Source organism: Jatrophihabitans sp. sgz311053 (assembly GCF_056135305.1).
Genome location: NZ_JBWAXP010000003.1, coordinates 56,996 through 168,912, shown reverse-complemented (window position 1 = coordinate 168,912; position 111,917 = coordinate 56,996). Strand labels below are relative to the sequence as shown.

The following is a 111,917-nucleotide window of genomic DNA, read 5'->3' as shown; positions in this document are numbered from 1 at the left end:
GGGTGGTCTCTCCTGTCGGTCGGGTTTCCCGAGCTTATCGTTAACGACAATCATTGTCATTAACGAGAGGTGGCGAGGTACGCTGGCCAGCACCGCGACTCAGGCGGTGACGGGCCGGGCGGTGCGGCGCGACCAGCCGCGCCGGCGCCGGACGGCGCCGATCCCCCGGCACACCAGGTAGATCGCGAACGAGACCGTGGTGATGTACGGGCTGATCGGCACGCTGGAACCGTTGGCGAGCAGGATGCCGCCCACCAGGGCGACCTCGGCGAAGAGCACGCTCAACAGCACCGCGACCAGCGGCGAGGCCGTGACGCGGACGGCCGCGGCGCCCGGCGTGACCAGGATCGAGAGCACCAGCAGCGCCCCGACGATCTGGATCGACATGGCCACCGTCAGCCCGAGCAGCAGCATGAAGACGACCGAGAGGGTGCCGACCCGGACGCCCCGCGCCACGGCGAGGTCAGGGTCGGAGCTGGCGAAGGTGAGCGGACGCCAGACGATCAGCAGGCCGCCGACCACGATGACCGAGACCACCACGAGGGTGTTGAGCTGCGAGAAGTCGATCGAGACGATCTGCCCGGTCAGCAGGCCGAACTTGTTGGCCGCGCGCCCCTGGTACAGCGACAGGAAGAGCACGCCGAGTCCGAGCCCGAAGGGCATGAGCACGCCGATGACCGAGTTCCGGTCGCGCGAGCGGCTGCCCATGGCTCCGATGATCAACGCGGCGAGGAGCGAGCCGGTGATGGCGCCGACCGACACGCTCACGCCGAAGAGCAGGGCCCCGGAGGCCCCGGCGAAGGAGAGCTCGCTGATGCCGTGCACCGCGAAGGGCAGGTCGCGCATGATGACGAAGACGCTGACCAGGCCGCCGACGAGACCGAGCACGGCGCCGGCGATGAGGGTGTTCTGGATGAGCGCCAGCAGCTGACCGTAGTCGCTGTAGTCGAAGACGCTGCCCCAGTCGATGCCGGTGGCCAACTGGCTCACGCCGCCCCCGCCTCGTGCAGGTGGCGGGGCGTCTCGGGGAGCCCCGCGACGAAGATCTGCCCGCCGGCACGGACCACCTCGACGGACGTGCCGTAGAGCTCGCTCAGCGTCGCCGAGGTGAGCACCTCGTCCACCGTCCCGACGCGGAAGGACCCGCCGGCGAGGTAGAGGACGCGATCCACGTACGGCAGGACCGGGTTGATCTCGTGCGTGACGAAGACGACGGAGGTCCCGTGCGAGCGCCGACGCCGATCGACCAGGGCGGTGATGGCCCGCTGACTGGCGGGATCCAGCGACAGCAGCGGCTCGTCGCAGAGCAGCAGTGCGGGATCGGCGACGAGCGCCTGCGCCATCCGCAGCCGCTGCTGCTCGCCGCCGGAGAGCACTCCGACCGGCATCTCCGCGTAGGCCTCGGCGCCGACGGCGGCGAGCGCGGCGGCGATCCTGTCCCGACCCGCACCGGGTCGGCCGATGCCCCACCGGTGACCGTCGAGGCCCTGGCGGACGACATCGCGACCACGCAGCGGCAGCAGCGGGTCGATACGACGCTGCTGCTGGACGTAGCCGATCGTGCCGCTGCCCCGCCGGGCCGGCGCACCGGCGATCTCGAGGCGTCCGGCCGTCAGCGGCTGCAGGCCGAGCATGGCGCGCAGCAGGCTCGTCTTGCCCGACCCGTTGGCGCCGAGCACGGCGACGAACTCACCCGATGCGATGTCCAGATCCAGCCCCGACCAGAGCGTCCGGCTGCCGAAGCCGAGGCCGGCCCCGCGCAGCCGTAGCGTCGGCGGCTGCGGCGAGGAGGACGGCGGGGTCGGCGGCGGCACCGCCTCGGGCGGGTTGTCAGGCAAGAGCGGCCTTCACCGCGGCAACGTTACTGCGCATCCAGCTGAGGTAGGTCTTGCCCTCGGGGAGCGTCTCGGTGACGGGGACGACGGCGATGCCGTTGCTCTTCGCGGCGGCCAGCACCCGCTCGGTCTCGGTGCCGGTGGTCTGCTCGTTGTAGGCCAACAGCTTGACGGCCTTGTCCTTGAAGAGCTGGAGAGTCTGGTTCAGCACGCTCACCGAGACGTCATTGCCCTCCTCGATGGCCTCGCTGAAGGCCGGCGGCGTCTTGTTGACCAGGCCGGAGGCCTGCAGCAGGTAGAGCGGCACCGGCTCGGTGATGGCCACCCCCTCGCCCTTGTGGGCCGCGGCGATCTGCTTCTCCTGCGCCTGCAGCCCGCTCAGGGCCTTGTCGAAGGCGGCGAGGTTCGTCGAGAACGTGGCCTTGTCCTTCGGTTCGGCCTTGCCGAAGGTCGTCGCCAGATCCGCCGCGAGCCTGCGCATCCCGGCGAAGTCGTACCAGACGTGCTCGTTCAGCTCGCCGCCCGCGGGCGCCTTGTCACCGGAGATGGTGACGGCGTCGAGCACCGTGGCCTTGGTGCCCTTCGCCATCGTGGTCACGAAGTCGTCGTAACCGCCGCCGTTCTTGATGACGACGTCGGCCTTGGAGATGGCGAGCTTGGTCCGGGTGTCGGCCTCGAAGGAGTGCGGGTCCTGGTTGGGGTCCTTGATGATCGAGGTGACCTCGACGTCCTTGCCGCCGATCGCCGTGGCGATCGAGCCGTAGACGTTGGTCGAGGCCACCACCCGCAGGCCGTCCCCCTGAGACTTCTCGGCGCCGCCGGAGGACGAGCACCCCGCCAGCGCGATCGCCGCCGCCACAGACGTCGCGGCGATCAGCCGCACACCACCCCGTACCACGTGCCACTCCTCATAATGAGAACGATGTTCATTACGAGAATCGACACTAGCACGGGGTGGCGCGGTCGGTGCGCCGGTTCTCAGACGTGGGTGAAGGAGCCGTAGGTCGCGTTGGGATCCCAGATGCGCTGGTAGTCCACACCCTGGTCGGTGTCGATCGCCGCGACGCTGAGGCCGGGCTTGAGGTAGATGCCGACGTGGTACACGTCGCCGACGCTGTCGTGATAGAAGACCAGGTCACCCGGCAGCGCCCGCGAGGCGGGGATGAGCCGGGCTGCTTTGATCTGGTCCTGCGACACCCGCGGCGTGCGGTAGCCGTACTTGCCGTAGGCCCACATGACCAGGCCCGAGCAGTCGAAGGAGCGGGGCCCGGTGGCGCCCCAGACGTAGGGCTTGCCGATCTGCTTCTTCGCCAGCGCCAGGGCCTGCTTATTCAGCGCCGGCGTCGCCGGCAACGTGGCACTCGTGGCCGCGTTCGCGGCGCGAGTGTCCAGCGCCTGGCAACCCAGGAACGAGTTGCTGCCGAAGCCGACGTTGACGACCCAGATGCAGGCGATCTGCGTCGCTCGCGTGGCCGGTACCGAGATGTCGAAGCGCGAGGACCCACCGGATCCCGCCGGCCGGGTCCCGAGGTACTTCGTCGTCAGCCGCGTGGCCACCGACGAGCCGTTCAGGTACAGGACGACGGTGGAGCGACGCGCGACGAAGTCGGGGTCGCTGGCCCAACCCACGAGACGGACGGACGACCTCGTGGTGGTGGCGCTCTGGATCGCACCCACGGGCGAGCGCCTGGCCTGCTGCGTGGCGGTGAGGGTGCGCCCGAGCGGCGTGGTCACGCACTTCTTCACCAGCCGCGGACCGCCGCCGATGTTGCCGAAGACGACACAGACGATGTGGTTCCCGGTCGGGACGGCGACGGTGAGCGCGTAGCCCGGCGTGGCACCGGTGCGGTACTTCTTCACTGCGGCGGCGTTGGGCAGCGACGTCGTGGTGGTGCCGATGGTCTTCTTGCCGTCGAGGACGACGGCGACGCCGAGGTTCTGGCTGAAGTCGTTGGCGTCTGCCGCCCAGCCGGTCACGCTCAGACCGGCGGCGACGGCGCGGATCTTCGGCGTCGAACCGATCGGGTCGACGGGCGTCTTCACCTTCGGCGCGACGGTGACGGTGCCACCGTTCGCGGGGGCTGCGACAGCGGGCGAGGCAGTGGCGACCGCGGCCCCGACGACGACGGTCGCGCAGAGCGAGGCCGTCATCACGGCACCGAGGCGACGCCGGCGCGGCCGGGCAGCAGTGAGATCGACGGGGGGCGTGGGACTCATGTGATTCGCTTTCGCCTGGACCTGCGCCGGCGCTGCCGCGCGCGCAGGATGACGGAATGACGGTGACGCACCGGACCCCACCCGATCCCCCGGCACGAGCCTAATTGGCCGTGAAGACCTCGTAAAGAATTACAGGCCAGTAGTTCCCGTCGTGTCGTCTGCGGCGCTTCCTAGGATCGAGGTATGAGGCCACGCGCAGGCATCGTCGTCACCGGAACCGAAGTCCTCACCGGACGGGTCACCGACCGCAACGGTCCGTGGCTCGCCGAGGAGCTGCGGCGAGCAGGCGTCGACGTGGCCGAGGTCGTGGTGGTCGGGGATCGGCCCGAGGATCTGCGAGCCTGCCTGACCTTCCTGGCCGGCTCCGGTGTCGACCTCATCGTCACCTCCGGCGGGCTGGGGCCGACGGCCGACGACCTCACCGCCCGCCTCGTCGGCGACTTCCAGGGACGTCCCGGTCGGGTGGACCCCGATCTCGAGCGTCGTATCGCCGCCGTCATCGCCCGTCTCGCCGCCGCGCGCGGCTGGCAGCTGGACCCGACGGCGACGGCGGCTGCGGTCGCCAAGCAGGCCACGGTGCCCGACGGCGCGGGTGTCCTCGAACCCGTCGGCACCGCACCGGGGTTGGTCGTGCCCGTCGCCGACGGCCGCACCGGGCCCCCGGTGGTCGTGCTGCCCGGGCCACCGCGGGAGCTGCAGCCGATGTGGCCGGCCGCCTTCGCCCACCCCGCCGTCCGCGCGGCCGTCGGCGAGCCCGAGGAGCTGCGACAGCGGACGATGCGGCTCTGGGGGACGCCGGAGTCCGAGCTCACCGCCGTGCTCGACCGGCACGAGGCCGAGCTCGCCGACCTCGAGATCACGACGTGCCTGCGCGACGGCGAGCTGGAGATCGTCACCCGCTACGCGCCCGCCGCGCAGCCGGCCTACGACAGGCTCCGCGCCCTCGTCGAGGGGGCCTTCGCAGCGACCCTCTACTCCCCCGACGGCGAGACCATCGACGAGATCGTGGCCGCGAGACTCCGCGAGGCCGGGCTCACCGTCGCCACCGCCGAGTCCTGCACCGCCGGCCTGCTCGCCGGACGGCTCACCGACCTCGCCGGCTCCTCGGACTATGTCGCCGGCGGCCTGGTCGTCTACTCCAATGCCGCGAAGCACGAGCTCGCCGGGGTACCGGTCGAGCTCATCGACCGCGTCGGGGCGGTGAGCGCCGAGGTGGCCGAGGCGCTCGCCCGCGGCGCCCGACAGCGCCTGGGAGCGGCGATCGGCGTCGGCATCACCGGAGTCGCGGGCCCCGGCGGCGGCACACCGGACAAGCCCGTGGGGCTCGTCCACCTCTGCGTGGCCGGGCCGGGCGACTCGCTCGCGCCGCGACGGGTCACCCTGCCCGGCGACCGGCAGGACGTCCGGCACCGCACCGTCATCGTGGCGCTGCACATGCTCCGGGAGGCGCTGGGAGGCTGATCTCCGGCTCGCCTCATCTTGCCGTTCCCGCAAGATCAGTTGCCGATCAGGCGAGGACGTTCCAGGGTGGCGACATGATCACCGATCCCGCACCGTTCGATGTCCTCGTCGTGGGCGGCGGAGCCGCCGGCCTCGCCGGGGCACTCAGCCTGGGCCGCTCCCGTCGGCGGGTTCTCCTCGTCGACGCCGGCCGGCAGCGCAACCTGCCCGCCGACGGCATCCACGCCTTCCTCACGCGCGACGGCATTAGCCCGGCCGACTTCCTCGCCGCCGGCCGAGCGGAGATCGAGCGCTACGGCGTCGTCGTCCGTGACGGCGAGGTCATCTCGGTGGCACGCAGCGGCGATGTCTTCCGCGCCGTCCTGGGCGACGGGACGGCGGTGACGTCCCGTCGTCTGCTCGTCACGACCGGCCTGGTCGACGAGCTCCCCGACGTGCCGGATCTCGCCTCGCGTTGGGGCCGCGACGTGATCCACTGCCCCTACTGTCATGGCTACGAGGTGCGCGACCGCGCCATCGGTGTGCTCTCCACCGGTCCACTGACGGCACATCAAGCACTGCTGTTTCGTCAGCTGAGCGACGATGTCGTGGTCTTCGGGCACACCGGCCCCGCCCTCGATCCGATCGACGCAGCGCGGCTCGCGGCGCGCGGCATCCGGGTGATCCCCGGTCAGGTCACCGGACTCGACATCGTCGAGGACCGGATACGCGGCATCGTGGTGGACGACGGCGCCACCCGGACCTTCGTCGCGCGCGACGTCCTCGTCGTCGCCGCCCGCGCCGTCGCCCGCTCCGACCTGCTCCGCGACCTCGGCCCGGGTCCGGTGCCGCACCCGATGTCGCCGACAGCCGGCGAGTACCTGCCCACGGTGGACGCCACCGGCCGGACGTCGATTCCCGGCATCTGGCTCGCCGGCAACGTCGGCGACCTCTCCGCGCAGGTGATCTCGGCAGCGGCGCAGGGCAATCTCGCCGGCGCCGCCATCAACGCCGATCTGGTGATGGCCGAGGCGGATGCCGCCGTCACCTCGACGGGACGCTCGCCGGCATGAGCCGCGGCGCCGCCGGCGGGGTGCTCCGCGCCGGCGACGCCGTCGTTCTCGGCAGGCTGTGGACGGGGACTTCGACGCCCCCCGGCACGGAGTCCCTCCGTCACAGACACGACCCGCGACGTGTCACGGATGCGCGGCCGGCCGTCTCACACCCCCGTCCGAGACGCCGAACTGCCTGGAAGAAGGATGCACCAAACACCGACTTCACGCGATGGTCACACGCAGGACACGTGGCGGCGCGGCGAGAAAACTACGGATCTGGTGGCTGAACCGGCTCTGGAGTGACGTAGACCGCTGCATCCTGCGCACGCGGCAACGAATGCAGCGCCAGTCAGGCCTGCGGCGTCCCCGGCCCGTACTGCCCGGCACGCAGGTCGTCGTCCTGCGCGAGCGTCTCGGCAGGTTTGGGCTGCCGCTCGTCGGGCTCCGGATCGTCGTCCAGCGCCGGCAGGACGGTGTCGTGGTCGGGCCGGACCGGCTGCTCGTCGTCGGGCTGCGGCGCGTCGGGGTGAGTCACGCTCGGTACCTACCCGGCAGGCGGCGAGCTCTGTCCTCGCGCCCCGGGGCGGCCACCGCACCGTCAGCTCGACTCAGCGGCGGGCGCCGGCCCGACCGCGTCCGACGACGTACGCCGCCACCAGGAAGACGACGGTGAGGATGAAGAGCCAGAAGGCGCCCTTGATGAGCGCCCCAAGCAGGCCGGTGGCGATGGCGAGGACGATGAGCAGGATCAGTAGCAGCATGATCAGCTCTTACCCGGTGCCAGCAACCCCGGAAACGACAGCACCCCCCGGCGAACCGGGGGGTGCTGGCTGATACTGACTGATGTAGCCCCGACCGGATTCGAACCGGCGCTACCGCCTTGAGAGGGCGGCGTCCTAGGCCACTAGACGACGGGGCCCTAGCACTTTCCTTGTACTGCGCTGGGGTACCAGGACTCGAACCTAGACTAGCTGAACCAGAATCAGCCGGGCTGCCAATTACCCCATACCCCAAGGGTGTCGGCCCGCCGAACTGTCCGGCGAGCCGTCGTCAGACTCTACCGGACGCCTGCGAGCCGCTCCACCACCACCCCCTCAGAGGAAGCGGCTGATGATCTCCTTCATGATCTCGTTGGTGCCGCCGTAGATCTTCTGGATCCGCGAGTCGGTGTACATCCGCGAGATCGGGTACTCCTCCATGTAGCCGTAGCCGCCGAAGAGCTGCAGGCACTCGTCGGCCACGTCGCACTGCATCTGCGTGGTCCACCACTTGGCCATCGACGCGGTGGGGATGTCGAGCTCGCCGGCGATGTGCTTGGCGATGCAGTCGTCAACGAAGACGCGCGCCACCTTGGCCGTGGTGGCCATCTCGGCGAGCTTGAACTTGGAGTTCTGGAAGTTGAAGACGGGCTTGCCGAAGGCGTGCCGGTCCTTGGTGTAGGCGATGGTGTGTTCGAGGGCCACCTCGATGGCCGCCACCGCGGCGACGGCGATGGCCAGTCGCTCCTGCGGCAACTGCTGCATGAGCTGGATGAACCCCTGCCCCTCCTCGGTGCCGAGCAGGTTGGCGGCCGGCACCCGCACGCCGTCGAAGAAGAGCTCCGAGGTGTCCTGGCCGTGCATGCCGATCTTCTTCAGGACGCGGCCGCGGCTGAAGCCCTCGACCAGCCCGCCGTCGGGCGTGTCGGTCTCGAGGACGATGAGCGAGATGCCCTTGGCTTTGTCCTCGGGGTCGGTCTTGGCCACGACGACGATGAAGTTGGCGAGGAAGCCGTTGGTGATGAAGGTCTTGGAGCCGTCGAGGACGTAGACGGCGTCCTCGCCCTCGCCGGTCTTGATCGCCTTGGTCTTGACACTCTGCAGGTCCGAGCCGGTGCCGGGCTCGGTCATGGCCACGGCGCCGACGAGCTCGCCGGTGGCGAGCTTCGGCAGCCACTTCTGCTTCTGGTCGTCGGTGCCGTACTGCCAGATGTAGTGCGCCACGATCGTGCTGTGCACGGAGGTGCCGAGGCTCGGCGAGAGAGTACGGGCCTGCTCCTCCATCATCACGGCCTCGTGCGCGAAACTGCCGCCGCCACCGCCGTACTCCTCGGGAATGGACGGGCAGAGCAGGCCCAGCGAGCCGGCCTTGTTCCACACCTCGCGGTCGATGTGCTGCTGCTCGCCCCAGCGGGGCTCGTTCGGAGCGCACTCCTTGGCCATGAAGTTGTGGGCGAGCTCGCGGAACGCCTCGATGTCGTCGTCACTCCACGCGGGCACGGCAGGCTTCGTCATGACCGTGACAGTAATACCGTCACAGTTCTACGTCGAGAGGATCGCGGGAGATTCGCGCGGCGTTCGCCGCTCGCTCACGCTGCCCGCGGCCGGCTGCCCACCGGCTCGGCCCGCAGGAACGGCCGGACGTGTTCCAGCAGCAGACCCGGCTGGTCCACCTGGGGACAGTGACCGCAGCCGGGGATGACCACGGCGCCGCCGTCGCGTCCGACGCGCCGCAACACTCTCGCGGGGGTGAGGATGTCGCGCGAGCCGAAGACCAGCAGCACCGGCGCCTCCAACCGGCCGACCAGCTCGGCGAGACCGGCGACGGCGAGGTCGGCAAGCAGCGCCCGACCGATCGGGAGCAGGTCAGGGACCGCGCCACGACGGGAGTAGGGGCCGCTGAAATCGGCTCGGGCGAGAGCGTCGATGCGGCGCGGATCGGCGGCGGCCACGCAGCGGTAGAACATGCCGAGGCCGCGGGCCGCGGAGCGGTGTCCGACGGCACCGAGGGTGGCGCGCAGCCCGAACTCCACCGGCCGCGACAGCGCCATCCGCCACAGCCGCGGGACGCCGCGCAGACCGGGCATGTCGATGAGGACGACCCGGTCGGTGCGCTCCGGGTGCGTCGCGGCGAAGAGCGTCGCCACCGCACCGCCCATCGAGTTGCCGACGAGGGCGACCGGCGTGTCGATGCCCTCGGCCTCCAGGACCTCGCGGATCACCTCCACGTAGCCGGCGAGCAGTGGCGTCGGGAAGCGGCGCCGACTTCGTCCGAAGCCGGGGAGGTCGATGGCGATGACGCGGGCGTCGACCGCGAGCGGTCCGATCAGGCGCGTCCACGTGGTGAGGTTGTCGGCAAAACCGTGCAGCAGCACGACGGTGCGCTCCCCGTCCCCGGTAGCCACGTAGTGCACGCCCGGCACGAGGTCGGCATGGGTCTGGCCGGGTTCGGGAACCGACGCGAGCGAATTCACGGCGATGGTGTTACCCACGCCACACGGATCCCTCACGTCCGGGTCGCAACCTCAGGCGGTGGCGACCGCCCGGATCCGGCCCAGCGACCGCTCGCGGCCGAGGATCTCCAGGGACTCGAAGAGCGGCGGCGACACCTGGCTGCCGGTGACCGCGACCCGCACCGGACCGAAGGCGTTGCGGGGTTTGAGACCCAGCTCGTCGACCAGGGCGGTGCGCAGCGCCTGCTCGATGGCAGCCGTTGTCCACTCCGACAACGCCTCGAGCGCGGGCAGTGCCGCCGCCAGGACGGGGGCGCCCTTCTCGCCGAGCTGCTTGGCTGCCGCGGCCTCGTCGACGACGAAGTCGGCCTCGGTGACGAGCAGGAAGCGCAGCATGTCGCGGGCCTGCAGCAGCGTGCCCGTCCGCTCCTGGACGAGCGGCGCGGCCGCGGTGACCAGCGCAGTCGCCTCCGGTCCCAGCTCGTCGTCCGTCGAGGCAAAGGCGACCAGGCGTCGGGCGAAGTCCTCGGCCGGCAGCGCGCGGATGTAGTGCCCGTTGAGCCAGTCCAGCTTGTCGAGGTCGAAGACGGGGCCGACGGTGTTGACCCGGCTCCAGTCGAAGTTCGCGCTGAACTGCTCGAAGGTGAAGATCTCCGAGTCGTCCGGCTGGCCGTACCCGAGCAGCGCCAGGAAGTTCAGCAGCGCCTCGGGCAGGTAGCCCTGCTCGAGGAACCAGGTGAGCCGGGCGGCGGGGTTCTTCCGCTTGCTGATCTTGGACTTGTCGGTGTTGCGCAGCAGCGGCATGTGCGCGAACGCCGGTTCGGCGAAGCCGAGCCAGCGGTAGAGCAGCAGGTGCTTCGGGGTGGAGGAGATCCACTCCTCACCGCGCACGACGTGGGTGATGCCCATGAGGTGGTCGTCCACCACGACGGCGAGGTGGTACGTCGGGAAGCCGTCGGCCTTGAGGATCACCTGGTCGTCCGGACGGGGCGCCGAGACCTCGCCGCGGATGACATCGGTGAAGGTGAGCGGTGCGTCGTCCGGCACGAGCATGCGCACGACCGGGGTGTCGGTGGCCCCGCCCAGGGCGGCCCGCTCCTCGGCCGTCTTGCCGAGGCAGAGCCGGTCGTAACCGGTGGGCAGCTTCTTGGCGCGCTGCCTGTCCCGCATCTCGGCGAGGCGTTCCGAGCTGCACCAGCAGTAATAGGCGTGCCCGGACTCGAGCAGCTGCTCGACGAAGGGCTGGTAGGTGTCCAGGCGCTCGGACTGCCGGTACGGCGCGAACGGACCGCCGATGTCGGGTCCCTCGTCCCAGGTCAGTCCCAGCCAGTGCAGCGTGTCGAAGACCTGCTGCTCGCTGTCGGCGCGGAAGCGGGCGCGGTCGGTGTCCTCGATCCGGAGCACGAACTGGCCGCCCTGCTGCCGCGCGAAGGCCAGGTTGAACAGCGACATGTAGGCAGTGCCGACGTGCGGGTCGCCGGTGGGCGACGGCGCCACCCGGAGGCGGGGGGCGCTCATGCCGTCCGCACCGGGTTGGTGAGCGTCCCGATGCCCTCGATCTCGACCGAGACGACGTCGCCGGCAACGATCGGGCCGACACCGGCGGGCGTGCCGGTGAGGATCACGTCGCCGGGAAGCAGCGTCATCACCCCGGAGATGAAGGCGATCTGGGTGGCGAGGTCGTGGATCATCTGGCTGGTCCGGCCGTCCTGCTTGACCTCGCCGTTGACGCGGGTGACCAGGCGCAGGTCGCTGGGGTCCAGCACGGTCTCGACCCAGGGGCCGAGCGGGCAGAACGAGTCGTGACCCTTACCGCGGGTGAACTGCCCGTCGCTGCGCTGCTGGTCGCGGGCGGTGACATCGTTGGCGCAGGCGTACCCGAAGACGTGGCCGAGGGCGGCCTCACGGGTGACGTTGCGCGCCGGCGTGCCGATGACGGCGGCGAGCTCACCTTCGAAGTGGACCTCCTCCGACGAGGCGGGGAGGCGGACGGCGTCCCCCTCGCCGATCACCGATGTCGACGGCTTGAGGAAGATCAGCGGCGTCGTCGGCGCCTCGCCACCCATCTCCTTGGCGTGGTCGGCGTAGTTCTTGCCCAACCCGACCACCTTGCTCGGGAGGAAGGGCGAGAGCAGCCGGACGTCGGTGAAGGCCCAGCGGTCGCCGGTGAAGGTCAGCGGCCCGAAGGGATGCCCCTCGATGGCAGCCACGGTGAGTTCGCCGGGACCGGCGCCGGGCGCCCCCTCGACGGTTCCCCAGGCGACACCGGACGGCGCTGTGGCCGAACCGGGATGGACGAAGCGGGCGATGCGCACGGTGTCTCAGGTTAGTCGGCGTCGGCGACCGGCTCCCCGTCGGTCGAGACCACGGCCGCCATCGGCCATACTTGGACGCTGTGAGCACTCCCCTGTCCCACGTGCCGGCCCGCAAGCGCCGGCAGGCGGCAGCGACCCTCGCGCTCTTCGCCACCCTCTTCATCGCCATCGCCGCGGTCGGCGCGACCGGCGCGACGACCCCGGTCATCAAGGTCTTCGTCGGCATCGCGATCGTGGTGGCGGTCGTCCTCGCGCTGCTGGCCTGGGGCGTGACCAACTCGATCCGGGCCGACGAGCGCAGTCGCGCGGCCCGGGCGGTCGACGCCTCCCTCGACGCCGCCATCGAGCAGGCCGTCGCGGCTCACGGCCAGAGCATGTGCGGCTGCGGGCACGACCACGACCCGACCGAATTGCACGTCCCGGACGACCCGTGCGCGCGCGACGGTCACGGCGACGGCTGCACGCACTCCTGCGAGACCTGCGTGCTCGCCACCCTCAAGCGGACCTCCGAGCGATCGGCCGCCGCGCGGCCCTCGCCGGCGCCACGTCGCCCCTCCCCCGTCAGGCGCTGAGCATCCGCTCCATGCAGACCGACGACGCGCTGTCGACGTAGGGGCCGAAGCGGTCGATCTCGGCGAAGCCGTGGCGCCGGTAGAAGCGGATCGCCGCGACCTGGCGGTTGCCCGTCTCCAATCGGACCCTCGTCACGCCGCCGGCTCGAGCCAGGGTCAGCAGCTCGGCCATGATCTCGTCGGCCAACCCCGTGCCGCGATGTCCGGGCGCGACGAAGAAGCGCTTCAGCTCGGCCGTCGAGTCGGAGTCGTCGACCTCGATCCCGCCGATGCCGACGAGCTCGTCGTCGCGGTAGGCCCCGACGAGCACGACCCCGCCGGCGTCCAGCTGCTCCAGCGAGTAGCCGAACATCTCCTCGTCGGGGTATCCGCTATCGGCGAGCTCGTCGGTGAGCTGGGCGATCAGACGCGCCACGCCGGGCGTCCGCGTGGTGACACGCGCGACGGTCACGCTCGTCCGGCCAGCAACCCGTACCGGACGGCGTCGTGCAGCGCCAGCCACGACGCCTCGATGACATTGCCGTGGACCCCGACGGTGGTCCACTCGCGCTCCCCGTCGGTGGTGTCGATGAGGACGCGGGTGACGGCGTCGGTGCCGTGCTTGCCGGGCATGATCCGCACCTTGTAGTCGACCAGCCGCAGCCCGGCCAGTTGCGGGTGTGCCTTGCGCAGGGCACGGCGCAGCGAGCGGTCCAGGGCGTTGACGGGACCGTTGCCCTCGCGGATCGCGATGACCTGCTTGCCGTCGACGGTGAGCTTGATGCGGGCCTCGGCGAGCACTTCGTGGTCCGAGCTGTCCTCGCTGATCACGCGGTAGGACTCCACCACGAACGGCGGCGGCGCCTGGGGGTCGAGCAGGTCACGCACCAGCAGCTCGAAGGAGGCATCGGCCGCCTCGTAGGACCAGCCCTGCGCCTCACGCTGCTTGATCTGCTCGACGACCGCCGAGACGACGTCCGGACGGTCGGAGAGATCCAGACCGAGTTCCTTGGCCTTCAGCTCGACCGACGCCCGGCCGGCCATCTCGGTGACGAGGATGCGCTGCGTGTTGCCGACCGTCGCGGGATCGAGGTGGTTGTAGAGCAGCGGGTCGACCTTGATCGCCGAGGCGTGCAGCCCCGCCTTGTGGGCGAAGGCGGCGGCGCCGACATAGGGGGCGTGGGTGTCCGGGGCGAGATTGGCGATCTCGGCGATGGCGTGCGAGACCCGCTGCAGCTCGCCGAGGCAGCCCTCGGGCAGCACGTCGCGCCCCATCTTGGTGACCAGCCCGCCGATGACGCTGAAGAGATTGGCGTTGCCGGCTCGTTCGCCGTAGCCGTTGGCGGTGCCTTGTACGTGCGTCGCGCCGGCCTCCACGGCGGCCAGGGTGTTGGCCACTGCGCAACCCGTGTCGTCCTGGGTGTGGATACCGAGCCGGATGCCGGCGCGACGCCGTACGTCTGAGACGACCTCGAAGACGCCGCGCTCACCCATGGGGAGCATGCCGCCGTTCGTGTCGCAGAGGACCCCGACATCCGCACCGGCTTCGGCCGCGGCGTCGAGGACCCGGACCCCGTAGTCGGGGTCGTGGTGGTAACCGTCGAAGAAGTGTTCGCAGTCGACGAAGACCCGGCGTCCCTCGGCCCGCAGGAAGGCCACGGTGTCACGCACCATCGCCAGGTTCTCGTCCAGGGTCGTGCGCAGCGCCCGCTCGACGTGCCGGACGTCGGACTTGGCCACGAGCGTGACGACCGGTGCTCGCGAGTCGAGCAGGGCCTGCACCTGCGGGTCGTCCTGCACCCGTACGCCGGCTTTGCGGGTGGCGCCGAAGGCGACCAGGACGGCGTGCCGCAGCTCGAGCTCGCCGTCGGCGGCACGGGCGAAGAACTCGGTGTCCTTCGGCAGCGCGCCGGGCCAGCCGCCCTCGATGAAGCCGACGCCGACCTGGTCGAGCAGCCGCGCCACGGCGAGCTTGTCGGCCACCGAGTACGTGATGCCCTCGCGCTGGGCACCGTCGCGCAGCGTGGTGTCGAAGACGTGGAACTCGTCGGTCTGCATGGGGTCCGTCCCGGGTTTGGCAAACAAAAAACCCCCTGCCGGTGGCAGAGGGTCAGGCGCGTCGGTGGTGGAGCTACCGGCGCGCCGTTTCAATGAGGAGCGAGAAACGCACGGGCCGAGTGTGCCACACCCGGGCCGCGCGCGGGAACCCGCGGGTCAGAGCTGCTTCTGCGCGACCGCCCGGTGCTCGGCGAGTACTTCCGGGGTGCGGCCGTGCTGGGTGGTCGCGTAGTAGATGCCGCCGATCACGACGATGATCGCGATGAAGACGAAGGCCCCGTACTGGAAGTACCAGTGCTCGTTGCCGTACACGTCCGGGCGCGGCCAGGCGAGGTTGATCGTGACGCCGGTCTGGAAGATCACCGCGATGATGTTGAGCGGCAGCCCGAAACGTCCCATCGAAAAGAACGGGCCGTGACCGGGCCGCGGCCAGTCGCCCCGTAGCCGACGCAGCAGCATCGGCACGGTGACGCACATGTAAGCGATGTAGAACAGGATGATCGCGATCGAGGTCAGCACCAGGAACACCGACTGGTTGCTGATGTTGATCAGCAGCAGGATCACCGTGAGCACGCCGATGACGAGCGCCGGGACGATAGGCGTGCGGCTCTTACCCGACACGCGCGCCACCGCCGAGCCGAAGGGCAGCCGCCCGTCGCGGGCCATGGTGAACATGATGCGGATGCCGGCGGTGTGGACTGCGAGCGCGCAGACGGTGATCGCAATGGCCGAGCAGGCGAGGAAGAGGTCGCCGAGACTCTCGCCCAGGGCGTACTTGACGATGACCGGCAGGCCACCGTTGCCCTGGGTGAGGTCCTTCTGCGCCATGATGGCGAAGAGGATGAGCAGGCCGCCCAGCACGAAGGCGGCGAACATCGCGCGGATGATCGCGCCGGGCGCGTGCTTGCGCGGGTTGTTCGTCTCCTCGGCCAGCGAACCAGCGGTGTCGAACCCGTAGAAGATGTAGGCGCTCGCGATTCCGGCGAGCAGAAAGGCGCCGGTGTAGCCCCACGTGCGCCCGTCGCCCGTGCCGTTCGTCTGCATGATCACGCCGGGACCGCGCTTGGCGTGGAAGGCCAACAGCACGACGAGGATGGCAGCGCCGACGAGTTCGACGGTGACGCCGATGTTGTTGATGATCGCCATGACCTTGACGCCGATCATGTTGATCACGGTCGTGAACACCACGAGGAGCAGGGCCAGGACGACGGCATTCTTCGCCCCGCCCGGCGTGCTGTAGCTGCCGATGTCGGCCTTGCTGCCGACGATCTGGAACGAGTCGGAGATCTTCGGCAGCACGACCTGGTACGCCACCGCGACGGCGGCGACGGTGACGATCGCGCCGATGAGGATGATCCAGCCGGCGAACCAGGACGTCAGCGGGCGCGCGAGCTGTTTGGACCACTGGTAGACGCTGCCGGCGAGCGGGAACTGGCCGGCCATCTCGGCGAAGCAGAGCGCGACGAGCAGTTGCCCGCCGAAGACGATGAGCCACGTCCACCAGTAGGCGGGACCGCCGAAGCCGTAGCCGAAGCCGAAGAGCTGGAACACCCCGGTGAGGATGGAGATGTAGCTGAAGCCCGCGGCGAAGGACGAGAACTTGCCCAGCGAGCGGTCCAGCTCCTGCTTGTAGCCGAAGCCGGCGAGCTCATCGTGGTCGGAGTTGTGGACGGTGCTCACTGCTACCTCCCGGGGCGGGGGAACCAGTACTGGGGCTGGGGATCGATGTTGTGCCAAATGTGCTTGGTCTCGCGGTACTCCGCCAGGCCCGAAGGGCCCAACTCGCGGCCGATGCCGGAGCGGCCGTAGCCGCCCCACTCGGCCTGCGGGACGTAGGGATGGAAGTCGTTGATCCACACCGTGCCGTGGCGCAGCCGGGCGGCCACGCGTTGCGCCTTGCCGGCGTCGCGCGTGAAGACGCCGCCCGCGAGGCCGTAATCGGTGTCGTTGCCGATGCGGATGGCATCGTCCTCGTCGGTGAAGGTCTCGACGGTGAGGACGGGACCGAAAGACTCGTCGTGGACGCACGCCATCTGCTGGGTGCAGCCGTCCAGGATGGTGGGCTCGAAGTAGAAGCCGTCGCTGAGGTTGTCACCCTCGGGTGCGCGGCCACCGCAGCGCAGGACGGCGCCCTCCGCGACGGCGGCCGCGACGTAGTTCTCGACCTTCGCCCGGTGCGCGGCCGAGATGAGCGGCCCGGTCTGGGCGTGCTCGTCGAAGGGGCCGCCGAGGACGATGTCGCCGGCCCGGCGCACCAGCTCGTCGACGAACTCGTCGTGGATCGACTCCTCGACGATGAGGCGCGCGCCGGCCGAGCAGACCTGGCCCGAGTGCAGGAAGACCGCGGTGAGGGCGTAGTCCAGGGCGAGCTCGCGGTCGGCATCGGCGAAGACCACGTTGGGGTTCTTGCCGCCGAGCTCGAGTGCCACCTTCTTCACCGTGGCGGCCGCCGCCGCAGCGATCGCCCGCCCGGTGGCGAGGCCGCCGGTGAAGGAGACGAGATCGACGCGGGGGTCGGCCGCCAGCGGCGCGCCGACCACGGGACCGGCGCCGAGGACGAGGTTCGCGACACCGTCGGGCAGTCCCGCCTCCACCAGCGCGCGCATCAGCAGGATCGCCGTCGACGGCGTCAGCTCGCTGGGTTTGAGCACGAAGGTGTTGCCGGCGACGAGCGCGGGAGCGACCTTCCATGCCGTCTGCAGCAGCGGGTAGTTCCACGGCGTGACCAGGCCGCAGACCCCGACCGGCTCGTGGACGATGCGGCTCACCGCCGCCGGGTTGCCGGTGTCGACGACGCGGCCGGCGTCGGTGCCCGCGATGCCGCCGAAGTAGCGGAAGCAGGCCGCGATGTCGGCCATGTCGTACTGGCTCTCGACGAAGCGCTTGCCGGTGTCGAGGGACTCGGCGCGGGCGAAGGCATCGGCGTCACGCTCGATGATGTCCGCGACGCGGGTGACGAGGGCACCGCGTTCGCGCTCGGGGGTGCTCGGCCAGGTGCCGTCGTCGAAAGCCGCGCGGGCGGCGGCGATCGCGTCCCGTGCGTCGTCCGCCGTCCCCTCGGCGACCGTCGCGACGAGCGACCCGTCGGCCGGGCACTGGACTTCCCGCGTCCCAGCGTCGCTCGCGTCGCGCCACCGGCCGTCGATGAACAGTGTCACGCGGGTTGCCCCGGCGTCGCGCGGTAGAAGTCCATCTGTTGCGGCGGCAATGGCGTGTTGCCGAGGATGAGGTCCGCGGCCCGCTCGGCCGCCATCATCACCGGCGCGTAGATGTTGCCGTTGGGGATGTAGGGGAAGATCGAGGCGTCCACGACTGCGAGGTTCTCGACGCCGTGGACCCGCATCGTCAGCGGGTCGACGACGGCGAGGTCGTCGGTGCCCATCTTGGCGGTGCAGGACGGGTGCAGCGCCGTCTCGCCGTCCTTGCGGACCCAGTCCAGGATCTCCTCGTCGGTCGAGACCGAAGGGCCGGGCGAGATCTCGCCGCCGTTGTAGGGCGCCATCGCCGGCTGGTTGAGGATGTCGCGCGCGACGTGGATGGCCTCGATCCACTCGCGGCGGTCCTGGTCGGTGGACAGGTAGTTGAAGCGCAGCGCCGGCTTGGCCTTCGGATCGGTGGAGGTGATCTTGACCGAGCCGCGACTGTCGCTGAACATCGGGCCGATGTGGACCTGATAGCCGTCCCCGCCGGCCGGTTGCGAGCCGTCGTAGCGGACGGCCACGGGCAGGAAGTGGAACATCAAGTTCGGGTAGCGCTCGTCGACGTTGCTCCGGGCGAAGCCGCCGCCTTCGAAGTGGTTCGTGGCGCCGGGTCCCGAGCGCAGGAAGAGCCACTGGGCGCCCACCGGCAGCTTGTAGCGGTGCTTCATGTACTTCTGCATCGACACCGGCTGGGTGCAGGCGTACTGGATGTAGACCTCGAGGTGGTCCTGCATGTTCTCGCCGACGCCGGGGAGGTCGGCCACCGCAGTGATGCCCAGGCGAGCGAGTTCGGCGGCGTTGCCGATGCCCGACAGCTGCAGCAACTGCGGCGTGTTTATCGCACCTCCGCTCAAAACGACGGTGCCCGCGTCGACGGTGATTGTCCTGCGGCGCCGCAGGTACTCGACGCCGGTGGCGCGCGTGCCGTCCATCCTGACCTTCGTCACGTGCGCACCGGTGACGAGGTCGAGATTGGGGCGGTCCAGGACGGGGTGCAGGTAGGCCCGTGCCGCGGACCAGCGCCGTCCGTTCTTCACGTTGCGGTCGAAGGCGTGGAAGCCCTCCTGGCGCTCGCCGTTGACGTCCGTGGTGCGCGGATAGCCCGCCTGGACGGTCGCCTCGAAGAACGCCTCGAAGAGCGGGTTGGTGGCCGGGCCCCGTTCCAGGGTGAGCGGACCACCGTGGCCCCGATACGGGTCGTTCGGCGCCGCGGCGAGGCAGTCCTCCATCCGCTTGAAGTACGGCAGGCAGTGCGCGTAGTCCCAGGTCTCCATACCGGGGTCGGCGCCCCAGCGCTCGTAGTCCATCGGGTTGCCGCGCTGGAAGATCATCCCGTTGATGCTGGACGAGCCACCCAGCACCTTGCCGCGGGCGTGGTAGACCCGGCGGCCATTCATGTGCGGCTCCGGCTCGGACTCGTACTTCCAGTCGTAGAAGCGGTTGCCGATCGGATAGGTCAGCGCCGCGGGCATGTGGACGAAGACGTCCCACTTGTAGTCGCGGCGGCCGGCCTCGAGCACCAGCACCCGCGTGGCCGGGTCGGCGGAGAGACGGTTGGCCAGCGCGCAGCCGGCCGACCCTCCCCCGACGATGACGAAGTCGTAGCGACCGGAGGACATCGCCCGAACCTAGACCTTCATCGGCGCTGTCGACCAGGGTCGAGCCACGCCCACTTTATCGTTTTCTCGATGTTTTGATATATTGGTTCGCGTGAGCAGGGAACCGACGAACGCGCGGCTCGCGGCACTGGAGCAGCGCGTGGCACAGCTGGAACGCCGGGCGCATTCGTCGTCGGCCCCCGTCACCGCGACGCCGGCCGACGACGCGGAGCTGTTCCTCCTGCAGCCGCTGGAGCAACACATCCCGGACTCCGTCGCCATCGCCGGCTCCATACCGGTGCCCGGCGCAGGTCGGGCGCGCTGGCAGCAGAGCCGCCATCTCAGTGGAATCGAGGGTCTCGACTGGGGTGAACGGGCCGCTGAGTTAGCCGCCCTCGGACATCCGGTGCGGCTCCGGTTGCTGCAGCTGGTCGCCGGTGGCGAGCACAGCACCGGCGCGCTGGCCGAGAGCGACGGAGTCGGCAGCGTCGGCCAGGTGCAGCACCACCTGCGCACGCTGCTCGCGGCGGGCTGGCTCGAGTCGTCCGGCCGTGGCCAGGTCGCCGTCCCGACGAGCCGCCTCGTCCAGCTCATGGCCATCGTCCTGGCCACCGTTCACTGATCCGATCGACTCGGGAGGTTCTCGTGCGGTACCACATCGAGCTCGCCAAGGGCATCTGCTTCGCCCTGCTCACCCTCGCGACCAGCATCCTGCTCGCCGTGGTCCACGACAGCGGCAAGATCTACATACCGGTCCTCTTCGCCGCGATGGCACTGTGGTGCTGGTACAAGGCCGACCGGCTCGCCCGCGATCGATGAGGCCGCCGGAGGCGCGGCGGGTCGTCCTCCGGCTCGTGGCGGCGTCGCTGGTGCTCGCCGGGGTGCAGCTCGCCCTCAGCCTGCTGCTCGCACCGCAGTACGCGCAGTGGTTCCGGCGACGACATCCGGGCACGCCCGATGTCGCGATCTATGTCGCGCTCGGGCTGCGGGCAGTGGTGTCGCTCGCGTGGGTGTCGGGCTACCGACGTTTCGCCGAGCTGGTGTCGGTGCGAACGCGTGGCGCCGTCGCGCTCCTGGCCGCCTATGCGGTCGTCACGGTCGTGGGCTACGCCTGGCTCGTCGCCGAGGGCGGTCCGTGGTGGCTGACGGGCATCCGGACTCTGCAACTCGGCGTGGCAACAGTCGTGCTCGTCCTCGTCGCGAGCCCGTCGGTACGCGCCGGCTTCGGCCCGCGGCGTTCCTGCCGACCGTCGCCGGGCAGATGAGGGTCAGCCGGCCGCGGCGGCGGCGAGCCGCTCGCCGACCTCGCCGGTCGAGCCCGGGTTCTCGGGATCCCGGGAGGCGAGGTCCGCAGCCACCGCTGCCTCGACCTTCGCGGCCTTCTCCGTCTCGCCGAGATGCGCCAGCAGCATCGACACGCTCAGGACGGCTGCGGTCGGGTCGGCCTTGCCCTGCCCGGCGATGTCGGGTGCCGAGCCGTGGACCGGCTCGAACATCGACGGGTTGGTGCGGCTGACGTCCAGGTTGCCGCTGGCGGCCAGGCCGATGCCGCCGGCGATGGCGGCCGCGAGGTCGGTGATGATGTCGCCGAAGAGGTTGTCGGTGACGATCACGTCGTAGCGGCCGGGGTCGGTGACGAGGTAGATCGTCGCGGCGTCGACGTGGTTGTAGGCGACCGTGATCTCGGGAAACTCCTCGCTTACGCGCTGCACGGTGCGGAACCAGAGGTCGCCGGCGTTGGTGAGGACGTTGTTCTTGTGCACCAACGTCAGATGCTTGCGCGGCCGTGCCTGAGCACGGGCGAAGGCGTCGCGGACGACCCGCTCGACGCCGTAGGCGGTGTTGACGCTCACCTCGGTCGCGATCTCCTGCGGGGTGCCCTTGCGCAGCACGCCGCCGTTGCCTGCGTACGGACCCTCGGTGCCTTCCCGGATCACGGTGAAGTCGATCGCCGGCTCGCCGGCCAGCGGGGTCGCGACGCCGGGGTAGAGCTTGGCCGGGCGCAGGTTGACGTGGTGGTCGAGCTCGAAGCGGAGCTTGAGCAGCAGCCCGCGTTCGAGCACACCGGACGGCACGCTCGGGTCCCCCACCGCGCCGAGCAGGATCGCATCGTGGCCTCGGATCTCCTCGAGCACCGAGTCGGGCAGGACCTCACCGGTGTTGTGCCAGCGCGCCGCGCCGAGGTCGTACTGCGTCCGCTCGACACCGGGCAGCACGGCGTCCAGGACGCGCAGCGCCTGCTCCGTGACCTCGATGCCGATGCCGTCGCCGGGAATCACCGCAAGCTTCATGCCCGGAAGCCTAGACGGTCGTCCCGCTCACTGGACTCTCGGTCCCGACTGGTGGGACATAACTGGGCAGCTCGCGCATCGTCCGCAGCGGCGAGAGGTACACCGGCAGGAACGACAGCGTGAGACCGACGGCGACGAGCAGAAGCGTTTCGCGCACGCCCAGCCACGACCCGAGCAGACCACCGACAAGACCGCCGAGCGGCATCGTCCCCCAGACGAAGAAGCGCATCGTGGCGTTCATCCGGCCGAGCAGGTGTGGCGGGCAGAGCGCCTGCCGAAAGCTCACCTGGGTGATGTTGTAGACGACGACCATCGCCCAGCCGACGACCTGCACCGCCGCGTAGAGCACCAGCGTCCAGTTGCGCTCGACGAAGGGCAGGACCAGCGAAGGCGGCCCCATCGCCAGGGCCGACAGCCAGATCGCCGGACCCTGCCCGACGCGACGGGCGAAGCCCGAGGCCACCAGGGATCCGAGCAGACCACCGACCGCGGCCGTGGAGGTGAGCACGCCGATGAGACCGGGCGAGAGGTGCAGGTCGCGGGCGAGCAGGACGAGGGTGAGGCCGGCCGCCATGGAACTGAAGAGATTCGAGATCCCGGTGCACGCCCCGATGGCGCGCAGCAGTCGGTTGCTCAGCACGAAGCTGAGCCCCTCCCTGATCTCCCGTCCGAGGTGGCGGTCGGGTCGGCGCGCGGGCTTCGGCGGACGGGCCTTGATCGCGGTCAGCCACGACGCCGACCAGAGAAAGCTCGCGGCGGTGAGGAGCACGGCGTAGGGGGCGGTGACAGCTTGGATGAGCAGGCCACCGGCGCTCGGCGCCGCCACCTGGCTCACCGACTGGCTCGCCTGCAGTTTGGCGTTGCCCTCCACGAGATCGTCGCGCTCGACGAGCTCCGGCAGGAACGACTGGTAGGTGACATCGAAGAAGACCGTGCTGGCGCCCACGATCAGCGCGACGGCGTAGAGCTGTTCGATGCTCAGCACGCCGGCGAGCTGTGCGAGCGGGATCGTCGCCAGCGTCAGCGCCCGGATGATGTCGTTGACGATCAGCACGCGGCGGTGACGCATGCGGTCCACCCAGGCTCCGGCAGGGAGCCCGATGAGCAGGAAGGCCAGCGTCTCGAAGGTCGTCAGCAGGCCGACCTCGAAGGTGGTGGCGTCGGTGGCGAGGATGGCGACCAGCGGCAGCGCGAGCTGGCTGATCATCACGCCGAACTGGCTCACGGTGTCGCCGATCCAGAGCCGACGGAAGTCGGCGTGATGCCACAGTCCGCCCCCGCGTCGCACCGTCATGCCAGCAGCGTGCGCGAGTGATTGGGAAATGTCAATCACAGCTATGGTGCGTTATGCCGCATGCCCACCGGGACGCCACCGAGGCCGAGGCGAAGGCGCTGGCCTCGCCGCTGCGACTGCGGATCCTGCGCATCTGTCTCGGCGAGGCCCGTACCAACCGGGAGATCGCCGACGTCCTGGCGCGGGACCCCGCCTCGGTCCTGCATCACGTCCGCACGCTCGTCGACACGGGCTTCCTGCGAGCCCTGCCGGCCCGGCGCGGCACCCGCGGCGCGCGTGAGATCCCGTACGAGGCGACGGGCAAGTCCTGGACGGTCTCGACCCCCGCCGGGTCCAACCATCTGCTCGACACCTTCGTCGAGGAGGTCGCCCTCGTCCCCGCCGAGAGCGTCGAGATGGTGCGCATGGGGTTGCGCCTCGACGCCCCTGCCCGAGCCGAGTTCGACGACCGCCTGCGGGCGCTGGTCGAGGAGTTCATGACCCGGACCGAGGGCGACGCCTACTCGGTCTTCGTCGCCCTCCACCCGGACCCCAACCGCCCCTGACCCGCCCCTCCCCTCCCTCCCCCTCACGGTTTTGGCGGCCTGACTTGGTATCCCAAGTCAGGCCGCCAAAACCGTGAGGAGTGTCGCCACGACGCGCTTCGGGTGGTCGGTGATGTCCACCCAGGTGAAGCGCAGCACCCGCCAGCCCGCCGCGATCAGCGCGTTCTGCTTGGTGCGATCCCGCTGGAAGCGATCGTCGGACGAGTGGTACGCGTAGCCGTCCACTTCGACCGCCAGCCGCTGCGCCGGGAAGGCGATGTCGATGGCGAATCGCCCCGAGGCAGTCACGAACGGGAACTGCGCGACCCAATTGGCGATCCCGGCCCGCCGGAGCAAGGAGTGCAACCGGCGCTCGGATTCCGCGTCAGCGCCGCGACTGACCTGCCCACCAATACGCCGCACCTGTTTGTTGCCCCAGCGCTGCCGCTCGAGACGTCGTTCGAAGTCGCCCGGCAACACCCACCCCTGTTGGACGGCACGGTCGGCCAGGACGAGAGCCCGTCCCGGCGAGAGCCAGCCGATGCAGTCGAGCACGGTCTCTGCGCGACTCGTCACCCAGAGCCCGCGGTGCCGGACGATCTCGCCGCGATCGAGGCCGACCCTGTGAACTCTGATTCCGGGCGGCCAATCGAGCCGTCGGCGATCGAGGCGCGTCACGTGCACCAGTCGGTCGTCCGCGACGGGCATGTCACCCCACCACTGCGCGGCCGTGGTGTAGCTGACCACGGAACGGGTCGCGAGAGCCGCGAACCACGCGCTCGCCTGTGGCGTGTCCGGTGTGCCCGCGACTCGATAGATCCCCTGCGTCGGCGTTGTCTGCAGTCGGCCGGCCGCGACCCAGAGATCGACGGTGCCCGGCGGCACCTCGGCAGCAACGAGCTGGGACCGCGCGATCAGGCCCGCCTGTCTCGCTGCGATGCGTGTCCACATGGCATCGAGAGTGGGGCACGGCGGGGTCCGACACGGGGTTGTCCACAGCCCCGAGACGCTTTTGGCGGCCTGACTTGGTATCCCAAGTTAGGCCGCCAAAAGCGGGAGAGGGGCGTCAGCCCCGGGCGGCGGTGCCCTCGACGTAGTCGTCGGCGTCCGAGTTCACCCAGGACATCAGGCCACGCAGCTTCTTGCCGACGGACTCGATGGGGTGGGTCTCGCCCTTCTCGCGCAGGGCCTTGAACTCCGGGGCGCCAGCGTCCTGGTCGGCGATGAAGCGCTCGGCGAAGGTGCCGTCCTGGATGTCGGAGAGCACCGCCTGCATGTTCTCCTTCACCCGCGGGTCGATGACGCGGGGACCGGAGACGTAGTCGCCGTACTCCGCGGTGTCCGAGATGGACCAGCGCTGCTTGGCGATGCCGCCCTCGTACATCAGGTCGACGATGAGCTTGAGCTCGTGCAGGCACTCGAAGTAGGCGACCTCGGGGGCGTAACCGGCCTCGGTGAGAACCTCGAAGCCGTACTGCACCAGCTGCGACGTGCCACCGCAGAGGACGGCCTGCTCGCCGAAGAGGTCGGTCTCCGTCTCCTCGGTGAAGGTGGTCTTGATCGCGCCGGCACGGGTGCCACCGATGGCCTTGGCGTACGAGAGCGCCAGCGCGAGGGCGTTGCCCGAGGCGTCCTGCTCGACGGCGACGAGGACCGGAACGCCCTTGCCGTCGACGTACTGCCGACGGACGAGGTGGCCCGGCCCCTTGGGGGCGACCATGGCGACGTCGATGTTGGCCGGGGGCTTGATGTAGCCGTAGCGGATGTTGAAGCCGTGGCTGAAGAACAGCGCGTCGCCGTCCTTGAGGCTCGGCTCGATCGACTCGGTGTAGAGCTTGCGCTGCGCCGGGTCCGGCGCGAGGACCATGATCAGATCCGCCTCGGCCGCCGCCTCGGCCGGGGTGAGGACGCGCAGGCCCTCGTCCTCGGCCTTGGCCCGGCTCTTCGAGCCCTCGAGCAGCCCGATGCGGACGTCGACGCCCGAGTCGCGCAGGGACAGCGCGTGCGCGTGACCCTGCGAGCCGAAGCCCAGGACGGCGACCTTGCGCCCCTGGATCAGCGACAGGTCGGCGTCGTCGTCGTAGAACATCTCCACTGCCATGGGGTGACTGCCTTCTTCCTCGTGTGATGTGTGGTCAGGCGCTGCGCTCGACTGAGCGCAGCGCCGCCTGGGTCATGGAACGGTGGCCGCGGCCCAGCGCGACCGTGCCGGACTGCACCATCTCGCGGATGCCGTGCGGCTCCAGCATGCCGAGCATCGCGTTCAGCTTGTCAGGCCTTCCGGTGAGCTCGACGGTGAGTGCCTCGGGGCCGACGTCGGCGACCTTGGCCTTGAACAACTCGACGACCTGCAGGACGTCCCGACGGTTGGTGTCGTCGGCACGCACCTTGACCAGCAGCAGTTCCCGCTGCACGGCCTGCTTCTCCTCGAGTTCGACGATCTTGATGACGTTGATCAGCTTGTTGAGCTGCTTGGTCACCTGTTCCAGCACCGCGCCCTCGACGCTCACGACGATGGTGATGCGCGAGATCTCGGCGTGCTCGGTGGGTCCGACCGCGAGGGACTCGATGTTGAAGCCACGGCGGGCGAAGAGACCGGCGACGCGGGTGAGCACGCCGGGCTTGTTCTCGACCAGCACGGACAGCGTATGGGTGCTCACGACGGTTCTCCCAGCATGAAGTCGATCAGGGCGCGGCAGTGGATCTCGGTGGTGTCGAGCAGGGGGACGGCGGCGTCGCCGTCGCGCAGCAGCAGTCCCTGCTCGGTGCAGGCCAGCACGACGGCCTCGGCGCCGGCGTCGACGAGCCGGTCGATGACGTCGAGGTAGCTCTTGCGGGCGGTGTCGCTGACGATGTCGCGGGCCAGCTCGTCATAGATGACGTCGTGGACGACGCGGCGGTCGGCCTCGTCCGGGACGAGAGTGCGGGTCCCGGACGCCGCGAAGGCAGAAGGGAACATCTCGCTGCCCATGGTGAAGGCGGTGCCGAGCAGCCCGACGGCACCGTAGGGCGCGACGGCGTCAGCGGTGTGGGCGACGAGGTCGACGAACGGTACGTCCCCGATCGCCTCACGGACCCGGTCGGCGACCAGGTGTGTGGTGTTGGCGCCGAGGGCGATGCCCTCGCAGCCTGCGTCCATCAGCCGCCGTGCCGCGTCGGCGAGCACCCGCCCCACGCCGTCCCAGTCACCGTCGTGCTGCAGTCGCGCCATCTCACCGAACTCGACCGACCACAGCGTCACCGGCGCGCTGTGCACGCCACCGAGCGCCGCCGCCACGCCGGCATTAAGCGCCCGGTAGTAGTGCGTGCTCGACACCCAGCTGGTGCCACCGACCAGACCCAGCCGCCGCAGCGCCGGCGTCCCGGCGGTCACTCGTCGCCCTCGAAGGTCGGACGGAGGTCGCGGGCGGCCTGGATCTCGTCGTTGCTGGCCCCGGCGGCGACCATCGGCCACACCATGGCGTCCTTGCCGACGGTGAAATCGATGACGACGGGACGGTCGTTGATCTCCATTGCCTGCTCGATCGTCGCGTCGACGTCGGCCTTGGTCTCGCAGCGCAGGCCGGCGCAGCCATAGGCGTCGGCGAGCTTGACGAAGTCGGGGATGCGGTGCTTGTGGGTGCCGAGCTCGGTCTGGCTGTACCGCTCGTCGTAGAAGAGCGTCTGCCACTGCCGGACCATGCCGAGGTTGCCGTTGTTGATCACGGCGACCTTGATGGGGATGTCCTCGATGGCGCAGGTGGCGAGCTCCTGGTTGGTCATCTGGAAGCAGCCGTCGCCGTCGATGGCCCAGACCAGCTTCTCCGGGCAGGCGACCTTGGCGCCCATCGCGGCCGGGACCGAGTAGCCCATCGTGCCGGCGCCGCCGGAGTTGAGCCAGGTGTAGGGGTTCTCGTAACCGATGAACTGCGCGGCCCACATCTGGTGCTGCCCCACGCCGGCGGCGTAGATGGCCTCGGGACCGGCGATGGCGCCGAGCCGCTCGATCACGTACTGCGGCGCGAGCGTGCCGTCGACCGGCTCCTCGTAGCCCAGCGGATAGGTCTCCAGCCACTGGTCGATCTGGCGCCACCAACCGGTGAGGTCGGCCCGGTGGCCCGCGTCGAACTCGGCCTTGAGGGTCGGCAGCAGATCCGCGAGCACCTCGCGGACGTCGCCCACGATCGGGACGTCCGCGACCCGGTTCTTGCCGATCTCGGCCGGGTCGATGTCGGCGTGGATCACCGCGGCGTGCGGCGCGAAGGTCTCGAGCTTGCCGGTGACGCGGTCGTCGAAGCGGGTGCCGAGGGCGATGAGCAGATCGGCCTTCTGCAGCGCGGTGACGGCCGAGACCGTGCCGTGCATGCCGGGCATGCCCAGGTGCTGGCGGTGGCTGTCGGGGAAGGCGCCGCGCGCCATCAGGGTGGTGACGACCGGGATGCCGGTGAGCTCGGCCAGCGCGGCCAGCTCGGCGGTGGCACGGCCCTTGAGCACGCCGCCACCGACGTAGAGCACCGGACGCCGGGCCGCGGCGATGAGCTTGGCCGCCTCCCGGATCTGCTTGCCGTGCGGACGGGTGACCGGGCGGTAACCGGGCAGGTCCAGCTTCGGCGGCCAGGAGAAGGTCGTGGTGGCCTGCAGGACGTCCTTGGGCAGGTCGACGAGCACCGGGCCGGGGCGTCCGGTCGAGGCGAGGTGGAAGGCCTCGGCGATGGCGCGCGGGATGTCGGCAGGCTCGGTGACGAGGAAGTTGTGCTTCGTGATCGGCAGCGTGATGCCGCTGATGTCGGCTTCCTGGAAGGCGTCGGTGCCGATCATGGAGCGCCCCACCTGGCCGGTGATCGCCACCATCGGCACGGAGTCCATGTAGGCGTCGGCGATCGGCGTCACCAGGTTGGTCGCGCCGGGGCCGGAGGTCGCCATGCAGACGCCGACCTTGCCGGAGGCCTGGGCGTAGCCGGTCGCCGCGTGGCCGCCGCCCTGCTCGTGACGCACCAGGATGTGGCGCACCTTCGTGGAGTCGTAGAGCGGGTCGTAGGCCGGCAGGATCGCACCGCCGGGGATGCCGAAGACGACATCCGCGCCGACGTGCTCGAGGGACCGGACGAGGGACTGCGCGCCGGTGAGGGTCGTCGCGCCGGGGGTCCCGGTCGTTGTCTGCTCGGGTGTCGGTGCCATGCCGCGTGCCTTTCAGCGAGGTCCTGCAGTGGGTGTGTCAGCCGGTCGTGGGCGGGTCGGAGCAACAAAAAACCCCTCGTGCCGGAGCACGAAGGGTCAGCGCGTCGTCGAGCGGAGGGTTCAGACCCGAGCGACGCGCTCGGTAACAAGTACGAGGAGGTCGATGTGACGCACGGGCGTGACAGTACACCACTCACTACACGACTCCTCGCGCCGGCTCGACCGGCCCCGGGTTGTCTCGGGCGTCCACCACGACGCCGCACCGACGGCGGCGACCAGCCGGCGGCCCGCTGCAGCAGATCACGCAGCGTGAGGGACTTAGGTCCCGTCCCGTCGGGACCGGCCGTCAGGCAGGATCACGTGGTCCCCCCGACGCACGACCGCTCACCCCCGCTCATCCCTCCCCCGAGGCTCGACATCGCCCGTCATCACGGCGAAACGCGCCCGTAACCCGCTCGGCCGCTCGCTGCCGCCCCGAACCGTCCCGCGCCGCACCAGGGCCGATGGTCCCGCGTGTTCGGTGCTTTCGTCGTCCGATATCTTGTGAAGAGTCAGTGAGCCATGTTTACTGACACGAGTGGTTCCGTCCGCGGAACCGGCCGCTCCAGGGGTGGGTGCGGCCAGCATCACCGGCAGTACCGCACGTCCTCGGGGGAACAGTCCGACATCGTCCATTTCCCCGCCGATGGAGCCCGCCGATGCCCCGCAGCGCCGCACTCGCCACTGCTCGTCTCCCCCGACGCCTCCCCCGCCTCCGCCTGCTCGTCCTGACCCTGCTGGTCGGCCTGGTCGCCCCGCTGCTCGTGGTGGCGTCCCCGGCCGACGCCGCGGTCCGAGCGCGGACCACCACCGAGCGCTCCTACGCGAACTCGGTGCTCACGCTGCTGAACAAGCAGCGCAAGGCGCACCACCTGCCGGCGCTGCGCCCCAACACCCGCCTCGTGGCCTCCGCGCACAAGCACAACGCGGCCATGGCCAAGGCCAACACCATGGCGCACCAGGTCCGCGGCGAGGCCTCGCTGGGCCGTCGGGTGGACAAGGCCGGCTACCGCTGGGGCAGCGTCGCCGAGAACATCGCCTGGAACTCCGACATCAGCCGCAGCGGTGTGCTGCTGCTGCAGAAGCTGATGTACAACGAGCGGGCGCCCTACGACGGCCACCGCCGCAACATCCTCAGCCGCTCCTACCGCGAGGTCGGCGTGGCGGTCTTCATCGATCGCAAGCACCGCAAGATCTGGCTCACCACCGACTTCGGCCGCAAGATGTAGCTCGGCGGCCGTACCCGACTACCCGGATCCGTGGCTCGCCCACGGCCTGGTGGGGGGAGACGGGGCCGTCGCTGTTCGCAGCGGCGGCCCCGTTTTCGTTCCCGGCGTTCTCCCGGTGAGACCCCCGGTGAGACTCAGTCGCAGACGGCCCCGACGGACGCGCTGCCGACGAGCTTGGCGTACTTGCGCAGGACGCCGAAGTCGAACTGCGGCTCCAGCGGCTTCCACTCCGCCCGGCGGCGCTCGAGCTCGGCGTCGTCGACGATCAGATCAAGGGTCCGCGTGGTGAGGTCGAGCCGGATGGTGTCGCCGTCGGCGATGAAGGCAATGGGACCGCCGTGCGCCGCCTCGGGGGCGATGTGGCCGATGCACGGTCCGGTCGTCCCGCCGGAGAAGCGGCCGTCGGTGAGGAGCAGGACGTCCTTGCCGAGCCCGGCACCCTTGATCGCCCCGGTGATCTGCAACATCTCGCGCATGCCGGGACCACCCTTCGGCCCCTCCCAACGGATGACGATGACGTCGCCCTTGGTCAGCGTGCCGGCGGTGAGCGCGTCCATCGCCTGCTGCTCGCGCTCGAAGACGCGGGCGGTGCCCTCGAAGACCTCGTAGTCGAGGCCCGCGCTCTTGACCACGGCGCCGTCGGGGGCAAGCGACCCACGCAGGATGGTCAGCCCGCCGGTGCGGTGGATCGGGTCGCTCATCGCGCGGATGATCTTGCCGTCCGGGTCGGGCGGGGCGATGTCAGCCAGGTTCTCGGCCAGCGTGCGACCGGTGACCGTCAGGCAGTCGCCGTGCAGCAGGCCGGCGTCCAGCAGTGCCTTCATCACGACCGGGACCCCGCCGATCGCGTCGACGTCGGTCATGACGTAGCGACCGAAGGGCTTCACGTCGGCCAGGTGGGGCGTCTTGTCGCCGAGGCGGTTGAAGTCGTCGAGGGTGAGCTCGACCTTGGCCTCGTGCGCGATGGCGAGCAGGTGCAGCACGGCGTTGGTGGAACCGCCGAGGGCCATGACGACGGTGATGGCGTTCTCGAAGGCCTGCTTGGTCAGGATGGTGCGGGTGGTGATCCCGGCGTCGACCAGCGCCACCACCGCCTCGCCGGAGCGGCGCGCGTAGTCGTCGCGGCGACGGTCCGGCGCGGGCGGGGCGGCGCTGCCGGGCAGCGAGAGGCCGAGCGCCTCGGCGGCGGAGGCCATCGTGTTGGCGGTGTACATGCCGCCGCAGGCTCCCTCGCCGGGGCAGATGGCCTTCTCGATCTCGGTGACCTCGTCGCGGGTGATCTTGCCGGCCAGGCAGGCGCCGACGGCCTCGAAGGCGTCGATGATCGTCACGTCGCGGCCGTCGTAGCGACCCGGCAGCGTGGAGCCGGCGTAGAGGAAGGTGGCGGCGACGTCGAGGCGCGCGGCGGCCATGAGCATGCCGGGGATCGACTTGTCGCAGCCGGCGAGCAGGACGCCGCCGTCCAGCTGCTCGGCGCGGAAGACGGTCTCGACCGAGTCGGTGATGACCTCGCGGGAGACCAGCGAGTAGTGCATGCCGCTGTGACCCATGGAGATGCCGTCGGAGACCGAGATGGTGCCGAACTCCAGCGGGTAACCGTCGGCGGCGTGCACGCCCTCCTTGGCCGCCTTGGCCAACCGGGCCAGCGACATGTTGCAGGGGGTGATCTCGTTCCACGACGACGCGACACCGATCTGCGGCTTGCGCCAGTCGTCGTCGCCCATGCCGACGGCGCGGAGCATGCCGCGGGCGGCGGCGCGTTCGAGGCCGTCGGTGACGGTGCTGCTGTGCGGCTTGCGGTGCTGCTTACGTTCCGGCGAATCGCTGCTCACCCCGCAGAGGTTACGGCGTACGGTCCAGGCATGGCTGCTGCCGCCTCCCCCGCCCCCTCCCGCGGTGCCGTCCCCGATCTGCCCTACGTCATCCGGTTGCCGCGCACGGCGTACCTCGCCGTGCTCTTCCTGGCGGTCGGCGCCATCCCCGTGGCCTTCAGCGCCGGGCAGTCGCAGTCGGCCCGCGAGGCGGCCGGCAGCAACGCCGACACCGGCATCGCCCTGGGACCGCAGGTGCTCGTCCTGCTCCTCCCGATCCTCGCGGCCTTCTTCATCGCCCGCACCGCCACCGTGGTCACCGAGCAGGGCCTGCGGGTCCGGGCCGTCTTCGGCTCCAAGCTGCTGCCGTGGGAGACGCTGCGCGGCCTGGAGGTCCGGGACCGGGTCATCTACGCCGTCCAGGACGCCGGCACCACCCGCCTGCCCTGCCTCCGGCTGGCACACCTGGGCCCGCTGTCGCGGATGTCCGGTGGTCACCTGCCCGAGCTGACCGACGCCGTCCCGAAGCCGGCGCCGTCGGGTCGACGCCGCCGCCGGTAGCCGTGCTCGCTCAGTACCCGCTCTCGACCCGGTTCTGCAGCGCCGCGACGCCGCCGTCGCGCAGCCGCTGCACCTGGGCGGCCACCAGCTCGTAGGCGCGGTCGTCCCACCCGGCGGTGCCGCCGCCGACGTGCGGGGTCAGCACCAGGCCGGGGGCGTCCCAGAGCGGATGCTCCTCCGGCAGCGGCTCCGGGTCGGTGACGTCCAGGAAGGCGCGGATGCGGCGCCGCTGCAGCTGGTCGACCAGGGCATCGGTGTCCACGTGCCGGCCCCGGGAGACGTTGACGAGGACGGCACCGTCGGGCAGTGCGTCCAGGAAGGCGGTGTCGACCAGGCGCTCGGTCTCCGGCGTCAGCGGCAGCGCCACCACGACGACGTCGTGCTCCGGCAGCAGCTCGGGGACGTCGGCCATGGCGCGGATCCCGACGCGCTCGGTGCGCGCCACGTAGGTCACCTCGGCGTCCAGCGTGGTGGCCACGTCACCGATGCGGCGGCCGATGTCGCCGGCCCCGAGGACCAAGACCCGGCGGCCGGCGAGCCCGCGGGACTCGAAACGGTCCCATCGGCCCTCGCGCTGCGCGTCCAGGTAGGTCGGCAGGTCGCGCAGCAGCGAGAGCAACCCCGCGACGGCGAGCTCGGCGGTGGAGCTGCCGTGGATGCCGCGGCCGTTGCAGAGCACGACCCCGTCCGGGACGACGGGCAGCCACGGCTCGACACCCGCCGAGAGCAGCTGGATCACCGCGAGCGACGGCAGCGCAGCGAAGACCTCGCGTGGTGGCGGCGGCGCGTTGTAGAGACCGGTGAAGAGCCGGATGCGCTCGGCGCCCTCCGGGGCGGGACCGTGGCCGTCCCAGACCACGATCTCGGCATCCAGCTCGACGCGCCCGAGATGCTCGGCCAGCAGATCCCGGCTCTCGCCGGTCGGGACGCTCACGGTGATCACCCGTTCGACCCTAGCCCGCACCCGGCCGGGGCAGCGGCTGCACAGCTTCGGCAGGCAGACTGGACAGATGCGTCCGCGCCCCCGCAGCGCCGCGACCGTGGCCACCTCGGCCGCGGCGGCCACCGTTCTCGTGCTGGCCGGCTGCACCTCGTCGACCGACTCCGAGCCGCCGGACTACCGCCCGAGCCCGCCGGCGGCGAGCGTCGGCGGTCCCGGCGCGCGCATCTCGCCGATCCTGCCGGTCCCCTCGCTCGCGGGGCCGGGGGGCGGCTCCGGAGGTGGTGGCGGGAGCAGCAACAGCTCGTCGCCGACGAAGGAGGTGGACCCCCTGGTGGTCGCGACCAAGCTGCGCAGCCCGGTCGGCCTGACGCTGCTGCCGGACAACACCGCCCTCGTCGGGGAGCGGACCACCGGCCGGATCGTCCGGGTGCAGCCGGTGGCGGGCAAGCCGGTCCCGACGGTCCGCACCCTGCCCGGCGTGGACGGCTCCGGCGACGGCGGTCTGCTGGACCTGGCGCTCTCACCGACCTACGACGAGGACAGCCTCATCTACGCCTACCTCTCCACCCGGCGCGACAACCGCGTGGTGGCCTTCACTCTCGACGGCCCGGTGACGCCGGTGATCACCGGCATCCCGCACCGCAGCACCGGCAACACCGGCCGGCTCTCCTTCAGCCGGGCCGGCACCCTGGAGGTGGGGACCGGCGACGCCGGACGGCCGTCGCTGTCGGTGAGCCGATCCAGCCTGGCCGGCAAGATCCTGCGGATCACCGACATCGGCAGCCCCGCTGCCGGCAACCCCACCGCGGGCTCGCCCGTCTACGCCTCCGGGCTGCGGAGCACCGCCGGCCTCTGCACCGTGCCGAACACCACGGTGACGCTGCAGGTCGAGGCTGCGCCCGACGGCGGCGGTCCCGGCGAGATCAACCTGATCACCCAGGGCGGGAACTACGCGACCACCGCCCCGATCGCGCGGACCCCCGCCGCCGACGGTGCCCCCGGTGACTGTGCGGTGCTGAACGGGCGTCTCTACGTCACCTCGTTGGACGGCCGGCAGCTGCTCACCGCCCCGCTGACCCGATCCGGCACCACGTCGGTGACAGTGGGGCGATTCACCAGCGCGCTGAAGGACCGCTACGGCCGGTTGAAGACGGTGGTCCCGGCCACCGACGGCGCGCTGTGGCTGACGACCTCCAACCGCGACGGCCGGGGCAAACCCGTCGCCGCCGACGAGCGGGTCATCCGCTACGTCCCCTCCAGCAGCGGCGGCGAGGGCAACAACACCTGAGGCGGGTGGCCTAGGGCGGGTCTGACAATTCCCGCTCGTCGCGAGCGGCGGTCGGGTGCGCGCGATGCAAGGCGGAGGAGGACGGTCGTAACCTGCTACGGCCGACGACGACAACGCCGCAGCGTGCGTGCCCGGGCGTCGCGCAGCAGAGCACGGGATTGTCAGACACGCCCTAGTCTTGGCGCTCCCGCACCGTGGCGCGGATCTGCGCGATGTTGTCGCGCAGGATGTCGGAGAAGAGCTCGTCGGTCCGCGGATCGGCGAGGACCTCCAGGATGACGCGGATCGTGGTCTCGCAGGTCATCTCGATGATCCGGTCGTGGAACGGCAGCAGCCTGATCGACCCCGCCGTCGGATCCTCCTCGATCTTCTCGAGCACCATCGCCTTGATCTCGTCGCGGTTCTCCCGCAGCCCGGAGGCGATGTTGCGGGTGTAGTGACCGGTGCGCAGCACGTCGGCGACCTCGTCCAGGACGGCGATGGTGATGGGGCGCTTGATCACCTCCAGCACGCGTTCGGAGACCCGGTTGATGAAGCGGACGACGAAGGGCTCGCGCAGGCCGCGCCGGATGAGCGCACGGCCGACGAGGGCGGCGATGACGGCCAGCACGATCAGCCCGCCGACGATCCAGAGCGTCAGGGCGGTCGCGGAGAGCCCGGCGTCGGTCACCATGGCCACATCCTGCCTCAGCGGCGGCATCCTGCCTCAGCGGCGGCGGCGGGCCACGACCAGCACGAGCAGCGCCAGGGCGATGACAGCCGCGCCGCCGACGAGGTAGCGGGCCGAGTCCCGACCGCTGCGGTCGCCCTCGTCCGGCTCGTCCGGCGCGGTGGACGACGGTGCGGTGGACGACGGTGCGGCGGCGGAGGTCGCCGGCCGGCCGGGGTAAGCGCTCTCCGGCGGCAGCGACACGGTGTAGACCGGTTGTCGCTCACCCTCCGAGCTGAGCAGCATCCGGCCACCGGCGACGGCGACGCCCTCGCCCTGCGGCTGCGCGGGGAGCGGCAGCCGGGCCGGGCGCTGCCGGAAGGTCTGCGCGAAAGGCCGCCGCACGTGCCAGACGTAGGCGTCGGTGTAGGTGCGGACGACGAAGAACTGACCACCCGGCGAGAAGGCGGCACCGGTGGCGGTGAGCTGTCCCAGCGGGTTCGGCCCGCCGGCGGTGCCGGTGAACTCGAAGCGGATGGCCGCCACCCGGCTCAGCGTCTGCACGCGCCCGGCGTCCGGGCGGGCGGGGAGCCGATAGACAACCGACGCGCCCGTCACCGATTTGGTGACGACGTAGCCGGTGCCGTCCGGCGCGACGGCGAACGACTCGGCGTCCGTGGGACCGGCGGGGTAGCGCAGCCGCCAGACATCCGCCGGTGCCGTCGTCACCCGGCGGTCGTCGGCGTCGGCGCGGAGCCGGGGCTCGGCCACCCGGTAGACCCGGATCTCCCGGCGCTGCGCACCGTTGTCGCCGATGTCGGCCAGCCACACCGACGGGACGCCGGCCACGTCCGGCGCGACGGCGATGTCCTCCCAGTCGACGTTGCTCGCCCCGGCGACGGTGACGGTGGCTGCGGTCCGGCCGGTGCGCGGGTTCACTGCGAAGAACCGGTTGCGGTCGCCACTGTCGTTCTGGAGGTAGACCACCCCCGGCGAACGGAGACCCACCGCGATGCCGCTGGCCTCGGTGAGCCGTGGGTCCTGCACGGTGAAGGCCACCGATCCCGCGGTGAGCGCGACCGCGAGCACCGCTCTCACGGCGGCACCGTCACAGCAGCATCCTCACGGCAGCGCCCTCACGACAGCGCCCGGTAGAACTGACCGTGCGGCCCGGTGGCGGCGACGGGCACACCGTCCCGGGCGAGGACGAAGGAGTGCGCCGGCACCTCGGCCGCCGTCGTCGAGGGCAGCACCCCGCGAGCCTCGTTCGCCAGCCAGACCGTCGGCCGGGCAGCGGCGAGCTCGGTGATCGCGGCGTAGAGGAGCTCCCGTGCCGCCGGCGGCAGGTAGGCCAGCACCGCCGAGTGGAAGACGACGAGGGTGGCGTCGTCCGGTACCTGCGCGGCGAGCGTGGGCAGATCGCGGGTGAGATCGCCCCGGACGAGTCGTGGCGGGTCGGCGCGAGCCACCTCGACGGCAGCACGCAGCGTCGCGAAGCGGGCCGTCTGCTCCGGCCAGATCAGCGCTTCGAGCCAGCGGACGTCCTCGTCGGAGGTGACGTCGAGCGGGTTCAGGTCGAGCCCACCGCGCCAGACCACCTCGGGTAGCCGGGTCGGGGCGGCAATGCCCTGCAACTCGCAGCGCAGCCGAGGTGTCGCCTCGCCGACGAGGACGCCGTCGTAGTCGTAGCCGTACCGGTCGGGATAGAGGCACAGCCCCGCCGAGGCGCCCACCTCGAGCAGGGCCACCGGACCGGCGAGGGTCGCCAGCTGTGGCAGCAGCGTGGCGCACCGCGTCGGCTCGTTGGTCTGGGTGGCGTGCGTGAGCATCACCTCTTCGACCGCCGACCAGTGTTCGAGCAGGAAGGCGCACAAGGCATCCGGGTTGTCGACCGGCCCCTGCAGGTACCGCACCGCGCCGAGCAGCAGGTTCGGCTGCCGCTTCGGCAGGGGCACCCTGTCGATCAGCGCGCAGACCTCCGGCCGGCCGGCAATCGACTCGCAGATCGCGGCATAGCTCGGTGAGACCCCGGCGAGCTGGTCACGTGCCATCCGGCGGTAGGACTCGGAGGTGGTGTGTCCCTCCCCGCCGATCCAGTCCGGCACGCCGCCTACTCCGCGCCGAGCCGCTTCAGCAGGATGTCCTTCACCGCCGCCGCGTCGGCCTGCCCGCGGGTGGCCTTCATGACCGCGCCCACCAGCGCTCCGACCGCGGCGACCTTGCCGTCGCGCACCTTCTGCGCGGCGTCGGGGTTGGCGGCGATCGCCTCGTCGGCGGCCTGCTCCAGCGCTCCGGAGTCCGAGACCACCTTCAGCCCGCGGGCCGCCACGACGACGTCGACGTCCTCGCCGGTCTCGAGCACCCCGTCCACCGCCTGCCGGGCGAGCGCGGTGCTGAGGTCGCCGCCGGCGACGAGCGCGACGACGCGTGCCACCGCGGCCGGGGTGATCGGCAGCGCGTCGAGCTCCTCGCCACGCTCGTTGGCCTTCTGCAGCAGGTAGCCCATCCACCAGTTGCGGGCCTCGGCGACCGGCGCCCCGGCGTCGGCGGTGGCGCCCACCAGATCGACGGCGCCGGCGTTGGTCATCTTGGCCAGGTCGTCGTCCGAGAGCCCCAGCTCGTCACGCAGTCGCGCCCGGCGGGCGGCAGGGAGCTCGGGCAGCTCGGCCTTCAGCCGCTCGACCCACGCCGGGTCCGGCGCCATCGGGACGAGGTCCGGCTCGGGGAAGTACCGGTAGTCGGTCGCCTCCTCCTTGCTGCGGCCGCTGCGGGTGTCGCCGGTGGTCTCCTGGAAGTGCCGCGTCTCCTGCAGGATGCGGCCGCCGGCGTCGAGCACCTCGGCCTGGCGCAGCATCTCCGACCGGACGGCGCGCTCGACGCTGCGCAGCGAGTTGACGTTCTTGGTCTCGGTGCGGGTGCCCCAGGGTTCGCCCGGCTTGTTCAGCGAGGTGTTCACGTCGCAGCGCAGCGAGCCCTGCTCCATGCGGACGTCGCTGACCCCCAGGGAACGCAGGATGTCGCGCAGCGCCGTGACGTAGGCCTTGGCCACCTCGGGTGCGAGGGCACCGGTGCCGGTGACGGGCTTGGTGACGATCTCGACGAGCGGGATGCCGGCGCGGTTGTAGTCGACCAGCGAGTAGTCGGCACCGTGGATGCGGCCCGAGGTCCCGACGTGGGTGTTCTTGCCGGTGTCCTCCTCCAGGTGCACCCGCTCGATGCCGACGCGGTAGGTCCTCCCCTCGACCTCGACGTCCAGGTAGCCCTCGACGCAGAGCGGCTCGTCGTACTGCGAGGTCTGGAAGTTCTTCGGCATGTCCGGGTAGAAGTAGTTCTTCCGCGCGAAGCGACACCACGACGCGATCGAGCAGTTCAGCGCCAGACCGATGCGGATGGTCGACTCGATCGCCTTCTCGTTCGCCACCGGCAGCGCGCCGGGCAGGCCGAGGCAGACCGGGCAGGTCTGCGTGTTCGGCTCGCCGCCGAACTCGGTCGAGCAGCCGCAGAACATCTTCGACGCGGTGCCGAGCTCGACGTGGGTCTCGAGCCCGATGACCGGCTCGTAGGTCTGCAGAAGGGTGTCGTACGCGGTCATGCCAGTGCTCCCGCCGGGAGGGTGAGTCGCTCGGTGGCCGCCTCGAAGGCTGCGGCGACGCGGTAGCAGCGGTCGTCGGCCAGCGCCGGGGCCATGATCTGCAAGCCGACGGGCAGGCCGTCGGACAGCCCGGACGGCACCGAGATCGCCGGCGTCCCGGCCAGCGAGGCCGGCAGCGTGCAGAGGTCGTTCTTGTACATGGTCAGCGGGTCCTGGACCTCGCCGATGCCGAACGCCACGACCGGGGTCGTCGGCGACACCAGCACGTCCGCCCGCTCGAAGGCGGCCGCGAAGTCGCGGGCGATGAGGGTCCGGACCTTCTGCGCCTGGCCGTAGTAGGCGTCGTAGTAACCCGAGCTCAGCGCGTAGGTGCCGATCATGATGCGGCGCTTGACCTCGGGGCCGAAGCCGGCCTCACGGGTGAGGGCCATGACGTCCTCGAGCGAGTGGCTGCCGTCGTCGCCGACCCGCAGGCCGTAGCGGACCGAGTCGAACCGGGCCAGGTTGGACGAGCACTCGCTCGGCGCGATGAGATAGTACGCGGCCAGCGCGTAGTCGAAGTGCGGGCAGCTCACCTCGACGACCTCGGCCCCGAGACCGCGCAGCGTCTCGACCGCGGCCTCGAAGGAGGCGAGGACACCGGCCTGGTAACCGTCACCGGCCAGCTCGCGGACGATGCCGACCCGCAGCCCGTCCAGCCGTCCGGCGGCGCCCTCGCGGGCCGCGGCGACGACATCGGCCGGCGGCGCGGTGATCGAGGTGGAGTCCAGTGGGTCGTGCCCAGCGATGACCTCGTGCAGCAGCGCGGTGTCCAGCACCGTGCGGCCGAAGGGGCCGGCCTGGTCCAGTGAGGAGGAGAAGGCGATGAGCCCGTACCGCGACACCGCACCGTAGGTGGGCTTGTGTCCGACGATGCCGGTGACGGCGGCGGGCTGGCGGATCGACCCGCCGGTGTCGGTGCCGATGGACAGCGGCGCCTGCAGCGCTGCCACCGCGGCGCTCGACCCGCCCGAGGAGCCGCCCGGCGTGCGGGTGAGGTCCCAGGGGTTGCGGGTCGGGCCGTAGGCGGAGTTCTCCGTCGAGCTGCCCATGGCGAACTCGTCCATGTTGGTCTTGCCGAGCATGACGATGCCGGCGTCCTTGATACGCCGGGTGACGGTCGCGTCGTAAGGAGGCCGCCACCCCTCGAGCATCTTCGAGCCCGCCGTGGTGGGCAGGCCGACGGTGACGACGACGTCCTTCATGGCGAGCGGGACCCCGGCCAGCGGGCCGAGCGCCTCACCCGCGGCGCGCCGCTGGTCCACGGCCCGCGCCGCGGCGAGGGCGCCGTCGGCGTCGACGTGCAGGAAGGCATGGACGGCCGGATCGGTCGCGGTGACGTGGTCCAGGTGCGCCTGCGTGATCTCGACGGCGCTGGCCTCGCCACTGGCCACCAGCCCGGCCAGCTCGGCGGCGGTGCGCCCGACGTGGTCGCTCATGTCGCTCATCACGCCTCCTCCCCCAGGATCCGCGGCACGCGGAACTTGTCGTCCTCCACGTCCGGCGCCCCGGCCAGGACATCGGCCCGCGGCAGCGACGGGCGGACCTCGTCGACGCGGTAGACGTTGGTCATCGGCACGGCGTGCGAGGTCGGCGGGATGTCGGCGGCGGCGACCTCGGCGACGCGGGCGACGGAGCCGAGGATGACGTCGAGCTGGGCGGCGAAGACGTCGAGCTCCTCGGCCGTGACGGCCAGGCGGGCGAGGCGAGCGAGGTGGGCGACGTCGTCGCGGCCGATGCCGGCGCCGTCGGTACTGGGTGTCGACACTCCGGGGAGTCTAGTGACCGCCGTTTCGGTGGGGGTCGTAACGGTCGCGTCACAGCCGTGCGGCAGGCTGTGCGGCGTGTCGTTCCTGTTGCGTCTCAAGCTGCCCGACCGCCCCGGCGCGCTCGGCGCCGTCGCGACGGCGCTCGGCACCGTCGGTGCCGACATCCTCTCGGTCGACGTCATCGAGCGCTCCCCCGGCCATGCCACCGACGATTTCGTCGTCGAGCTGCCCCCGGACCGGCTCGCCGACTCCCTGGTGTCCGCGGCCGCCACGGTCGAGGGCGTGCACGTCGAGTCCATCCGCCCCTACGCCGGCCAGCTCGACGCCCACCGCGAGCTCGAGCTCCTCGAATCCCTCGGCCGGCAGAACGCCTCGCTGCCGACGCTGGCCGACGGCGTGGCCCGGGTCTTCCGCGCCGGCTGGACGCTCGTCATCGGCGCGCCGGTCTCGGGTCAGTCGGCGGTGCTGGCCCGTGGCGGCGCCGCCCCCGAGATCGACTCGCTCCCCGTCCCGTGGTGGCCGCCGGTGCCGTCGCGGCCGCTGGAGACCGACGACTGGGCACCGGCCGACTGGGGTCGCCTCGGCACCGAGCTCGCGGTGACGGCCTTCGGCGACGCCGCGCTGCTCGTCGGTCGCACCACGCTGCGCTGGGTGCCCTCGGAGCTGGTGCGACTGCAGTACCTCGCGGCGATCGCGGCGAGCGTCACCCCCGTCTGAGGCCGCCGGCGGCCACCCGCGGCCCGTAAGGTCGGGTCATGGGCACCTGGACCACTGCCGAGATCGCTGACCAGACCGGCCGCACCATCGTCGTGACCGGAGCCAACTCGGGGCTCGGTGAGGCGACGGCACGGGAGCTCGCCGCGCACGGGGCGTCGGTGGTGCTGGCCTGCCGCTCCACGGACAAGGGCGAGGCCGCCGCGGCGCGGATGACCGGCGACGTGACAGTCCGGCAGCTCGACCTGGCCGATCTGGCGTCGGTGCGCCGCTTCGCCGAGCAGACCGAGACGGTGGACGTCCTGATCAACAACGCCGGCATCATGGCGGTGCCGCTGCGCCGCACTGTCGACGGTTTCGAGTCGCAGCTGGGGACGAACTTCCTCGGCCACTTCGCCCTCACCGGGCTGCTGCTGCCCCGGCTCACCGATCGGGTGGTGACGCTCTCCAGCGGGGCCCACCGCATCGGCCGCATCGTGCCGGACGACCTCAACTGGGAACGGCGCCGCTACCGCCGCTGGGCCGCCTACGGGCAGTCCAAGCTCGCCGACCTGATGTTCGCCTACGAGCTGGCCCGCCGGCTGGAGGGCACCGGGTCTGCCGTCCGCTCCCTGGCCGCGCACCCCGGCTACGCGGCCACCGAGCTGCAGTCGCACACCGAGACGTTCCAGGACGCCGCGATGTCAGTGCTGAACAAGGTGGTGGCGCAGAGCGCAGCCGACGGCGCGCTGCCCACGCTCTTCGCGGCGACCTCCCCGGAGGCGCGCAACGGCGAGTTCTACGGTCCGGACGGCCTCGGCGAGGCCCGTGGCAAGCACCCGAAGCGGGTGGGTTCGAGCCGTGCGTCCCGCGATCGCGCGGTCGCGGCGCAGCTATGGCGCCGTGCCACCGAGCTGACGGCGGTCGAGCTGCTCTGACAGCGCCGGGACCACGGGCCGCGGCCCAATGTCCCGCAGCCGCGGGAACCGGTTCTGCAGTCGGACGACCCACGGATCGGTGTGGTGCTTGATCCGGCGGTAGTAGAGCTTGGCGAAGGCACGCTCGGCCGGCGGCACGAACCACGGCAGCGCCAGCAGCACCAGACCGCCGGCCATCCAGCCGCCGACGATGTCGGAGAACCAGTGGGTGTTGACCATGACGGCGCCGACGCCGACCGTGACGGAGACCCAGACCGCGAGCCCGGTGAAGAGCCGGCGGTGCCGCAGCGAGATCCAGGCCATCAGCCCGTAGAGGACGACGGCGTTCGAGACGTGGCCGGAGGGGTAGATGTTGCCGCCCATGAGGACGTCGAAGTAGTGCACCGTCTCGCGCGGGCCGATCCGACCGACGGCGATCTTCACGACGCCGACGCTGAGGTTCAGCAGGATGAGGGCGACGACGAGCATGACCATCGGCCGGGCACTGCGCAGCCGCAGTGCCGTCCAGATGAAGTACGGCAGGAAGACGAAGGTCGCGAAACCGCGCTGGCCCAGGTAGACGTACTTGAGCAGGAAGTCGTACTGGAACGTCGTGAGGATGTCGCGCCGGAAGTGGATGGTGTAGACGTAGCGGTCGAAGAGACCGATCGGCGACCGCTCGACCACGGCCCAGGTGTAGAGGGCGTAGACGACGACCAGCGAGGCGAAGATCGCCACGTGTCGCGGGCCGGTGCGCAGCGATGGTCCGGCGGGGGGTGCCGCCGCAGCGTCGGGCCTCTCACGCAACGTCGTCACGAACCCTTCCTTCCACAGCCGATCGAGAATCGCCTAGGCACGCCCCCCAAAGTCTCAGCTCCGAGTGAGCAGGCTACGGACAGCGAGTCACGGGTTCGTCACGATGCGTCCGTACTCGGACCGTGGGCGAGCAGCTCGCGGAAGCCGTCCTCGTCGAGGATGGTGAGCCCCAACTGCTCGGCTTTCTCGGCCTTGGAGCCGGCGTTGTCGCCCACCACGACGTAGTCGGTCTTCTTCGAGACCGAGCCGGAAGCCTTCCCGCCGTGTGTGACGATCGCCTCCTTCACCTCGTCGCGGGAGAAGCCGCTCAGTGATCCCGTCACCACGACCGTGAGGCCGGCGAGGGTCTTCGGGGTGTCGTCGGCCTCGTCGGCCATCCGGACACCGGCATCTGCCCACTTGCGGACGATCTCCCGGTGCCAGTCGACCTCGAACCACTCGACCACGGCGTCGGCGATGACCTGCCCCACGCCCTCGGCCTCGGCGATCTGCTCCGGCTCGGCCTCGGCGAGCTCGGTGAGGTCGCCGAAGTGCGCGGCGAGCGCCCGGGCGGCGGTGGGCCCGACGTGCCGTATCGACAGCGCCACCAGCACCCGCCACAGCGGCTGCTCCTTGGCCCGGGCGAGGTTGGCGATGAGCTTCTCGCCGTTGGCCGAGAGCACGCGGCCCTCGACGACACGGTCGGGCGGATCGGTCTTCTTCGCCGCCCGGGTGTAGGCGGGGACGTTGGCCAGCAGCTCACGCGCGCGGTGATCGTCGCCGTCGGTATCGGGGGCCAGCGCGAAGAGGTCACCCTCGTCGGCGATCACCTCGGCCTCGAGCAGCGCGGTGGCGCCCTCGTAGCCCAATGCCTCGATGTCCAGCGCGGAGCGGCTGGCCAGGCTGAAGAGCCGCTCCCGCAGCTGCGCCGGACAGTACCGGGTGTTGGGGCAGCGGTAGTCCTTATCGCCCTCGCGCTCGGGGCGCAGCTCGTGGCCGCAGGACGGGCACTGCGTCGGCATCACCCACGGCTGCGCGTCGGCCGGCCGCTTGGCGATCACGGGGGCGACGATCTCGGGGATCACGTCACCGGCCTTGCGCAGCACCACCGTGTCGCCGACGCGGACGTCCTTGCGGGCGACCTCCCACTGGTTGTGCAGGGTGGCGTTCTCGACGGTGGAACCGGCGACCTTCACCGGCTCCATGATCCCGAACGGGGTGGCGCGCCCCGTCCTGCCGATGTTGACCTCGATGCGCAGCAGCGTGGTGGTCACCTCCTCCGGCGGGTACTTGAAGGCGATGGCCCAGCGCGGCGCGCGGCTGGTGCTGCCGAGGCGGCGCTGCAGCGAGATGTCGTCCACCTTGACGACGACGCCGTCGATCTCGTGCTCGGGACCGTTGACGGTGTCGTGACGGTGCGCGCCGGCGAAGTCGATGAAGTCCTGCACCTCCGCCGGCGTCGACACGACCTTCGCGAAGGACGACACCGGCAGCCCCCACTCGCGGAACTGGTCGTACCACTGCGACTGTGCCGTGATCGTCGGTCCGCCGACGATCCTGCCGACGCCGTGCACCACCATGGACAACCGCCGTTGCGCGGTGATCCTCGGGTCCTTCTGCCGCAGCGACCCCGCCGCGGTGTTGCGCGGATTGGCATACGGCGGCTTGCCCGCCTCGACGAGCGCCGCGTTCAGCTCGGTGAAGCGCTCCACCGGGAAGTACACCTCGCCGCGCACCTCCAAGACGTCGGGGACGTCGGCGCCGGTCAGGACGTCCGGGACCACAGGGATGGTGCGGATGTTGCCGGTGACGTCCTCGCCGGTGCGGCCGTCGCCCCGGGTCAGGCCACGGGTGAGCCGGCCCTTCTCGTAGAGCAGGTTCACGGCCAGGCCGTCGACCTTGAGCTCGCAGAGGTAGGCCGGAGTGGCGCCGGTGTCGCGCTCGACGCGCTGCATCCAGGCCTGCAGCTCCTCGGCGGAGAAGGCGTTGTCGAGGCTGAGCATGCGCTCGAGATGGTCGACGGGGGTGAAGAGGGTGGAGAAGGTGCCGCCGACCCGTTGGGTCGGTGACTCGGGCGTCCGCAGGTCGGGGTGCTCGGACTCCAACTCCTGCAGCCGTCGCAGCCAGCCGTCGTACTCGGCGTCGCTGACGGTGGGCTGGTCGAGGACGTAGTAGCGGTAGGCCGCGTCGTCCACCTGCTGCGAGATCCGGGCGTGCTCCTCCCGCGCCTCGTCGGGCGCGGCCGTGATCTCCTCGGTCATGAGGCGAATCTAGCGAGCAGGTCCGACACTCAGCGCGGCGCCGAGTCTGCGCTCCGCATCGCCGCCGCGATCGCGGCCGGGCCTGCTCCCGGCTCATCGTCGAGGCCGGTGACGACGCCGCGACGGTCGGCCGCGGAGCGGTTCTGACTGAGCTTGGCCTTCCCCTCGACGCTCTCGACCCGGACCTCGATGCCGACGATGCCGCGCAGCTGACCCGCGACGTAGGGCTCGGGCGCGTCGCTCACCTGCCACGGCGACACCCGACCGTTCTCGTGGGCACGGGTGAGCTCCGTGACGGCGGCGCGCAGCCAGTCGGCGTCCTCCCGGACGGTGACCCGACCGCGCAGCTGCACCGTGGTGTAGTTCCAGGTCGGCACCACCCGACCGTGCTCGGCCTTGCTCGCGTACCAGGAGGGTGAGACGTAGGCCTGTGGCCCACCGCAGATCAGCAGCGCCGGCGTCCCCGGCGCGATCGAGCGCCAGTGCGGATTGGCCCGGGCCATGTGGGCGATCACCACGTCGTCGCGCCACACCACCGGCAGCAGCGTGGCCCACGGATAGCCGTCGTCCCCGACGGTGACCAGCTCGGCCGAGGCGACGGCGCGCACCAGCTCGCGCAGCTCGTCGGCGGCGACGGCGTTGGCGGGCGGGACGTACACGGGGACCTCCGTCGGATGCGGCCGGCGCGGCCGCTCTCCGTCCACGATCTCACCCGATCGGCCCGCGTCAGTCCTCGGCCAGCGCCCGCCCGGTGTCGCGGGCCACCCGCATCGCCCGGCGGGCCTGCGCGGCAGAGACACCGGCCAGGCCGCAGGCCGTCGTCGGGACCACCGCCCCTGCCAGCTCGGCCGGCGCGAAACCCAGGGACCGCCAGAGCGTCGTGATCTCGTCGCGCACCGCCGCGAAGGTGGTGGCGCCGGAGGCGGGGACGGCGCCGAGCCAGAGCGCGACGCCGGCGTCCACCAGCTCGCCCAGGGCGTCGTACTGCGAGGTCTGCAGCAGCGACGTGTCCAGCGCGACGGCGGCGGCCCCCGCGTCGGCCAGCAGTCGCAGCGGGACGTCCGGCGCGCAGCAGTGCACGACCCCGCAGGACGCCACCGACAGCACGTCGCGCAGCGTCTGCTCGGCCCGCCGCGGGTCGACCGAGCGGACGGTGCCGTACCCCGACGGTGTCGGGATCCGCCCACCGAGCACCGACGGCAGCGAGGGCTCGTCCAGCTGCAGGATCGGCTCGGCGCCCGGCACCCGCCTGGCGATGTCGGCGAGGTGCTGCCGCAGCCCCTCGGCGAGCGATTCGGCGAGGTCGCGCGCCGCCCCGTGATCGGCGACGACCCGGTGACCGGTCGGCAGCTCCAGGTTCGCGGCGAGGGTCCAGGGCCCGGTGGCCTGGACCTTCAGCGGACCGCGGTAGCCCGCCGCCGCCTCTTCCAGCGCGTCGAGGTCACGGGCGAGCAGGTCGCGGGCGCGGCGCAGGTCCTGGCCGGGCCGGCCGGTCAGCCGCCAGCCGGTGGGGACGAGCTCGACGGGCAGCTCGACCAGCAGCGCCGAGCTGCGACCGATCATCGCCGCACCGGGGCCGCGGGCGGGGAGCTCGGCCAGGTGCGGCAGCTGCGGCAGCTCCCCCAGCACCGTGGTCGCGGCCTCGAACGGCACCGTGCCGGGCAGCGAACCGATGCCGGTGGCGGCGCCCGGATCCCAGGGGCGGGGCCTCACGTGAGCGCGGTGACGGCGGCGTCGGCGCGGGTGATGGTGGCCGACCCCAGGACCGCGGCGTCGGGACCGTCGCCGTCGTACATCACCAGAGCCTGACCAGCCGCGACGCCGGTCTGGGACTGGTGCAGCACGGCGACGACCTCGTCCTGCCCGACCGTCACGCTGGCCGCACTGGTCATCCCGTGCGCCCGCAGCTGAACCGTGCAGTCGAAGTCGAGACCCGGCGCCGCGCCCGTCGTCCAGACCGGGCGCTCGGCTATGACCCGAGACACCTCGAGCAGGCGTCGTGGTCCGACCACCACCGTGTTGTCCTTCGGCCGGATGGAGAGGACGTAGCGCGGGTCGCCACCGGCTGCCGGCTGGGCGATCGCCAACCCCCGCCGCTGCCCCACGGTGAAGCCGTGCGAGCCCTGGTGGCGCCCCAGCTCGGCGCCGGTCTCGGCGTCGACGATCGGGCCCTCGGTGGCGCCCAGCCGGCGGGCGAGGAAGCCACGGGTGTCGCCGTCGGCGATGAAGCAGATGTCGTGCGAATCGGGCTTGTCGGCCACTGCCAGTCCCCGTGCCGCCGCCTCGGCCCGGACGCCGTCCTTGGTGGTGTCACCCAGCGGGAAGATCGCGTGGGCGAGCTGCTCCCGGCTGCAGACGGCCAGCACGTAGGACTGGTCCTTGGCCGCGTCCACCGAGCGCCGCAGCCGGCCGTCGGTGAGCCGGGCGTGGTGACCGGTGACGAGCGCGTCGAAGCCGAGCGCCAGCGCCCGGTCGAGCACTGCGGCGAATTTGATCTTCTCGTTGCAGCGCAGGCACGGGTTCGGCGTGCGGCCGGCGGCGTACTCGGCGACGAAGTCGTCCACCACGTCGGCCCGAAAGCGCTCGGCGAGGTCCCAGACGTAGAACGGGATGCCCAGGACGTCGGCGGCGCGACGGGCGTCGTTGGCGTCCTCGACCGTGCAGCAACCCCGCGACCCGTGCCGCAGGGTCGCCGGCGCCGCCGACAGCGCCAGATGCACCCCGGTGACGTCGTGGCCGGCGTCCACGGCGCGGGCGGCGGCGACAGCCGAGTCGACGCCGCCGCTCATCGCGGCGAGAACCCTCATCGTGACCCCACCGAGGTGAGTCCGGCCTTCCGCGCTCGCGCCACGGCCGGGCCGATCGCGGCGACCGCGGCGGCGACGTCCTCGTCGCTGGAGGAGTGCCCGAGCGAGAAGCGCAGCGACGAGCGGGCCTCGCTCGGCGCCACCCCCAGGGCGAGCAGCACGTGGGACGGCTGCGCGACGCCGGCCGAGCAGGCCGAGCCGGTGGAGCACTCGACACCCCGGGCGTCCAGCAGCATCAGCAGCGCGTCGCCCTCGCAGCCGGGGAAGGAGATGTTGGCGGTGCCGGGCAGCCGCTCGGTGGGATGACCGTGGACGATCGCGTCGTCGACGGCGGCCAGCACGCCGGCGACGAGGTCGTCGCGGAGCCGTCCGATCCGTGGCGAGACCACGTCGCGGCGCTGGGCGCAGAGCTCGGCGGCGACCGAGAGCCCGACCGCACCGGGGACGTCGAGGGTCCCGGAGCGGATGTCACGCTCCTGTCCGCCACCGTGCAGCAGCGGCACGCAGGCGACCTCACGACGCAGCACCAGCGCCCCGGCGGCCGGCGGACCACCGAGCTTGTGCCCGGTCATGGTCAGCGCGTCGACACCGGAGGCGGCGAAGTCCACGGCCAGCGACGGCACCGCCTGGACGGCGTCGGTGTGCATCGGGACGCCGTACTCGTGCGCGATCGCGGCCAGCTCGGCGATGGGCTGGACGGTGCCGACCTCGTTGTTGGCCCACATGACCGAGACCAGGGCGGCGGAGTCGGGATCGGCGGCCAGCGCGGCGCGCAGCGCCTCCGGGTGGACCCGGCCCTGCGCATCGACCGGCAGCCAGGTCGCCTGCGCCCCCTCGTGCGCGACCAGCCAGTCGACGGCATCGGTGACGGCGTGATGCTCGATCGCGCTGGCGATGATGCGCGTCCGGCGCGGGTCGGCGTCACGCCGGGCCCAGAAGAGACCCTTGATCGCGAGGTTGTCCGACTCGGTGCCACCGGCGGTGAGGATCACCTCGGACGGCCGGGCGCCGAGCACGGCGGCCAGCCGCTCGCGGGACTCCTCGACGGCACGCCGGGCCGCGCGTCCCGCCCCGTGCAGGGACGAGGGGTTGCCGGTGCGTCCCATCGTCTCGGCGACGGCGGCAACCGCCTCCGCGAGCATGGGAGTGGTCGCGGCGTGATCCAGGTAGGGCATCGGCGTCGAGTCTAGGACGCCAGCGAGACCGGCGGTGGCGCGAGCGGTGCCGCGACCGGCCGCGCCCGGTGCGCGGTGAGGGCGCCGGTGACAGCAACGAGGCCCATTGCCGCGAAGACGATGACGAAGGCCGTGGTCTCGGGCAGCGATCCACGGGTCGCCGCGGCGACCAGCATGCCGCCGACGGCGGTGGTGACGGCGGCGCTGGTGCCGTCGGCCAGCTGCAGGGCCGCCGAGTCGTTGCCGCGAGTCTCGTCGCTGGTGTAGCGCAGCAGCAGCACACCGATCGAGGCCATGGTGAGGCCGGCGCCGAAGCCGCCCAGGCCCCAGAGCGGGTAGGCGAGCCACCCCGGCGTGCCCGGCAGGACGGCGACGGCCATGCCGAGCGCGGAGACGACGACGAGGCCGAAGCCGAGCTGCATCAGCCGGACGCGGCGCGCGGTGCCGTCCTCGGCGACCGCCCGCCCCTGCCACCACGAGCCGAGGAACCAGGTGATGCCGGTGACGGTCAGCGGCAGACCCGCCTCGAACGGCCCGTAACCGTGCTGCACGCTCAGCGCGAGCGGGACCACCGCCTCCATCCCGAAGAAGGCGCCGGCGAAGAGGCCGCGCAGCGCCACCGGGGCCGCGACACCCGGCCGCACCCGGACCGTGCCGGCCGGCAGCAGCCGGCGCAGCCCCCAGACGAAGGCCGCTGCGCCGAGCAGCGCCACCGCCAGATTCGGCCACGACGGGTGCTGCCCGGCCGAGGCGATGGCGGCGACACCGGCGGCGACCGCGAGGGCTCGCAGCAGTCGGGTGCGGTCGGCGGGCGGTGCCGCGACCGGACGGACGGCGCTGCGGGCCACCGGCAGCAGCAGGACCCCGCCGAGGAGCACGAGGGGCGCCAGCCCCAGGAAGACCAACCGCCAGCTCACATGCTCGGCGACGAGCCCCGACAGCGGCGGTCCGATCAGGCCGGGGACGACCCACGCAGAGGAGATACCGGCGAAGAGCTTCGGGCGCAGGTCGTCGCGGTAGGCCTGTCCGATGATGACGTAGATGGCGGTGATGATCAGTCCGGCACCGAGGCCCTGCACCACCCGGCCGGCGACGAGCTGCGACATCGTCGTCGCGGTGCCGCCGACCAGCAGCCCGAGCGTGAAGGCCGCCAGCCCGGCGAGCAGCGGTCGGCCGGCCCCGTGCCGGTCACTGGCCTGGCCGGCGGCCACCATGCCGACGACGTTGGCGACGAGGAAGCCGGTGAAGGCCCAGCCGTAGGCGCCGAGTCCGTCCAGGGCCCGCGCAGCCGTCGGCATGGCGGTGTTGACCGCCATGGCCTCGAAGGCGACCAGCGTGATGACGATGAGGATGCCGACGCTGGTGCCGCGAACCGGGGGGCTGAAGATCGACGTCGGGGATGCCACGTCCCCAGCATGCAACGCCCCCGGCAGTCGACGTCACGGGGGCAGTAACGCAGCCGGGCCGGTCACCCGAAGGTGACCGGCCCGGTGCGAGCGAGCGATGTCAGCTCTTGCGCTTGGTGATCTCGTCGGTCAGCTGCGGCGCCACGGCGAAGAGGTCGCCGACGACGCCGAAGTCGGCGATCTCGAAGATCGGGGCCTCGGGGTCCTTGTTGATGGCCACGATCGTCTTGGACGTCTGCATGCCGGCGCGGTGCTGGATCGCGCCGGAGATGCCGACGGCGACGTACAGCTGCGGCGAGACCGTGACACCGGTCTGACCCACCTGCATGTTGTGGGGCACCCAGCCGGCGTCCACGACGGCGCGCGAGGCACCGACGGCCGCACCGAGCGAGTCGGCGAGCTTCTCCACGATCTCGAAGTTGTCGGCCTTGCCGATGCCCCGACCGCCGGAGACGACGACGGAGGCGTCGGAGAGCTGCGGGCGCGAGCCCTTCTCCTCGACGACGGTGTCGACGATCTTGGCCTTCTTCGCGGTGTCGGAGACCTCGACCGAGACGGCGACCTCCTCGGCCGCACCGGTGCTCGGCTCGGGCGCGAACGAGTTCGGCCGGATCGTGAGGATGGGCGTGCCCTTGCTGACCTTGGCCTTCACCTCGATGGCGGCACCGAAGATCTGCTGCGAGGCAGTGCCGTCGGCCTCGAGGCCGACGGCGTCGTAGAGCAGGCCGGACTCGAGCTTGACGGCCAGCCGCGCCGCGATCTCCTTGTTCTCACCGGTCGAGGAGAGCAGGATCGCCGCGGGCGAGGCCTGCCCGGCCACGGCGGCGAGCGCCTCGGCCTTCGGGGCCACCGAGTAGCCGGCGATGTCGTCGCTCTCGGCGACGTAGACCTTGGCCGCGCCGAACTCGGCGAGCTGGTCCTTCAGGGCACCGGCGGTGCCGGGGGCACCGACGACGACGGCGCTGGGCTCACCGAGCTGGCGCGCGGCGGTGAGCAGTTCGAGCGTGGGCTTCTTGACCTTGCCGTCGAGCGAGTCGACGAGGACGAGTACCTCAGCCATGTTCGTTTCTCCTTCGGTCTCGAGCTCGGTCAGATCAGCTTCTTGCCGGCGAGGAAGTCGGCGATCTTGCTGCCGCCGTCACCCTCGTCCTTGACGGTCTGGCCGGCCTCGCGAGGCGGGGCGTTCTCGAAGGAGACGACCTCCGTCCAGCTGTTGGCCAGGCCGACCGCACCGGCGTCGACGCCGAGGTCACCGAGCGACTTGACCTCGATCGGCTTGCTCTTGGCGGCCATGATGCCCTTGAAGGACGGGTAGCGCGGGTCGTTGATCTTCTCGACCACGCTGACCACGGCCGGGCCCTCACCCTGGACCTTCTCGTACCCGGTGTCGGTGACGCGCTCGATGGTGATCGTCGAGCCGTCGATCTCGACCTTGCGGGCACCCGTGAGCTGCGGCGTGCCGAGCAGCTCGGAGAGGATGGCCGGGACGACCGCGCCACGGGCGTCGGTGGCCTCGGAGCCGGCGATGGCGACGTCGTACTCGAGGGAGCCGAGCGCCGCGGCGATGACCTTGGCGGTCGCCACGGCGTCCGAGCCGTGGATGGCCTCGTCCTGGACGTGGACTGCCTTGTCCGCACCCATCGAGAGCGCCTTGCGGATCGACTCGGTCGCCCGCTCGGGGCCGACGGTGAGGATGGTGACCTCGCCGCCGTGCTTCTCCTTCAGCAGGAGCCCCTCCTCGATGGCGAACTCATCGATGTAGTTGATCACCGGGTCGACCGCGTTGCGGTCGACGGTGTTGTCGGACGAATCGAGCTTGCGGTCGCCTTCGGTGTCGGGCACCTGCTTGACCAGCACCACGATGTTCATGCGCTAGTTGACCTCTTCCGTTCGAGGGTCCCGGCGGCAGCCGCCGCGGGCCGTGTTCGCACCGCCTGCGTTACAGGCCGGAAACGAGATGTTCTCGTAACACTCTGCCCAGGTTACTGACGAGTAGCAATATGACGGTGCTCTCGGACACTGATTCTCACACGGCACCCGGGTGACACCGGACGAAAACGACCGTCCGAGCCCCTTGTCATCTCACAGAACTTTTATGACACTCGCAGGTAACCCGGCTTCCCCCCGCCCCCCAGCCGTCGGAGTTCCCCCGTGCCTGTCACCCCCGTTGCCGTCGCCCCTGCCCTCACCGGGGCGGGGCGCGCCCGCCGCCCGCTGCTGCTCCTGGTCGTGGCCCTGCTGCTGGCCGCCGGCCTCAGTGGGGTCGCCGCGTGGCATGCCCCCCGCGCGGAGGCGCTGGCCCCGGTCTCGAAGTCGCACCCCTACTCCGGCCCCGTCTGGTGGCCGATGCGGGTCTCGGTGAACATGGACTGCTTCCAGCGCAATCCCGGCTGCGCCACCCCGCACAAGTACTGGATGATGGACGTCGTCCCGAACGGTCAGGGTCGCGCCATCTCCCGCGCCGGGGTCTACTCGATGGCCGCCGGCGTCGTTCACATCGGCGACGCCAACGGCGCGCGCTGCGGCACCACCGACTCCTACGGCACCTGGATCTGGATCGACCACGGCGCCGGGGTGCTCTCGCGCTACGGCCACCTGTCCAAGATCACCGTCAAGGCCGGCCAGTACGTCGCGGCCGGCCAGCAGATCGGCGTCGTCGGCACGACCGGCAAGCGCAAGAACTGCCACATCAGCTACGTCAACTTCAGCCTGCAGCGCAACGGGCTCAAGACGTCGCACGGCTACGAGTTCAGGACGCTGCGCGCCTGCTCGGCCACCACCGGCGCGGCCCAGACCTGGCCGACGGCGTTCTCGCGGGCGTCGCGGTGGGAGGACGTGCGGCAGGGCACGGTCATCCCCGCTGCCTCCGACCGCTGCATGCCCCGCACCGCCCCCGCCACCCCCTCGCGGCCGGCGGTGCGCGTGACAGCCGGCTCCGGCAAGCTGCGGGTGAGCTGGACTCGCCCGCCGGCGTCGGCCCACGTCAACGGCATCAAGATCGAGATCCCGGAGTGGCACCCGTCGCGGGGCGGCTACTTCGACCTGCCACGGAACTCGCGGTGGGTCTCGCCCTCGCCGTCGAGCACGACGTCGCTGGTCACCGGCCTCACCAAGAACCGGCTGCACAAGGTCCGGGTCTTCTTCCACAACTCCGAGGGCTGGAGCATCGGGTCGCGGTGGATCTCCATCAAGACCAAGCGCTGAGCCTCGATCGCCGTCTCGATCGCCGTCGCCGTCGCCGTCGTCTCAGTCGCCGTCTCCCGGCGTCATCGGGGGCGCGGTGTGGGTGAGGTCGTGCGCGCGGTCACGCCATAGCGCCCGGTTGCGCCACGCCTCCCCCAGCTCGGTGCGCTGGCCGTCTCCCCAGAGTCGCGGCCAGTCGCGGGCACGGCTGAGGACACCGGCCGCCACCAGCAGCACGGTGCCGACGGAGCGACGACGCAGGTCGGGGCGCACGTAGACCTGGTCGACCTCACCTGAGGTCGGGTACCAGCGCACCGCGCCGAGCTGATCGGCCGACGCGACGTCAGCGGGGACGTCGACCTCGGCGAGCAGTGAGCCGGCGGCGACCGTCCCCGTGGCCGCGAAGGCCACGAGGTTCACCGCCGGCGGCCGCGCGCTGTTCTCGCGGACCTCGGCGAACCACAGCGGCGGCGCCTTCGACGCCAGCGCGGGACGGACCTGGAGCCGCACCACCGTGCCGTCGCGGCTGTCCGCCGAGGCGATGACGCCCTCCAGCCGGTCCGCCTCGGCCGCGCTCAGCGCGACCCGGGCGCCGTCGGGATGACGGGGCGACGCGACGACCAGCACCTGCGTCGCGGCGTCGCACTCGCCATGCTCGCCGTCGCCGCGATCGACGACGGCGAGCCAGAAGGCCGAGGCCATGCCTCAGCGGGCGTGCCGCCCACGACGGCGGCGGGTGCCGAGGGCGACGGCGGCGCCGCCCGCGACGACCAGCCCGAGGCCGTAGGTCAGCAGCTCACCGGAGTCCGTGCCGGTCTGTGCGATGGGGTCGCGGGGGTCCCGGCGGTCCGTGCTCGCGTCGACACTGCGGCTGGCCGACGCCGAGGCCGAGGCCGACGACCCGGACGCCACAGCGCTGACGCGGACGGTCACCTCCGCGGTGGCGGTGCCGTTCTTCGTGGTGATCGTGTAGCTGAAGTGGTCCGTGCCGACGAAGCCGTCGGCCGGCGTGTAGATCGCCTGGTACGAGCCGACACCGGCGAGCGTGCGGGCGCCGGCGAGGTGGCGGGACTGCGCACTGAGCGGCAGCGAGGGCAGGCTCAGCACCGGTGACGGCACGTCGGTGGTGGCTGGCGCGCTGCTCGTCCCACTGCTCGACCCGCTGCTCGACCCGCTGCTCGGCCCGGTGCTCGGCCCGGTGACCGGGTCGTCGTCGGTGATGCCGAGCGCGGCGGTGCCGTGGCCCGGCTCGGTGCTGATCTCGACGCCGGTGATCGGCGCCTTCGAGTCGTCGTTGCCCTGGATGTCGATGGTGACGGCGGTGTCCTGCCGGGTCGTCGCCTGGTCGTCCTTCGCCACCGGGGGGATGCCGGCGTCCTCGAAGACGAGGTCGGTCGAGGTCGCGGTGGTGTCGAAGTCGCCCTCACTCAGCGAGACACCGCACCAGTTGTCGAAGCTGTCCGCGTCCACCTCGCACGGCGGCAGCGTGGCGGTCGAGGAGTCGATGACCAGGCCCTTGCGCACGGTCTGCTGCGTGACGGTGATGGTCGCCCCCGCCGGCGCCACGTAGCTGTTGCTCGCATTGCCGTCGGTGGGCTCGTTCACTGCCTTCAGCTGGCGCCGGGTCTGGCGCACCAGGTCCTCGTTCTCGCCGGGGCAGAAGGTAGCGAGGGTCACCTCCTTCGCGGCGTCACCGGTGTTGGCGACCGAGGAGCAGTCGAAGCTCGTCGGCTGCCCCTCCTGCGGCGTCTCGGTGACGCGGAACGTGGTCCCGGCGGTCGACGTGCCGGGCGGGAAGTAGTCGCCGGCCTTGCCCCGCACCCCCACCCGGTACTTCTGCTTGCCGTAGACCGGGGTGATCGCGGCCTGGCGGCGCGGCGCGGAGCTGCTCTGCTCGCCGTCGGGCGCGGCCGGTCGGTGCGCCGCGGGAGCGGTCGGGACGGCGTGCGCCGGCGTGGCGAGGGCCACGAAGGAGGCGGCGCCGGCGAGGCCGGCGGCAGTGAGGACGGCGCCGCGGGCGGCCCGTCCGGTGGTGGTCTGGTCCGGGCCCTGCTGCGTCACGCGTGTGTTCCTCTGTTCTGCACCCGGGCCGACCCCCGTGACCGGCCCGGGCTCATGCTGTCGGCACAAGGCCGGCCGGACAAGGGACCTTCGCCCCGTCGCGCGGTCAACCGGCCGTTGACACCTCGCCGTCGGTGAGCAGCCGCGACCGGATCAGGAAACGCACGCCCTCGGGCGCCTCGACCGAGAAGCCTGCGCCGCGTCCCGGCACCACGTCGATGGTGAGGTGGGTGTGCTTCCAGTACTCGAACTGGGAGGCCGACATGTACACCGGGACCGCGCGCTCCAGGCCGATCTCCAGGTCGCCCAGGTGGACGTCGCCGTCGCTGAGCAGGAAGTCCCCGTCGGGGAAGCACATCGGCGACGACCCGTCGCAGCAACCGCCGGACTGATGGAACATCAGGTCGCCGTGGCGGGCGGTGAGGCGACGCAGCAGTTCGGCCGCCGGGTCGTTCACGTCCACGTGTCGGGTCATGGTTCTCCTCCCGCCCCGAGCGGTTTTGGCGGTCTGACTTGGGATACCAAGTCAGGCCGCCAAAACCGGAACTTGGAAGAAGCGGTGCCTAGAAGAAGCCGAGGGCGCCCGGCGCGTAGCTGACGAGCAGGTTCTTCGTCTGCTGGTAGTGGTCGAGCATCATCTTGTGGTTCTCGCGGCCGACACCGGACTGCTTGTAACCGCCGAAGGCGGCGTGCGCCGGGTACTGGTGATAGGTGTTCGTCCAGACGCGGCCGGCCTGGATCTCACGGCCGGCCCGGTAGGCGCGGGCGCCGTCGCGGGACCAGACCCCGGCGCCGAGACCGTAGAGGGTGTCGTTGGCGATGGCGAGGGCCTCCTCCTCGTCGGAGAACGTCGTCACCGACAGCACCGGACCGAAGATCTCCTCCTGGAAGATCCGCATCGAGTTGTCGCCCTCGAAGACGGTGGGCTCGACGTAGTAACCGCCGGCGAGATCACCGTCGAGCGTGGTGCGGTGACCGCCGGTGAGGACCTTCGCGCCCTCCTGCCGGCCGATGTCGAGGTAGGAGAGGATCTTCTCGAGCTGGTCGTTCGAGGCCTGCGCGCCGATCATGGTGGCCTCGTCGAGCGGGTTGCCCTGCTTGATCTTCTTCACCCGCGCGATGGCGTCGTGCATGAAGTCGTCGTAGATGGACTCCTGCACCAGCGCGCGCGACGGGCAGGTGCAGACCTCGCCCTGATTGAGCGCGAACATCGCAAAACCTTCCAGGGCCTTGTCGTAGAAGGCGTCCTTCGCGGCGGCGACGTCGGCGAAGAAGACGTTGGGGCTCTTGCCGCCGAGCTCCAACGTGACCGGGATCAGGTTCTGCGAGGCGTACTGCATGATCAGCCGACCGGTCGTGGTCTCGCCGGTGAAGGCGATCTTGGCGATGCGGCTGGACGACGCCAGCGGCTTGCCCGCCTCGACACCGAAGCCGTTGACGACGTTGACCACGCCCGGCGGGAGCAGGTCGGCGATGAGCTCGATCATCTTGAGGATCGACCAGGGCGTCTGCTCGGCGGGCTTGATCACGACGCAGTTGCCGGCGGCCAGCGCGGGCGCGAGCTTCCAGACGCCCATGAGGATCGGGAAGTTCCACGGGATGATCTGCCCGACGACACCGAGCGGCTCGTGCAGGTGATACGCGACGGTGTCGGCGTCGATCTCGCTGATGCCGCCCTCCTGCGCCCGGATCGCGCCGGCGAAGTAGCGGAAGTGGTCCACGGCCAGCGGCAGGTCCGCGGCCAGCGTCTCGCGGATCGGCTTGCCGTTCTCCCACGTCTCGGCCAGCGCCAGCTCCGGCAGGTGCTGCTCGATCCGGTCGGCGATCCTGTTCAGGACGTTGGCCCGCTCGGCCACCGACGTCCGGCCCCAGGCCCGCTTCGCGCCGTGCGCGGCGTCCAGGGCGAGCTCGACGTCCTCGGCCGTGCTGCGCGCGATCTCGGTGAACGCCTGCCCGGTGACGGGGGTGATGTTCTCGAAGTACTCGCCCTTGCTCGGCGCCGTCCACTCGCCACCGATGAAGTTGTCGTAGCGGCTCTGGACCGCGACGGGGCTGTCGGCGCTGCCCGGTGCTGCGTGTACTGCCATGGTCGGCCCTTCCTCACGGAGGTGATGCGCGCCACTGCGGCGTGCGGGGCGACGCTAGGACGTCCGACGCTGCAGCCACGCTGCACGATTCACCGGGCAGCCTCAGCCGAGGCCGAACTCGCGATCCAGGCGGCTGACCTCGCAGCCGGCGATGGTGTGCAGCGGGGAGCCGGCCGGGGCGAGTTCGAGCTGGCGCTGCCAGACGTCCCGGTCGTCAGCACCCCAGCGTGACCGCGTCCAGGTGGCGAGCAGGTCCACCTCGTCGGAGGCGAGGACGGCGGCCCGCAGCCGCCGTTCGAGCTGCCTGCGCCGCTCCACGACACCGGGTGCCTCCGACTGCGGCAGCAGCGGACCGCGGTAGCGGCGCAGCGCCTCGCCCGGCCGGCCCGCCTCCACGGCACGCTCGACGGCGAGCCAGTCACAGTCCAGCTCGCCCACGATCCGGTAGGGCCGGGAGGCGACGAGGTCGTCGCCGAGCAGCGAGCGCAGCCGGGTCAGCTCGGCCCGCATCGTCGAGGCGCTGACGTCCTCGGCGTAGAGCTCGACGGCGAGCTGGTCGCCGCTCATGCCGTCCGGACGGCCGCTGAGGATGACGAGGATCTCGCTGTGCCGCGGGCTGAGGCGGACCGTCCGGCCACCGGTCTCCAGCAGGCAGTCGGGCCGGCCGAGGCCGGCGATGGTGGGACCCGCGCGGGGTGTCCAGAGTCGCGGGGACGACGACTGGACCACCAGCCGGCCGAGCTCGGCCTCGGCCATCCGGGCCGCCGCGCGGACCATGGCGAGGGTCTGCGGCGAGGCGACGTCCTCCCCACCGGTGATGTCGACGATGCCGAGGATCGCCTGGCTGACGGGATCGTGGATGGGCGCCGCGGCGCAGGTCCACGGCTGCACGGGACGGGCGAAGTGCTCGGCGGCGAGGATCTGCACCGGGGCGTCGAGCTCGAGCGCGGTGCCGGGGGCGTTCGTGCCGGCAGTGTTCTCGTCCCAGCGGGAGCCCTCGACGAAGTTGATCTCGCCGGCCCGGTCCAGCAGCTGCGGCCGGCCACAGACCCAGAGCAGCTGGCCGTGGGCGTCGCCGACGGCCATCACGGCGTCGCATTCCTCGGCGGCACGGCCGAGCACGTCGTAGAGCAGCGGGAAGATGCGCGCGAGCGGGTGTGCGTCCCGATAGCTCGCCAGCTCGTCGGCCGCCGCCACCACGGCCGCTCCGGACTCGTCGGCGTCCACCCCGGCGGCCGCGCTGCGTCGCCAGGACTCCGCCACCAGATCCCGGACGCCGGCCGCGGCCCCGGAGTTCAGGAACTGCTCGTGCGCACGCCGCAGCGCGCGGACGGCGTCCGCGTCCCGGGGCGGCGACAGAGTGACGATGGCCACAGGGTAGCCCGGCGACGCTGCAACAACGCTGCAACGTGGCTCCGCCAGCCGCCGGACGGCCACCCGCCACGGAGGCGGGTGGCCGCAGCGCGTCGCGGTCAGAACTCCCGGGCGGCGGGGATGATGCGCTCGGCGTAGACGTCGACGTAGGGGCGCTCGTCCTGCTCCGGCGCGCGGGTGTGGACGTGCTGGATGCCGAGCGCGGCGAGCTCGCGCAGATGCGCGAGCACCTCGTCGGCCTTCTCCCCCTGACGGCCGGGGTCGAGGTTGCTGATGACCGTCTTCTCGATGGCGTCGTAGTCGCGGCCGAGGTCGTCGCAGTGCCGCTTCAGCACGTCCAGCTTGTGGGCGATCTCGGGGCCGTCGAAGAGGTTGCAGGCCTGGGCGTACTGCGCCACCATCCGCAGCGTCTTCTTCTCGCCGCTGCCGCCGATGAGGATGGGCGGGTGCGGCCGGCGGATCGACTGCGGCACGTTCAGCGTCCGCTCCAACGTGTAGTGCGTGCCGCGGTACGGCGCGTCAGAGTCCGACCACATCTGCAAGCAGATCTGCAGCGCCTCCTCGAGCCGCTCGAAGCGCTCCTTGGTGCCGGGAAAGAAGAGGCCGAGGCCGCGGGACTCCTCCTCGTTCCAGGCCGCGCCGATGCCGAGCCAGGCACGTCCGTTCGAGAGCACGTCCAGGGTCGTCACCATCTTGGCGAGCAGGCCCGGAGCGCGGTAGACGACGGCCGTCACCCAGGCGAGCAGGTCGATCTTCTCGGTCTTGGCCGCGAGGAAGCCGAGGGTGGTATACGCCTCGAGCATGTCGTCGTCGACCGGTCCGACCGGACCGATCTGCCAGACGTGGTCCATGACGCTGAGCTTGCTGAATCCGGCGGCCTCGATGGCCTGCGCCATGTCGGCGAGGTCGTCGCGCAGCGCCGCGGGTCCGTTCGGGTAGGTGAGGTTGGCGAGGTGGTATCCGAGCTCCATACCTCGAACGTAGCCCCGGCCGTCAACGTTCGAAGGCCTCGACCAGCACCGTCCCGGCCGGCACCTCGGCCGCGCGCCGCTCGACGTCGGCCAGCGCCGCGGCCGCCCGCGAACAGGGGAAGCCGTAGGAGGCCTGCACCCGGTCGCTGGCCTCGCGCAATGCCCGGCCCATGCGGTCCAGCAGGTCGGCCACGGCGTAGCTCTCCCCCGCCGCGACGTGATCGGTGATGACGAGCGACGGGCTGTACACGCGCTGGACGGCGCCGTCGGGCCAGCGCAGACGGGTCACGATCTCGGGCACCCGGCGAACGCTAGAGCCTCCGTGTTGCGAGCCGATGACAGTGCCCGAGGGTCACGTGCGGCGCCACCGCGCCTCGGCGAAGCCGAAGAGGCCGAAGGCGACGAGCCCCGCCGCGACGCCGACGAGCAGCACCGAGCCGGCGGTCGTCGCCGCGAGCTCGCGCATGGCGCGATCCAGTCCGCCGGTCCGCTCCGGGTCGGCGCGGATCGCGGCCACGACGACGAGGACGCCGGCCAGCGCGATGACGGCGCCGCGGGCGACGGTCCCGACCACGCCCAGGACGTGGACGACCCTGCGTTGTCGCCCGGTCATGGCGCCGGTGGCGAAGTACTTGGCGAAGACCCGGCCCACGCCCTCGCGCACCAACACGAGACCGCAGCCGGCGACGACCACCCCGACCGCGCCGACCAACCACTGCCCGGCCGGATGGCGCAGCAGACCGGCGCTGAGGTCCCGGAACTGCTCCGACTGGCTGCCCCGCGCGCCGAGTGCCACCTGGACCGCGCTGACGCCGAGCGCCGTGTAGATCACCGCCCGCGCCGCGGACTTGAGCCGCGGACCGGCGCCGTCACCGTCGCCGACCACCCCGAAGGCAGCCTCCTTGGCCCGCCACAGCGCGTATCCGAAGAGGCCGAGCGCGACCAGCCAGACCAGGACCTCGCCGCCGGTGTGGCGCGTCAGCTCCTGCATCGCCCCCCGCTGGTCGGCCGAGCCGCTCCGGACGCCGAAGGCCAGGCCGGCGGCGAGCACGCCGACGAGCAGGTACGTCAGTGCCCGGGCGACGAGTCCGGCCCGCGCCAGGCCGTGGACGACATCGCTGTTCGCCGCGTCCTCGATGTCGTCGAGGACATCGCCGTCGCCGTCGCGGTCGATGGCCATCTCAGCCCACCGCGTGGGCGAGTTCGATGGCGCGGCCGAGCGTCTCGAGTTTCGCGGCGGTGGTGTCGCCGGCCGGGTAGAGCCGGACGGTGTCGACACCGGCGTCGCGCCACACCACGAGCCTGTCACGCACCAGCGGCTCGGTGCCGATCAGCGTGGTGGCGAGCACCATCTCATCGGTGTGGACGGCGAAGGCGCCCTCACAACTGTCGAGGTCACCCAAGGCACGACCGGACGACGGAGTCCTCGACGGTCGGCCTGTCGGCGCACCGCACCGCGACGACCTCAGGCCGAGGGGGCGGTGTCGCCGAGCGCGGTCTCGATCGCCGTCGTGACGGTGGGGTCGGTCGGCTCGGTGCGCGGCCGGAAGCGCGCCAGCACCGTCCCGTCGGCGTCCAGCAGGAACTTCTCGAAGTTCCACTGGACGTCGCCCGCCTCGCCCGAACCGTCCGGGGTCTGGGTCAGCGTCGCGTAGAGCGGGTGCCGCTCGTCGCCGTTGACCTCGAGCTTGGCGAACATCGGGAAGGTCACCGAGTAGTTCGTCGAACAGAACTGGGCGATCTCCTCCGACGACCCGGGCTCCTGCCCCATGAACTGGTTGCAGGGGAAGCCGAGCACGGTGAGGCCGCGGGGGCCGTAGCGGTCCTGCAGCTGCTGCAGCCCCTCGTACTGCGGCGTCAGGCCACACTTGGAGGCGACGTTGACGACGAGCATGGGGCCGTCGGCGTAGGCGCCGAGGGTGGTCTCCGCGCCGTCGAGACGCTGGAGCGGGGTGTCGAGGATGCTCACCGCTTCACTCTGGCACGGCGACGGCCCCGGGTCACGGTCCGGGTCGGGGTTCCCGGTGGCGGTCGGGGTTCCCCGCCGGGCCCGACGCAGCCCCCTGCCGTTCACCGGTCACGGCTATCGTCGGCACCATGTCCGATCGTCGCGCGCTGCTGCCCGGCGTCGCCCTGCCGCGCCGCCGGCGTGCTCCGGAGGTCCCTCCCGCGGAGAACGGCGGCATCGACGATGACACGACGCGTCCGCTCTCGGCGCAGGCGGTGGTGGACAGCGCCGTGTATTGCGCGGGATCGCGCGAATGTTCGCCGGCCACGCTGGCCGACACCTACACCGCACTGCGCGAGCACCGCGACGGCATGGCCTGGATCGGCCTTTACCGGCCGGACGTCGAGACGCTGACGTCGCTGGCCGACGAGTTCGACCTGCACCCGCTCTCGGTCGAGGACGCCATCACCGCCCACCAGCGTCCCAAGCTGGAGCGCTACGGCGAGACGCTCTTCGTCGTGCTGCGCGCGGCCCGCTACCTCGACGACCTGGAGGAGGTCGAGTTCGGTGAGCTGCACGTCTTCCTCGGCCGCGACTTCGTCATCACCGTGCGGCATGCCGAATCACCGGACCTCGCCGTGGTCCGCCACCGGCTCGAGGACGACCCCGCCCTGCTCGCCAAGGGCACCGAGGCCGTCCTCTACGCCATCCTCGACGCCGTCGTCGACGGCTACATCCCCGTGGTCAAGGGCATCGAGAACGACGTCGACGAGATCGAGACCCAGGTCTTCGACGGTGACCCGCGGGTGTCACGCCGGATCTACGAACTCTCGCGCGAGGTGGTGGACTTCCAGCGCGCGGCGCACCCGCTGACCGTCATGCTGGAGAACCTGGCGGCCGGCTTCGACAAGTACGGCGTCGACGAGGAGCTGCGGCGCGCGCTGCGCGACGTCGCCGACCACGTCACGCAGGTGACCGAGCGGATCGACTCGCTGCGGGTGCTGCTGCGCGACATCCTGCAGGTCAACTCCATCCTCGTCGCCCAGAAGCAGAACGAGGAGATGACCTCGCTCTCGCGCACCAGCAACGCACAGAACGACGAGGTCAAGAAGATCTCCGCCTGGGCCGCCATCGGTTTCGCCCCGACGACCATCGCCTCCATCTACGGCATGAACTTCAAGCGCATGCCGGAGCTGAACTGGCTGCTGGGCTATCCCTTCGCCATCGGCCTCATGGTGCTGGCGGCGGTGGTGCTCTACATCCTCTTCAAGAAGCGCGGCTGGATCTGATGGACGAGGTCACCATCCGCGAGGGGACGATCCGCCTCGGTCAGTTCCTTAAGCTCGCCGACCTCGTCGAGGCCGGCGGTGACGCCAAGCAGCTCATCGCCGACGGCATGGTCGGGGTGAACGGTGAGGCCGAGACCCGTCGCGGCAGGCAGCTCCGCCGAGGCGACGTCGTCGGCGTCGGCGGTCGGCTCGTCCGCGTGGGCTGACGATCTGCCGTCGCCCGATCAGCCGTCGCCCGATCAGCCGTTGCCCGATCAGCCGTCGCCCGATCAGCCGTTGCCCGATCGGCCGTTGCCGGCCAGTCCGGTGACGGCGTAGCGGCGCTCGATGCTTGCGGTCGCCCGCCCCCACTCACTGCCCGCGACTCGCTGCTGATGGGCGCGAAAGGCCGCCTCGTCGACGAAGACCTCCTCGACGCGCCACGTCGACCGGTCACCCTGGCGGACCACCTCGAAGCGAAGGCAGCCCGGCTCCGCCCTGGTCAGGGCCAGGTGCCGCGGCAGATGGTCCAGCACCGCCGACACCTCGGTCTCGTCACGGCAGACGAGCGTCCCGGACAACCGGACCGCAGCAACACGCCCATCCCGCGGCTCTCCGGGCGGCATCGCACTCACGACCGTGCAGGACGCGCGGCGCCGCGTCGCAGCACCGAGAGCAGCAGCGGCAGTCCGACGACCAGGCAGCCGATGGCGAGCAGCAGGCAAAGGCCGGACCAGTCGGTGCCCGCGTCGTCGGCGTCGTCGACGAAGACCTGCGGCAGTCCCTCGCAGTCCACGGCGACCGAGCCGGTCACCGGCGCGACGAAGGTGGCGATCTGGTGCAGCGCCCGGGTGTCGGCGGCCAGCGGTGAGACCGCCAGCTGCCGTCGGGCCTGACCGGCCGGCGTGAGCGCGCAGGAGAGCGACGAGGTGTCGCCCAGGGCGTGGGCCACCTGCGTGACGCCGCCGGGCAGGTCGAGGCCGTAGGTCCGTCCGGCGGTGACCTCCACCCGTGCCGGTGCCGTGGACCCCGCCGTGTACGAGCGTGCCTCGGTGCTGCCGACCACCTTGAAGGCGACGAACAGCAGCAGGCCCAGCACCACCAGCGCGACCGCGATGCCGGGGCGCCGGTCGGCCCGGAGCGGGCCGCCGCGGCCCGACGGCGCCGATGCGGGCACGGACTCGGGCAGGCTCACACCGCGACCCTAACGAGTCGCCGCGGGCAGGCCCAGGACGGCGGCGAGCTCCTCGGCGCTGCGACAGGTCGCGGCGGGGGCGGCGGACTCCAGCTCGCCGGGTGGTGCGTAGCCCCAGGTGACGGCGGCGGTGGCGATGCCGTGGCCACGCGCGCCGACCACGTCGTGGATGCGGTCGCCCACCATGGTCACGGTGGCCGGATCGGGATGGCCCAGCCGGGTCAGCACCTTCTCGATCACCAGCGCCTTGGTCGGCAGCGAGCCGTCCAGCTCGTCGCCGCCGATGGTCTCGAAGTGATGGTCGATGCCCAGGTGCCGGACGATGGGGATGGCATAGGGCTCGGGCTTGCTCGTCGCGACGGCCAGCCGCATCCCCGCCGCGTGAGCGTCGGCGACGACGCGACCGACGCCGGGGAAGATCCGGGTGTCGTACATCGTGCCCCGCTCCCGGGCCGCGTTCGAGCCGCCGTAGTGCAGCCGGTAGGCGGCCAGCACCGCGGGCAGCCGTTCGGTGCCGCCGATCAGGGGCGGCAGCGACTCGTAGAAGGGCGGGCCCAGCAGTGAACGCTCGGTCTCGGCGTCCAGTGGCGGCACGCCATTCTCGGCGAAGGCCCGGCGCAGCGCGGCGAGGATGCCGGGCGCCGAGTCCGACAGCGTGCCGTCGAGGTCGAAGAGCACGACCTCCGGCGGGTCGGGAAGGGTCACGAGAAGGTGGCCTTACCCGGCCCGTTCTCCAGGAACGAAGTCATGCCGGTCGTCCGGTCCGCGGTGGCGAAGAGGGAGGCGAACAGGTGTGCCTCCAGACGCAGTCCGGAGGCCAGGTCACCGTCGAGACCGCCGTCGATGGCCTGCTTCGCCGCACCCAGGGCCAGCGCCGGTCCCGTCGCGAACTTCGCCGCCATCTTCAGCGCGGTGGCGTACACCTCGGCCTTCGGCACGACCACGTCGACCAGTCCGATCTCCAGCGCCTCGGCGGCGTCGACGAAGCGGCCGGTGTAGATGAGGTCCTTGGCCTTGGCCGGACCGATCAGCCGTGGCAGGCGCTGCGTGCCGCCCGCGCCGGGGATGATGCCGAGCAGGATCTCCGGCTGACCCCACTTCGCGTTGTCGGCGCTGACGCGGAAGTCCGCGGTGAGCGCCAGCTCGCAGCCACCACCGAGCGCGTAACCGGTGACGGCGGCGATGACCGGCTTGGGGATGCGGGCCAGCGCATCCAGCGAGGAGGTCAGCCGGTGGGCGTCACGCATCATGTGGGCGTGGTCCTGGCCGGCGAACTCCTTGACGTCGGCGCCCGCCGCGAAGACCTTCTCCCCGCCGTAGATCACCACGGCCCGGACGTCCGTGTCGTCCGAGACCCGGACCGCCGCCGCCCGCAGCTGCTCCTGCAGCTCGGTGTTCAGAGCGTTCATGGGTGGCCGGGTCAGCCGGATCGTGGCGACCCCCGCCGGGGAGTCCGCCGAGCCGTCCCCGACCTCGACCTGCACCAACGTCTCGCTCATGCTCGTCCTCTCGCTCGGCTGCCGTGGCGAAGCCTACGGCGACGCGGCCGGCGGCCCGACCCGGCATCTGTCGCCGTCGCGCCGTCAGTCCCCGGCACGCACCCGATGCAGCACCGCGCGCCGCAGACTCCCCGCCCGGCGGCGCAGCACGACGTGCGGGGCCGGCGGTGGCACCCGGACCGTGACCGGGATGCGGGCGAGCAGGGCGGTGGCGGCATCGTCGTCGTAGGAGCGCGGTGGCAGGTCCGGTGCGTACCCGGCGAAGAACGCGGCGTTGGCGTCACGGTGGGCAGCGACCAGCTCGGCCCGTTCGGCGGCGGAGAGCAGCCGGTCGTCGGCTCCCGCGGCGAAGGAGGTGACCACGAAGTCGTGCAGCAACGCGAGGTCACTGGCGTCGGTGAGCTCGGCGGCGAGGGCCCGGCCCACGGCGAGCCCGGTGCGCGTCGTCGTGCGGTGGACCCGGAGCGGGTCACCGTGGACCAGCGGCCGCAGGTCGAGGCTGCCGCGCAGTCCGACACCGCCGAGCACGCCGTCGACCCAGGTCGCGATCCCGCTGCCGACCAGCTCGTAGGGGCGCGCGGTCAGCCTGGCCACGCCGGGCAACGCCGTCAGCGCGGCAGCCTCGGCGCCGAGGTCCGGGCCCGGTAACGAAGCCTGCTCCCGCCCGGTCCGGATCGCCTCCAGCAGGTCGTACTCGGCGAGGCGGTCCTGCCGCTCCACGACGAGCCGGAGGTTCACCTCCTCGCCGAGCGCGGCGCGCAACAGCTCCACCGCACCGGCGGCGACATGGGCCACGTCTCGCAGCCCGGGCGTCTCGGCCGTCACCACGACCGACTCGCAGCGGCCCGAGATGGCGCGGACCACGGCGAGCTCGTCGCACAGGGCGGCCGCGACGTCGCCGCCGGAGCGCTCGACCCCGGCCAGGGCGAGGAAGCCGGTCCGATGCCGGCGGAGCTGATCGCGCAGCCGGTCGCCCAGGGCCTCGCCCAGCAACCCCACCGGCCCCGCTCCGGTGCCGAGGACCAGCAGCGCCGTCATGGCGACACCGCGATGGCCGCACGAGCAGAGGTCAGCTCGCGGTACTCCTCGCCGTACCGTTCCCGCAGCATCGTCCGGGTGGTGGCGTCCAACAGCTGCGGACGGGCGCCGTCGGCGTTGCTGAAATGCCGCTGGACGAAGCTGCGCACGGCCGCACGGGACGAGGCGTTCGCGGGTCCGGCGAGCAGCTCGTTGCCGCGCAGCAGCAGCCGCAGGCCCAGCTCGGAGACGCTCGGGTTGTGGCTGCGCTCCCACGTCTCGTCCCGTGGCAGCGCCACGCCGCAGCGCGCCAGCAAGCCACCGACGTAGGCGGCGCCGCCCTCGCGGATGCCGCCGAAGTCGGCGACGACGACCCGCGCGAAGGCGGCGCGCAACGCGTCGACGTAGGGGCGCCAGGACAGCTCGTGCAGGTCTCGCTCGGCGAGCCAGGAGCCGAAGTCAGCAGTGCTGCCGAGATTCACCTGCTGCAGGTAATAGGACTCCAGCAACTCCTCCGGCGGCCTCACCGTCAGCAGGACCGTGGTGTCGAAGGGCGCGAGCAGCCCGCGCAGCACCGCGATCGGTGCTGCGGCGTCGGGGTACAGGCCCGGACGGTCGGCACTGAAAGGCGCACCGCAGATGTTCTCGTGCGACAGCAGCAGCACCCGGTCCCGGCGGCTGCCGGCGAAGCCGTCGAGCACCGCCCGCAGCCCGGCGGGATCGGCCACCAGCCGCTCGCCCCACCCGATCAGCGGGGTCAGCCGGGCGCGGCCGACATAGCGGACCCGGTGCCGGCGCAGGGTCTGCGGATGCGAGGCGAGGTACTGCTGGAAGACCGTCGTCCCGGTCTTGTGCGCACCGACGTGCAGCACGACCCGCTTGCTGCCTCGCCCCATGCGTCCACTTCCCCGGGCGGGCGGTAGCGCAGCACGACGCAGCGGTGCCGTCCCGGCGACGGCCCGGTGAACACTCGGGTGGTCGAGCCTCAGCGAGCGCGTGCGTACCAGCGACCGTCGCGCCGCTCGACGGCCAGCGGCAGGCCGAAGGTCTCCGACAGTGCCTCGGCGGTGAGGACGTCGCGGGCCAGCCCGGCGGCCACCGCCCGTCCCCCGCGCAGCAGCAGCACGTGGGTGATCCCCGGCGGCAGCTCCTCGACGTGGTGGGTCACCAGCACCGTGGCGGGGGCGTCGGGGTCGTCGGCGAGGAAGGTCAACCGGCGCAGCAGGTCCTCGCGACCGCCGAGGTCCATGCCGGCGGCGGGCTCGTCCAGCAGCAGCAGCTCCGGATCGGTCATCATGGCGCGCGCGATCTGCACCCGGGCCTTCTCGCCCTGACTCAGCGTCCCGTAGCGGCGGGTCCCGAACTCGCCCACGCCGAAGCGGCGGAGCAGTCCGTCGGCGCGCGCGACGTCGTGGCCGGAGTACTCCTCGCGCCAGCGTCCGATGACGGAGTAGCCGGCGCTGACCACCACATCCGAGACGAGCTCCCCGCCGGGAATGCGCTCGGCCAGGGCCGCGCTGGCGAACCCGATCCGGGGCCGCAGCTCGAAGACGTCCACCGCGCCGAGTCGCTCGCCGAAGATCCGCGCCTCGCCGGAGGTGGGGTGCATCGCTGCGGCGGCGACCTGCAGCAGGGTCGTCTTGCCGGCACCGTTGGGGCCGAGGACGGCCCAGCGCTCGTCCTCCTCGACGGTCCAGTCCAGGGCGTCGAGCAGGATCTTGCTGCCGCGCCGGATGGTGAGCGCGTCGAACTGCAGGACTGCGTCGGGATTCAGCGCCACGCCACCATCCAAGCGCACGCCCGCCGGCTCAGTCAGCCGGGCCGACTGCGAGCCGGACAGTGGCGCTCTGCGACGTCCCCGAGTCGTCGGTCCAGGTGACGCGGACGCTGTCGCCGGGGCTCTTCTGCGTCAGCAGCTCACGCAGCGTCGTCGGCGACGTCACCGACCTGCCGTCGATGGCGGTGATGATCGAGCCGCTGCTGATGCCGGCCTCCGAGGCCGGTCCGCCGTCGAGCAGGTCGACGACGGAGGCGCCGCGCCCGTTGGCGGGCTGGGTCGTCACGCCGAGGAAGCCGGGGTAGCCGATGTGGATGTCGGCCGTCTCGACCCCGCTCTCGATCCGGGTGACGATGCCGGCCGCGTCCTCAATGGGGATGGCGTAGGCGGTCGGGTCGCTCTGCGGCGAGGCCGAGGCGGCGGTGTTCATGCCGACGATCTCGCCGTCGCTGTCGTAGAGCGGGCCGCCGGAGTCGCCGGAGATGATGCGAGCGTTGACCTCGATGAGACCGGTGAGGCGCTCGGAGTCCTGGCCCTCCTCGTCGGAGGCGGTGATCGACCTGTTCAGCGCGGTGACCGTGCCGCTCGCCGCGGTCAGCGTGCCGGTGCCCCCGGCGTTGCCGACACCGGTGACCCGGTCCCCCACCCGGACATCCGTGGCGTCGGCGGCGAAGTTCGCGCGACGCAGTCCCGAAGCGCCCTGCAGCTTGATCAGCGCGACGTCCGAACCCGGTGCGGTGCCCACCACCGTCGCCTTATAGGTGCGCCCGGTGCTCTCCACGGTGACGGCGATGCTCGTCGCACCGCGGATCACGTGGTTGTTGGTGAGCACCTTGCCGTCGGCGGAGAGGATCATGCCGGTGCCGGCACTCTGCGCGTTCTGGTACTTCAGCGTTGAGACGATCGTGACGATGCCGAGCTGCTGCGTCGCGCTCGCCGTGCCGGTGCGTCCGCTCGGGACCGAACCGCTCCCGCCGGGCTGGCTGCCGCCGCTGCCGGGCTGGTTCGGGAAGGCCGGGGTGAGCGCGGTGCCGCGGCCGTCGACGGTGCGCGAGCTCGTCAACGAGACGCCGCCGAGGATGAGCGCAACCGCCACGAGCGCGACGCCGAACCCGACGAGCAGGCTGCGCCCGGTCCCGGCGTTGCGCTGCGGGGCGACGGGCGTGCCGTACTGCGCGGGGCCGGTTGGCGACACCGGGTACGGCGCCGCCGCGCGCCAGGCGTAGTCCGCGTACTGCTGCTGGTCGTAACGCGAGAACGCCGGCGCGCCGTAGGGCTGCGGGGTGCCTCCGGTCGGCTGCTGCGGGTCGGGCTGCTCGCTCATGGCTACTAGATAACCCTTTCGTCCCGTGGTCTCACTGAGCCGTCACCGTGCAGCGCCTGGGAATCGGCCGGGAGGCCCCCGGGCACCGGCACATCCACTATCGTCGCGCCAATGCGGCCCGAGCAGATGACCGCTGCGCTGGCCGCCCGTCTCGACCGGGCGTGGCCGGGCAGCCCGTTCCCGCTCGGCGCGCACTGGGACGGTGAGGGCACGAACTTCACTCTCTGGTCGACCACCGCGACGGCCGTCTCGGTGTGCCTCTTCAACGGGCCCGACGAGATCCGCATTCCGCTGGACGAGTCGACCTACCACGTCTGGCACGGCTACCTGCCCGGCATCGCACCGGGACAGCGCTACGGCTTCCGGGTGGACGGTCCCTTCGATCCGGCCGAGGGCCTGTTCCACAACCCGCACAAGCTGCTGACCGATCCCTACGCCCGCGCGCTCGAGGGTGACTTCGTCGACGACCCGTCGGTCTACCCGGGCACCGACGCGGACTCGGCAGCCTGCGTGCCGCGCTCGGTCGTCGTCCACGACGCCTTCCCCTGGGGCGACGACAAGCGACCCAAGGTGCCCTGGGACGACACCGTCATCTACGAGCTGCACCTGCGCGGCTTCACTGCGGCGCATCCCGAGGTGCCGACCGAGCTGCGCGGCACGTACGCCGGGCTGGCCCACCCGGCGGTCATCTCGCACCTGCAGTCCCTCGGCGTCACGGCCGTGGAGCTGCTGCCGATCCACCACTTCGTCTCCGAGCCGCACCTGCAGCGCCGCGGCCGGGCGAACTACTGGGGTTACAACACGCTGGGCTTCTTCGCCCCGCACGCCGCCTACGCCTCGCGGGCCGGCGAGCAGGTGCGCGAGTTCAAGGCGATGGTCCGGGCACTGCACGCAGCCGGGATCGAGGTGATCCTGGACGTCGTCTACAACCACACCGCCGAGGGCGGCCCGGACGGCCCGGTGCTGTCGTTCCGCGGCATCGACAACGGGTCGTACTACCGGCTGGCCGACGATCCGGCCCGCTATGTCGACTACACCGGCTGCGGCAACACCTTCGACGCCCGCCGACCCTTCCCGCTGCAGCTGATCACCGACTCACTGCGGTACTGGATCACCGAGATGCACGTGGACGGGTTCCGCTTCGACCTCGCCTCGGCCCTGGCGCGCTCGCTGCACGACGTCGACAAGCTCTCCAGCTTCTTCGACGTCATCCACCAGGACCCGGTGATCTCGCAGGTGAAGCTCATCGCCGAGCCGTGGGACGTCGGCGCCGGCGGCTACCAGGTCGGCGAGTTCCCGCCATTGTGGACGGAGTGGAACGGCATCTACCGCGACACCGTCCGCTCGTTCTGGGCGCACGGCGCGGGCGGCGTCCGCGATCTGGCGTCGCGACTGTCGGGATCGTCGGACCTCTACGGCGACGACGGTCGGCTGCCCATCGCCTCGATCAACTTCGTCACCGCCCACGACGGTTTCACCATGCGTGACCTGGTCTCCTACGAGCGCAAGCACAACGAGGCCAACGGCGAGGGCAACCGCGACGGCACGGACGATAACCGCTCGTACAACGGCGGCGCCGAGGGCGAGCCCGCACCGCCGGACGTCGCCGCGCTGCGGCTGCGGCAGGCGCGCAACCTGCTCTCGACGCTGCTGCTCTCCACCGGCGCGCCCATGCTCGTCGCCGGCGACGAGCTGTGGCGCACGCAGCGCGGCAACAACAACGCCTACTCGGTGGGGGTGCCGCCGACCGCGGCCGACGCGATCCTGGACGTCGACTGGTCGACGAGCCCGGAGGCCGAGGACATGCTGGGCCTGGTGCGACGGCTGCTGCGGCTGCGCCGCGAGCATCCGGTGCTGCGGCAGAGCGCGTTCTTCGAGGGACATCCGGTGCCCGGCGGCGGCGAGTGCAAGGACCTGGCCTGGTTCCACCCCGGTGGCCACGAGCTCGGTGACGGCGACTGGCACGACCCCCGCCTGCGCACGCTCGGGATGTACCTCGACGGCCGCGGCCTGCGGCACCGCGACCGGCGCGGGCAGCGCATCGTCGACGAGTCGTTCCTGTTGCTGCTGCACTCCGGGGACGACGCGATCGACTTTACCCTGCCCGGTCCGCCCTGGGCCGACGGGTACGAGGTGGAGGTCGACACCGGGGCGCTCTCCGGCGAACCGGACGGCGCCGCCTTCGGCCCCGGCGCCGTGCTGACGCTGCCCGGACGTTCGGTGCAGCTGCTGCGCATCGTCCGGGACTGAGGAGCCGGGGCTGCCACACTGGAGGCATGCGCGCCCCCACCGAATGCTGGCTCAGCGACATGGACGGCGTCCTCGTACGCGAGGAGCACGCGATCCCCGGCGCGGTGGAGTTCCTCGCGCGGCTGATCGAGAGGCAGCGACGCTTCCTCGTGCTGACGAACAACTCGATCTTCACGCCGCGGGACCTCTCGGCGCGGTTGGCACGCTCGGGTTTGGAAGTGCCGGAGTCGGCCATCTGGACCTCGGCCCTGGCGACCGCGACCTTCCTGGCCGACCAGCTGCCCGGCGGCTCGGCCTTCGTCATCGGCGAGGCGGGCATGACGACGGCGCTGCACAACGTCGGCTACGTCCTCACCGATCGCGACCCGGACTTCGTCGTGCTGGGCGAGACGCGGACGTACTCCTTCGAGGCCATCACCCGGGCGATCCGGCTCATCGAGGGCGGGGCGCGCTTCATCGCCACCAACCCTGACGTCACCGGCCCGTCGGAGCAGGGGCCGCTGCCGGCCACCGGGTCGGTCGCCGCGATGATCACCAAGGCGACCGGACGCGAACCGTACTTCGTGGGCAAGCCGAACCCGATGATGCTGCGCAGCGCCATGAACCGCATCGAGGCGCACTCGGAGAACACCGTCATGATCGGCGACCGGATGGACACCGACGTCGTCGCGGGTATCGAGGCGGGCCTGGACACCATCCTGGTGCTGTCGGGCTCGACGCGACGGGCCGACGTCGAACGCTTCCCGTGGCGGCCGGGCCGCGTCCTGGACTCGATCGCCGACGCCGTCGAGCTGGTCTGACGGGTCCCCGGTAAACCGCTTGCGGCACCGGGGGGCCATGTCTACGGTGTGAACATCTCGTCGTCCCGGCGAGGACGCCGACGTGTCAGAGGATGTCGCTACCGTGCCGCGCATGACGAATGCAGCAGTCGTCGCCGAGGACCTCACCAAGGTCTTCGGCGGCAAGGTGAAGGCCCTCGACGGGGTGTCGCTGGAGGTCGAGCGCGGCACCGTCCTGGGGCTGCTCGGCCCCAACGGCGCCGGCAAGACCACGACGGTGAACGTGCTCACCACGCTGCTGCGCCCCGACTCCGGCCGCGCCACCGTCATGGGCATCGACGTGGTCGCCGATCCTGCCGCGGTCCGTCGCTCGATCGGCCTGGCCGGTCAGTACGCGGCGGTGGACGAGAACCTCACCGGGGCGGAGAACCTCACCCTCGTCGGGCGCCTCAACCACCTTCCCAAGCCCCGCATCCGGCAGCGGCGCGACGAGCTGCTGGAGCGCTTCGGCCTCACCGACGCGGCGTCCCGGCCGGCCAAGACCTACTCCGGCGGCATGCGACGTCGCCTCGACCTCGCCGCCGCCCTGGTGGCGGCGCCGCCCGTCCTCTTCCTGGACGAGCCCACCACCGGCCTCGATCCGCGCAGCCGCATCGGGCTCTGGGGCGTCATCGAGGACCTCGTCCGCGACGGCGCCACCGTCCTGCTGACGACGCAGTACCTGGAGGAGGCCGACCGCCTGGCCGACCGCATCTCGGTGGTCGACCAGGGCCGGGTCATCGCCGAGGGGACCTCGGAGGAGCTGAAGGCCAAGCTGGGCGGCGCCGTGGTCGAGGTCCGACTCGCGGACGCCGAGCAGGCCGGCGCCGTGGTGGGCCTGCTCGCCGGCGTCGGCGACGGTGAGCCCGGCCTCGAGGGTGACACCATCCGGGTGCCCGCCACCTCCGGCACCACCACGCTCACCGCGGTGGTCCGGGCACTGGACGACCACGGCGTCACCGCGCGCGGGCTGCAGCTGCGCGAGCCCAGCCTCGACGACGTCTTCCTCGCCCTCACCGGCCACGCCGCCGAGGACGCAGCCACCGACGACCCGGAGCACTCCGGCGCCCGCGAGAACCGGAGCTGAACCATGACCACCAGCACCAGCACCAGCACACCGTCCGGAAGCAGCCTGACCTGGGCACTGCGCGACACCCTGGCCATGGGCGGGCGGAACCTGCGCCGGCTGATGCGCCAGCCCGAGCAGGTGATGTTCAACATCGTCTCGCCGATCATGTTCGTGCTGCTCTTCCGCTACGTCTTCGGCGGCGCCATCAACGGCCTCGGTGGGCTGAACTACGTCAATTACCTGATCCCCGGCATCGCCGTGCAGACCGTGCTCTTCAGCGCCGGCGTCACCGGCTTCGCGCTGGCCGACGACATGCAGAAGGGCTTCGTCAACCGGCTCCGCTCGCTGCCGATGGCGCGCAGCGCGGTCTTCGGTGGCCGGGTCGCCTCGGACACCCTGAACAACCTCTTCGGCCTGATCGTGCTCATCGTCACCGGACTCGCGGTGGGCTTCCGGCCCGAGAGCGTCCTCGGCCTGCTGCTCGCCGCCCTGCTGCTGCTGCTCTTCGCGCTGGCGGTGAGCCTGGGCTACGCCCTCATCGGGCTCATGGTCCGCAGCCCGGAGGCGGTGAACGCGGCCACGTTCCCGATCATCTTCCCGCTGACCTTCGCCTCCTCGGCCTTCGTCCCCGTCGAGACGATGCCGAGCTGGCTGCGGGGCTTCGCGACCCACCAGCCGGTGAGCGTGGTGATCAACGCTGCCCGGTCACTGATCCTGGGCGACTCGGCCACGGGTCAGCAGCGCGACCTGCTGCTCGGCGGCAGCAGCACCGGCTCACTGGTGTGGCAGTCGCTGGCCTGGACGCTCGGCATCGGGATCGTCTTCGGCCTGCTCTGCACCCGCAAGTACCGCAACCTGACCCGCTGAGGTCCCGCCGGCCGGCTCCCGAGCGGGCTCAGCGCCAGAGGCTGCGCCTGGGCGGGATCGGCGGGCAGGCCACCCGGACCTCGGCCGGCAGGACGGCGAACTCGACCGGAAGCGTGCCGAGCACCTCCCCGTCGACGGCGACCTGCTGGTCGTCGGCACCGGTGACGGTGAGACTGCGGACGCGCAGCGTGTGCACGCGGTGCACGGGACGGTGCCTGCCCACCAGGGTGTCGGCCACCGCCAGCACCAGCCGCGCGATCGACAGCCGCTCCACGATGATGACGTCGAGCAGCCCGTCGGCGAGGTCGGCACCGGGCACTCGCATCCCCAGCAGGCCGCCGAAGACCGGGGCGTTGCTGACGGAGAGGTGGACGGTGTCGAAGGTGCGCGTCTGCCCGTCGTGCTCCACGGTGCAGCGGAACGGCTCGTAACCGCGGACGGCTCGCGCCGCCGCGATCGGGTAGGTGAGACCGCCGAAGCGGTCTCGCATGGACTTCTCGGTGGCGAGCCTCGCGAAGGCGACGTTGAGGCCGACGGTCACGGCGTTGACGAAGGTGACCGCCCGCCGGTCCCCCAACCCGACCCGACCGGCGTCCATCCGGATGACCCGGTAGCCCGTCAGCCCCCGCGCGGCCTCGAGTGCGTCCGGCGGGATGCCGAGCGAGCGCGCGACGTCGTTGGAGGTCCCCAGCGGCAGCGGGAAGAGCACTGCCGGCGTCCCGGCCACCACGCCCGCGGCGAGGCTGACGGTGCCGTCGCCGCCGGCGGCGATGACCAGCGGCGCGACCTCGCCGGCCCGGTCGACGTAGGCCGAGAGCTCGTCCACCTCGTCGACGCCGTAGCTCCGCACCACCGCGATGCCGGCCCGGTCCAGGGCGGCCCGGGCGAGGTCGAGGTCCTCGGCCGAGCCGGCGCCCGGCGAGACGAGCAGGACGGCGTGCCGCGGGATGTCGATCTGCTCGTCGGGCGCAGACGGGTGGTGGATCGACCGCTCCCGCAGCCGCTTGACGACACGGGCGGCGAAGAGGCCCGAGGCCGCCCCCGCCACCGCGCCGACCGCGACGTCACTGGGGAAGTGCACGCCGGTGTGGACGCGCGAGTAGGCCACCGCGCCGGCCAACGGCAGCACGGCCGGTCCCGCCGGCGGCAGCGCGCTCGTCACCCCGACCGCGAAGGCGAAGGCCGAGGCCGAGTGGCCGGAGGGGAAGGAGAAGGTGCGCGGCAGGGCGAGCAGCGGCGGCGCGGCGATCGACGCCGACGCCGGCCGGTCGCGGCGCCAGGCCAGCTTCAACGGTCCGTTCACCGCCGTCGAGGCGATACCGATGCCGAGCAGCCCGCTCGCCGCGGCGGTCCGGGCCCGCCGCCGGCCGGTCGAGCTCAGCACGGCGGCCACCGCGAGCCAGAGCATCGAGCGGTTGGCAGCGCGGCTGGCGCTGGTCATGACCAGATCCACACCGGGACCACGTCTGGTCGCCGCGGCGGCCAGCAGCTCCCGGTCCCACCGACCGAAGCGCGCCCGCACCGAGTGCCAGTGCCACCAGCGCTGCCAGCGCCGCAGCTGCCGCCGCCGTCGTCGGCGGACGAGCCAGCCGGAGCTCACCGCGCCGCCAGGGCCACGAAGGGCGCCATGGCGGCGGCGTTCTGCAGGGCTCCGGCACTCACCGCTTCGTCCAGCGGGACGCCGGCCAGCACGCGTTTGACGGGGACCTCGCACTTCTTGCCGTTGAGGGTCCGGGGAACCGCGTCGATGGCGATGACGTCGTCCGGGACGTGACGCGGCGACAAGGCGCGACGGATCGTCGTCCGCAGCTCGTCGCGGACCTCGGCCAGCGACGCACCCTCGGCGAGGACGACGAAGAGCAGCAGCTGCCCGCCCCCGGCCTCCCCCGCCCCCGAGGTGTCGATGACGAGCGAGTCGGCGACACCGGGGAGCTCCTCCACCACGCGGTAGAACTCGGCGGTGCCCATCCGCACCCCGCCCCGGTTCAGCGTGGAGTCCGAGCGGCCGTAGATGACACACGTGCCGCGCTCGGTGATCTTGAGCCAGTCGCCGTGTCGCCAGACGCCGGGATAGGTGTCGAAGTAGGCCTCGCGCAGCCGGCTGCCGTCGGTGTCGTTCCAGAACGACACCGGCATCGAAGGCATGGGGGCGGTGAGCACCAGCTCGCCGACCTCGCCGGTGAGCGCCTGCCCGGCGCTGTCGAAGGACGCAACGGCGCAGCCGAGCATCCGCGCGGTCAGCTCACCGGCCCGCACCGGCAGCGTCGGCACGCCACCGACGAAGGCACTGCAGACGTCGGTGCCACCGGAGAGCGAGCTCAGCAGCACGTTGTCGCCGAGCTCCTCGTAGACCCAGCCGAAGCCCTCGGGGGGCAGCGGCGCGCCGGTGGAGCCGACGCACCGGATCAACGAGAGATCATGGTCGCGGGCCGGGTGCAGCTCGGCCTTCATGCAGGCCTGCAGGTACGGCGCCGACACCCCGAAGCAGGTCACGCCGAGGCGAGCGGCGAGGTCCCAGAGCCTGCCGGGGCCGGGATGGGTCGGGCTGCCGTCGAAGAGGACGACGGTGGCGCCGACGGTGAGGCCTGAGACCAGCAGGTTCCACATCATCCAGCCGGTGGTGCTGAACCAGAAGAACCGGTCGCCCGGCGCGAGGTCCAGGTGCAGCGTCAGCTGCTTGGCGTGCTCGACGAGGATGCCGCCCTGGGCATGGACGATCGGTTTGGGCAGACCGGTCGTCCCCGAGGAGTAGAGGATCCACATCGGCGCGTCGAAGGGCATGGGCTCGAAGGCGAGCTCACCGGCCTGCCCCAGCAGCTCGGGCCATCGCCGGGCGTCGGACAGCGTGGCGGCCTCGTCCAGGTAGGGCACCAGGACCGTGGTGCGCACCGTCGGCAGCCGCTCGCGCAGCGCGGCCACGGTCTCACCGATGGTGAATTCCTTGCCGCCGTAGCGGTATCCGTCGACCACCAGCAGCACGACGGGCTCGATCTGGGTGAAGCGGTCGGCGACGGCCTCGGCACCGAAGTCCGGCGAGCAGGACGACCAGATCGCCCCGAGCGAGACGGTGGCGAGCATGGCCACCAGCGCCTCGACGCAGTTGGGCAGCAGCGCCGCGACCCGCTCGCCCCGGCCGACGCCGGCCGCGGCGAGAGCCGCCCGGACCGACCCGACCTGCTCGCGCAGCTCGTCCCACGTCAGGCTCCGCGTGAGACCGTCCTCGCGCTCGAAGATCACCGCGGTGTCATCGGCGTTGACGTCGACCGGCGGGTAGAGCGCGTGCTCGGCGTAGTTCAGCGTGCCGGCCGGGAACCACCGCGCGCCGGGCATCGTGGCGTCGGCGAGGGCGGCGGTGGGCTCCTCGTGCCACCGCACTGGGTACCAGCGGGTAAAGGCCGACCAGAAGGCGTCGAGGTCCGCCACCGACCAGCGCCAGAGCTCGTCGTAGCCGCCGACGGGGATGCCGCCGCGCTCAGCCAGCCAGCGTCCGAACTCCGTGATGCGCGCCGCGGCCACCCGTTCGGCGTCCGGCTGCCACAACAGGTCACCCTCGACGGTCATACCCCGAGAACCTACCGACGGCGACCCGACCCGTCCGGCAGCACGTATTTCCTACCTATACGATAGGCAAAGAGTTCCGACGTCCGACCCGAGGAGAGACATGTCCGCTGAGTGGTCCTTCGAGACCCGCCAGATCCACGCCGGCCAGACGCCGGACGGCGAGCAGCACGCCCGCGCGCTGCCGATCTACCAGACCACCTCGTACACCTTCGACAACACCGAGCACGCCTCGAACCTCTTCGCGCTGAAGGAGTTCGGCAACATCTACACCCGCATCATGAACCCGACGCAGGCCGCGGTGGAGGACCGCATCGCCTCCCTCGAGGGTGGTGTGGGGGCGCTGCTAACCGCCAGCGGTCAGGCGGCCGAAACCCTGGCCCTGCTCAACATCGCCGAGGCCGGCGACCACATCGTCTCCAGCGCGCGGCTCTACGGCGGGACGTACAACCTCTTCCACTACACCTTCCCCAAGATCGGCATCACGGTCAGCTTCGTGGACGACCCCGACGACATCGAGCAGTGGCGCGCCGCCGTCCGGCCGAACACCAAGGCCTTCTTCGCCGAGACGATCAGCAACCCGCAGATCGACATCCTCGACATCGAGGCCGTTGCCGGCGTCGCCCACGAGGTCGGTGTGCCGCTCGTCGTCGACAACACCATCGCCACGCCGTACCTCATCCGCCCCTTCGAGCACGGCGCGGACATCGTGGTCCACTCGGCGACGAAGTACCTCGGCGGGCACGGCACCGCAATCGGTGGCGTCATCGTCGACTCGGGCCGCTTCGACTTTGCGCAGAACCCCGAGAAATTCCCGAACTACAACCAGCCGGACCCGAGCTATCACGGTCTCGTCTACGCCCGGGACCTCGGCGTCGGCTCCCCCCTCGGCGCCAACCTCGCCTTCATCCTCAAGGCGCGGGTGCAGTTGCTGCGCGACATCGGCGCCGCCATCGCGCCGTTCAACGCCTTCCTGCTCTCCCAGGGCATCGAGACGCTGAGCCTGCGCCTGGACCGTCACGTCCAGAACGCCCAGGCCGTCGCCGAGTGGCTCGAGCAGCGCGACGAGGTGCTCTCGGTGAACTACGCCGGGCTGCCGTCCAGCCCGTGGCACGAGCGGGCCGGCAAGTACGCCCCCCGCGGCACCGGCGGTGTGCTCGCCTTCGAGATCGCCGGCGGGGTCGAGGCGGGCAAGACCTTCGTGGAGGCCCTCGAGCTGCACAGCCACGTCGCCAACATCGGCGACGTCCGCAGCCTGGTCATCCACCCGGCCTCGACCACCCATTCGCAGCTCACCGTCGAGGAGCAGGCCGCCACCGGCGTGACGCCGGGGCTCGTCCGGCTCGCCGTCGGGCTGGAGAACATCCAGGACATCCTGGCCGACCTGGACGCCGGCTTCCGGGCGGCGAAGCAGGCGTGACCCTGCGCCACGGCGCCGAGCTCGGGGACCTCGTCCTCGAGCTCGGCGGGCGGCTGCCCGACGTCAGGATCGGGTACGAGACCTACGGGACCCCGCGGCGGGACAACGCCGGCGACATCAGCAACGCCGTCCTCGTCCTGCACGCGCTCACCGGCGACGCGCACGCCCATGGCCCGGCCGGACCCGGCCAGCCCACGCCCGGCTGGTGGGACGGCGTCGTCGGCCCCGGCGCGGCCCTGGACACCGAGAGCTGGTTCGTACTGTCGGCCAACGTCCTCGGCGGCTGCCGCGGGACGACCGGGCCGAGCTCTCCCGCTCCGGACGGCCGGGCCTGGGGCTCGCGCTTCCCCACCGTGACGATCCGCGACCAGGTCGCGGTCGAGGCGCGGCTGGCCGACCACCTCGGCATCAGCCGCTTCGCCGCCGTGCTCGGCGGGTCGATGGGCGGCATGCGCTCGCTGGAGTGGGCGCTCATGTACCCCGACCGTGTCGGTGCCGCCCTCGTCCTCGCCGTGGGCGCCGCCGCGAGCGCCGACCAGCTCGGCACCCAGACCACGCAGCAGGCGGCCATCACCGGCGACCCGGACTGGCAGGGCGGCGACTACCACGGCACGGGCCGCGCCCCGGAACACGGCCTCGGCGTCGCCCGCCGGATCGCACACCTGACCTACCGCAGCGCCGCCGAGCTGGAGCAGCGCTTCGGCCGGTCGGTGCAGCCGGACGGCCGCTACGCCGTCGCCTCCTACCTCGACCATCACGCCGACAAACTGGTCGGTCGCTTCGACGCCGGCAGCTACGTCACGCTGACCGAGGCGATGAACGGCCACGACGTGGGGCGAGGGCGCGGTGGCGTCGCTGCGGCCCTGGCGAGCGTCCGGGTACCGGTCGTGGTCGCCGGCATCGACACCGACCGGCTCTATCCGCTGCAGCAGCAGCGGGAACTCGCCGACGGGATCCCCACCGCCGACGGGCTGCACGTCATCGCCTCCGAGCACGGCCACGACGGCTTCCTCATCGAGGCCGACCGGGTCGGCGAGCTCGTCGTCCGGACCCTGCGCCGGTCACGCCAACTGGTGACCGGCGCCTCCTGAGCCAGCGGCTCGGGGTCAGGCGCTCGCGACGACCCCGAGCTCGGCCGGGGAGGCCAGCAGGTCACTGGCCGGCAGGACCCGGACGGTGTAGCCGTACCCGCCGGTGCGGTCCAGCGGGACCTCGCCCTCGTAGCGGTCGGTGCCGTCGATGCGTTCGACGTGCCGCAGCGGGGCGGTCGTCGTCTGCGAGAGCTCGTCCTCGGCGTCGACCGAGCCGTAGACCGCCTCGACCGTCACATCGCCGACCTCGAGCCCACCGTGTGCCACCTCGGCGCGCAGCGTGAGCGTCTCCCCCAGCTGGGCGTCACCGTCACCGGAGAGCTGCGAGTCCACGTGCAGCACCGCGACGGCCGGCCATGCCGAGGTGACCTTGCCCCGCCACGACGCCAGCTCGCGCGCGGCGGCGTAGCCGTCGGCCTGCATGCGTCGCGAGGAGACGGCGGCGGGCGCGTACAGCCGGCGGACGTATTCGCTGACCATCCGCGAGGCGAGCACCTTGGGGCCCAGGGACTTCAGCGTGTGGCGCACCATCTGCACCCAGCGAGTGGGGACGCCACCGGCGCCAGCACGGTCGTAGAAGCGGGGCGCGACCTGGTTCTGGATGAGGTCGTAGAGCGCATCGGCCTCCAGATCGTCACGACGATCCGGGTCGACGAGTCCGTCGGCGGACGGGATGGCCCAACCGTTCTCACCGTCGAACCACTCGTCCCACCAGCCGTCCATGATCGACAGGTTGAGGGCGCCGTTCAGCGCCGCCTTCATGCCCGACGTGCCGCAGGCCTCCAGCGGGCGCAGCGGGTTGTTCAGCCAGACGTCGACGCCCCAGTAGAGGAACCGCGCCATGCCGATGTCGTAGTCGGGCAGGAAGGTGATGCGGTGCCGGACCGCCGGGTCGTCGGCGAAGCGGACCATCTGCGCGATGAGCTGCTTGCCGCCGTCGTCGGCCGGGTGGGACTTGCCGGCGATGACGATCTGCACCGGCCGCTGCGGGTCCAGCAGCAGCGCGCGCAGCCGCTCCGGGTCGCGCAGCATCAGCGTCAGCCGCTTGTAGGACGGCACCCGACGGGCGAAGCCGATGGTGAGGACGTCCGGGTCGAAGGCGGCGGCGGTCCAGGAAAGCTCGGCCTCGGTGAGCCCCCGCTGGCGGGCCGAGAGCTTCATCCGACGCCGGATCTCGCCGACCAGGCGGGCCCGCAGCGTGTTGCGGACTCCCCAGAGCTCACCGTCGCCGATCTTGTCGACGGCATCCCAGCCGCCGCCCTCGTCCACCGTCTCGAAGCCGACCTCGCGGACGGCGATGTCCATGATGTCGCGCGACATCCAGGTGGGGGCGTGGACGCCGTTGGTGACCGAGGTGATGGGGACGTCCTCGGTGTCGAAGCCCGGCCAGAGGCCGTTGAACATGCCGCGGCTGACCTCACCGTGCAGCAGCGAGACGCCGTTGGCGCGCTGACCCAGCCGCAACCCCATGTGCGCCATGTTGAAGATCGTCGGGTCGTCCTCGGCCCCGAGCTCGAGGATGCGCTCCACGGGCAGCCCCGCGACGCCGCCGACGTGCGCGGCGACGAGGTCACGCGGGAAGCGGTCGATGCCGGCGGGCACCGGCGTGTGCGTGGTGAAGACCGTCCCCGACCGGACCGCCGCCAGCGCCTCGTCGAAGGTGAGGCCCTGCGACTCGACCAGCTCGCGGATGCGCTCGACGCCGAGGAAGCCGGCGTGACCCTCGTTGGTGTGGAAGACCTCGGGCGCGGCCGCACCGGTGGCGGCGCAGTAGGCCCGGATGGCACGGACGCCGCCGACGCCGAGCAGCAGCTCCTGCTCCAGGCGGTGTTCGGCGCCGCCGCCGTAGAGCCGGTCGGTGACCTGGCGCGCGTCGGCGTCGTTGTCCTCGATGTTGGAGTCCAGCAGCAGCAGCGGCACCCGGCCGACCTGCGCCAGCCACACCTGGGCGTGCAGGGTGCGGGAGTTCGGCAGTGCCACCGCGACCTTCACCGGCGCGCCGTCGGCGTCGTGCAGCACGGTGATGGGGAGCCCCTGCGGGTCCAGCGACGGGTACTGCTCGAGCTGCCAGCCGTCGCGCGACAGCGACTGCCGGAAGTAGCCGGCGCCGTAGAGCAGGCCCACCCCGACGATCGGGACGCCGAGGTCACTGGCCGCCTTCAGGTGGTCGCCGGCGAGGATGCCGAGACCGCCGGAGTACTGCGGCAGCACCTCGGTGATGCCGAACTCCGGCGAGAAGTAGGCGATCGACTCGGGCAGGTCGACGCCGGCCCGCCGCTGCTTCTGGTACCAGCGCGGCTGCTCGAGGTAGTCGGTGAGGTCGTCGCCGATGTCCTCCAGCCGCCGCAGGAACTTGCGGTCCCGGGCGAGCTGGGCGAACCGCTCGGCGGTCACCTCACCGAGCATCCGACCCGGGTCGTGCTCGCATGCCTGCCACAGCTCCGGGTCCACCGACTCGAGCAGGTCGAGCGAGTCGGCGTGCCAGGACCAGCGCAGGTTCGCCACGATCTGAGCGAGACCGGCGAGCTCGGGCGGATAGGCGGCGCGGACGGTGAGCCGACGAAGAGCTTTCACGTGCGACGACGCTAGCAGCACCGGAAGGGTTTACGGCAGGGTCGAACGGGCTCGCCGGACGGGCGATCGGCGCGAGTCGTGAGCTCGCCGGCCCCGGCCGCTGCCGTCCGGTGGCGGCGGCACCTGCGGCTCACCGGTGACGTCGCACGTCCGACATGTCGAGCGTCCGGGACGGCCAGACGCAGATCGCGGCATCGTCACCCTCGCCACGCCGGGGCGGGAGGAGTTCGGCCAGCGGCGCCGGGGCGGCGATGACGTAGCCCTGCCCCAGCGGTACGCCGAGGCGGGCCAGGGCGGCGAGCTCCCGCGGGGTCTCGATCCCCTCGGCGATGAGCACCGATCCCGACTCGCCGGCGAAGCCGACCAGGGCCCGGATGAGCGCGCGCCGGCTCGGGTCCTGGTGGACGTTCCTCACCAGGGCGATGTCGAGCTTGATGACGTCGGGCTCGAGGGAGAGCAGCGTCTGCAGGCCGGCGTAACCCGAACCCGTGTCGTCCATGGCGATCCGGGCCCCGGTGCGCCGCAGTTTGCGCAGATGCGAACGGAAGTAGGGGTGGTCGTCGAAGGCGGTGTGCTCGGTGACCTCGATCAGCACCCGCTCGGCCGGCACCGTGCGCAGCAGGCGAGCCAGCCCGTCGTCCTGGATGGTGGCCGGCGAGGCGTTGACCGACAGGTAGGTACCGGCGGGTAGGCGGGGCAGCAGCGTCAGCGCGGTCCGGATCGCGCTGAGCTCCAGGGCGACACCGACGCCGACCGTCGCGGCTGCGGCGAAGACCTCGGCCGGACTTCCGGGACGGCCCGGGAACCGGGTGAGCGCCTCGAACCCCCTCACCTGCCCGCCGGCGATCTCGACGATCGGCTGCAGGTGGATGTCCAGTGCGCCGGGCGTCAGCCAGCCGGCCAGCTCCTGCCGCACCGCATCGTCGGCGAGGTCGTCGCGCTCCTGCTGGCCGAGCTCGTCGGCGATCAGCCGGGCGAGGAAGCGCATGAACAGCACGTCCGCGCCGCCGAGATCGGTCCGGGCGTCGTGCGATGCCACGCAGAGCGCGCCGTAGACCCGCCCGTCCCCGAGGTGGAGCGGCACTCCGACGTAGGAGCCGATGCCCGCGGCGTCGGTCGCCGGCAGCACCGCCGCCAGCGGGTCGTTCCCGGCGTCGGGGACGACATTCGGCAGCTCGCCGGCCAGCACGTAGTGGCAGTAGCCGTCGGACTCGGGGATCTGCGTTCCCGGCTGCCAGCCGAAACTCGCCGCGGCACCGGCCACGTGAGTGAAGGTCTGATTGACACCGTCCAACGACGTCACGAACGCGACGTCCGCGCCGAGCGTCGCCCGCGCCGTCTCCAAGAGACGCGCAACGACCTCGCTGGCAGACCGGCTCTGCGCAGCTGACCCGAATGCGGCCGGGTTGCCGTCGAGCGCGAGCATCTCCGACCACCCCTCCCTTTGGAACTAACGAGGATTTTACGATAGCGAACCTTTGCAGCGGTGTGCATAGGAGGCCCCTGTGCAGCGTCCCCGCGGGGGTCGGCGCGCCCGGGACGACCCCTCTCGTTCGACCGCCGTCCGATCGGCACGCGACGGCGATCGGGGCGCCGCAGCCGAGCGGGGTCGCCCGGCGCCTCGCCCGCGCAGCGGCCGATGCAGGCCCACTCGGGCCCACGCCCCCGGCCGCGCAGGCGCACGCCGTCGCGTGCCGTCGTGACACGCCAGGCGCGGTGAGGCGGACTTGCGATCCGCGACCGGGTTGTGGGTAGGTGGAGGGCGTGGTTGGACGCTTCGGACTCACCGATGTCAGGCCCGTCGTGGGCTCCACCGTCGCCGGGGAATTCCCGGCCCGAGCTGTGCTGGGAGAGCCGCTGCCGGTGTCGGCGCGCGTGTTCCGTGAGGGGCACGACGCCATCGCCGCGACGGTCGTGGTGCGAGCGGCGAACGGTCGCAAGACCCGGTCGGTGCGGATGCTCCGCGGCGCGCCGGGGACCGACCGGTGGCACGCGGACCTCGTCTTCGACGAGCCCGGCGCCCACTCCTTCGCCATCGAGGCGTGGAGCGATCCGATGTCCACGTGGCATCACGCCGTCACCGTCAAGATCGAGGCGGGGCAGGGCGCCGAGGATCTGGCCAACGACCTGGAGACCGGCGCCCGGCTCTTCGAGCAGCTGGCCAAGAACCTCGCCAAGGCCGAGCGGCCCCGCGCCGTCGCCGCTGCGCGGGCGCTGCGCGACAGCACGCTCGATGTCGCGCACCGCGTCGGTCCCGCCCTCGACCCCTACCTGCAGCAGCTCGCCTACGACTTCCCGGTACGCGAGCTCGTCACCGCCTCGCCGCGTTATCCGCTGTGGATCGACCGGGTCCGCGCGCTCTACGGCTCCTGGTACGAGTTCTTCCCGAGGTCGATCGGCGCGGAGCTCGCCGGCGATCCGGTCGCCCCGGCCAAGCCCGCCCGCCACGGCACCTTCAAAGACGCCACCGCGCACCTGGACTACGTCGCCGACATGGGCTTCGACGTCGTCTACCTCCCCCCGATCCACCCCATCGGCGAGGTGAACCGGAAGGGTCCCAACACACCGGAGTCCCCCGGCGGCTCCATCGTCACCTCGTCATGGGACGTGGGCTCGCCGTGGGCCATCGGTTCGAAGCACGGCGGCCACGACGCGATCCACCCCGAGCTCGGCACCATGGCCGACTTCAAGGCCTTCGTGAAGCGGGCCAAGCAGCTCAAGCTCGAGGTGGCCCTGGACTTCGCGCTGCAGTGCGCTCCCGACCATCCCTGGGTCGCCGCGCACCCGGAGTGGTTCACCACCAAGCCCGACGGCACCATCGCCTACGCCGAGAACCCGCCGAAGAAGTACCAGGACATCTATCCGCTCAACTTCGACAACGACCCGGCCGGTCTCTACGCCGAGTGTCTGCGCGTGGTGCGGCACTGGATCGCCGCGGGCGTGCGAATCTTCCGCGTCGACAACCCGCACACCAAGCCGATCAACTTCTGGCAGTGGCTCATCGCCGAGGTCGCCAAGACCGACCCGGACGTCCTCTTCCTGGCCGAGGCCTTCACCCGGCCGGCGATGATGCACGAGCTCGGCAAGATCGGCTTCCACCAGAGCTACACGTACTACACCTGGCGGACGGCCAAGGACGAGCTCGTCGAGTACGTCGAGGAACTGGCCGAGGCCGAGCACTACATGCGGCCGAACTTCTTCGTGAACACGCCGGACATCCTGCACGCCTACCTGCAGACCGGCGGCCCCGGCGCCTTCGCCATCCGGGCCGTCCTCGCCGCGACCCTCTCCCCCACCTGGGGCGTCTACTCCGGTTACGAGCTCTACGAGCACCTGCCCGTCAAGCCCGGCAGCGAGGAGTACCTGGACAGCGAGAAGTACCAGCTGCGGCCGCGGGACTTCGCCGGCGCCATCGCCGACGGCCGCTCGCTCGCGCCGTTCCTCACGACGCTGAACCGGATCCGCCGCGAGCACCCGGCGCTGCAGCAGCTGCGAAACGTGACCTTCCACGAGGTCGACAACCCCGACATCCTCGCCTTCAGCAAGCGTGACGAGGCGACCGGTGACACCGTCCTGGTGGTCTGCACCGTCAACCCGCACGAGTGGCGCGAGGCGACGGTCTCGCTGGACCTCGAGGCGCTGGATGTCGAGTGGGACCGCGGCTTCACCGTCCGCGACCTGCTCGACGGTGTCGAGTACGCCTGGGGTGAGCGCAACTACGTCCGGCTCGATCCCTACTCCCGGTCCGCACATGTCTTCGAGGTGATCAAGTAAATGACCTCCCCCGACGAGGGTCTGCTGGATGTCGAGACCACCGACACCACGGAGCGTCACGAACCGGACTGGTTCAAGCGTGCGGTCTTCTACGAGGTGCTCGTCCGCGGCTTCGCCGACAGCAACGGCGACGGCTCGGGCGACCTGCGCGGCCTGACCGACAAGCTGGACTACCTGCAGTGGCTCGGCGTCGACTGCCTCTGGCTGCCGCCGTTCTTCCAGTCGCCGCTGCGCGACGGCGGGTACGACGTCAGCGACTACACCGCCGTGCTGCCGGAGTTCGGGACGATCGAGGACTTCAAGCACTTCCTCGACGCCGCCCACGAGCGCGGCATCCGCGTGATCATCGACTTCGTCATGAACCACACCTCGGATCAGCACCCGTGGTTCCAGGCCAGCCGCAACGACCCGGACGGGCCGTACGGTGACTTCTACGTCTGGAGCGACGACGACACGCTGTACAGCGAGGCGCGGATCATCTTCGTCGACACCGAGCCGTCCAACTGGACCTTCGACCCGGTCCGCAAGCAGTACTTCTGGCACCGCTTCTTCAGCCACCAGCCCGACCTGAACTTCGACTCCCCCGCGGTGCAGGAGGCGATCCTCGACGCGCTGCGGTTCTGGCTGGATCTCGGCATCGACGGCTTCCGGCTCGACGCGGTGCCCTACCTCTACGTCCGGGAGGGCACCAACGGCGAGAACCTTCCCGAGACCCACGACTTCCTCAAGCGGGTCCGCAAGGAGGTCGACCGCGACTATCCCGACCGCGTCCTGCTCTGCGAGGCCAACCAGTGGCCGAGCGACGTCGTCGAGTACTTCGGCGACCCGGCGGTCGGCGGCGACGAGTGCCACATGGCCTTCCACTTTCCCGTCATGCCTCGCATCTTCATGGCGGTGCGGCGGGAGAGCCGCTACCCCATCTCGGAGATCATGAGCCAGACCCCGGCGATCCCCGACAACTGCCAGTGGGGCATCTTCCTGCGCAACCACGACGAGCTGACCCTGGAGATGGTCACCGACGAGGAACGCGACTACATGTGGGCCGAGTACGCCAAGGACCCCCGCATGAAGGCCAACATCGGCATCCGCCGGCGGCTGGCCCCGCTGCTGGACAACGACATCAACCAGATCGAGCTCTTCACCGCGCTGCTGCTCGCACTCCCCGGTTCCCCGGTTCTGTATTACGGCGACGAGATCGGCATGGGCGACAACATCTGGCTCGGCGACCGCGACGGGGTCCGCACGCCGATGCAGTGGACGCCTGACCGCAACGCCGGCTTCTCCACGGCCGACCCCGGCCGGCTCTACCTGCCGACCAACCAGGACTCCGTCTACGGCTACCAGGTCACCAACGTCGAGGCGCAGACCCGCAACACTTCCTCGCTGCTGCACTGGACGCGTCGCATGATCGCCGTCCGCAAGGCCAACCCCGCCTTCGGCCTGGGGACCTTCCACGACATCGGCGGCAGCAACCCGTCGGTGCTGAGCTTCGTCCGCGAGTTCGGCGACGACATCGTGCTCTGCGTCAACAACCTCTCGCGCTTCCCGCAGGCCGCCGAGCTGGACCTCCGCCCGTGGGCGGGGGCCTGCCCGATCGAGCTCACCGGCGGCGCCCAGTTCCCCGAGATCGGCGAGTTGCCGTACCTGCTCACCGTCGCCGGCCACGGCTTCTACTGGCTGCGCATCCCCCGCGTCCCCCGCCCGACGGAGGAGCCCGCGGCATTGGAATCCGCCGCCGAGGAGTCCCATACCGAGACGGAGGAGGGCGGATTATGAGCAGTCCCGTCCATGACCTCGTCCGAGACCTTCTCGCCGACTGGATCCCCACGCAGCGCTGGTTCCCCGGCAAGGGTCGCGACTTCACCCTCACCGTCCACCGGCTCACCCAGCTCGCCCCACTGCCGCAGGTCACCATCTGGACGGCACGGGCCGAGTACGCCGACGGCGAGAGCGAGACCTACCAGGTCCCGCTCGTCTCACGCAGCGAGCCCATCGACTCGCTGGAGCACGTGCTGATCGGCACCGTCGAGACCGAGGCCGGCCCCCGCTGGGTCTACGACGCGCTCCACGACAAGGACGCCACCACGGCCTGGCTCACCGGACTGGTGGAGCCGCCGGCCGACAGCGACCTGCGCTTCACCCGCTTCGTCGAGGCCGACCGCATCCCGGTCGACGAGGTGAGCCTGGTGATGAGTGGCGAGCAGTCCAACACGTCCCTCGTCTACGGCGATGTCGCCATCATGAAGGTGTTCCGCCGGCTGCAGCCGGGCGTCAATCCCGACATCGAGATCGGCGGCGAGCTGAGCCGCGTCGGCGCCAAGAACATCGCCACCCTGCTCGGCGCTGTCGAGGCCGACGTCGCCTTCGACGGCGGCACCGCCCCGACCTCGCTGGCCATGGTGCAGGAGTACCTGAGCAGCGCCACCGACGGCTGGGTGCTCGCCACCGCGAGCGTCCGCGATCTCATGGCCGAGGCCGATCTGCACGCCGACGAGGCCGGCGGCGACTTCGCCGGCGAGGCCGAGCGGCTGGGCGCGGCGGTCGCCCAGACCCACGCCGACCTCGCCGCCGCCTTCGGCACGCGCGAGGCGACCGCCGACGACCTGCAGGCCCGCTCCTCGGCGATGCGCGGCCGGCTCGAACACGCCCTCGGCATCGTCCCGGAGCTCGGCGAGTACGCCGACCCGCTGCGCGAGGTCTTCGCCGCGGCCGGGGAGATCGGCGACGGCGTGACCCTGCAGCGCATCCACGGTGACCTTCATCTGGGGCAGGTGCTGCGGACCGTCTGGCGCTGGGTGCTCATCGACTTCGAGGGCGAGCCGATGGCGGCCATCGACTCGCGGCGTGAGTACGACTCGCCGCTGCGCGACGTCGCGGGCATGCTGCGCTCCTTCGAGTACGCAGGTCACCACCGCGCCGCCGACTCCGGCAACGACCCGCAGCTGGCCTACCGCGCCAACGAGTGGTCGGCCCGCAACCGCGACGCGTTCTGCGCCGGCTACGCGGAGGCGGCCGGTGCCGATCCCCGGCGCCACACCGTGCTGCTGCGTGCCCTGGAGGCCGAGAAGGCGGTCTACGAAGCGGTCTACGAGAGCCGCAACAGACCGTCCTGGCTGCCCATCCCCCTCGCCTCGCTCAAGCGACTGACCGCCCGTCCGGACGGAGACCACTCGTGACCACGCCCAAGAAGCGCCCCGACAAGACGAAGGCACGGCACAGCGCCCCACCGGCGCCGCCGCAGCCACCGCCCGGGCCGTCGAGCGAGGAGCTCGACCGCCTCGTCGGCGGGGCCCACCACGATCCGCACAGCATCCTCGGCGCGCACCCCACCGGCGCGACGACCGTGATCCGGACCCTGCGCCCGGACGCCCAGTCCGCCGCCGTGGTCGTCGGCGGGACGAGCACCGCGATGACCCGCATCCACGACGGTGGTGTCTTCGAGGCCACCCTCGACGGGCCGGAGACCGACTACCGCATCGAGGTCACCTACGGCACCGGCACCTTCACCGTCGACGACCCCTACCGCTGGCTGCCGACGCTCGGCGAGATGGACCTGCACCTCATCGCCGAGGGTCGCCACGAGAACCTCTGGACGGTGCTGGGCGCGCACGTGCGCAGCTACGACACCCCGGGCGGCGAGGTCGTCGGCACGTCGTTCGCGGTATGGGCGCCCAACGCGCGGGGCGTGCGCGTCACCGGCGACTTCGACTACTGGTCGGCTCGCGCACTGCCGATGCGGGTGCTCGGCTCCACCGGGGTGTGGGAGCTCTTCGTCCCCGGCGTCACCGACGGCGCGGCGTACAAGTTCCAGATCCTCGGCGCGGACGGGCAGTGGCGGCAGAAGGCCGACCCCTTCGCCTTCGCCACGGAAGTGCCGCCGGCAACCGCGTCGCGGATCCACACCAGCCGCTACGAGTGGCAGGACGCCGAGTGGATCGAACGCCGGGCGGCCACCGAGTCGCACAAGGCGCCGATGTCCATCTACGAGGTGCATCTCGGTTCGTGGCGCGTCGGGCTCTCCTACACCGAGCTCGCCGACCAGCTCGTCGGGTACCTGCGTGAGCAGGGCTTCACCCACGTCGAGTTCCTCCCCGTCGCCGAGCACCCCTTCGGCGGCTCGTGGGGCTACCAGGTGTCGTCCTACTACGCGCCGTCCTCCCGTTTCGGCAACCCCGACGAGTTCCGCTTCCTCGTCGACGCGTTGCACCGGGCCGGCATCGGCGTCCTCGTCGACTGGGTGCCGGCGCACTTCCCGAAGGACGAGTTCGCCCTGGGCCGTTTCGACGGCACCCCGCTCTACGAGCACGCCGACCCGCAGCGCGGCGAGCAGCTGGACTGGGGCACCTACGTCTTCGACTTCGGCCGCAGCGAAGTCCGGAACTTCCTCGTCGCCAACGCGCTCTACTGGCTCGAGGAGTTCCACGTCGACGGCCTGCGCGTCGACGCGGTCGCCTCCATGCTCTACCTCGACTACTCCCGTCCCGAGGGCGGCTGGACGCCCAACAAGTTCGGCGGCCGGGAGAACCTCGAGGCGGTGGCTTTCCTGCAGGAGATGAACGCGACGGTCTACAAGCGCGTGCCGGGTGCGGTCACCATCGCCGAGGAGTCGACCTCCTGGCCGGGCGTCACCCGACCCACCCATCTCGGCGGCCTCGGCTTCGGCTTCAAGTGGGACATGGGCTGGATGCACGACACGCTCTCCTACGTGTCGCACGACCCCATCCACCGGCAGTACCACCACAACGAGCTGACGTTCTCGATGATGTACGCCTACACCGAGAACTTCGTCATGCCGCTGTCGCACGACGAGGTGGTCCACGGCAAGGGATCGCTGCTGAACAAGATCCCCGGTGACCGCTGGCAGCAGATGGCGACACTGCGCTCGCTCTACGCCTACATGTGGGCCCACCCCGGCAAGCAGCTCGTCTTCATGGGCCAGGAGTTCGCACAGAGCCGGGAGTGGTCCGAGGCGCGCTCGCTGGACTGGGAGCTGCTGGACGACCCCGGTCACCGCGGCGTGTCACGCCTCATCGGCGACCTGAACCGCGTCTACGCCACCACCGACGCACTGTGGTCGCGGGACACCACGCCGGAGGGGTTCAGCTGGATCGACGCCAACGACGCCGTCGGCAACACCTACTCCTTCCTGCGCTTCGGCGACGACGGCTCGGTGCTCGCCTGCGTAGCCAACTTCTCCCCCGTCCCGCACGAGAACTACCGCCTCGGCCTGCCGTTCGCGGGACGGTGGGACGAGGTCGTGAACACCGATGCCGACGTCTACTTCGGTTCGGGCGTGGGCAACTTCGGCGGCGTGGAGGCTTACGACAGCCCGTGGCACGGACAACCGGCCTCGGCGACGCTGCGGTTGCCCCCGCTGGGGACCCTCTGGCTCCGGTTGCGGGGCGGTGACAGTGGCACACCCGCCGGTCCTGGCGACGCCGTGGTCTGAAGCGCGGCTTTTGCGGCGCGAGAGTGAGTCGAGCGTCACAGGGAATCGACGTTAGTCCTGCGGGACGGGACTCAAGTCCCCCGTCTGCGCCCCTGGCGCACCCCTAGATTCTTCGACAGGACGTCACAGTCACCACCGGCGGCGGGGGCCAAGGGTGGTGATCTCGGATCGGGGGATCCGAAGGCGTTCCGCCGCTCGCCACGAGCGGCGACCGCCGGCTCGGCCGGACGGGAACGGCGCGAGGTGTCGTCCGCGGGGGAGGACACCTCGACGCCGTATCCGCCCGACCGATCCGTTGCCGTGTGACGGCCGTCATGACAAGCGCACACACTGTCCCGTCTGCGAAGTCGCCCTCGCACGGTTCCGGCCGAATACCGCGCCGGGTAGCGAGCACCGTACACCCGTCTTACAGTTCAGGCATCGTGACTCGTTCGCGAGCCAGCGATCGGGTGGGGCCACGATGGTGAAGGCCCGCCCCGTTCGGTGGGTGCACTGTCTCGGACCGAGAGCGCGTCGCCGCGGTGGGGATCATGGCGACAGCGATCCGGCCCGAGGCCGTGTCCCATCGGCGGGTCGGGTTGCGCCGTCGCCGTCCCGCCCGGACAGGGTGTCGGTGCCGACGTCCGAGTCCCCCGCTCGGATCAGGTGCCGCCGTCGCGTTGCACCGGCCGCCGCTCCCCCGATGGCGGCCGGTGCAGCGCCCCAGCCGCCTGCTGCCTCAGAACAGGGCGCGGGTGAGCGCTCGTCGGGCCGGTCCCACCCGGGGATCGTCCGGGCCGAGCAGCTCGAAGAGCTCCAGCAGCCGGGTCCGAACCCGGTCACGCTCGTCGCCCGCGGTCAGCGAGACCGTCCGCACCAGCCGGTCCAGGCACCCCTGGATGTCGTTGGCGGCGAAGGAGAGGTCGGCGGCGGCTAGCTGCGCCTCGACATCGGCGGGGTCGGCCTCCGCGCGCGCCGCGGCGTCGCCGTCGACCTCTTCCAGTCGCTGCAGCAGATGCACCTGACCGAGGGCCAGCCGCGCCTCGTCGTTGCCCGGCTCGGCGTCCAGGATGCTCTGGAACCGCTGTGCGGCCGCGGCGAAGTCCCCCGCGTCCAGCGCCTCGTAGGCGGTGGCGAAGCGCGGGTCCTCCGGCTCCTGCGCCGGCGCGGCGGCGCCGTCCTCGTCCGACTCGCCCGGTGCCGGTGCGGCTCCGCCGGTGAGGCCCTGCTCCCGCCCGGCCTGCAGCACGGCGTTGACGAACTCGGTCACCTGCTCGGCCGGCAGGTTGCCCTGGAAGCCGGGGATGACCTGACCGGCGATCACCGCGTACACCGCGGGGACGGCCTGGGCCTGCAGCTGCTGCGCGATGCGCATGTTCTGGTCGACGTCCACCCGGCCCAGCACCAGGGCGCCGGCCTGCTGGCGCACGATGCCGGCCAGGGTGGTCTCGAGCTCGTCGGACGGTGCCCGGCTCGAGGTGAGCAGCAGCAGCACCGGCACCTGGAAGGAGCGGTCCAGGACCTCGGCCTGCAATCGCGCCTCGGTGACCTCCACGACGGCCTGCGCGGCCGCCGGAGCGGGCGCTTCGGCGGCGCGGGCCGCGGCCTCGTTCCGGGCCTTGAGGGCGGCCAGATCGACCGCGCCGGCCATGGCCGCCGCCGAGACGCCGGCACGCCCCGCGGGGCCTGCCGGAGGTTGACCGGGACGCTGGGGCGGCCGAGCGCCGCCGCTGGGTGCACCAGGACGCATGGCTCCCAGTCTGCCGGACGCCCCGTTACGGTGGCGCCATGGGCGTGCGCACCGAGCGGCGAGATGGCGTCGCGACGGTCCTGATCGACCGCCCGGAGCGGCGCAACGCAGTGGACGGGGAGACCGCCACCGCGCTCTTCGACGCCGTCCGCGAGCTCGACGCCGACAACGCCGTCCGAGCCTTGGTGCTCACCGGGGCGGGCGGGACCTTCTGCGCCGGCGCCGACCTGCAGGCGATGTCCAACCCGCTGCACGAGGCGGTGGCCGATCCGCGGCTGCCCGGCCCGATGGGTCCGACCCGGCTCGCCCTCGACACGCCCGTGATCGCCGCGATCGAGGGGTTCGCGGTCGCCGGTGGCCTGGAGCTGGCGGCCTGGTGCGATCTGCGGGTCATGGCCACCGACGCGACGATCGGCGTCTTCTGCCGGCGCTGGGGCGTCCCCCTCATCGACGGCGGGACGGTACGGCTGCCTCGCATCGTGGGGCAGGGACGGGCGCTGGACTGGATCCTCACCGGCCGCGCCGTCGACGCCGACGAGGCACTGGCGGCAGGCTTCGCCAACCGGCTCGTGGCACCGGGCACGGCCCGCGCCGCGGCGGAGGAGCTCGCGGCCGGGATCGCCGCCTTCCCGCCGGCCTGCGTCCGCTCCGACCGTCGCTCGGTCTACGACGCCTTCGGTCACGACGAGCTCACCGCGCTCGGCATCGAGTTCGGCCACGGTCTGCCCACGGTCGCGGCCGAGGCGGTCAGCGGGGCGGAGCGCTTCGCCGGCGGCGCCGGCCGCCACGGCACACCCGGCTGAGCTACCGGCCCGTGACCACCTGCGTCACCAGCTCCACGAAGTCGGCGGTGGCCGGATGGGCATCTCGTGCCGGCCAGGCCAGCTGCACGTCCAGCCACGGCGCGTCGTCGAGCGGGACGAACGCGACCCCCGGATGCGCATGCTGGGCCGCGGTCGACTCCGAGGTGACGCCGATGCCCAGGCCGCCGGCGATCTCGGTGATCCACTCGTCGGTGTTGTCGACCCGGACGAGGGTGGTGGGCCGCTCGTCCGGCGGCCACAGCTCGAGTCGCGTCACGCCGTAGGTCGAGGTCAGCACGGTCTCGTCCCGCAGCTCCCCCAGCAGCACCGAGTCCTGTGCGGCGAGCCGGTGTCCGGCCGGCAGGGCCGCCACCCGCGGCTCGCGGAAGACGAGCTGCACCACGCAGTCCGACCGCGCGAAGTCACCGCGGACGATCGCGATGTCGGCCACCCCGCGACCCAGCCCGCCGTCCACGGCGTCGACCCGGTGGACCTCCAGCGCCACGTCGGGATGCTCGGCCCGCCACCGCCGCAGCACGTCCGAGGTGTGGCGCCCCAGCGCGGACCACGCATAGCCGAGCCGCAGCGGACGGCTCACCCCGTGTGCGGCGGCCGCCACCTCGGCGACGGCCGCCAGCGCGGCGACCGCGGCGCGGTAGGCCCGAGCGCCGGCATCGGTGAGGGCGACCGCCCGCGTCGTCCGGGCGACCAGCGGCGTGCGCAGCAGCCCCTCCAGCGCGACGACGGTGCGGGAGACTGCGGGCTGCGAGACGCCGAGCCGGGCCGCCGCGCCGGTGAAGGTGCCCTCCTCGGTCACCGCCACGAGGGCGCGGAGGTGACGCAGCTCGACCTCCCCGGCACCGTCGCCGGCTCGGTCGCTCCGGATGCCCACATCAGCTCTCCCGGTACTCATACGCGCAGAGCATAAGTGAGTCGCCGCAGGCATTTCCCCGCGGCGCCGCGGCTGCCTACCGTCTCCTCCGTGAGCGCAGTCGACCCCCGTCCGGGAACCGCCGGCGCCGGAACCGGAATCGGGACCGGCCTCGCCGTCGTCAGCGTGACCTCCGTCCAGTTCGGCGCAGCGCTGGCCGCCCACCTCTTCGACCGTGTCGGCGCGCTCGGCACCGTCGCCCTCCGCCTCGTCGTCGCCTCGCTGGTGCTGCTCGCCGTCACCCGGCCCTGGCGACGCATCCGCAGCCGGGACGACCTGCGCGCCGCGCTGCTCTTCGGCGCCGTCTTCACCGCCATGAACACCTCGCTCTACCTGGCGATCGAGCGGCTGCCGCTGGCCACCGTCATCACCCTGGAGTTCCTCGGTCCGCTCGGCGTCGCGCTGGTCACCGCCCGCTCCTGGCGGGTCCGGGCGTGGGCGCTTCCCGCGGCGGCAGGCGTCGGGCTGCTGGCCGGGGCGTTGCCTGCGGGCAACCTCGTCGGCGTCGCCTGCGCGCTGACGGCGGCCTGCTGCTGGGCGGGATACATCGTCCTCAGCAGCCGGCTCGGCCGGCAGGGTGCGGGGCTGGCCGGGCTCGCCGTCGGCTGCACCGCGGGCGCGCTGCTGATGTTCCCGATCGGCGTCGCCACCGCCGGCACCGCGCTCTTCTCCGGGGACGTCCTCGCGATGGGTCTGGCCGTGGGCGTCCTCTCCAGCGCGATCCCGTACAGCCTGGACCTGCTCGCCCTGCGGCGGCTGCCAACGGCGGCCTTCGGCGTGCTGACCAGCCTGAATCCGGGGATGGCGGCCCTGGCCGGGCTGGTCCTGCTCGACCAGCACCCCACCCCGCTGCAGCTGTGGGGCATCGCGCTGGTCATGGTCGCCAGTGCCGGCGTCACCCTGCTACAGGCGCGCCAGCCCCGGCCGGCGAGCAACTCCGTCGCCCCGGTCGAACCCGCCTGCGTCGCCGGGCCGGTCTGACCCGCTGCGACAGGACCGGAGCGGCAAAGCCACCCACACCAGACGCGCGGTTGCAATCCGTCATAACCGGCTTACGCTCGCTTCATGGCTTCCCCCGGGCCAACCCCTCCTGTCCTGCTGCGATCGTGCCGCCGGATCGCGCTCCCCGGCGCCGCGCTGCTCGTCGTCACCCTGACCGTGCCGGCTGCCCGCAGCGAGCCTGCGAGGCGCCACGAGCCGCGGTCCCACGCCACCGTCGCCGGGCGGCACCCGGATCGGCTACCCGCGCCGCCGGTCACACCGGCGTCCGCCGCCGCGGCGCCGGCTGTCCACGTCGCTGCGGCGCCGAAGGCGCGCAGCGTCCCGGCGACGCAGAAGGCGCGCAGCGTCCCGGCGATGCAGCCGGTGGCGCCGGCGCGACCGACCCGGTTCCGCTTCGACGGCCCCGGCTTCAGCGTCACCTCGCGGGTCTGCGCGATGCCGAACGCGATGGTGCTCGATCCGCCCGGAAACCCACGCCAGCAGGTCTGCTGGGTCGAGGCGCCGATGGGCGTCGCGCCGGGTTCGCGCACCGACACGACCTACATCCTCGGCCACTCTTTCGCCCGGGATCCGAAGACCGTGCTGGGACGGCTCTCCCGGCTGGCGAGCGCGCAGATCGCGCGGGGACGCACCGTGTACCGCAGCGGGGTGCCGACCCGGACCATCACCGCACTCGCCGGTTCGACGCTCACGCTCTGGACCCGGCACGGCGTCCTCACCTACCGCGTCGGCACGACCTTCGCCGTCCCCAAGCCGCAGTTCGGGCTCGTCCGGCGGATCGAGGACGACACCCTCCCCCGGCGCGTCGTCCTGGTGACCTGTGCCGTGCACGGCGGCCGCGACCTGGACTACAACGTCATCGTCGAAGCGCGCCTCGTCTCGGCCCGTCCCGCAGGCTGAGCGTGACCGGCGGGGTCCGCTCAGTCGAAGTCGCCGGCGGCGACCCGCACCCGACGCAGGATGGTGAAGAGCTCGGCGAGCTCGTCCTCGGGGACGGCGCCCACGGCGAAGCGCTCGGCGTTGAAGGCGGCGGTCGCCTTCGCCGCGACGGCCCGGCCGGCATCCGTGATCACCGCGAGGGTGCCGCGGCCGTCGCGCGGGTTGGGCTCCCGGCGGACGAGGCCGGCACCCTCCAACCGGTCGATCACGTTGGTCACGGAGGTGGCGTGCACCTGCAGCCGCTCGCCGATCTTGGACAGCGGCAGCGCACCCTCGCGCGAGTGGACGAGGAGCACCAGCGCCTCGTACCGGCTGAAGGTGATGCCGTACGGGCGCAGCATGGCGTCGAGCCGCGCCATGATGATCTGATGGGCCCGCATGATCGAGGTGACCGCGCGCATCGAGGCGTAGACGCCGTCGGGCTCGTCGGGCCAGTGCTGCTGCCAGAGCTCACCGGCCCGCGCGACGGGGTCGAACGGCAGCGGCGTCGGCACGGCACAGAGATTAGGCCATCGGGACCCGGGGCAGACCAGTGATCATGCGCGCGCGTCGTCCGTCCGCCCTCCTGCTCGCCGCGCTGCTCGCGGCCGGCCTCTGCGTGACGGCGACGCCGGCCGAGGCCCGGACGCGGACCGTCATCGGCCGCCAGGTCATCGGTTACAGCGTCCAGCACCGGCCGATCGTCGCCTATCACCTGGGCAATGCCCGCAGCCACCGGACCGCCGTCGTCCTCGGCCAGCTCCACGGCGACGAGAAGGCGGGCGTGCGGGTCGCGAAGGCGCTGCTGTCGGGGCGCCCGGTCACCGGGCTGAACCTCTGGGTCATCCCCACCGCCAATCCCGACGGGTACGCCCGCGGCACCCGCCAGAACGCGCGGGGCGTCGACCTCAACCGCAACTTCAGCTATCGCTGGGCGCGACTGAAGGGGATGCACTACTCCGGCAAGCGGGCGCTCGACCAGCCCGAGTCCCGCGCTCTGATGCGCTTCCTGACGAAGCTCAAGCCGCGCTACCTGGCCTCGCTGCACCAGCCGCTCTTCGGCGTGGACTCCACCGACGGCGGCCGCATCGACCGTGGCTTCCGCGACCGCCTGGCGCGCAACCTCGCGCTGCCCGTCAAGGCCTTCCGCTGCTGGAGCGAGTGCCACGGCTCGATGACCCGGTGGTACACCCACAAGCGGTACGGCGCGGCGGTGACGGTCGAGTTCGGCGCGCGGCCGTCCAAGACCCGCCTGGCCAAGGCTCCGTTGGCGATCGTCCGGGCGATGGGCGGCCGTCTCGGCGGGTAGCGTCCAGGGCATGAGCGACGCCCTCGACCGCCTGGACCTGCTCGACCTCGACGACGAGCTCGACAGCGACGACCGCCTGCTGCGTGACACCGTCCGCAAGTTCGCCGACGACCGGCTGCGGCCGAACATCCGTACCTGGTTCGAGGAGGGCACCCTCCCTGCCCGGGAGCTGGCGCAGGAGCTCGGTGCGCTCGGCGTCCTCGGCATGCATCTGGAGGGTTACGGCTGCGGAGGCGCGAAGGCCTCCCAGTACGGCATCGCCTGTGCCGAGGTCGAGGCTGTCGACTCCGGGTTGCGGTCGCTGGTGTCGGTGCAGGGCTCGCTGGCCATGTACTCGATCCACGCCTACGGCAGCGAGGAGCAGAAGCAGCGGTGGCTGCCCGGCATGGCCAAGGGCGAGCTCATCGGCTGCTTCGGCCTCACCGAGCCCGACGCCGGCTCCGACCCCGGCTCGATGCGCACCCGGGCCCGGCGCGACGGCGACGACTGGGTCATCAACGGCGCGAAGATGTGGATCACCAACGGCTCGCTGGCCGACGTCGCCGTCGTCTGGGCGCGGACCGAGGAGGGCGTCCGGGGCTTCCTGCTGGAGAAGGGCATGCCCGGCTTCACCGCGCAGGACGTGCACCACAAGATCTCGCTGCGCGCCTCGGTGACCAGCGAGCTCGCCTTCGACGACGTACGCGTCCCCGAGTCGAGCCGGCTGCCGAAGGCCGAGGGGTTGCGGGCCCCGCTGGGGTCGCTGAGCGAGGCGCGGTACGGCATCGTCTGGGGCGTCACCGGCGCCGCCCGCGACGCGCTCGCCGCGGCGCTGGACTACGCCGGCGAGCGCACCCAGTTCGGCAAGCCGATCTCGGGTTTCCAGCTCACCCAGAAGAAGTTCGCCGACCTCGCCGTCTCGGTGCAGCAGATGCAGCTCACCGCGCGGCGCATCGGGCAGCTGAAGGACGCCGGCCGGGTCAAGCCCCACCAGATCAGCTTCGGCAAGTTCGCGAACGTCCGCGGCGCGCTGGAGGTGTGCCGCGAGGCGCGGTCCATCCTCGGCGGCAGCGGCATCACCACCGAGTACCCGGTGCTGCGGCACGCGGTGAATCTCGAGACCGTCTACACCTACGAGGGCACCCACGAGGTGCACACGCTGGTACTCGGCTCGACGCTGACCGGGATCGACGCCTACCGCTGAGCGGCGCTCACGCCGTGACGGCGGCCGCCTGCCGCCGCAGTTCGCGCAGAACTGCGCGAACGACGCGGCGCTCGGCGCGGTCGTCCCGGGTGAGCGCCTCGATGGTGCGGGTGGCCCGGAAGCCGCGAACCGGACGTAGTGCGATCCGGGGATCCGCACTCGTGTAGCGGGGCAGCAGGGCGATGCCGTGCCCCGCGGCGACCATCGCCTGAGTCAGCCGGAAGTCGTTGATGCGGTGGGCGATCGTGAAGGTCGAGCCGGCGCGCGCCTCGAGCTCGGTGAGCACGTTCGCGACCGGGTACCCCGGTTGGACGCTGATCCACTGCTCCCGGACGAGGTCGGCCGGCGTCAGGTCGGCGACCTCGGCGAGCCGGTGGCCGGCCGGGACAGCGACGTCCAGGGGCTCGTGCAGCAGTGGCGCCGCTCCGATGCCCGGCACCCGCCACGGCGGGCTGCGTCGTGGCCGGTGGGAGATGACGATGTCGGCACGGGCCGTGACCTCGGGGAACTCGTCTTGGGCGACGTCCTCCTCGAGGCAGACCACCGAGATGTCCGCGCACTCCGGACGGGCGGCGAGCGCGGAGAGCAGTCGGGGGAAGAGCAGCTCGCCGGCGGACTGGAAGGACGCCACCCGCACGGTGCCGCCCGGCCGCCGGACGTACTCGTCGCAGGCGGCACGGGCCCGCTCGACGGCTACCGCCACCTCCACGGCCCGGGCGGCCAGCGCGTGGCCGGCCGGCGTCGGTCGCAGGCCGCGGCCGTCCTTCTCGACCAGCGCAACGCCGGTGAAGCGCTCGGCGGCGCGCAGCTGCTGCGACACCGCCGACGGCGTGCAGTGCAGCACCTGCGCGGCGGCGGTGACGCTGCCGGTCGCGACGACCTCGCGCACCACTTCCAGCTGCCGAAGGTCCATGTAGCAACGCTACAACGTTCATGAAGGACATTTCGATAGTGCTGAATCGCCGCGGCCGCGACGATGGTGGACGTGAGCACCCGTGACCGCCTGCTGGCCCTGCTCGTCGCCGTCATCTGGGGGATCAACTTCCCCGCGACGCACTACGCGCTGCAGCAGTTTCCGCCCTTCCTGCTCGTCGCAGTCCGCTTCGCCGTGATCGCAGTGCCGACCGTGCTCTTCGTCCCCCGACCGAAGGTCCAGTGGCGTTGGCTCATCGGCTACGGGGTGGGCTTCGGAATCCTCGAATTCGGCTTCCTGTACCTGGCGATGGACAGCGGGATGCCCAGTGGGCTGGCCTCGCTCGTGCTGCAGAGTTCGGCGCCGTTCACGGTGATGCTCGGTGCGTTACTGCTGCGCGAGCGTGTATCGGGCCGCCAGGCTTCGGGGATTGCGCTTGCCGTGGCCGGGTTGGCCCTCATCGCGGTGCACCGGGCGCAGGTGAGCGCGCTGCTGCCCCTGCTGCTCACGCTGGCCGGCGGGCTGGGCTGGGCCCTGGGCAACCTGGCCAGCCGGCAGGCCCGACCCGAGCGCCCCTTCCGGCTGATGCTCTGGATGACCATCGTCCCGCCCGTGCCCATGCTGGCCATGTCCCTGGCCGTCGAGGGCCCCGGGCGGGACTGGGGTGCCGTCCGCGGCGCGGTCAGTGTCCACGCGATCCCCGCCCTGCTCGGCCTCGCCTACGTGGTCCTCGTCTCGACCCTCGTCGGGACCGGGCTGTGGACCGCGCTGCTCTCCCGCAACCCCGCCGGGCAGGTGGCGCCCTTCTCCATGGCCGTCCCCGCCGTCGGGATGCTGGCCTCCTGGCTGCTGCTGGGCGAGACCGTCGACCTGGTGGAGATCCTCGGCGGTGTGGCCGTGGTGGGCGGCGTCCTGTGGGGCTCCCGAGCCGCACGCGGCTCGGCGTCGACAGCGCCGCGCGCGGCTGGCACTGTCCGTTCTCATGGACTGGAACCTGCGGACCTGCTCGCGGCGCGGCCACGTGACCTATGCGCCGACCGAGCCGGAGTTCCGTGAGCGGCTCGAGGCCGGTACCCCGCTCGGGGATGCGTGGCGCTGCCTGCGCTGCGGCAGCTACGTCCTCGGCGAGCCGCACGGCAGCGGACCGGCGGGCGACGCGCCGGTCCTGCTGCGCGGCAAGGCGCTGCGGAGCGCCTTCATCCTGCGGGCGCTGGCCATCGAGCGCTGGCTGCGCGGTGCCGTCCTGCTGCTGCTCGGTGTCGCCGTCTGGCGGCTGAAGTCGACACAGGTGAGCCTGCAGGAGCTCTTCGAGAAGGACCTCAGGGCGCTCGACCCCTTCTTCCGCCAGATCCACGTCAACGTGAAGGACTCGGCGACGATCGAGTCAATCGAGAAGGTGCTGCACGCCAAGCCGTCCACGCTGACCCTCATCGCGGTCGGCATCGTGGCCTACGGCCTGCTGCAGGTCGCCGAGGGCATCGGGCTCTGGTCGCTCAAGCGCTGGGGCGAGTACGTCGCGGTGGTGGGCACCACGCTCTTCATCCCGCTCGAGGTGTACGAGATCACCGAGAAGGCCTCCTGGCTGAAGATCGTCGTGCTGTTGATCAATATTGCGGCGGTGCTGTATCTGCTGCTCTCCAAGCGACTCTTCGGCCTCCGCGGCGGACATCGCGCCTACGCCGCGTCGTTGCACGAGGCGTCGCTGCTGGAGGTCCAGCAGGCCTCGGTCGGCTCCGGCGTCGCTGCGAAACCCGAGACGACCGGGGCGGGCCGGGGCTGAGGTCTCGGACCCGACGGTTGTCTCTGCCGGGCCCTGCCCGGACGCCGAGGCCGCGTGGGAGACTCGGAATCCCGTGCCGTGCCGACGACGTGAGGAGGGCAGCGCGTGACGCAGAACGACCTGCTGCCGCTGCTCGAGCAGCGACTGCTGGGCCTCTACCACCCGCTGCTGGCCGACACGACCGCGAGTCTGGAGTTCACCGCGGGCGGGCTCGCCACCTGGACGGTCGCCATCGACCAGGGCCGCGCCGTGGCCCATCCGGGTCGCCGCGGGCATCCGACCACCACCGTCCGAGCCTCGGTGGGCGTGCTGACCGACGTCGTCTCCGGCCGGCGCAGCGGCATCGGCGCCTTCCTCGACGGTGACCTCACCGTCCGGGGCAACCTGGCGCTGGCGCTGCAGCTGGACGGCATGTTCCCGGGCGACGCCGCCGACGACTCGCGCACCTACACGCGGTCCGTCCGCGCCGCCGGCATCGACACCTTCTACCTGGAGGCAGGTCCGGTCGACGCGCCCCCGGTCGTGCTCGTCCACGGCCTGAGCGCCACCAACGCCTCGATGCTGCCGCTCATCCCGGCGCTGTCGGCGAAGTACCACGTCCTCGCACCGGACCTCCCCGGCCACGGCGGCACCGAGGCGCGCGGGACGGCTCACGCCGCGCCCTATCTCGGCGAGTGGCTGGCCGACTTCCTGCGCCAGACCGGCAACTCCCCCGCCGTCCTCGTCGGCAACAGTCTCGGCGGCCGCACCTCGCTCGAGACCGCGATGCTGCATCCGGAGCTGGTCCGTGGCCTGGTGCTGCTCTGCCCCGCCGTGGCCTTCCGCAAGCTGCGCCAGCTGGTGCCGTTCGTGCGCATCGTCCCGGACGAGCTGGCCGCATTGCCGGTGCGCATCCCGCGCCGGGTCGCGATGCGCGGCCTGCGGCAGCTCTTCGCCGACCCGGCGCGGATCCCTGACCCCTGGCTCGACGCCGCGATGGACGAGTTCATCCGGATGATCTCGATCCGTGCGAACCGGCTCTCCACCTTCTCGGCGCTGCGCCACATCTACCTCGACGAGCCTTTCGGCGAGAAGGGGTTCTGGGAGCGCCTCCCCGGCCTGGTCCCGCCCGCGCTCTTCATCTGGGGCGATCGCGACACCCTCGTCCCCGCCGGCTTCGCGCGCTTCGTCGACGAGGCGCTGCCCTCGGCGCGGACGGTCATCTTCGACGACTGCGGGCACGTCCCCCAGTTCGAGTACCGCGAGAAGACCGCCGATCTCACCCGCGAGTTCCTCGCCTCCCTCTGATCCCGATTGTGGCGGCGAACGCTCATATCCGAGCCGCTGCCGCCAAAACCGGGCTATAGCGAGCTGACCAGGGCGTCGGCGGCGGTGTAGGGGTCGGAGTCGCCGGCGACGACGCGGGCGGCGGCATCCGCCAGGGCAGCGGAGCCACGGACGTGCTCCAGGCGCCGACGCACGGTTCCCAGGGCGATGGCCTCGATCTCCGCGGCGGCGCGGGCCCGGCGACGTCGCTCGAACTCGCCGCTGCCGCTCATCCAGGCGCGGTGGGCGTCGATCGCCGCGACGACATCGGCAACCCCCTCGCCCCTGGCGGCGACGGTCTTGACGATCGGCGGCCGCCAGTCGCGTTCCGGGTCGTTGCGGCCGGCGAGGCTCTGCATGTGCCGCAGATCGCGGGCCACCTGCGCGGCACCGTCCCGATCGGCCTTGTTGACGACGAAGACATCGGCGATCTCGAGGATGCCGGCCTTGGCCGCCTGGATACCGTCACCGTAGCCGGGCGCCAGCACGAGCAGCGTGGTGTCGGCCAGCGAGGCGATCTCGAGTTCGGCCTGCCCGACCCCCACGGTCTCGACGAGGACGACGTCGCAGCCCGCGGCGTCCAGCACCCGCAATGCCTGCGGCACCGCCGCCGACAGCCCGCCCAGCTGGCCCCGCGAGGCCATCGACCGGATGAAGACCTCGTCGTCGCCGGCATGGTCCTGCATACGGATCCGGTCGCCGAGCAGGGCCCCGCCGGAGAAGGGCGAAGAGGGGTCTACCGCGAGCACGCCCACGCGCACGTCCCGCGCCCGCAGCGCCGAGACCAGCGCGTTGGTGGAGGTGGACTTGCCCACCCCCGGTGAACCGGTGAGGCCGACGACCTGGGCACGACCGCCGTGCGGCGCCAGCGCCGCCGCGACCTCGCGCAGGGTGGGTGAGTCGTTCTCGACCAACGAGATCAAGCGGGCCACGGCCCGGGCGCTGCCGGACCGGGCCCGCTCGACGAGGTCGGCGACATCGGTGTCGCGTCGCCTTGCCACCGGGTGTTAGGCAGGGACGTGCAGGATCAGCGCGTCGCCCTGACCGCCGCCACCGCAGAGCGCCGCCGCACCCTTGCCACCGCCGCGCCGCTTGAGCTCGAGCGCCAGGTGCAGCGCGAGCCGCGCGCCGGACATGCCGATGGGGTGGCCGAGGGCGATGGCGCCACCGTTGACGTTGACGATCTCGTCGCTGATGCCGAGGTCCTTGGTGGACTGGATGCCGACGGCGGCGAAGGCCTCGTTCATCTCGAAGAGATCGATGTCGCCGACCTCCAGGCCCTCCTTGCGCAGCGCGTCCTTGATCGCGTTGGCCGGCTGGCTCTGCAGCGAGTTGTCCGGACCCGCGACATTGCCGTGGGCGCCGATCTCGGCGAGCCAGCTCAGCCCCAGCTCCTCGGCCTTGGCCTTGCTCATGACGACGACGGCCGCCGCGCCGTCGGAGATCTGCGAGGCCGAGCCGGCGGTGATGGTGCCGTCCCTGTTGAAGGCGGGACGCAGCTTGCTCAGCGACTCGACGGTGGTGTCACCGCGGATGCCCTCGTCCTCGCGGAACTCGATCGGGTCGCCCTTGCGCTGCGGGATGAAGACCGGGGTGATCTCCTCGTCGAAGAGGCCGTTCTTCTGCGCCTCGGCGGCACGCTGGTGCGAGCGGGCGCTGAAGGCGTCCTGCTCCTCGCGGGTGAGGCCGAGCTTCTTGTTGACGTTGTCGGTCGACTCACCCATGGGGACGTGATCGAAGATGTCGGTGAGGCCGTCGAAGGCCATCGCGTCCAGGACCTCCAGCGAGCCGTACTTGTAGCCGCTGCGGGACTTGGGCAGCAGGTGCGGGGCCTGGGTCATCGACTCCTGGCCGCCGGCGACGATGATGTCGAACTCGCCGGCGCGGATGAGCTGGTCGGCGAGCGCGATCGCGTCCAGGCCGGATAGACAGACCTTGTTGATGGTCAGCGCGGGGACGTTCATCGGGATGCCGGCCTTGACGGCGGCGTTGCGGGCCGGGATCTGGCCGGCGCCGGCCTGCAGCACCTGGCCCATGATCACGTACTGGACCTGGTCGGGCGAGACGCCGGAGCGCTCGAGCGCGGCCTTGATGGCGATGCCGCCGAGATCAGCGCCCGTGAAGTCCTTCAGCGAGCCGAGCAGGCGTCCCATGGGCGTGCGAGCGCCGCTGACGATGACAGATCCGGCCATGGGGAATCCTCCAGAGGTCGACCGCGAACAGTGGCTCACTGTAACCAGATCGACACACACGCTGCGCCGGTGAACACGTGTGAACCCGAGCACTGCCCGGCACATCAGGCTCGCCAGGAAACCTTTGCTGTTGCCACGATGAGGCGTGCCTGCCCCGACTGTGAACGTGGCGTTACGCGCGGCCACGGTCGAGGATGCCGGCGAGGTGCTCACCCTGCAGCTCGCCGCCTGGGTCGCCGAGGGTCGACGTCACCACACGTTCGACATCCCGCCGCTGACCCAGACCCTGGACGAGGTGCGCGAGGACCTGCGCACCGAGACCGCGCTGGTGGCCGTGCACGGCAACCGCATCGTGGGAACGGTGCGGGGACGCCTGCTCGACCCCGTCTCGGATCCGGAGTCCTGGTACATCGGCCGCCTCGGCGTCGTCCCGGATCTGCAGGGACACGGCATCGGGGGGCGGCTGCTGGACCACATCGAGTCGCTCGCCCCGGTCACCACCCGCCGCAACGTGCTCACGACCGGCCCGAAGAGCGAGGCCAACATCGCCTTCTACGAACGACACGGCTATCACCGCGTGGCACCCGACGAACGGGTCGGGCCACCACATCTCGTCCACCTCAGCAAGGAGCGCACGTGACCGACAGCCTCTTCAGCAAGATCGACCACGTGGGCATCGCCGTGCCCGATCTCGACGACGCCATCGCGTTCTACCGCGACACCTTCGGGGTGGTGAGCGTCCATGAGGAGGTCAACGAGGAGCAGGGCGTCCGGGAGGCCATGCTGGCCGTCGGCGACGGTGCGACGCGCATCCAGCTGCTGGCGCCACTGAACGAGCAGTCGACGATCGCGAAGTTCATCGGCCGCAACGGCCCCGGCGTCCAGCAGGTGGCCTACACCGTGACCGACATCGAGGCGGTGTCGGCGACCCTGCGCGAGCGCGGCATGCGCCTGCTCTACGACCAGCCCCGACGCGGCACCTCCGACAGCCGCGTGAACTTCGTCCACCCGAAGGACGCCCGCGGCGTGCTCGTCGAGCTCGTCGAGCCCGCCGCGACATCCACCCATTGAGTTAGTTACTGTCCGGTAACTTCTGCCGACCTCACCCTGGAGGCCCGTGTGACCAGCATCGACGACATCCGCTCCGCGATCTTGGCCGGCGACACGCCCGCCGCCGACTTCGCAGGCATGAGCCTGCCGGAGTCGTACACGGCCGCGACCGTTCACAAGGACGAGGTCGACATGTTCGAGGGGCTGGCCAGCCGCGACAAGGATCCGCGCAAGTCGATCCACGTCGAGGAGGTGGCGCTGCCCGAGCTCGGTCCCGGTGAGGCGCTGGTCGCCGTCATGGCCTCGGCGATCAACTACAACACCGTCTGGACCTCCATCTTCGAACCGGTCTCCACCTTCGGCTTCCTGGAGCGCTACGGCCGGCTGTCGCCGCTCACCAAGCGTCACGACCTGCCGTACCACATCGTCGGCTCCGACCTCGCCGGCGTCGTCCTCAAGACCGGCCCTGGCGTCACGAAGTGGCAGCCCGGTGCCGAGGTCGTGGCCCACTGTCTCTCCGTCGAGCTCGAGGACCCGGCCGGTCACGACGACTCGATGATGGATCCGCAGCAGCGGATCTGGGGCTTCGAGACCAACTTCGGCGGCCTGGCCCACATCGCGCTCGTCAAGTCCAACCAGCTGCTCGACAAGCCCGCCCACCTGACCTGGGAGGAGGCCGCCTCGCCCGGACTGGTGAACGCCACGGCGTACCGCCAGCTGGTGTCGCGCAACGGCGGGCAGATGAAGCAGGGCGACAACGTCCTCATCTGGGGCGCCTCCGGTGGCCTCGGTGGCTTCGCCACACAGTACGCCCTCAACGGCGGCGCCAACCCGATCTGCGTGGTCTCCAATGAGGAGAAGGCTGAGATCGTCCGGTCGATGGGCGCCACGATGATCATCAACCGCGCCGAGGAGAAGTGGCAGTTCTGGAACGAGGAGGGCACGCGGCAGAACCCCAAGGAGTGGCAGCGCCTGGGCAAGCGGATCCGTGAGCTCACCGGCGGCGAGGACATCGACATCGTCTTCGAGCACCCCGGCCGCGAGACCTTCGGCGCCTCGGTCTACGTCACCCGCAAGGGCGGCACCATCACCACCTGCGCCTCGACGACCGGCTTCCTGCACGAGTACGACAACCGCTACCTCTGGATGAACCTCAAGCGGATCGTCTCCAGCCACTTCGCCAACTACCGCGAGGCCTACGAGGCCAACCGCCTCATCGCCCAGGGCAAGATCCACCCCACCGTGTCGCGCACCTACACCCTGGACGAGGTCGGCCAGGCGTCCCTGGACGTCCATCACAACCTCCACCAAGGCAAGGTCGGCGTGCTCTGCCTCGCCCCCGAGGAGGGCCTCGGCGTCCGCGACACCGAGCTCCGCGCCCGGCACATCGACGAGATCAACCGCTTCCGCAACCGGTAGGCCACCCGCTTCCCGTCGAACTACGACGGTGCGTAGTATTACTACGTACCGTCGTAGTTCGACCCGGGAGCGCACGTGGACAAGCTCGACCTCGCGCGGTGGCAGTTCGCGATCACCACCGTCTATCACTTCCTCTTCGTCCCGATCACGATCGGGCTGTCGGCGATCGTCGCCTGGTATCACTCCCGGTGGGTACGGCGGCACGAGCCGGACGACCTCCGCCTCGCCAAGTTCTTCGGCAAGCTCTTCACCGTCAACTTCGCACTCGGCCTGGTGACGGGCATCGTGCAGGAGTTCCAGTTCGGCATGAACTGGTCGGACTACAGCCGCTTCGTCGGCGACATCTTCGGTGCCCCGCTCGCCATCGAGGCGCTGCTGGCGTTCTTCCTCGAGTCCACCTTCCTGGGCCTGTGGATCTTCGGCTGGGGACGCATCCCCGAGCGGCTGCACGCCGCCACGATGTGGATCGTCCACCTCGGCACCGTGCTCTCGGCCTACTTCATCCTCACCGCCAACTCGTTCATGCAGAACCCGGTGGGGTTCCGCTTCAACCCCGAGACGAAGCGCGCCGAGCTCACCGACTTCCTCGCGGTGCTCACCAACAAGGTCCAGCTCGTCACGTTCCCGCACGTGCTTGCGGCGTCCTACCTCGTCGGGGGCGGTGTCGTCATGGCGGTCTCGCTGTGGCACCTGCACCGCAGCCCGGACGGTGAGGACGCCGGCACCCACCGTCGCGCGACCCGGCTCGGCGCCTGGGTGACCCTGGTCTCCGGCGCCGCGCTCGCCCTCACCGGCGACATCCAGGGCAAGATCATGACCGAGGTCCAGCCCATGAAGATGGCCGCGGCCGAGGCGCTCTACCGCAGCAGCGACGGCCACGCGCCCTTCTCGCTGCTCACCATCGGGACGCTGGACGGCTCGAAGGAACGGTTCGCCATCACCGTCCCCGGTCTGCTCAGCTTCCTGGCCACCGGCAGCTTCGACGGCAAGGTCCAGGGCATCGACGAGCTCAAGACCGAGTACCTGCAGCGCTACGGCGGCGGCGGTCTCACCGGCGTCGCCGACTACGCCCCCAACATCCCGCTGGCCTACTGGTCGTTCCGCCTCATGATCGGCATCGGGATGGCGTCGGTGCTGGTCGCGCTGGCGCTGCTGTGGCTCACCCGACGCGGCGGGACGCCGCGCGGTCGCTGGTGGCCCCGCCTGGCCATCGCGCTGCCGCTGCTGCCGGTGCTGGGGAACAGCTTCGGCTGGATCTTCACCGAGACCGGTCGGCAGCCGTGGGCCGTCTTCGGGCTGATGACCACCGACAAGGCGGTCTCTCCCAGCGTCCCGGCGGTGCAGGTGCTGCTGTCGCTGGTGGTCTTCACGCTCCTCTACGGCGTCCTCGCCGTCATCGAGGTGCGGCTGTTCCTGCGCTACGCCAAGCCGGGACCGGAGCCGTTCTCACCCCCGCCCCCGGTCGACAACGACGACCACCCCGACGGCGCCGAGGACGACGACCGCGTCCTGGCCTTCGCCTACTGATCGGAGCCGACGATGGAGCTCACCACCTTCTGGTTCGTCCTCATCGGGGTCCTCTGGACGGGGTACCTCACCCTCGAGGGCTTCGACTTCGGGGTCGGCATGCTGCTGCCCGTCCTCGGCCGCGGCGGCGACGCCGAGGAGACCGAGTCCCGGCGGCGGGTCATGATCAACACCATCGGCCCGCTCTGGGACGGCAACGAGGTCTGGCTGCTCACCGCCGGCGGGGCGACCTTCGCCGCCTTCCCGCAGTGGTACGCCACCATGTTCAGCGCGATGTACCTGCCGCTGCTGCTGGTCCTCGTCGCCCTCATCGTCCGCAACCTGGGCTTCGAGTACCGGGCCAAGCGCACCGATGCCCGCTGGCGTCGCCGCTGGGACGTGGCGATCATCGGCGGCTCGATCCTGCCGGCGTTCCTCTGGGGCGTCGCGCTCACCACCCTGGTCCGCGGCCTGCCCATCGACGCCGACCACGAGTTCACCGGCACGCTGCTGTCCCTGCTGCATCCGGTGGCGCTGCTCGGCGGGCTGACCACGACGGCGATCTTCCTCACCCACGGCGCCC

The 111,917-nt window shown here is 71.5% G+C and carries 104 protein-coding genes, 2 tRNA genes and 1 pseudogene (1 of these 107 cut by a window edge); 38 read left to right on the top strand and 69 right to left on the bottom strand.

The annotated features are described in order from the left end of the window. Positions 1-99: 99 nt before the first annotated feature. The 4 genes from AC0NZQ_RS18745 to AC0NZQ_RS18730 form a co-directional block, all read right to left on the bottom strand. Positions 100-990: a metal ABC transporter permease gene (locus AC0NZQ_RS18745; RefSeq protein ID WP_474531597.1), complete on the bottom strand. Its 891-nt coding sequence runs from the start codon at positions 988-990 to the stop codon at positions 100-102. Further along, positions 987-1,814, bottom strand: coding sequence for a metal ABC transporter ATP-binding protein (locus AC0NZQ_RS18740; protein ID WP_474532026.1), 828 nt, complete (start codon positions 1,812-1,814; stop codon positions 987-989). Before AC0NZQ_RS18740 ends, AC0NZQ_RS18745 begins: the two co-directional genes overlap by 4 nt. Positions 1,815-1,830: 16 nt before the next feature. Next, positions 1,831-2,718: a metal ABC transporter solute-binding protein, Zn/Mn family gene (locus AC0NZQ_RS18735; RefSeq protein ID WP_474531596.1), complete on the bottom strand. Its 888-nt coding sequence runs from the start codon at positions 2,716-2,718 to the stop codon at positions 1,831-1,833. A gap of 95 nt (positions 2,719-2,813) precedes the next feature. After that, positions 2,814-4,052, bottom strand: coding sequence for a C40 family peptidase (locus AC0NZQ_RS18730; RefSeq protein ID WP_474531595.1), 1,239 nt, complete (start codon positions 4,050-4,052; stop codon positions 2,814-2,816). Between the two features lie 183 nt (positions 4,053-4,235). On the opposite strand from AC0NZQ_RS18730, the gene AC0NZQ_RS18725 reads away from it, so the two are divergent. Then, the gene (locus AC0NZQ_RS18725) at positions 4,236-5,513 is read left to right on the top strand and encodes a competence/damage-inducible protein A (RefSeq protein ID WP_474531594.1); all 1,278 of its coding nucleotides are present in this window, start codon (positions 4,236-4,238) and stop codon (positions 5,511-5,513) included. 74 nt (positions 5,514-5,587) lie between these two features. Beyond that, positions 5,588-6,565, top strand: coding sequence for an NAD(P)/FAD-dependent oxidoreductase (locus tag AC0NZQ_RS18720; RefSeq protein ID WP_474531593.1), 978 nt, complete (start codon positions 5,588-5,590; stop codon positions 6,563-6,565). 331 nt (positions 6,566-6,896) lie between these two features. On the opposite strand, the gene AC0NZQ_RS18715 is transcribed toward AC0NZQ_RS18720, so the two are convergent. The 8 genes from AC0NZQ_RS18715 to AC0NZQ_RS18680 all read right to left on the bottom strand — a co-directional run bounded on the left by AC0NZQ_RS18715 (position 6,897) and on the right by AC0NZQ_RS18680 (position 12,073). Beyond that, complete coding sequence (locus tag AC0NZQ_RS18715) at positions 6,897-7,082, bottom strand: hypothetical protein (protein WP_474531592.1); 186 nt, start codon at positions 7,080-7,082, stop codon at positions 6,897-6,899. Between the two features lie 73 nt (positions 7,083-7,155). Further along, positions 7,156-7,308 (bottom strand): hypothetical protein, encoded by a 153-nt coding sequence (locus AC0NZQ_RS18710; RefSeq protein ID WP_474531591.1) that lies wholly within the window; start codon positions 7,306-7,308, stop codon positions 7,156-7,158. An 85-nt stretch (positions 7,309-7,393) separates the two neighbouring features. Next, positions 7,394-7,466: transfer RNA gene (locus AC0NZQ_RS18705), tRNA-Glu, on the bottom strand. Between the two features lie 22 nt (positions 7,467-7,488). After that, positions 7,489-7,560: transfer RNA gene (locus AC0NZQ_RS18700), tRNA-Gln, on the bottom strand. Between the two features lie 81 nt (positions 7,561-7,641). After that, on the bottom strand, positions 7,642-8,820 hold the full coding sequence (locus AC0NZQ_RS18695) for an acyl-CoA dehydrogenase family protein (RefSeq protein ID WP_474531590.1): 1,179 nt from the start codon (positions 8,818-8,820) through the stop codon (positions 7,642-7,644). 74 nt (positions 8,821-8,894) lie between these two features. Continuing rightward, positions 8,895-9,797, bottom strand: a complete 903-nt coding sequence (locus AC0NZQ_RS18690; protein WP_474531589.1) for an alpha/beta fold hydrolase — start codon at positions 9,795-9,797, stop codon at positions 8,895-8,897. Positions 9,798-9,830: 33 nt separating this feature from the next. Further along, entirely contained in the window at positions 9,831-11,276 is a 1,446-nt protein-coding gene (gene gltX, locus AC0NZQ_RS18685) for a glutamate--tRNA ligase (RefSeq protein ID WP_474531588.1), read from the bottom strand. After that, positions 11,273-12,073, bottom strand: coding sequence for a fumarylacetoacetate hydrolase family protein (locus AC0NZQ_RS18680; RefSeq protein ID WP_474531587.1), 801 nt, complete (start codon positions 12,071-12,073; stop codon positions 11,273-11,275). Before AC0NZQ_RS18680 ends, gltX begins: the two co-directional genes overlap by 4 nt. A gap of 80 nt (positions 12,074-12,153) precedes the next feature. Here AC0NZQ_RS18680 and AC0NZQ_RS18675 point away from each other — a divergent pair, with 80 nt between their 5' ends. Further along, a complete protein-coding gene (locus AC0NZQ_RS18675; RefSeq protein ID WP_474531586.1) occupies positions 12,154-12,645 on the top strand; it encodes a hypothetical protein in 492 nt (163 codons plus the stop codon). Here AC0NZQ_RS18675 and AC0NZQ_RS18670 read toward each other — a convergent pair. The 5 genes from AC0NZQ_RS18670 to betA all read right to left on the bottom strand — a co-directional run bounded on the left by AC0NZQ_RS18670 (position 12,635) and on the right by betA (position 19,501). Next, on the bottom strand, positions 12,635-13,060 hold the full coding sequence (locus tag AC0NZQ_RS18670; RefSeq protein ID WP_474531585.1) for a GNAT family N-acetyltransferase: 426 nt from the start codon (positions 13,058-13,060) through the stop codon (positions 12,635-12,637). The genes AC0NZQ_RS18675 and AC0NZQ_RS18670 overlap by 11 nt on opposite strands. Before the next feature lie 32 nt (positions 13,061-13,092). Beyond that, on the bottom strand, positions 13,093-14,682 hold the full coding sequence (gene cimA / locus AC0NZQ_RS18665) for a citramalate synthase (protein WP_474531584.1): 1,590 nt from the start codon (positions 14,680-14,682) through the stop codon (positions 13,093-13,095). A gap of 156 nt (positions 14,683-14,838) precedes the next feature. Next, the gene (locus tag AC0NZQ_RS18660) at positions 14,839-16,362 is read right to left on the bottom strand and encodes an amino acid permease (RefSeq protein ID WP_474531583.1); all 1,524 of its coding nucleotides are present in this window, start codon (positions 16,360-16,362) and stop codon (positions 14,839-14,841) included. A 2-nt stretch (positions 16,363-16,364) separates the two neighbouring features. Next, complete coding sequence (locus tag AC0NZQ_RS18655) at positions 16,365-17,840, bottom strand: aldehyde dehydrogenase family protein (protein ID WP_474531582.1); 1,476 nt, start codon at positions 17,838-17,840, stop codon at positions 16,365-16,367. Continuing rightward, positions 17,837-19,501, bottom strand: a complete 1,665-nt coding sequence (gene betA / locus AC0NZQ_RS18650) for a choline dehydrogenase (RefSeq protein ID WP_474531581.1) — start codon at positions 19,499-19,501, stop codon at positions 17,837-17,839. Before betA ends, AC0NZQ_RS18655 begins: the two co-directional genes overlap by 4 nt. Positions 19,502-19,592: 91 nt before the next feature. On the opposite strand from betA, the gene AC0NZQ_RS18645 reads away from it, so the two are divergent. Genes AC0NZQ_RS18645 through AC0NZQ_RS18635 form a run of 3 tightly spaced genes read left to right on the top strand, consistent with a single transcriptional unit; the run spans position 19,593 to position 20,745 of the window. Next, positions 19,593-20,102 (top strand): ArsR/SmtB family transcription factor, encoded by a 510-nt coding sequence (locus AC0NZQ_RS18645; protein WP_474531580.1) that lies wholly within the window; start codon positions 19,593-19,595, stop codon positions 20,100-20,102. A gap of 23 nt (positions 20,103-20,125) precedes the next feature. Next, positions 20,126-20,299 carry a hypothetical protein gene (locus AC0NZQ_RS18640; protein WP_474531579.1) on the top strand — a complete coding sequence of 58 codons (174 nt, stop codon included), beginning with the start codon at positions 20,126-20,128 and terminating at the stop codon, positions 20,297-20,299. Further along, positions 20,296-20,745 (top strand): hypothetical protein, encoded by a 450-nt coding sequence (locus AC0NZQ_RS18635; RefSeq protein WP_474531578.1) that lies wholly within the window; start codon positions 20,296-20,298, stop codon positions 20,743-20,745. The genes AC0NZQ_RS18640 and AC0NZQ_RS18635 overlap by 4 nt, the downstream gene beginning before the upstream one ends. Positions 20,746-20,748: 3 nt before the next feature. Here AC0NZQ_RS18635 and AC0NZQ_RS18630 read toward each other — a convergent pair whose 3' ends face one another. Then, positions 20,749-21,771, bottom strand: a complete 1,023-nt coding sequence (locus AC0NZQ_RS18630) for a 3-isopropylmalate dehydrogenase (protein WP_474531577.1) — start codon at positions 21,769-21,771, stop codon at positions 20,749-20,751. A gap of 10 nt (positions 21,772-21,781) precedes the next feature. After that, entirely contained in the window at positions 21,782-23,065 is a 1,284-nt protein-coding gene (locus AC0NZQ_RS18625) for an MFS transporter (protein ID WP_474531576.1), read from the bottom strand. 53 nt (positions 23,066-23,118) lie between these two features. Between AC0NZQ_RS18625 and AC0NZQ_RS18620 the strand changes: the two genes are divergently transcribed. Further along, positions 23,119-23,610, top strand: coding sequence for an ArsR/SmtB family transcription factor (locus AC0NZQ_RS18620; RefSeq protein WP_474531575.1), 492 nt, complete (start codon positions 23,119-23,121; stop codon positions 23,608-23,610). Positions 23,611-23,667: 57 nt separating this feature from the next. Here the strand turns inward: AC0NZQ_RS18620 and AC0NZQ_RS18615 are convergent, their stop codons facing one another. The 5 genes from AC0NZQ_RS18615 to AC0NZQ_RS18595 all read right to left on the bottom strand — a co-directional run bounded on the left by AC0NZQ_RS18615 (position 23,668) and on the right by AC0NZQ_RS18595 (position 28,746). Next, entirely contained in the window at positions 23,668-24,474 is an 807-nt protein-coding gene (locus AC0NZQ_RS18615) for a DUF559 domain-containing protein (RefSeq protein ID WP_474531574.1), read from the bottom strand. Between the two features lie 181 nt (positions 24,475-24,655). Continuing rightward, complete coding sequence (ilvC, locus tag AC0NZQ_RS18610; protein WP_474531573.1) at positions 24,656-25,690, bottom strand: ketol-acid reductoisomerase; 1,035 nt, start codon at positions 25,688-25,690, stop codon at positions 24,656-24,658. A gap of 34 nt (positions 25,691-25,724) precedes the next feature. Continuing rightward, positions 25,725-26,249, bottom strand: a complete 525-nt coding sequence (ilvN, locus tag AC0NZQ_RS18605) for an acetolactate synthase small subunit (protein WP_474531572.1) — start codon at positions 26,247-26,249, stop codon at positions 25,725-25,727. After that, entirely contained in the window at positions 26,246-26,962 is a 717-nt protein-coding gene (locus tag AC0NZQ_RS18600) for an aspartate/glutamate racemase family protein (RefSeq protein ID WP_474531571.1), read from the bottom strand. The genes ilvN and AC0NZQ_RS18600 overlap by 4 nt, the downstream gene beginning before the upstream one ends. Beyond that, positions 26,959-28,746 carry an acetolactate synthase large subunit gene (locus tag AC0NZQ_RS18595; protein ID WP_474531570.1) on the bottom strand — a complete coding sequence of 596 codons (1,788 nt, stop codon included), beginning with the start codon at positions 28,744-28,746 and terminating at the stop codon, positions 26,959-26,961. The genes AC0NZQ_RS18600 and AC0NZQ_RS18595 overlap by 4 nt, the downstream gene beginning before the upstream one ends. Before the next feature lie 698 nt (positions 28,747-29,444). On the opposite strand from AC0NZQ_RS18595, the gene AC0NZQ_RS18590 reads away from it, so the two are divergent. Then, a complete protein-coding gene (locus AC0NZQ_RS18590; protein ID WP_474531569.1) occupies positions 29,445-30,014 on the top strand; it encodes a CAP domain-containing protein in 570 nt (189 codons plus the stop codon). A gap of 134 nt (positions 30,015-30,148) precedes the next feature. On the opposite strand, the gene ilvD is transcribed toward AC0NZQ_RS18590, so the two are convergent. After that, a complete protein-coding gene (ilvD, locus tag AC0NZQ_RS18585) occupies positions 30,149-31,846 on the bottom strand; it encodes a dihydroxy-acid dehydratase (RefSeq protein WP_474531568.1) in 1,698 nt (565 codons plus the stop codon). Between the two features lie 30 nt (positions 31,847-31,876). On the opposite strand from ilvD, the gene AC0NZQ_RS18580 reads away from it, so the two are divergent. Beyond that, a complete protein-coding gene (locus AC0NZQ_RS18580; protein WP_474531567.1) occupies positions 31,877-32,386 on the top strand; it encodes a PH domain-containing protein in 510 nt (169 codons plus the stop codon). A 10-nt stretch (positions 32,387-32,396) separates the two neighbouring features. Here AC0NZQ_RS18580 and AC0NZQ_RS18575 read toward each other — a convergent pair whose 3' ends face one another. Beyond that, a complete protein-coding gene (locus tag AC0NZQ_RS18575; RefSeq protein WP_474531566.1) occupies positions 32,397-33,329 on the bottom strand; it encodes a 2-hydroxyacid dehydrogenase in 933 nt (310 codons plus the stop codon). A 67-nt stretch (positions 33,330-33,396) separates the two neighbouring features. Between AC0NZQ_RS18575 and AC0NZQ_RS18570 the strand changes: the two genes are divergently transcribed. After that, entirely contained in the window at positions 33,397-34,617 is a 1,221-nt protein-coding gene (locus AC0NZQ_RS18570; protein ID WP_474531565.1) for a PQQ-dependent sugar dehydrogenase, read from the top strand. A 172-nt stretch (positions 34,618-34,789) separates the two neighbouring features. Here AC0NZQ_RS18570 and AC0NZQ_RS18565 read toward each other — a convergent pair whose 3' ends face one another. Genes AC0NZQ_RS18565 through gatC form a run of 6 tightly spaced genes read right to left on the bottom strand, consistent with a single transcriptional unit; the run spans position 34,790 to position 40,665 of the window. Beyond that, the gene (locus tag AC0NZQ_RS18565) at positions 34,790-35,290 is read right to left on the bottom strand and encodes a hypothetical protein (protein ID WP_474531564.1); all 501 of its coding nucleotides are present in this window, start codon (positions 35,288-35,290) and stop codon (positions 34,790-34,792) included. 33 nt (positions 35,291-35,323) lie between these two features. Beyond that, positions 35,324-36,364 carry a hypothetical protein gene (locus AC0NZQ_RS18560; RefSeq protein WP_474531563.1) on the bottom strand — a complete coding sequence of 347 codons (1,041 nt, stop codon included), beginning with the start codon at positions 36,362-36,364 and terminating at the stop codon, positions 35,324-35,326. A gap of 38 nt (positions 36,365-36,402) precedes the next feature. Then, positions 36,403-37,371, bottom strand: coding sequence for a DUF2332 domain-containing protein (locus tag AC0NZQ_RS18555; RefSeq protein WP_474531562.1), 969 nt, complete (start codon positions 37,369-37,371; stop codon positions 36,403-36,405). A gap of 5 nt (positions 37,372-37,376) precedes the next feature. Continuing rightward, positions 37,377-38,858 (bottom strand): Asp-tRNA(Asn)/Glu-tRNA(Gln) amidotransferase subunit GatB, encoded by a 1,482-nt coding sequence (gene gatB / locus AC0NZQ_RS18550; protein WP_474531561.1) that lies wholly within the window; start codon positions 38,856-38,858, stop codon positions 37,377-37,379. Beyond that, entirely contained in the window at positions 38,855-40,336 is a 1,482-nt protein-coding gene (gene gatA / locus AC0NZQ_RS18545; protein WP_474532025.1) for an Asp-tRNA(Asn)/Glu-tRNA(Gln) amidotransferase subunit GatA, read from the bottom strand. Before gatA ends, gatB begins: the two co-directional genes overlap by 4 nt. 8 nt (positions 40,337-40,344) lie before the next feature. Further along, a complete protein-coding gene (gatC, locus tag AC0NZQ_RS18540; RefSeq protein ID WP_474531560.1) occupies positions 40,345-40,665 on the bottom strand; it encodes an Asp-tRNA(Asn)/Glu-tRNA(Gln) amidotransferase subunit GatC in 321 nt (106 codons plus the stop codon). A 76-nt stretch (positions 40,666-40,741) separates the two neighbouring features. On the opposite strand from gatC, the gene AC0NZQ_RS18535 reads away from it, so the two are divergent. Then, positions 40,742-41,383 carry an ACT domain-containing protein gene (locus AC0NZQ_RS18535; RefSeq protein WP_474531559.1) on the top strand — a complete coding sequence of 214 codons (642 nt, stop codon included), beginning with the start codon at positions 40,742-40,744 and terminating at the stop codon, positions 41,381-41,383. Between the two features lie 38 nt (positions 41,384-41,421). Continuing rightward, positions 41,422-42,297, top strand: coding sequence for an oxidoreductase (locus tag AC0NZQ_RS18530; protein ID WP_474531558.1), 876 nt, complete (start codon positions 41,422-41,424; stop codon positions 42,295-42,297). Here AC0NZQ_RS18530 and AC0NZQ_RS18525 read toward each other — a convergent pair. The 9 genes from AC0NZQ_RS18525 to AC0NZQ_RS18485 form a co-directional block, all read right to left on the bottom strand. Continuing rightward, the gene (locus AC0NZQ_RS18525; protein WP_474531557.1) at positions 42,253-43,092 is read right to left on the bottom strand and encodes a phosphatase PAP2 family protein; all 840 of its coding nucleotides are present in this window, start codon (positions 43,090-43,092) and stop codon (positions 42,253-42,255) included. The genes AC0NZQ_RS18530 and AC0NZQ_RS18525 overlap by 45 nt on opposite strands. 98 nt (positions 43,093-43,190) lie before the next feature. Next, complete coding sequence (gene ligA / locus AC0NZQ_RS18520; protein WP_474531556.1) at positions 43,191-45,332, bottom strand: NAD-dependent DNA ligase LigA; 2,142 nt, start codon at positions 45,330-45,332, stop codon at positions 43,191-43,193. A 29-nt stretch (positions 45,333-45,361) separates the two neighbouring features. Beyond that, complete coding sequence (locus AC0NZQ_RS18515; protein WP_474531555.1) at positions 45,362-45,991, bottom strand: FMN-binding negative transcriptional regulator; 630 nt, start codon at positions 45,989-45,991, stop codon at positions 45,362-45,364. Positions 45,992-46,058: 67 nt separating this feature from the next. Further along, entirely contained in the window at positions 46,059-47,045 is a 987-nt protein-coding gene (locus AC0NZQ_RS18510; protein WP_474531554.1) for a uroporphyrinogen decarboxylase/cobalamine-independent methonine synthase family protein, read from the bottom strand. Continuing rightward, entirely contained in the window at positions 47,042-48,139 is a 1,098-nt protein-coding gene (gene mnmA, locus AC0NZQ_RS18505) for a tRNA 2-thiouridine(34) synthase MnmA (RefSeq protein ID WP_474531553.1), read from the bottom strand. The genes AC0NZQ_RS18510 and mnmA overlap by 4 nt, the downstream gene beginning before the upstream one ends. Beyond that, on the bottom strand, positions 48,136-49,314 hold the full coding sequence (locus AC0NZQ_RS18500) for a cysteine desulfurase family protein (protein WP_474531552.1): 1,179 nt from the start codon (positions 49,312-49,314) through the stop codon (positions 48,136-48,138). The genes mnmA and AC0NZQ_RS18500 overlap by 4 nt, the downstream gene beginning before the upstream one ends. Before the next feature lie 11 nt (positions 49,315-49,325). After that, positions 49,326-50,720, bottom strand: a complete 1,395-nt coding sequence (locus tag AC0NZQ_RS18495; RefSeq protein ID WP_474531551.1) for an MFS transporter — start codon at positions 50,718-50,720, stop codon at positions 49,326-49,328. A 100-nt stretch (positions 50,721-50,820) separates the two neighbouring features. Further along, complete coding sequence (locus AC0NZQ_RS18490) at positions 50,821-51,780, bottom strand: electron transfer flavoprotein subunit alpha/FixB family protein (protein ID WP_474531550.1); 960 nt, start codon at positions 51,778-51,780, stop codon at positions 50,821-50,823. A gap of 29 nt (positions 51,781-51,809) precedes the next feature. Continuing rightward, positions 51,810-52,589: an electron transfer flavoprotein subunit beta/FixA family protein gene (locus tag AC0NZQ_RS18485; protein WP_474531549.1), complete on the bottom strand. Its 780-nt coding sequence runs from the start codon at positions 52,587-52,589 to the stop codon at positions 51,810-51,812. 282 nt (positions 52,590-52,871) lie between these two features. Here AC0NZQ_RS18485 and AC0NZQ_RS18480 point away from each other — a divergent pair, with 282 nt between their 5' ends. After that, entirely contained in the window at positions 52,872-53,924 is a 1,053-nt protein-coding gene (locus AC0NZQ_RS18480) for a peptidoglycan DD-metalloendopeptidase family protein (protein ID WP_474531548.1), read from the top strand. Positions 53,925-53,966: 42 nt separating this feature from the next. On the opposite strand, the gene AC0NZQ_RS18475 is transcribed toward AC0NZQ_RS18480, so the two are convergent. The 10 genes and pseudogenes from AC0NZQ_RS18475 to AC0NZQ_RS18430 all read right to left on the bottom strand — a co-directional run bounded on the left by AC0NZQ_RS18475 (position 53,967) and on the right by AC0NZQ_RS18430 (position 62,365). Then, entirely contained in the window at positions 53,967-54,605 is a 639-nt protein-coding gene (locus AC0NZQ_RS18475; protein ID WP_474531547.1) for an N-acetyltransferase, read from the bottom strand. Positions 54,606-54,608: 3 nt separating this feature from the next. Beyond that, a complete protein-coding gene (locus AC0NZQ_RS18470) occupies positions 54,609-55,964 on the bottom strand; it encodes an Ig-like domain-containing protein (RefSeq protein WP_474531546.1) in 1,356 nt (451 codons plus the stop codon). A 106-nt stretch (positions 55,965-56,070) separates the two neighbouring features. After that, a complete protein-coding gene (locus AC0NZQ_RS18465; protein ID WP_474531545.1) occupies positions 56,071-56,439 on the bottom strand; it encodes a DUF779 domain-containing protein in 369 nt (122 codons plus the stop codon). 88 nt (positions 56,440-56,527) lie between these two features. Then, positions 56,528-58,051 (bottom strand): aldehyde dehydrogenase, encoded by a 1,524-nt coding sequence (gene adh / locus AC0NZQ_RS18460; protein ID WP_474531544.1) that lies wholly within the window; start codon positions 58,049-58,051, stop codon positions 56,528-56,530. Positions 58,052-58,153: 102 nt separating this feature from the next. Next, on the bottom strand, positions 58,154-59,425 hold the full coding sequence (locus AC0NZQ_RS18455; RefSeq protein ID WP_474531543.1) for a GAF domain-containing protein: 1,272 nt from the start codon (positions 59,423-59,425) through the stop codon (positions 58,154-58,156). Between the two features lie 98 nt (positions 59,426-59,523). Next, entirely contained in the window at positions 59,524-60,396 is an 873-nt protein-coding gene (locus AC0NZQ_RS18450) for an LLM class F420-dependent oxidoreductase (protein WP_474531542.1), read from the bottom strand. Between the two features lie 22 nt (positions 60,397-60,418). Continuing rightward, positions 60,419-60,697: an MSMEG_0570 family nitrogen starvation response protein gene (locus AC0NZQ_RS18445; RefSeq protein WP_474531541.1), complete on the bottom strand. Its 279-nt coding sequence runs from the start codon at positions 60,695-60,697 to the stop codon at positions 60,419-60,421. A 51-nt stretch (positions 60,698-60,748) separates the two neighbouring features. Beyond that, positions 60,749-61,576 carry a DUF1206 domain-containing protein gene (locus AC0NZQ_RS18440; protein ID WP_474531540.1) on the bottom strand — a complete coding sequence of 276 codons (828 nt, stop codon included), beginning with the start codon at positions 61,574-61,576 and terminating at the stop codon, positions 60,749-60,751. Between the two features lies 1 nt (position 61,577). Continuing rightward, positions 61,578-61,766 (bottom strand): annotated as a pseudogene (locus AC0NZQ_RS18435) (F420-dependent methylene-tetrahydromethanopterin reductase); the annotation flags it as partial. A gap of 95 nt (positions 61,767-61,861) precedes the next feature. Beyond that, positions 61,862-62,365: a glutathione peroxidase gene (locus AC0NZQ_RS18430; protein WP_474531539.1), complete on the bottom strand. Its 504-nt coding sequence runs from the start codon at positions 62,363-62,365 to the stop codon at positions 61,862-61,864. 128 nt (positions 62,366-62,493) lie between these two features. Between AC0NZQ_RS18430 and AC0NZQ_RS18425 the strand changes: the two genes are divergently transcribed. Beyond that, positions 62,494-63,633, top strand: coding sequence for a magnesium and cobalt transport protein CorA (locus tag AC0NZQ_RS18425; RefSeq protein WP_474531538.1), 1,140 nt, complete (start codon positions 62,494-62,496; stop codon positions 63,631-63,633). Then, positions 63,633-63,839 carry an RNA-binding S4 domain-containing protein gene (locus AC0NZQ_RS18420; protein ID WP_474531537.1) on the top strand — a complete coding sequence of 69 codons (207 nt, stop codon included), beginning with the start codon at positions 63,633-63,635 and terminating at the stop codon, positions 63,837-63,839. Before AC0NZQ_RS18425 ends, AC0NZQ_RS18420 begins: the two co-directional genes overlap by 1 nt. Before the next feature lie 63 nt (positions 63,840-63,902). Here the strand turns inward: AC0NZQ_RS18420 and AC0NZQ_RS18415 are convergent, their stop codons facing one another. The 8 genes from AC0NZQ_RS18415 to AC0NZQ_RS18380 all read right to left on the bottom strand — a co-directional run bounded on the left by AC0NZQ_RS18415 (position 63,903) and on the right by AC0NZQ_RS18380 (position 70,424). Next, positions 63,903-64,193, bottom strand: a complete 291-nt coding sequence (locus AC0NZQ_RS18415; RefSeq protein WP_474531536.1) for a putative quinol monooxygenase — start codon at positions 64,191-64,193, stop codon at positions 63,903-63,905. Positions 64,194-64,243: 50 nt separating this feature from the next. Continuing rightward, positions 64,244-64,807 carry a hypothetical protein gene (locus AC0NZQ_RS18410; RefSeq protein ID WP_474531535.1) on the bottom strand — a complete coding sequence of 188 codons (564 nt, stop codon included), beginning with the start codon at positions 64,805-64,807 and terminating at the stop codon, positions 64,244-64,246. A 9-nt stretch (positions 64,808-64,816) separates the two neighbouring features. Beyond that, positions 64,817-65,512: an HAD hydrolase-like protein gene (locus AC0NZQ_RS18405; RefSeq protein ID WP_474531534.1), complete on the bottom strand. Its 696-nt coding sequence runs from the start codon at positions 65,510-65,512 to the stop codon at positions 64,817-64,819. Next, entirely contained in the window at positions 65,509-66,306 is a 798-nt protein-coding gene (locus AC0NZQ_RS18400; protein WP_474531533.1) for an enoyl-CoA hydratase/isomerase family protein, read from the bottom strand. Before AC0NZQ_RS18400 ends, AC0NZQ_RS18405 begins: the two co-directional genes overlap by 4 nt. 84 nt (positions 66,307-66,390) lie before the next feature. Continuing rightward, entirely contained in the window at positions 66,391-67,344 is a 954-nt protein-coding gene (locus tag AC0NZQ_RS18395; RefSeq protein WP_474531532.1) for a hypothetical protein, read from the bottom strand. Further along, entirely contained in the window at positions 67,341-68,219 is an 879-nt protein-coding gene (locus tag AC0NZQ_RS18390; RefSeq protein WP_474531531.1) for a hypothetical protein, read from the bottom strand. The genes AC0NZQ_RS18395 and AC0NZQ_RS18390 overlap by 4 nt, the downstream gene beginning before the upstream one ends. An 89-nt stretch (positions 68,220-68,308) precedes the next feature. Beyond that, positions 68,309-69,103 carry an ABC transporter ATP-binding protein gene (locus tag AC0NZQ_RS18385; protein WP_474531530.1) on the bottom strand — a complete coding sequence of 265 codons (795 nt, stop codon included), beginning with the start codon at positions 69,101-69,103 and terminating at the stop codon, positions 68,309-68,311. Positions 69,104-69,131: 28 nt separating this feature from the next. Continuing rightward, positions 69,132-70,424 carry a S1C family serine protease gene (locus AC0NZQ_RS18380; RefSeq protein ID WP_474531529.1) on the bottom strand — a complete coding sequence of 431 codons (1,293 nt, stop codon included), beginning with the start codon at positions 70,422-70,424 and terminating at the stop codon, positions 69,132-69,134. 111 nt (positions 70,425-70,535) lie between these two features. On the opposite strand from AC0NZQ_RS18380, the gene glgX reads away from it, so the two are divergent. The 4 genes from glgX (at position 70,536) to AC0NZQ_RS18360 (ending at position 75,428) form a co-directional block, all read left to right on the top strand. After that, positions 70,536-72,674: a glycogen debranching protein GlgX gene (glgX, locus tag AC0NZQ_RS18375; RefSeq protein ID WP_474531528.1), complete on the top strand. Its 2,139-nt coding sequence runs from the start codon at positions 70,536-70,538 to the stop codon at positions 72,672-72,674. A gap of 26 nt (positions 72,675-72,700) precedes the next feature. Beyond that, entirely contained in the window at positions 72,701-73,474 is a 774-nt protein-coding gene (locus AC0NZQ_RS18370) for an HAD-IIA family hydrolase (protein ID WP_474531527.1), read from the top strand. 112 nt (positions 73,475-73,586) lie between these two features. Further along, positions 73,587-74,579: an ATP-binding cassette domain-containing protein gene (locus AC0NZQ_RS18365; RefSeq protein WP_474531526.1), complete on the top strand. Its 993-nt coding sequence runs from the start codon at positions 73,587-73,589 to the stop codon at positions 74,577-74,579. A gap of 3 nt (positions 74,580-74,582) precedes the next feature. Next, positions 74,583-75,428 carry an ABC transporter permease gene (locus AC0NZQ_RS18360; protein WP_474531525.1) on the top strand — a complete coding sequence of 282 codons (846 nt, stop codon included), beginning with the start codon at positions 74,583-74,585 and terminating at the stop codon, positions 75,426-75,428. 28 nt (positions 75,429-75,456) lie between these two features. Here AC0NZQ_RS18360 and AC0NZQ_RS18355 read toward each other — a convergent pair whose 3' ends face one another. Continuing rightward, complete coding sequence (locus tag AC0NZQ_RS18355) at positions 75,457-77,028, bottom strand: YegS/Rv2252/BmrU family lipid kinase (protein ID WP_474531524.1); 1,572 nt, start codon at positions 77,026-77,028, stop codon at positions 75,457-75,459. Further along, on the bottom strand, positions 77,025-78,989 hold the full coding sequence (locus tag AC0NZQ_RS18350; RefSeq protein WP_474531523.1) for an acetoacetate--CoA ligase: 1,965 nt from the start codon (positions 78,987-78,989) through the stop codon (positions 77,025-77,027). The genes AC0NZQ_RS18355 and AC0NZQ_RS18350 overlap by 4 nt, the downstream gene beginning before the upstream one ends. A 100-nt stretch (positions 78,990-79,089) precedes the next feature. Here AC0NZQ_RS18350 and AC0NZQ_RS18345 point away from each other — a divergent pair, with 100 nt between their 5' ends. Beyond that, positions 79,090-80,406: a bifunctional o-acetylhomoserine/o-acetylserine sulfhydrylase gene (locus AC0NZQ_RS18345; RefSeq protein ID WP_474531522.1), complete on the top strand. Its 1,317-nt coding sequence runs from the start codon at positions 79,090-79,092 to the stop codon at positions 80,404-80,406. Further along, positions 80,403-81,497: a homoserine O-acetyltransferase MetX gene (gene metX / locus AC0NZQ_RS18340; RefSeq protein WP_474531521.1), complete on the top strand. Its 1,095-nt coding sequence runs from the start codon at positions 80,403-80,405 to the stop codon at positions 81,495-81,497. The genes AC0NZQ_RS18345 and metX overlap by 4 nt, the downstream gene beginning before the upstream one ends. 15 nt (positions 81,498-81,512) lie before the next feature. Here metX and glgP read toward each other — a convergent pair whose 3' ends face one another. Together glgP and AC0NZQ_RS18330 are read right to left on the bottom strand one after the other, a co-directional pair. Further along, positions 81,513-84,071 (bottom strand): alpha-glucan family phosphorylase, encoded by a 2,559-nt coding sequence (gene glgP / locus AC0NZQ_RS18335; RefSeq protein ID WP_474531520.1) that lies wholly within the window; start codon positions 84,069-84,071, stop codon positions 81,513-81,515. 130 nt (positions 84,072-84,201) lie between these two features. Continuing rightward, positions 84,202-85,497 carry a sensor domain-containing phosphodiesterase gene (locus tag AC0NZQ_RS18330; protein ID WP_474531519.1) on the bottom strand — a complete coding sequence of 432 codons (1,296 nt, stop codon included), beginning with the start codon at positions 85,495-85,497 and terminating at the stop codon, positions 84,202-84,204. Positions 85,498-85,835: 338 nt separating this feature from the next. Here AC0NZQ_RS18330 and AC0NZQ_RS18325 point away from each other — a divergent pair, with 338 nt between their 5' ends. From AC0NZQ_RS18325 to glgB, 4 genes are read left to right on the top strand one after another with little or no spacing between them, the layout of a single operon-like run. Further along, on the top strand, positions 85,836-87,845 hold the full coding sequence (locus AC0NZQ_RS18325; RefSeq protein ID WP_474531518.1) for an alpha-1,4-glucan--maltose-1-phosphate maltosyltransferase: 2,010 nt from the start codon (positions 85,836-85,838) through the stop codon (positions 87,843-87,845). Further along, positions 87,846-89,621 carry a maltose alpha-D-glucosyltransferase gene (gene treS, locus AC0NZQ_RS18320; protein WP_474531517.1) on the top strand — a complete coding sequence of 592 codons (1,776 nt, stop codon included), beginning with the start codon at positions 87,846-87,848 and terminating at the stop codon, positions 89,619-89,621. It abuts the gene before it with no gap. After that, positions 89,618-91,021 carry a maltokinase N-terminal cap-like domain-containing protein gene (locus AC0NZQ_RS18315; protein ID WP_474531516.1) on the top strand — a complete coding sequence of 468 codons (1,404 nt, stop codon included), beginning with the start codon at positions 89,618-89,620 and terminating at the stop codon, positions 91,019-91,021. The genes treS and AC0NZQ_RS18315 overlap by 4 nt, the downstream gene beginning before the upstream one ends. After that, on the top strand, positions 91,018-93,294 hold the full coding sequence (glgB, locus tag AC0NZQ_RS18310; RefSeq protein ID WP_474531515.1) for a 1,4-alpha-glucan branching protein GlgB: 2,277 nt from the start codon (positions 91,018-91,020) through the stop codon (positions 93,292-93,294). Before AC0NZQ_RS18315 ends, glgB begins: the two co-directional genes overlap by 4 nt. Positions 93,295-94,012: 718 nt before the next feature. Here glgB and AC0NZQ_RS18305 read toward each other — a convergent pair. After that, positions 94,013-95,023 carry a co-chaperone YbbN gene (locus AC0NZQ_RS18305; RefSeq protein ID WP_474531514.1) on the bottom strand — a complete coding sequence of 337 codons (1,011 nt, stop codon included), beginning with the start codon at positions 95,021-95,023 and terminating at the stop codon, positions 94,013-94,015. 38 nt (positions 95,024-95,061) lie between these two features. On the opposite strand from AC0NZQ_RS18305, the gene AC0NZQ_RS18300 reads away from it, so the two are divergent. Next, positions 95,062-95,826 (top strand): crotonase/enoyl-CoA hydratase family protein, encoded by a 765-nt coding sequence (locus AC0NZQ_RS18300; RefSeq protein WP_474531513.1) that lies wholly within the window; start codon positions 95,062-95,064, stop codon positions 95,824-95,826. A 1-nt stretch (position 95,827) separates the two neighbouring features. Here AC0NZQ_RS18300 and AC0NZQ_RS18295 read toward each other — a convergent pair whose 3' ends face one another. Next, the gene (locus tag AC0NZQ_RS18295; protein WP_474531512.1) at positions 95,828-96,739 is read right to left on the bottom strand and encodes a LysR family transcriptional regulator; all 912 of its coding nucleotides are present in this window, start codon (positions 96,737-96,739) and stop codon (positions 95,828-95,830) included. Between the two features lie 69 nt (positions 96,740-96,808). Here AC0NZQ_RS18295 and AC0NZQ_RS18290 point away from each other — a divergent pair, with 69 nt between their 5' ends. Together AC0NZQ_RS18290 and AC0NZQ_RS18285 are read left to right on the top strand one after the other, a co-directional pair. Next, the gene (locus AC0NZQ_RS18290; RefSeq protein ID WP_474531511.1) at positions 96,809-97,738 is read left to right on the top strand and encodes an EamA family transporter; all 930 of its coding nucleotides are present in this window, start codon (positions 96,809-96,811) and stop codon (positions 97,736-97,738) included. A gap of 84 nt (positions 97,739-97,822) precedes the next feature. Further along, complete coding sequence (locus AC0NZQ_RS18285; RefSeq protein ID WP_474531510.1) at positions 97,823-98,659, top strand: sortase family protein; 837 nt, start codon at positions 97,823-97,825, stop codon at positions 98,657-98,659. Positions 98,660-98,679: 20 nt separating this feature from the next. Here the strand turns inward: AC0NZQ_RS18285 and AC0NZQ_RS18280 are convergent, their stop codons facing one another. Then, positions 98,680-99,192: a MarR family winged helix-turn-helix transcriptional regulator gene (locus AC0NZQ_RS18280; RefSeq protein WP_474531509.1), complete on the bottom strand. Its 513-nt coding sequence runs from the start codon at positions 99,190-99,192 to the stop codon at positions 98,680-98,682. Positions 99,193-99,236: 44 nt separating this feature from the next. On the opposite strand from AC0NZQ_RS18280, the gene AC0NZQ_RS18275 reads away from it, so the two are divergent. Next, on the top strand, positions 99,237-99,986 hold the full coding sequence (locus tag AC0NZQ_RS18275) for a M14 family zinc carboxypeptidase (protein WP_474531508.1): 750 nt from the start codon (positions 99,237-99,239) through the stop codon (positions 99,984-99,986). A 10-nt stretch (positions 99,987-99,996) separates the two neighbouring features. Continuing rightward, positions 99,997-101,169, top strand: a complete 1,173-nt coding sequence (locus AC0NZQ_RS18270) for an acyl-CoA dehydrogenase family protein (protein ID WP_474531507.1) — start codon at positions 99,997-99,999, stop codon at positions 101,167-101,169. A 7-nt stretch (positions 101,170-101,176) separates the two neighbouring features. On the opposite strand, the gene AC0NZQ_RS18265 is transcribed toward AC0NZQ_RS18270, so the two are convergent. Continuing rightward, complete coding sequence (locus AC0NZQ_RS18265) at positions 101,177-102,082, bottom strand: LysR family transcriptional regulator (RefSeq protein WP_474531506.1); 906 nt, start codon at positions 102,080-102,082, stop codon at positions 101,177-101,179. A gap of 72 nt (positions 102,083-102,154) precedes the next feature. Between AC0NZQ_RS18265 and AC0NZQ_RS18260 the strand changes: the two genes are divergently transcribed. The 3 genes from AC0NZQ_RS18260 to AC0NZQ_RS18250 all read left to right on the top strand — a co-directional run bounded on the left by AC0NZQ_RS18260 (position 102,155) and on the right by AC0NZQ_RS18250 (position 105,149). Then, the gene (locus AC0NZQ_RS18260) at positions 102,155-103,138 is read left to right on the top strand and encodes an EamA family transporter (RefSeq protein ID WP_474531505.1); all 984 of its coding nucleotides are present in this window, start codon (positions 102,155-102,157) and stop codon (positions 103,136-103,138) included. Beyond that, positions 103,104-103,862 (top strand): DUF2127 domain-containing protein, encoded by a 759-nt coding sequence (locus AC0NZQ_RS18255; protein WP_474531504.1) that lies wholly within the window; start codon positions 103,104-103,106, stop codon positions 103,860-103,862. The genes AC0NZQ_RS18260 and AC0NZQ_RS18255 overlap by 35 nt, the downstream gene beginning before the upstream one ends. A gap of 105 nt (positions 103,863-103,967) precedes the next feature. After that, complete coding sequence (locus AC0NZQ_RS18250; RefSeq protein ID WP_474531503.1) at positions 103,968-105,149, top strand: alpha/beta fold hydrolase; 1,182 nt, start codon at positions 103,968-103,970, stop codon at positions 105,147-105,149. Positions 105,150-105,202: 53 nt separating this feature from the next. Here AC0NZQ_RS18250 and meaB read toward each other — a convergent pair whose 3' ends face one another. Together meaB and AC0NZQ_RS18240 are read right to left on the bottom strand one after the other, a co-directional pair. Further along, positions 105,203-106,168 (bottom strand): methylmalonyl Co-A mutase-associated GTPase MeaB, encoded by a 966-nt coding sequence (gene meaB / locus AC0NZQ_RS18245; protein ID WP_474531502.1) that lies wholly within the window; start codon positions 106,166-106,168, stop codon positions 105,203-105,205. Positions 106,169-106,174: 6 nt separating this feature from the next. After that, the gene (locus tag AC0NZQ_RS18240) at positions 106,175-107,359 is read right to left on the bottom strand and encodes an acetyl-CoA C-acetyltransferase (protein WP_474531501.1); all 1,185 of its coding nucleotides are present in this window, start codon (positions 107,357-107,359) and stop codon (positions 106,175-106,177) included. Between the two features lie 145 nt (positions 107,360-107,504). On the opposite strand from AC0NZQ_RS18240, the gene AC0NZQ_RS18235 reads away from it, so the two are divergent. The 5 genes from AC0NZQ_RS18235 to cydB all read left to right on the top strand — a co-directional run. Next, the gene (locus AC0NZQ_RS18235) at positions 107,505-107,999 is read left to right on the top strand and encodes a GNAT family N-acetyltransferase (protein ID WP_474531500.1); all 495 of its coding nucleotides are present in this window, start codon (positions 107,505-107,507) and stop codon (positions 107,997-107,999) included. After that, entirely contained in the window at positions 107,996-108,430 is a 435-nt protein-coding gene (gene mce, locus AC0NZQ_RS18230; protein ID WP_474531499.1) for a methylmalonyl-CoA epimerase, read from the top strand. Before AC0NZQ_RS18235 ends, mce begins: the two co-directional genes overlap by 4 nt. A gap of 117 nt (positions 108,431-108,547) precedes the next feature. After that, entirely contained in the window at positions 108,548-109,828 is a 1,281-nt protein-coding gene (gene ccrA, locus AC0NZQ_RS18225; protein ID WP_474532024.1) for a crotonyl-CoA carboxylase/reductase, read from the top strand. Positions 109,829-109,903: 75 nt separating this feature from the next. After that, positions 109,904-111,355, top strand: a complete 1,452-nt coding sequence (locus AC0NZQ_RS18220; RefSeq protein WP_474531498.1) for a cytochrome ubiquinol oxidase subunit I — start codon at positions 109,904-109,906, stop codon at positions 111,353-111,355. A 12-nt stretch (positions 111,356-111,367) separates the two neighbouring features. Next, a protein-coding gene (cydB, locus tag AC0NZQ_RS18215) for a cytochrome d ubiquinol oxidase subunit II (RefSeq protein ID WP_474531497.1) crosses the window boundary here: on the top strand, positions 111,368-111,917 show its 5' portion. 473 nt of this gene lie beyond the right edge of the window; only the first 550 of its 1,023 coding nucleotides appear in the window; its start codon is at positions 111,368-111,370; the stop codon falls past the right edge of the window.

Excerpts from the sequence above, each read along its gene's own strand:
- AC0NZQ_RS18330 (WP_474531519.1), bottom strand. The coding sequence starts at position 85,497 with ATGCTCGCGCTCGACGGCAACCCGGCCGCATTCGGGTCAGCTGCGCAG.
- gatA (WP_474532025.1), bottom strand. The coding sequence starts at position 40,336 with ATGAGCGACCACGTCGGGCGCACCGCCGCCGAGCTGGCCGGGCTGGTG.
- AC0NZQ_RS18635 (WP_474531578.1), top strand. The coding sequence starts at position 20,296 with ATGAGGCCGCCGGAGGCGCGGCGGGTCGTCCTCCGGCTCGTGGCGGCG.
- AC0NZQ_RS18440 (WP_474531540.1), bottom strand. The coding sequence starts at position 61,576 with ATGGCCATCGACCGCGACGGCGACGGCGATGTCCTCGACGACATCGAG.
- ilvC (WP_474531573.1), bottom strand. The coding sequence starts at position 25,690 with ATGGCAGTGGAGATGTTCTACGACGACGACGCCGACCTGTCGCTGATC.
- cimA (WP_474531584.1), bottom strand. The coding sequence starts at position 14,682 with ATGCAGACCGACGAGTTCCACGTCTTCGACACCACGCTGCGCGACGGT.
- mnmA (WP_474531553.1), bottom strand. The coding sequence starts at position 48,139 with ATGAGGGTTCTCGCCGCGATGAGCGGCGGCGTCGACTCGGCTGTCGCC.
- AC0NZQ_RS18710 (WP_474531591.1), bottom strand. The coding sequence starts at position 7,308 with ATGCTGCTACTGATCCTGCTCATCGTCCTCGCCATCGCCACCGGCCTG.
- AC0NZQ_RS18395 (WP_474531532.1), bottom strand. The coding sequence starts at position 67,344 with ATGACGGCGCTGCTGGTCCTCGGCACCGGAGCGGGGCCGGTGGGGTTG.
- AC0NZQ_RS18390 (WP_474531531.1), bottom strand. The coding sequence starts at position 68,219 with ATGGGGCGAGGCAGCAAGCGGGTCGTGCTGCACGTCGGTGCGCACAAG.
- AC0NZQ_RS18695 (WP_474531590.1), bottom strand. The coding sequence starts at position 8,820 with ATGACGAAGCCTGCCGTGCCCGCGTGGAGTGACGACGACATCGAGGCG.
- AC0NZQ_RS18365 (WP_474531526.1), top strand. The coding sequence starts at position 73,587 with ATGACGAATGCAGCAGTCGTCGCCGAGGACCTCACCAAGGTCTTCGGC.
- AC0NZQ_RS18720 (WP_474531593.1), top strand. The coding sequence starts at position 5,588 with ATGATCACCGATCCCGCACCGTTCGATGTCCTCGTCGTGGGCGGCGGA.
- AC0NZQ_RS18725 (WP_474531594.1), top strand. The coding sequence starts at position 4,236 with ATGAGGCCACGCGCAGGCATCGTCGTCACCGGAACCGAAGTCCTCACC.
- ligA (WP_474531556.1), bottom strand. The coding sequence starts at position 45,332 with ATGACCGAGGAGATCACGGCCGCGCCCGACGAGGCGCGGGAGGAGCAC.
- betA (WP_474531581.1), bottom strand. The coding sequence starts at position 19,501 with ATGTCCTCCGGTCGCTACGACTTCGTCATCGTCGGGGGAGGGTCGGCC.
- AC0NZQ_RS18490 (WP_474531550.1), bottom strand. The coding sequence starts at position 51,780 with ATGGCTGAGGTACTCGTCCTCGTCGACTCGCTCGACGGCAAGGTCAAG.
- AC0NZQ_RS18485 (WP_474531549.1), bottom strand. The coding sequence starts at position 52,589 with ATGAACATCGTGGTGCTGGTCAAGCAGGTGCCCGACACCGAAGGCGAC.
- AC0NZQ_RS18500 (WP_474531552.1), bottom strand. The coding sequence starts at position 49,314 with ATGCCCTACCTGGATCACGCCGCGACCACTCCCATGCTCGCGGAGGCG.
- AC0NZQ_RS18580 (WP_474531567.1), top strand. The coding sequence starts at position 31,877 with ATGGCTGCTGCCGCCTCCCCCGCCCCCTCCCGCGGTGCCGTCCCCGAT.
- AC0NZQ_RS18295 (WP_474531512.1), bottom strand. The coding sequence starts at position 96,739 with ATGAGTACCGGGAGAGCTGATGTGGGCATCCGGAGCGACCGAGCCGGC.
- AC0NZQ_RS18620 (WP_474531575.1), top strand. The coding sequence starts at position 23,119 with ATGCCGCATGCCCACCGGGACGCCACCGAGGCCGAGGCGAAGGCGCTG.
- AC0NZQ_RS18565 (WP_474531564.1), bottom strand. The coding sequence starts at position 35,290 with ATGGTGACCGACGCCGGGCTCTCCGCGACCGCCCTGACGCTCTGGATC.
- AC0NZQ_RS18450 (WP_474531542.1), bottom strand. The coding sequence starts at position 60,396 with ATGGAGCTCGGATACCACCTCGCCAACCTCACCTACCCGAACGGACCC.
- AC0NZQ_RS18265 (WP_474531506.1), bottom strand. The coding sequence starts at position 102,082 with ATGGACCTTCGGCAGCTGGAAGTGGTGCGCGAGGTCGTCGCGACCGGC.
- AC0NZQ_RS18425 (WP_474531538.1), top strand. The coding sequence starts at position 62,494 with ATGTCCGATCGTCGCGCGCTGCTGCCCGGCGTCGCCCTGCCGCGCCGC.
- AC0NZQ_RS18360 (WP_474531525.1), top strand. The coding sequence starts at position 74,583 with ATGACCACCAGCACCAGCACCAGCACACCGTCCGGAAGCAGCCTGACC.
- gatB (WP_474531561.1), bottom strand. The coding sequence starts at position 38,858 with ATGACCGCGTACGACACCCTTCTGCAGACCTACGAGCCGGTCATCGGG.
- AC0NZQ_RS18625 (WP_474531576.1), bottom strand. The coding sequence starts at position 23,065 with ATGACGGTGCGACGCGGGGGCGGACTGTGGCATCACGCCGACTTCCGT.
- AC0NZQ_RS18285 (WP_474531510.1), top strand. The coding sequence starts at position 97,823 with ATGGCTTCCCCCGGGCCAACCCCTCCTGTCCTGCTGCGATCGTGCCGC.
- AC0NZQ_RS18270 (WP_474531507.1), top strand. The coding sequence starts at position 99,997 with ATGAGCGACGCCCTCGACCGCCTGGACCTGCTCGACCTCGACGACGAG.
- AC0NZQ_RS18300 (WP_474531513.1), top strand. The coding sequence starts at position 95,062 with ATGGGCGTGCGCACCGAGCGGCGAGATGGCGTCGCGACGGTCCTGATC.
- AC0NZQ_RS18345 (WP_474531522.1), top strand. The coding sequence starts at position 79,090 with ATGTCCGCTGAGTGGTCCTTCGAGACCCGCCAGATCCACGCCGGCCAG.
- AC0NZQ_RS18630 (WP_474531577.1), bottom strand. The coding sequence starts at position 21,771 with ATGAAGCTTGCGGTGATTCCCGGCGACGGCATCGGCATCGAGGTCACG.
- gltX (WP_474531588.1), bottom strand. The coding sequence starts at position 11,276 with ATGAGCGCCCCCCGCCTCCGGGTGGCGCCGTCGCCCACCGGCGACCCG.
- ccrA (WP_474532024.1), top strand. The coding sequence starts at position 108,548 with ATGAGCCTGCCGGAGTCGTACACGGCCGCGACCGTTCACAAGGACGAG.
- treS (WP_474531517.1), top strand. The coding sequence starts at position 87,846 with ATGACCTCCCCCGACGAGGGTCTGCTGGATGTCGAGACCACCGACACC.
- AC0NZQ_RS18315 (WP_474531516.1), top strand. The coding sequence starts at position 89,618 with ATGAGCAGTCCCGTCCATGACCTCGTCCGAGACCTTCTCGCCGACTGG.
- glgX (WP_474531528.1), top strand. The coding sequence starts at position 70,536 with ATGCGGCCCGAGCAGATGACCGCTGCGCTGGCCGCCCGTCTCGACCGG.
- AC0NZQ_RS18595 (WP_474531570.1), bottom strand. The coding sequence starts at position 28,746 with ATGGCACCGACACCCGAGCAGACAACGACCGGGACCCCCGGCGCGACG.
- AC0NZQ_RS18240 (WP_474531501.1), bottom strand. The coding sequence starts at position 107,359 with ATGGCCGGATCTGTCATCGTCAGCGGCGCTCGCACGCCCATGGGACGC.
- AC0NZQ_RS18370 (WP_474531527.1), top strand. The coding sequence starts at position 72,701 with ATGCGCGCCCCCACCGAATGCTGGCTCAGCGACATGGACGGCGTCCTC.
- AC0NZQ_RS18420 (WP_474531537.1), top strand. The coding sequence starts at position 63,633 with ATGGACGAGGTCACCATCCGCGAGGGGACGATCCGCCTCGGTCAGTTC.
- AC0NZQ_RS18475 (WP_474531547.1), bottom strand. The coding sequence starts at position 54,605 with ATGGCCTCGGCCTTCTGGCTCGCCGTCGTCGATCGCGGCGACGGCGAG.
- AC0NZQ_RS18275 (WP_474531508.1), top strand. The coding sequence starts at position 99,237 with ATGCGCGCGCGTCGTCCGTCCGCCCTCCTGCTCGCCGCGCTGCTCGCG.
- AC0NZQ_RS18570 (WP_474531565.1), top strand. The coding sequence starts at position 33,397 with ATGCGTCCGCGCCCCCGCAGCGCCGCGACCGTGGCCACCTCGGCCGCG.
- AC0NZQ_RS18590 (WP_474531569.1), top strand. The coding sequence starts at position 29,445 with ATGCCCCGCAGCGCCGCACTCGCCACTGCTCGTCTCCCCCGACGCCTC.
- AC0NZQ_RS18380 (WP_474531529.1), bottom strand. The coding sequence starts at position 70,424 with ATGAGCGAGCAGCCCGACCCGCAGCAGCCGACCGGAGGCACCCCGCAG.
- AC0NZQ_RS18730 (WP_474531595.1), bottom strand. The coding sequence starts at position 4,052 with ATGAGTCCCACGCCCCCCGTCGATCTCACTGCTGCCCGGCCGCGCCGG.
- AC0NZQ_RS18305 (WP_474531514.1), bottom strand. The coding sequence starts at position 95,023 with ATGCGTCCTGGTGCACCCAGCGGCGGCGCTCGGCCGCCCCAGCGTCCC.
- AC0NZQ_RS18350 (WP_474531523.1), bottom strand. The coding sequence starts at position 78,989 with ATGACCGTCGAGGGTGACCTGTTGTGGCAGCCGGACGCCGAACGGGTG.
- adh (WP_474531544.1), bottom strand. The coding sequence starts at position 58,051 with ATGGCAGTACACGCAGCACCGGGCAGCGCCGACAGCCCCGTCGCGGTC.
- AC0NZQ_RS18530 (WP_474531558.1), top strand. The coding sequence starts at position 41,422 with ATGGGCACCTGGACCACTGCCGAGATCGCTGACCAGACCGGCCGCACC.
- AC0NZQ_RS18400 (WP_474531533.1), bottom strand. The coding sequence starts at position 66,306 with ATGAGCGAGACGTTGGTGCAGGTCGAGGTCGGGGACGGCTCGGCGGAC.
- AC0NZQ_RS18465 (WP_474531545.1), bottom strand. The coding sequence starts at position 56,439 with ATGACCCGACACGTGGACGTGAACGACCCGGCGGCCGAACTGCTGCGT.